103 protein-coding genes (1 of these 103 running past the window's edge) are annotated in these 112,089 nt (G+C 66.6%); 44 read left to right on the top strand and 59 right to left on the bottom strand.

Annotated elements, in window-relative coordinates; genetic code table 11:
* From UB43_RS05405 to UB43_RS05370, 8 genes are all read right to left on the bottom strand, one after another.
* Window positions 1–580 carry the 5' portion of an SDR family oxidoreductase gene (locus UB43_RS05405; protein WP_045209336.1) on the bottom strand. It extends 137 nt beyond the left edge of the window, so 580 of the gene's 717 nt are visible here — the first part of the coding sequence; its start codon is at window positions 578–580; the stop codon falls past the left edge of the window.
* Window positions 581–607: 27 nt separating this feature from the next.
* A complete protein-coding gene (locus tag UB43_RS05400) occupies window positions 608–1,093 on the bottom strand; it encodes a DUF2165 family protein (RefSeq protein WP_045209335.1) in 486 nt (161 codons plus the stop codon).
* Between the two features lie 147 nt (window positions 1,094–1,240).
* Window positions 1,241–3,739: a TonB-dependent receptor gene (locus UB43_RS05395; protein WP_045209334.1), complete on the bottom strand. Its 2,499-nt coding sequence runs from the start codon at window positions 3,737–3,739 to the stop codon at window positions 1,241–1,243.
* Window positions 3,740–3,947: 208 nt separating this feature from the next.
* A complete protein-coding gene (locus UB43_RS05390) occupies window positions 3,948–4,934 on the bottom strand; it encodes a FecR domain-containing protein (protein ID WP_045209333.1) in 987 nt (328 codons plus the stop codon).
* A gap of 5 nt (window positions 4,935–4,939) precedes the next feature.
* Window positions 4,940–5,449, bottom strand: coding sequence for a sigma-70 family RNA polymerase sigma factor (locus UB43_RS05385; protein ID WP_045209331.1), 510 nt, complete (start codon window positions 5,447–5,449; stop codon window positions 4,940–4,942).
* A gap of 126 nt (window positions 5,450–5,575) precedes the next feature.
* Entirely contained in the window at window positions 5,576–6,670 is a 1,095-nt protein-coding gene (locus UB43_RS05380) for an NAD(P)-dependent alcohol dehydrogenase (protein WP_045209329.1), read from the bottom strand.
* A gap of 225 nt (window positions 6,671–6,895) precedes the next feature.
* Entirely contained in the window at window positions 6,896–7,564 is a 669-nt protein-coding gene (locus UB43_RS05375) for a response regulator (protein ID WP_045209328.1), read from the bottom strand.
* Entirely contained in the window at window positions 7,561–8,955 is a 1,395-nt protein-coding gene (locus tag UB43_RS05370; protein ID WP_045209325.1) for an ATP-binding protein, read from the bottom strand. The genes UB43_RS05375 and UB43_RS05370 overlap by 4 nt, the downstream gene beginning before the upstream one ends.
* A gap of 242 nt (window positions 8,956–9,197) precedes the next feature.
* Between UB43_RS05370 and UB43_RS05365 the strand changes: the two genes are divergently transcribed.
* The 4 genes from UB43_RS05365 to UB43_RS05350 all read left to right on the top strand — a co-directional run bounded on the left by UB43_RS05365 (window position 9,198) and on the right by UB43_RS05350 (window position 15,658).
* Window positions 9,198–10,316, top strand: a complete 1,119-nt coding sequence (locus UB43_RS05365; RefSeq protein WP_371318993.1) for an efflux RND transporter periplasmic adaptor subunit — start codon at window positions 9,198–9,200, stop codon at window positions 10,314–10,316.
* A 10-nt stretch (window positions 10,317–10,326) separates the two neighbouring features.
* Window positions 10,327–13,476, top strand: coding sequence for an efflux RND transporter permease subunit (locus tag UB43_RS05360; RefSeq protein ID WP_045209323.1), 3,150 nt, complete (start codon window positions 10,327–10,329; stop codon window positions 13,474–13,476).
* Window positions 13,476–14,858 carry an efflux transporter outer membrane subunit gene (locus tag UB43_RS05355; protein WP_045209322.1) on the top strand — a complete coding sequence of 461 codons (1,383 nt, stop codon included), beginning with the start codon at window positions 13,476–13,478 and terminating at the stop codon, window positions 14,856–14,858. The genes UB43_RS05360 and UB43_RS05355 overlap by 1 nt, the downstream gene beginning before the upstream one ends.
* A gap of 110 nt (window positions 14,859–14,968) precedes the next feature.
* Entirely contained in the window at window positions 14,969–15,658 is a 690-nt protein-coding gene (locus UB43_RS05350; protein ID WP_045209319.1) for a GNAT family N-acetyltransferase, read from the top strand.
* Window positions 15,659–15,972: 314 nt separating this feature from the next.
* Here UB43_RS05350 and UB43_RS05345 read toward each other — a convergent pair whose 3' ends face one another.
* The 10 genes from UB43_RS05345 to UB43_RS05300 all read right to left on the bottom strand — a co-directional run bounded on the left by UB43_RS05345 (window position 15,973) and on the right by UB43_RS05300 (window position 28,779).
* Window positions 15,973–18,483 carry a fused MFS/spermidine synthase gene (locus tag UB43_RS05345; RefSeq protein ID WP_045209317.1) on the bottom strand — a complete coding sequence of 837 codons (2,511 nt, stop codon included), beginning with the start codon at window positions 18,481–18,483 and terminating at the stop codon, window positions 15,973–15,975.
* 124 nt (window positions 18,484–18,607) lie between these two features.
* A complete protein-coding gene (locus UB43_RS05340) occupies window positions 18,608–20,182 on the bottom strand; it encodes an arylsulfatase (protein WP_045209315.1) in 1,575 nt (524 codons plus the stop codon).
* 110 nt (window positions 20,183–20,292) lie between these two features.
* Window positions 20,293–21,288 (bottom strand): HAD family phosphatase, encoded by a 996-nt coding sequence (locus tag UB43_RS05335; protein ID WP_045209314.1) that lies wholly within the window; start codon window positions 21,286–21,288, stop codon window positions 20,293–20,295.
* Window positions 21,289–21,302: 14 nt separating this feature from the next.
* Window positions 21,303–22,625, bottom strand: coding sequence for a BatD family protein (locus UB43_RS05330; protein WP_045209312.1), 1,323 nt, complete (start codon window positions 22,623–22,625; stop codon window positions 21,303–21,305).
* Window positions 22,622–24,196 carry a VWA domain-containing protein gene (locus UB43_RS05325; RefSeq protein ID WP_045209310.1) on the bottom strand — a complete coding sequence of 525 codons (1,575 nt, stop codon included), beginning with the start codon at window positions 24,194–24,196 and terminating at the stop codon, window positions 22,622–22,624. The genes UB43_RS05330 and UB43_RS05325 overlap by 4 nt, the downstream gene beginning before the upstream one ends.
* Entirely contained in the window at window positions 24,196–25,203 is a 1,008-nt protein-coding gene (locus tag UB43_RS05320) for a VWA domain-containing protein (RefSeq protein ID WP_045209307.1), read from the bottom strand. Before UB43_RS05320 ends, UB43_RS05325 begins: the two co-directional genes overlap by 1 nt.
* Entirely contained in the window at window positions 25,190–25,687 is a 498-nt protein-coding gene (locus UB43_RS05315; protein WP_045209306.1) for a DUF4381 domain-containing protein, read from the bottom strand. Before UB43_RS05315 ends, UB43_RS05320 begins: the two co-directional genes overlap by 14 nt.
* On the bottom strand, window positions 25,684–26,625 hold the full coding sequence (locus UB43_RS05310; RefSeq protein ID WP_045209305.1) for a DUF58 domain-containing protein: 942 nt from the start codon (window positions 26,623–26,625) through the stop codon (window positions 25,684–25,686). The genes UB43_RS05315 and UB43_RS05310 overlap by 4 nt, the downstream gene beginning before the upstream one ends.
* Window positions 26,626–26,635: 10 nt before the next feature.
* Window positions 26,636–27,616: a MoxR family ATPase gene (locus UB43_RS05305; protein ID WP_045209304.1), complete on the bottom strand. Its 981-nt coding sequence runs from the start codon at window positions 27,614–27,616 to the stop codon at window positions 26,636–26,638.
* A gap of 215 nt (window positions 27,617–27,831) precedes the next feature.
* Window positions 27,832–28,779, bottom strand: coding sequence for an AraC family transcriptional regulator ligand-binding domain-containing protein (locus tag UB43_RS05300; protein ID WP_045209302.1), 948 nt, complete (start codon window positions 28,777–28,779; stop codon window positions 27,832–27,834).
* Between the two features lie 108 nt (window positions 28,780–28,887).
* Between UB43_RS05300 and UB43_RS05295 the strand changes: the two genes are divergently transcribed.
* Both UB43_RS05295 and UB43_RS05290 read left to right on the top strand, forming a co-directional pair.
* Window positions 28,888–29,742, top strand: coding sequence for a sterol desaturase family protein (locus tag UB43_RS05295; RefSeq protein ID WP_045209300.1), 855 nt, complete (start codon window positions 28,888–28,890; stop codon window positions 29,740–29,742).
* Complete coding sequence (locus UB43_RS05290) at window positions 29,739–30,335, top strand: NADPH-dependent FMN reductase (RefSeq protein WP_045209298.1); 597 nt, start codon at window positions 29,739–29,741, stop codon at window positions 30,333–30,335. The genes UB43_RS05295 and UB43_RS05290 overlap by 4 nt, the downstream gene beginning before the upstream one ends.
* A gap of 95 nt (window positions 30,336–30,430) precedes the next feature.
* On the opposite strand, the gene UB43_RS05285 is transcribed toward UB43_RS05290, so the two are convergent.
* The gene (locus tag UB43_RS05285; protein ID WP_256204897.1) at window positions 30,431–32,482 is read right to left on the bottom strand and encodes a TonB-dependent siderophore receptor; all 2,052 of its coding nucleotides are present in this window, start codon (window positions 32,480–32,482) and stop codon (window positions 30,431–30,433) included.
* Window positions 32,483–32,951: 469 nt separating this feature from the next.
* Here UB43_RS05285 and UB43_RS05280 point away from each other — a divergent pair, with 469 nt between their 5' ends.
* Both UB43_RS05280 and UB43_RS05275 read left to right on the top strand, forming a co-directional pair.
* Window positions 32,952–33,143 carry a hypothetical protein gene (locus UB43_RS05280; protein WP_045209293.1) on the top strand — a complete coding sequence of 64 codons (192 nt, stop codon included), beginning with the start codon at window positions 32,952–32,954 and terminating at the stop codon, window positions 33,141–33,143.
* A 123-nt stretch (window positions 33,144–33,266) separates the two neighbouring features.
* On the top strand, window positions 33,267–33,671 hold the full coding sequence (locus tag UB43_RS05275) for a hypothetical protein (RefSeq protein WP_052969510.1): 405 nt from the start codon (window positions 33,267–33,269) through the stop codon (window positions 33,669–33,671).
* A gap of 212 nt (window positions 33,672–33,883) precedes the next feature.
* On the opposite strand, the gene UB43_RS29505 is transcribed toward UB43_RS05275, so the two are convergent.
* Together UB43_RS29505 and UB43_RS05265 are read right to left on the bottom strand one after the other, a co-directional pair.
* Window positions 33,884–35,674 (bottom strand): metallophosphoesterase, encoded by a 1,791-nt coding sequence (locus UB43_RS29505; RefSeq protein WP_177329773.1) that lies wholly within the window; start codon window positions 35,672–35,674, stop codon window positions 33,884–33,886.
* 213 nt (window positions 35,675–35,887) lie between these two features.
* Window positions 35,888–36,319: a GFA family protein gene (locus UB43_RS05265; RefSeq protein WP_045209288.1), complete on the bottom strand. Its 432-nt coding sequence runs from the start codon at window positions 36,317–36,319 to the stop codon at window positions 35,888–35,890.
* A gap of 107 nt (window positions 36,320–36,426) precedes the next feature.
* Here UB43_RS05265 and UB43_RS05260 point away from each other — a divergent pair, with 107 nt between their 5' ends.
* From UB43_RS05260 to UB43_RS05245, 4 genes are all read left to right on the top strand, one after another.
* Window positions 36,427–37,311, top strand: a complete 885-nt coding sequence (locus UB43_RS05260) for a LysR family transcriptional regulator (RefSeq protein ID WP_156160347.1) — start codon at window positions 36,427–36,429, stop codon at window positions 37,309–37,311.
* Between the two features lie 141 nt (window positions 37,312–37,452).
* Entirely contained in the window at window positions 37,453–37,962 is a 510-nt protein-coding gene (locus tag UB43_RS05255; RefSeq protein WP_045209286.1) for a sigma-70 family RNA polymerase sigma factor, read from the top strand.
* Window positions 37,959–38,915 (top strand): FecR domain-containing protein, encoded by a 957-nt coding sequence (locus UB43_RS05250; protein ID WP_045209283.1) that lies wholly within the window; start codon window positions 37,959–37,961, stop codon window positions 38,913–38,915. Before UB43_RS05255 ends, UB43_RS05250 begins: the two co-directional genes overlap by 4 nt.
* Window positions 38,916–39,027: 112 nt before the next feature.
* A complete protein-coding gene (locus tag UB43_RS05245) occupies window positions 39,028–41,499 on the top strand; it encodes a TonB-dependent siderophore receptor (protein WP_045209281.1) in 2,472 nt (823 codons plus the stop codon).
* 58 nt (window positions 41,500–41,557) lie between these two features.
* On the opposite strand, the gene UB43_RS05240 is transcribed toward UB43_RS05245, so the two are convergent.
* Both UB43_RS05240 and UB43_RS05235 read right to left on the bottom strand, forming a co-directional pair.
* A complete protein-coding gene (locus UB43_RS05240) occupies window positions 41,558–42,202 on the bottom strand; it encodes a DUF998 domain-containing protein (protein WP_045209451.1) in 645 nt (214 codons plus the stop codon).
* A gap of 79 nt (window positions 42,203–42,281) precedes the next feature.
* Window positions 42,282–42,986: an NADPH-dependent F420 reductase gene (locus tag UB43_RS05235; protein ID WP_256204899.1), complete on the bottom strand. Its 705-nt coding sequence runs from the start codon at window positions 42,984–42,986 to the stop codon at window positions 42,282–42,284.
* 88 nt (window positions 42,987–43,074) lie between these two features.
* On the opposite strand from UB43_RS05235, the gene UB43_RS05230 reads away from it, so the two are divergent.
* Window positions 43,075–44,010 (top strand): LysR family transcriptional regulator, encoded by a 936-nt coding sequence (locus UB43_RS05230; RefSeq protein WP_045209276.1) that lies wholly within the window; start codon window positions 43,075–43,077, stop codon window positions 44,008–44,010.
* Here the strand turns inward: UB43_RS05230 and UB43_RS05225 are convergent.
* The 20 genes from UB43_RS05225 to UB43_RS05130 form a co-directional block, all read right to left on the bottom strand.
* Window positions 43,991–44,656: a VIT1/CCC1 transporter family protein gene (locus UB43_RS05225; RefSeq protein ID WP_045209273.1), complete on the bottom strand. Its 666-nt coding sequence runs from the start codon at window positions 44,654–44,656 to the stop codon at window positions 43,991–43,993. The genes UB43_RS05230 and UB43_RS05225 overlap by 20 nt on opposite strands.
* Before the next feature lie 94 nt (window positions 44,657–44,750).
* Complete coding sequence (locus UB43_RS05220) at window positions 44,751–45,095, bottom strand: cupin domain-containing protein (RefSeq protein WP_045209271.1); 345 nt, start codon at window positions 45,093–45,095, stop codon at window positions 44,751–44,753.
* A gap of 85 nt (window positions 45,096–45,180) precedes the next feature.
* Window positions 45,181–45,561 (bottom strand): MerR family transcriptional regulator, encoded by a 381-nt coding sequence (locus UB43_RS05215; RefSeq protein WP_045209270.1) that lies wholly within the window; start codon window positions 45,559–45,561, stop codon window positions 45,181–45,183.
* A 66-nt stretch (window positions 45,562–45,627) separates the two neighbouring features.
* On the bottom strand, window positions 45,628–46,206 hold the full coding sequence (locus tag UB43_RS05210; RefSeq protein ID WP_045209269.1) for an NAD(P)H-dependent oxidoreductase: 579 nt from the start codon (window positions 46,204–46,206) through the stop codon (window positions 45,628–45,630).
* 71 nt (window positions 46,207–46,277) lie between these two features.
* Entirely contained in the window at window positions 46,278–47,060 is a 783-nt protein-coding gene (locus tag UB43_RS05205; RefSeq protein ID WP_045209266.1) for a cyclase family protein, read from the bottom strand.
* On the bottom strand, window positions 47,057–48,040 hold the full coding sequence (locus tag UB43_RS05200) for an NAD-dependent epimerase/dehydratase family protein (RefSeq protein ID WP_045209264.1): 984 nt from the start codon (window positions 48,038–48,040) through the stop codon (window positions 47,057–47,059). The genes UB43_RS05205 and UB43_RS05200 overlap by 4 nt, the downstream gene beginning before the upstream one ends.
* Window positions 48,031–49,023 carry a fumarylacetoacetate hydrolase family protein gene (locus UB43_RS05195; RefSeq protein WP_045209261.1) on the bottom strand — a complete coding sequence of 331 codons (993 nt, stop codon included), beginning with the start codon at window positions 49,021–49,023 and terminating at the stop codon, window positions 48,031–48,033. The genes UB43_RS05200 and UB43_RS05195 overlap by 10 nt, the downstream gene beginning before the upstream one ends.
* Window positions 49,020–49,592 (bottom strand): cupin domain-containing protein, encoded by a 573-nt coding sequence (locus UB43_RS05190; protein WP_045209259.1) that lies wholly within the window; start codon window positions 49,590–49,592, stop codon window positions 49,020–49,022. Before UB43_RS05190 ends, UB43_RS05195 begins: the two co-directional genes overlap by 4 nt.
* Window positions 49,593–49,603: 11 nt before the next feature.
* The gene (locus UB43_RS05185; protein WP_045209257.1) at window positions 49,604–50,377 is read right to left on the bottom strand and encodes an SDR family NAD(P)-dependent oxidoreductase; all 774 of its coding nucleotides are present in this window, start codon (window positions 50,375–50,377) and stop codon (window positions 49,604–49,606) included.
* Window positions 50,374–51,447, bottom strand: a complete 1,074-nt coding sequence (locus tag UB43_RS05180; RefSeq protein WP_045209255.1) for an aromatic ring-hydroxylating dioxygenase subunit alpha — start codon at window positions 51,445–51,447, stop codon at window positions 50,374–50,376. The genes UB43_RS05185 and UB43_RS05180 overlap by 4 nt, the downstream gene beginning before the upstream one ends.
* A 10-nt stretch (window positions 51,448–51,457) precedes the next feature.
* The gene (locus tag UB43_RS05175) at window positions 51,458–52,411 is read right to left on the bottom strand and encodes a PDR/VanB family oxidoreductase (RefSeq protein WP_045209253.1); all 954 of its coding nucleotides are present in this window, start codon (window positions 52,409–52,411) and stop codon (window positions 51,458–51,460) included.
* On the bottom strand, window positions 52,404–53,474 hold the full coding sequence (locus UB43_RS05170) for a Rieske 2Fe-2S domain-containing protein (RefSeq protein ID WP_373420684.1): 1,071 nt from the start codon (window positions 53,472–53,474) through the stop codon (window positions 52,404–52,406). Before UB43_RS05170 ends, UB43_RS05175 begins: the two co-directional genes overlap by 8 nt.
* Window positions 53,475–53,496: 22 nt before the next feature.
* The gene (locus tag UB43_RS05165; RefSeq protein WP_045209252.1) at window positions 53,497–54,681 is read right to left on the bottom strand and encodes an MFS transporter; all 1,185 of its coding nucleotides are present in this window, start codon (window positions 54,679–54,681) and stop codon (window positions 53,497–53,499) included.
* A 119-nt stretch (window positions 54,682–54,800) separates the two neighbouring features.
* The gene (locus UB43_RS05160; RefSeq protein ID WP_045209249.1) at window positions 54,801–57,287 is read right to left on the bottom strand and encodes an RND family transporter; all 2,487 of its coding nucleotides are present in this window, start codon (window positions 57,285–57,287) and stop codon (window positions 54,801–54,803) included.
* 3 nt (window positions 57,288–57,290) lie between these two features.
* The gene (locus UB43_RS05155; protein WP_045209247.1) at window positions 57,291–58,352 is read right to left on the bottom strand and encodes a YCF48-related protein; all 1,062 of its coding nucleotides are present in this window, start codon (window positions 58,350–58,352) and stop codon (window positions 57,291–57,293) included.
* 114 nt (window positions 58,353–58,466) lie between these two features.
* Window positions 58,467–59,834: a DUF1329 domain-containing protein gene (locus tag UB43_RS05150; protein ID WP_045209244.1), complete on the bottom strand. Its 1,368-nt coding sequence runs from the start codon at window positions 59,832–59,834 to the stop codon at window positions 58,467–58,469.
* Between the two features lie 14 nt (window positions 59,835–59,848).
* A complete protein-coding gene (locus tag UB43_RS05145) occupies window positions 59,849–61,519 on the bottom strand; it encodes a DUF1302 domain-containing protein (protein ID WP_045209242.1) in 1,671 nt (556 codons plus the stop codon).
* Between the two features lie 96 nt (window positions 61,520–61,615).
* Window positions 61,616–62,740: an FAD-dependent oxidoreductase gene (locus UB43_RS05140; RefSeq protein ID WP_045209239.1), complete on the bottom strand. Its 1,125-nt coding sequence runs from the start codon at window positions 62,738–62,740 to the stop codon at window positions 61,616–61,618.
* Between the two features lie 140 nt (window positions 62,741–62,880).
* Entirely contained in the window at window positions 62,881–63,228 is a 348-nt protein-coding gene (locus UB43_RS05135) for a Rieske 2Fe-2S domain-containing protein (RefSeq protein WP_045209237.1), read from the bottom strand.
* 3 nt (window positions 63,229–63,231) lie between these two features.
* Window positions 63,232–64,173, bottom strand: coding sequence for a VOC family protein (locus UB43_RS05130; protein WP_045209234.1), 942 nt, complete (start codon window positions 64,171–64,173; stop codon window positions 63,232–63,234).
* Between the two features lie 281 nt (window positions 64,174–64,454).
* On the opposite strand from UB43_RS05130, the gene UB43_RS05125 reads away from it, so the two are divergent.
* Window positions 64,455–65,393: a LysR family transcriptional regulator gene (locus UB43_RS05125; protein ID WP_045209232.1), complete on the top strand. Its 939-nt coding sequence runs from the start codon at window positions 64,455–64,457 to the stop codon at window positions 65,391–65,393.
* Between the two features lie 199 nt (window positions 65,394–65,592).
* Window positions 65,593–66,750 (top strand): S9 family peptidase, encoded by a 1,158-nt coding sequence (locus UB43_RS05120; RefSeq protein WP_045209230.1) that lies wholly within the window; start codon window positions 65,593–65,595, stop codon window positions 66,748–66,750.
* A gap of 283 nt (window positions 66,751–67,033) precedes the next feature.
* On the opposite strand, the gene UB43_RS05115 is transcribed toward UB43_RS05120, so the two are convergent.
* The gene (locus UB43_RS05115; RefSeq protein WP_045209227.1) at window positions 67,034–67,414 is read right to left on the bottom strand and encodes a nuclear transport factor 2 family protein; all 381 of its coding nucleotides are present in this window, start codon (window positions 67,412–67,414) and stop codon (window positions 67,034–67,036) included.
* Between the two features lie 262 nt (window positions 67,415–67,676).
* Between UB43_RS05115 and UB43_RS05110 the strand changes: the two genes are divergently transcribed.
* A complete protein-coding gene (locus UB43_RS05110) occupies window positions 67,677–69,020 on the top strand; it encodes an amidohydrolase family protein (protein WP_045209225.1) in 1,344 nt (447 codons plus the stop codon).
* A 2-nt stretch (window positions 69,021–69,022) separates the two neighbouring features.
* Window positions 69,023–69,466 carry a heme-binding protein gene (locus UB43_RS05105; protein ID WP_045209223.1) on the top strand — a complete coding sequence of 148 codons (444 nt, stop codon included), beginning with the start codon at window positions 69,023–69,025 and terminating at the stop codon, window positions 69,464–69,466.
* On the opposite strand, the gene UB43_RS05100 is transcribed toward UB43_RS05105, so the two are convergent.
* Window positions 69,457–70,386, bottom strand: a complete 930-nt coding sequence (locus UB43_RS05100; RefSeq protein ID WP_045209221.1) for a LysR family transcriptional regulator — start codon at window positions 70,384–70,386, stop codon at window positions 69,457–69,459. The genes UB43_RS05105 and UB43_RS05100 overlap by 10 nt on opposite strands.
* An 88-nt stretch (window positions 70,387–70,474) precedes the next feature.
* Complete coding sequence (locus UB43_RS05095) at window positions 70,475–72,403, bottom strand: LTA synthase family protein (protein ID WP_045209220.1); 1,929 nt, start codon at window positions 72,401–72,403, stop codon at window positions 70,475–70,477.
* A 276-nt stretch (window positions 72,404–72,679) separates the two neighbouring features.
* Between UB43_RS05095 and UB43_RS05090 the strand changes: the two genes are divergently transcribed.
* The 5 genes from UB43_RS05090 (at window position 72,680) to UB43_RS05070 (ending at window position 76,304) form a co-directional block, all read left to right on the top strand.
* On the top strand, window positions 72,680–73,339 hold the full coding sequence (locus UB43_RS05090) for a hypothetical protein (RefSeq protein WP_045209219.1): 660 nt from the start codon (window positions 72,680–72,682) through the stop codon (window positions 73,337–73,339).
* 93 nt (window positions 73,340–73,432) lie between these two features.
* Window positions 73,433–73,843, top strand: coding sequence for a hypothetical protein (locus tag UB43_RS05085; protein WP_045209217.1), 411 nt, complete (start codon window positions 73,433–73,435; stop codon window positions 73,841–73,843).
* 45 nt (window positions 73,844–73,888) lie between these two features.
* The gene (locus UB43_RS05080; RefSeq protein WP_045209215.1) at window positions 73,889–74,233 is read left to right on the top strand and encodes a bleomycin resistance family protein; all 345 of its coding nucleotides are present in this window, start codon (window positions 73,889–73,891) and stop codon (window positions 74,231–74,233) included.
* Window positions 74,234–74,347: 114 nt separating this feature from the next.
* The gene (locus tag UB43_RS05075; RefSeq protein ID WP_045209213.1) at window positions 74,348–75,322 is read left to right on the top strand and encodes a quinone oxidoreductase; all 975 of its coding nucleotides are present in this window, start codon (window positions 74,348–74,350) and stop codon (window positions 75,320–75,322) included.
* Window positions 75,323–75,374: 52 nt separating this feature from the next.
* Window positions 75,375–76,304: a LysR family transcriptional regulator gene (locus tag UB43_RS05070; RefSeq protein ID WP_045209211.1), complete on the top strand. Its 930-nt coding sequence runs from the start codon at window positions 75,375–75,377 to the stop codon at window positions 76,302–76,304.
* Window positions 76,305–76,370: 66 nt separating this feature from the next.
* Here UB43_RS05070 and UB43_RS05065 read toward each other — a convergent pair whose 3' ends face one another.
* Window positions 76,371–77,360, bottom strand: a complete 990-nt coding sequence (locus UB43_RS05065; RefSeq protein WP_045209209.1) for a zinc-dependent alcohol dehydrogenase family protein — start codon at window positions 77,358–77,360, stop codon at window positions 76,371–76,373.
* A gap of 169 nt (window positions 77,361–77,529) precedes the next feature.
* Between UB43_RS05065 and UB43_RS05060 the strand changes: the two genes are divergently transcribed.
* Window positions 77,530–78,420, top strand: coding sequence for a LysR family transcriptional regulator (locus UB43_RS05060; RefSeq protein WP_045209207.1), 891 nt, complete (start codon window positions 77,530–77,532; stop codon window positions 78,418–78,420).
* Entirely contained in the window at window positions 78,417–79,100 is a 684-nt protein-coding gene (locus tag UB43_RS05055; RefSeq protein WP_045209206.1) for a helix-turn-helix domain-containing protein, read from the top strand. Before UB43_RS05060 ends, UB43_RS05055 begins: the two co-directional genes overlap by 4 nt.
* A 185-nt stretch (window positions 79,101–79,285) precedes the next feature.
* On the opposite strand, the gene UB43_RS05050 is transcribed toward UB43_RS05055, so the two are convergent.
* The 3 genes from UB43_RS05050 to UB43_RS05040 all read right to left on the bottom strand — a co-directional run bounded on the left by UB43_RS05050 (window position 79,286) and on the right by UB43_RS05040 (window position 82,341).
* On the bottom strand, window positions 79,286–80,182 hold the full coding sequence (locus tag UB43_RS05050) for a sterol desaturase family protein (RefSeq protein ID WP_045209205.1): 897 nt from the start codon (window positions 80,180–80,182) through the stop codon (window positions 79,286–79,288).
* Window positions 80,183–80,266: 84 nt separating this feature from the next.
* The gene (locus UB43_RS05045) at window positions 80,267–81,397 is read right to left on the bottom strand and encodes an MFS transporter (protein WP_045209204.1); all 1,131 of its coding nucleotides are present in this window, start codon (window positions 81,395–81,397) and stop codon (window positions 80,267–80,269) included.
* A gap of 86 nt (window positions 81,398–81,483) precedes the next feature.
* The gene (locus UB43_RS05040) at window positions 81,484–82,341 is read right to left on the bottom strand and encodes a LysR substrate-binding domain-containing protein (RefSeq protein ID WP_045209203.1); all 858 of its coding nucleotides are present in this window, start codon (window positions 82,339–82,341) and stop codon (window positions 81,484–81,486) included.
* 111 nt (window positions 82,342–82,452) lie between these two features.
* Here UB43_RS05040 and phnD point away from each other — a divergent pair, with 111 nt between their 5' ends.
* The 7 genes from phnD (at window position 82,453) to phnX (ending at window position 89,476) form a co-directional block, all read left to right on the top strand.
* A complete protein-coding gene (phnD, locus tag UB43_RS05035; RefSeq protein WP_045209202.1) occupies window positions 82,453–83,325 on the top strand; it encodes a phosphonate ABC transporter substrate-binding protein in 873 nt (290 codons plus the stop codon).
* Window positions 83,322–84,122: a phosphonate ABC transporter ATP-binding protein gene (gene phnC, locus UB43_RS05030; RefSeq protein WP_045209201.1), complete on the top strand. Its 801-nt coding sequence runs from the start codon at window positions 83,322–83,324 to the stop codon at window positions 84,120–84,122. The genes phnD and phnC overlap by 4 nt, the downstream gene beginning before the upstream one ends.
* Window positions 84,119–84,937, top strand: a complete 819-nt coding sequence (gene phnE, locus UB43_RS05025) for a phosphonate ABC transporter, permease protein PhnE (protein WP_045209200.1) — start codon at window positions 84,119–84,121, stop codon at window positions 84,935–84,937. The genes phnC and phnE overlap by 4 nt, the downstream gene beginning before the upstream one ends.
* Before the next feature lie 195 nt (window positions 84,938–85,132).
* Window positions 85,133–86,221 carry an iron-containing alcohol dehydrogenase PsrA gene (gene psrA, locus UB43_RS05020; RefSeq protein ID WP_045209447.1) on the top strand — a complete coding sequence of 363 codons (1,089 nt, stop codon included), beginning with the start codon at window positions 85,133–85,135 and terminating at the stop codon, window positions 86,219–86,221.
* Between the two features lie 127 nt (window positions 86,222–86,348).
* Window positions 86,349–87,644: an MFS transporter gene (locus tag UB43_RS05015; protein WP_045209199.1), complete on the top strand. Its 1,296-nt coding sequence runs from the start codon at window positions 86,349–86,351 to the stop codon at window positions 87,642–87,644.
* Between the two features lie 41 nt (window positions 87,645–87,685).
* Window positions 87,686–88,546: a LysR substrate-binding domain-containing protein gene (locus tag UB43_RS05010; RefSeq protein ID WP_045209198.1), complete on the top strand. Its 861-nt coding sequence runs from the start codon at window positions 87,686–87,688 to the stop codon at window positions 88,544–88,546.
* A gap of 102 nt (window positions 88,547–88,648) precedes the next feature.
* Complete coding sequence (phnX, locus tag UB43_RS05005) at window positions 88,649–89,476, top strand: phosphonoacetaldehyde hydrolase (protein WP_045209197.1); 828 nt, start codon at window positions 88,649–88,651, stop codon at window positions 89,474–89,476.
* A 65-nt stretch (window positions 89,477–89,541) separates the two neighbouring features.
* Here the strand turns inward: phnX and UB43_RS29040 are convergent, their stop codons facing one another.
* Window positions 89,542–89,781, bottom strand: a complete 240-nt coding sequence (locus UB43_RS29040) for a DUF6021 family protein (RefSeq protein WP_082085779.1) — start codon at window positions 89,779–89,781, stop codon at window positions 89,542–89,544.
* A 201-nt stretch (window positions 89,782–89,982) separates the two neighbouring features.
* Between UB43_RS29040 and UB43_RS05000 the strand changes: the two genes are divergently transcribed.
* Window positions 89,983–91,269 carry an OprD family porin gene (locus UB43_RS05000; RefSeq protein WP_045209195.1) on the top strand — a complete coding sequence of 429 codons (1,287 nt, stop codon included), beginning with the start codon at window positions 89,983–89,985 and terminating at the stop codon, window positions 91,267–91,269.
* 261 nt (window positions 91,270–91,530) lie between these two features.
* Here the strand turns inward: UB43_RS05000 and ycaC are convergent, their stop codons facing one another.
* The 3 genes from ycaC to UB43_RS04985 all read right to left on the bottom strand — a co-directional run bounded on the left by ycaC (window position 91,531) and on the right by UB43_RS04985 (window position 93,859).
* Window positions 91,531–92,157: an isochorismate family cysteine hydrolase YcaC gene (gene ycaC / locus UB43_RS04995; RefSeq protein WP_045209191.1), complete on the bottom strand. Its 627-nt coding sequence runs from the start codon at window positions 92,155–92,157 to the stop codon at window positions 91,531–91,533.
* Between the two features lie 51 nt (window positions 92,158–92,208).
* The gene (locus UB43_RS04990) at window positions 92,209–92,895 is read right to left on the bottom strand and encodes a hydrolase (protein WP_045209189.1); all 687 of its coding nucleotides are present in this window, start codon (window positions 92,893–92,895) and stop codon (window positions 92,209–92,211) included.
* 97 nt (window positions 92,896–92,992) lie between these two features.
* Entirely contained in the window at window positions 92,993–93,859 is an 867-nt protein-coding gene (locus tag UB43_RS04985) for a pirin family protein (RefSeq protein WP_045209187.1), read from the bottom strand.
* Window positions 93,860–93,960: 101 nt separating this feature from the next.
* Between UB43_RS04985 and UB43_RS04980 the strand changes: the two genes are divergently transcribed.
* From UB43_RS04980 to UB43_RS04970, 3 genes are all read left to right on the top strand, one after another.
* Window positions 93,961–94,866 carry a LysR family transcriptional regulator gene (locus UB43_RS04980; protein ID WP_045209185.1) on the top strand — a complete coding sequence of 302 codons (906 nt, stop codon included), beginning with the start codon at window positions 93,961–93,963 and terminating at the stop codon, window positions 94,864–94,866.
* A gap of 239 nt (window positions 94,867–95,105) precedes the next feature.
* Complete coding sequence (locus tag UB43_RS04975; RefSeq protein WP_082085778.1) at window positions 95,106–95,480, top strand: NUDIX hydrolase; 375 nt, start codon at window positions 95,106–95,108, stop codon at window positions 95,478–95,480.
* 73 nt (window positions 95,481–95,553) lie between these two features.
* Window positions 95,554–96,141 (top strand): periplasmic-like protein, encoded by a 588-nt coding sequence (locus UB43_RS04970; protein ID WP_045209183.1) that lies wholly within the window; start codon window positions 95,554–95,556, stop codon window positions 96,139–96,141.
* On the opposite strand, the gene UB43_RS04965 is transcribed toward UB43_RS04970, so the two are convergent.
* Window positions 96,128–96,724: a histidine phosphatase family protein gene (locus UB43_RS04965; protein WP_256204896.1), complete on the bottom strand. Its 597-nt coding sequence runs from the start codon at window positions 96,722–96,724 to the stop codon at window positions 96,128–96,130. The two genes, UB43_RS04970 and UB43_RS04965, sit on opposite strands and share 14 nt — an antisense overlap.
* 341 nt (window positions 96,725–97,065) lie before the next feature.
* On the opposite strand from UB43_RS04965, the gene UB43_RS04960 reads away from it, so the two are divergent.
* The 4 genes from UB43_RS04960 (at window position 97,066) to aceF (ending at window position 103,907) form a co-directional block, all read left to right on the top strand.
* A complete protein-coding gene (locus UB43_RS04960) occupies window positions 97,066–98,037 on the top strand; it encodes a sensor domain-containing diguanylate cyclase (protein WP_045209180.1) in 972 nt (323 codons plus the stop codon).
* Between the two features lie 174 nt (window positions 98,038–98,211).
* Window positions 98,212–99,381 carry an acyltransferase gene (locus tag UB43_RS28785; RefSeq protein WP_177329772.1) on the top strand — a complete coding sequence of 390 codons (1,170 nt, stop codon included), beginning with the start codon at window positions 98,212–98,214 and terminating at the stop codon, window positions 99,379–99,381.
* Window positions 99,382–99,651: 270 nt separating this feature from the next.
* A complete protein-coding gene (gene aceE, locus UB43_RS04950) occupies window positions 99,652–102,300 on the top strand; it encodes a pyruvate dehydrogenase (acetyl-transferring), homodimeric type (protein ID WP_045209178.1) in 2,649 nt (882 codons plus the stop codon).
* A gap of 11 nt (window positions 102,301–102,311) precedes the next feature.
* The gene (aceF, locus tag UB43_RS04945; protein WP_045209176.1) at window positions 102,312–103,907 is read left to right on the top strand and encodes a dihydrolipoyllysine-residue acetyltransferase; all 1,596 of its coding nucleotides are present in this window, start codon (window positions 102,312–102,314) and stop codon (window positions 103,905–103,907) included.
* Window positions 103,908–103,999: 92 nt separating this feature from the next.
* Here the strand turns inward: aceF and UB43_RS04940 are convergent, their stop codons facing one another.
* Together UB43_RS04940 and UB43_RS04935 are read right to left on the bottom strand one after the other, a co-directional pair.
* A complete protein-coding gene (locus tag UB43_RS04940) occupies window positions 104,000–104,863 on the bottom strand; it encodes an MBL fold metallo-hydrolase (RefSeq protein ID WP_045209175.1) in 864 nt (287 codons plus the stop codon).
* Window positions 104,860–105,339 carry an N-acetyltransferase gene (locus UB43_RS04935; protein ID WP_045209174.1) on the bottom strand — a complete coding sequence of 160 codons (480 nt, stop codon included), beginning with the start codon at window positions 105,337–105,339 and terminating at the stop codon, window positions 104,860–104,862. The genes UB43_RS04940 and UB43_RS04935 overlap by 4 nt, the downstream gene beginning before the upstream one ends.
* A 93-nt stretch (window positions 105,340–105,432) precedes the next feature.
* Between UB43_RS04935 and UB43_RS04930 the strand changes: the two genes are divergently transcribed.
* Both UB43_RS04930 and UB43_RS29500 read left to right on the top strand, forming a co-directional pair.
* A complete protein-coding gene (locus tag UB43_RS04930) occupies window positions 105,433–107,013 on the top strand; it encodes a RimK family protein (RefSeq protein WP_045209172.1) in 1,581 nt (526 codons plus the stop codon).
* Between the two features lie 23 nt (window positions 107,014–107,036).
* Window positions 107,037–107,180, top strand: a complete 144-nt coding sequence (locus UB43_RS29500; protein WP_156160346.1) for a hypothetical protein — start codon at window positions 107,037–107,039, stop codon at window positions 107,178–107,180.
* Here UB43_RS29500 and UB43_RS04925 read toward each other — a convergent pair.
* Window positions 107,159–108,262, bottom strand: a complete 1,104-nt coding sequence (locus UB43_RS04925; RefSeq protein WP_045209171.1) for a sialidase — start codon at window positions 108,260–108,262, stop codon at window positions 107,159–107,161. The genes UB43_RS29500 and UB43_RS04925 overlap by 22 nt on opposite strands.
* Window positions 108,263–108,290: 28 nt before the next feature.
* On the bottom strand, window positions 108,291–108,560 hold the full coding sequence (locus tag UB43_RS04920) for a MoaD/ThiS family protein (RefSeq protein ID WP_045209170.1): 270 nt from the start codon (window positions 108,558–108,560) through the stop codon (window positions 108,291–108,293).
* A 232-nt stretch (window positions 108,561–108,792) separates the two neighbouring features.
* On the opposite strand from UB43_RS04920, the gene UB43_RS04915 reads away from it, so the two are divergent.
* The 3 genes from UB43_RS04915 to UB43_RS04905 all read left to right on the top strand — a co-directional run bounded on the left by UB43_RS04915 (window position 108,793) and on the right by UB43_RS04905 (window position 112,052).
* The gene (locus tag UB43_RS04915; protein ID WP_045209169.1) at window positions 108,793–108,981 is read left to right on the top strand and encodes a hypothetical protein; all 189 of its coding nucleotides are present in this window, start codon (window positions 108,793–108,795) and stop codon (window positions 108,979–108,981) included.
* Window positions 108,982–109,153: 172 nt separating this feature from the next.
* The gene (locus tag UB43_RS04910) at window positions 109,154–110,518 is read left to right on the top strand and encodes a glutamine synthetase family protein (protein ID WP_045209167.1); all 1,365 of its coding nucleotides are present in this window, start codon (window positions 109,154–109,156) and stop codon (window positions 110,516–110,518) included.
* A 220-nt stretch (window positions 110,519–110,738) separates the two neighbouring features.
* The gene (locus UB43_RS04905) at window positions 110,739–112,052 is read left to right on the top strand and encodes an FAD-binding oxidoreductase (protein ID WP_045209164.1); all 1,314 of its coding nucleotides are present in this window, start codon (window positions 110,739–110,741) and stop codon (window positions 112,050–112,052) included.
* Window positions 112,053–112,089: the final 37 nt, after the last annotated feature.

Here is a 112,089-nt window from a genome sequence, read left to right as displayed (position 1 = left end):
CGGTCAGCGGCGTGGCGAGCGAGTCATCGGTATTCAGGTTGCCCAGTTGCAGCACGGTCACCGCCAGGCGCTGGTCGCGGAAGCTCTCGCGCAGCGCATCGGCCATGCCGTTAAGGGCGAACTTGGCGGCGCCGAAGGCCACTTCCGGGCGGCCGCTCTGGCGCAGGGCGGAAGTCGAGCCGGTGAGGATCAGTTGCGGCCGGGCGGAGCCGAGCAGCCGCGGCACCAGGCGTTTCAGCAGCAGCAAGGTGGCGGTGATGTTCACGTCGACCAGCCTGCCGATGGAGGCGTCGCTGTCGCCAAGGAACGAGTATTGCTCGCTGAAGGCGTGCTCTTCCCAGATGCCGACGTTGCAGATCAGCACGTCGAGTTCAGCCGGCGCCTGCGCCTCGATCTGCGCGACCGCTTCCGCCGGCCTGGCGAGATCCGCTTCGATCCACTGCAGATCGATGCCCGGCGCCGTCGCCAGGGTATCCGGCCGCCGGCGCGACACGCCGATCAGCGAATCCCCCGGCTGCCCCAGCCCTTCGAGCAAGGCGCGTCCCAGCCCCCTGCCCGCTCCCACGATCAGGATGTTCATCGGCATTCTCCCGGTACCCATGGCGCGTCAACTCCAGCGAAGGTTGAGGACGAGGAAGTTCAGCAGCACCCAGACGACCAGCACCAGGTGCGTCAGCTGCAGGGCTTCCTGGCGAATCCAGTAGCCGAACCAGAGCCCGCCCAGCAGCATGGCGAAGAGGAAGCCCAGTGCCGCGCTCAGGGCGAGGTTCAGCCAGGGCCTGGCGGCTTCGAGTTCGCCGCCCAGCAGCCAGTGGTAGCAACCCGTCCAGGCCGCAAGCACCGCCAGGGCCTGCAGCAGGACGACGACGATCATGGCCAGCCGATGCAGCGCCGGTGACGTCAGTGCACGCCGTAGCAGGGGAAAGTCGATCGCGGGTGGCTGGCGCAGCGGTGCCATCGCCATGGTCGCGCCGACCGCCGCGACCGAGCTGGAAAAGGCGTGCAGGTTGTTGATCAGCGCGATGCTCAGCCAGAGGCTGAAGCCCAGGAAGCAGACGATCTGGAAGATCATCAGTGAAGCGTGGGTATCCATACCGGGTCCTTGTGCGGTCATGTTCCGAAGGTGCCGGCCCACCGCTGGCGAACAGCGGCAGGCAGGCCCGGACGGACTCTAGGACCTCAACCTAGGTTGAGGTCAACACGCATCAGCAGCGAATCCTGGCATCGGCCCATATCCGCGTCAGAACGAACCCTGCAGGGTGACCATGAAGTTGCGCGGCTCGCCGTAGAAGTTGCCCCAGGAAACGGCACCGACGCTCTGGTAGTACTTCTTGTCGAACAGGTTGTTGCCGTTGAGCGCGACGCTCCAGTGGTCGTCGATGCGGTAGCCCAGGCGGCCGCTGTAGATGGCGTAGTCGGACTGCACCGACTTCACGTTGCCGCTGCGTACGGAGGTGTCGCTCTGCGCCGTCACGCCCGCCCCCACGCTCCAGCGGTCCAGTTCGCCGGCCAGCTGGTAATCGGCCCAGGCACGGAACAGGTGGCGCGGGAAGTAGCTGGTGGTGAAGGTGGGTTCCTGCGGATTGTCTTCCGTGCTGTTGAGGTACTTGGTCTGGGTGTAGGTGTAGCCGGCCAGCAATTGCAGGCGGTCGATGACCTCGCCGCTGATTTCCGCCTCGAAGCCCTGGGCACGGACCTTGCCCACGTCGGTGTAGCAGTAGCCGTCGGAGGAGCCGAGGCAAGTGGTGTCGTAGTTGGCTTCGGCGCGGTGCTCCTCGAGGGTGCGGAAGAGGTTGAAGGCCGTGTTGACCCGGCCATCCAGCAGCTCGCCCTTGATGCCCAGCTCGTAGCTGGCGCCGGTCTTGGGTTGCAGCGGGCTGCCGGATTCGTCGGTGTAGGTGCTCTGCGGCTGGAAGATGTCCGCGTAGCTGATGTAGACCGACCACTCATCGTTGAGGTCGTAGATCAGTGCCGCGAAGGGTGTGACCTGGCCGTTCTCCTGGCTGCGGTCGTGCTGCCAGTAATCCCAGGCCTGGGTGTAGGAGTCGCGGCTGTTGCGGTACCAACTGACGCGCGAACCCAGCACCGCAGTCAAAGGCTCGGCCAGCTTCAGCCGCAAGGTCGCGTAGGTGCCGAATTGGCGGGTGTCCGACTCGGTGGGTTGCGGCCCGCCGCGGTAGGAGTTGGGCGGGTAGAAATCATCCGCCGGCTCGGGAATCTGCGAGTTGGGATGGAACGGGTCCTGCGAGGTACCCAGCAGGCTGGTCATGTTGATCAGCGCGTAGTGATCGTGGGTCTTGGCGCGGCTGGCGTTGGCGCCGACGGTCAGCTCGTGCTGCAGGCCGAAGGCCTCGAATTTTCCGTCCAGGTAGGCATCGAAGCCGTAGTCGGTCTGGTCGTAGTCGAACAGACCGGAGTACACCGAGGAAGGCGCCGAGGTCGCACCCGGTGTAACACCACCCGACGTCTCGGACAGCGCGTACTTGATGTCCTGGTCGTTGTGGGTCCAGACACCGGCGAACCGGAAGGCCCAGTCCTCGTTCAACTGGTGGGACAGGTCGGCGAACAGCGTGGTGCGCTCGCTTTCCCAGTTGTTCCAGGAAGCGCCCAGGCAGGTCGAGCGGCTGAGCTTCAGGTCCTTGCCGTTGCTGTAGCGCGGCAGGCCGTGCCAGCAGGGCGTCGCATCCAGCTTCTCGTAGGCAACGCCCAGGCCCAGGGTGGTATCCGGGGTCACGTCGTAGTCCAGCGCGCCGTAGAGAATCTGGTCATTGCGCTTGCCGACATCGTAGAAATACTGGCGGTCCTGCACCGCCACGACAGTCCGCCCGCGCAGGGTGCCGGACTCGTTGAGCGGGCCACCGGTGTCCACCTGGCCGCGGTAGTTGTCCCAGGAGCCGGCCGAGAGCGACAGCCTGGTCTGCGGCACGCTCTGGCCCCGCTTGCGGACGAAGTTGACGCCGCCGGTGGAGCTGCCCGAGCCCTTGAGCATGCCCGCTGCGCCCTTGAGCACCTCGACCCGGTCGTAGAAGGCCATGTCGCCGGAGAAGCTGTTGGCCTGCACATACTCGCCGCCGACATCCAGCGGCACGCCGTCGTACTGGTACTGGCCCTGCATCATGAAGCCGCGGGAGTAGAAATACTTGCCGCCCATGGGTGACTCGTACACGGCGATGCCCGGCGTCTTTTCCATCGCCTGCTCGATGGTGGTGACGTTCTGGTCGTCCATATAGCGACGGGTCAGCACCGTCACCGATTGTGGTGTTTCGCGCAGGCTGTGCACGCCCTTGCCGAGGGTGACCGCACGAGCCGCATACGAGTTGGTGCCCTCGGTGGTCGCGTCCAGCGCCTGTCTGGACACGGTGGTGGAATCCATCTCCAGCACCGCATCCGACGGTGTCGGCACCAGGCCGTAGCCGCCGTTTTCCAGACGGCGCACCGTCAGGCGGGTGCCGGAGAGGATGCGGGCGAAACCGTCCTCGATGCCGTACTCACCGTTCAGCCCGCCACTGCGCTTGCCTTCGGTCAGGCCCGCATTGACGGAGATCGGGATGCCGGCGCGCCGACCGAACTCGCCGAGCACCTGGTCCAGCGGGCCGGCGGGGATGGCGTATTGCTGGGTGCGGCTGGTCGTGGATTCAGCCTGCACCGGCATGGCCGGCAGCAGGGTGAGCGTGGAGCAGGACAGCAGGGCAAGGCCGAGCGACTGGCGCAGGGCGCGGGTGATGGGGTGAAGCGTCATGGGCGGAGGGTCCGTTTCTCGTTGTTGGCCCGCCGTGGCGAGCAGGGATTTATCCCTAGGCCAAGCGAGAAACGAAAACCTGCCGACTTTTCGAGAATTATTTTCATTGGTGCTTTCTTGCGGCGCCCGGCTGCCTTTTTCCGCAGCGCTCGGCTGCGATTTTCCGCGGCACTTGGCTGCGATTTTCCGCGGCGCTCGGCTTCTTTCCTTAGCGCGGGCCTACGGTCACCCAGTAGCGGGTGCGTCGCTGGACCGTCACCGGCAGGCTGTCCTGCAGCATGGCGAGCACCCGGTCGGTATCGGCCAGCGGGTAGGAGCCGCTCAGGCGGACACCCGCAACCGCCGGATCGCAGCGCAGCAGGCCGGGGCGATAACGGTCCAGCTCGGCAAGGAAGTCGCCCAGGCGCATGCGCTCGGCCACCAGGTAGCCATCGACCCAGGCGCCGCCATTTGCTTCCAGCGCCTGCGGTGCGCTGACGCCGGCCGCGTCGATGCGAGCCTGGGAACCGGCCTCGATCACCCTCGCCTCGCCGCCGGCCAGCGAACTGGCGGCCACACGCCCCTGAGTGACGGCCAGCAGGGTGCCGCGCCCGTCTTCGTCGCGGCGGACGCGGAAGCGCGTGCCCAGCGGTTGCAGCACGGCATCGCCGCTGACGACCCGCAGCGGCCGCCCGGCGCCGTCGCGGGCGGTGAGGATCTCGATCTCGCCGTAACGCAGGCGCAGTTCGCGAACGGTCTCGGTGTAATGCAGGTCGACCGCGGTTGCGGTGTTGAGCCACAGGCGCGTGCCGTCGGGTAGCGTGCGCTGCGTTCGCTCACCGTTGCCGGTGCGATAGTCCGCCAGGGCGCCCTGAACCCACTGCGTGTCGCGTCCCTGCCAGGCGAGCCCGCCGAGCAGGCCGAAGCCGACCAGCAGCTTGAGCGCCTTGCGCCGGTCCATCTCGTGGGTGTGGCGGCGACCGGCCAGTTGCCGCGCCAGTGGGTCGGCCAGCGTGCCGGCGTGACGCTGCAGGCCGAGCGGGATGCTGCTCAGGCGCTGCCAGGCGCGCTCGTGCTCGCTGCTGGCCTCGCGCCAGACCAGCAACTGGCGCTGCTCGGCCTCGCTCATGCAGCCCGACTGGGCCAGGGTGAACCAGGCAATCGCCTGGTCGCGGATGACGGCGGAGATCGGCCGGGAATCGCTATCGCGGGCCATGGCGTTCACTCGAAGCGGCTCGCGTAGCAGGCCGCAAACGCCTTGCTCATCGCCTTCTGCACCTGGTTGACGCTCAGCTCCAGGTGCAACGCGATCTGCGGGTAGGTCAGGCCGTCGAGCTGCGACAGCAGGAAGATTTCCCGTACCTGTGGCGCGAGGCCGTGCAGGAGTTCGTCGATCTCCACCAGCGCTTCGATCAGCAGCAGGCGCTCTTCCTCGGACGGCGCCAGCGCTTCGGGGCGCGCGGCCAAGGCTTCCAGGTAGGCCCGCTCGACCGCCTGGCGGCGCCAGCGGTTGATCAACAGGCTGTTGGCGATGGTGGCGAGATAGGCCAGCGGCTGGCGCAGATCGGCGATGGCGCTGCGCGAACGCATCACCCGCACGAAGGTGTCGTGGGCCAGGTCCTCGGCATCGGCGTGCTCGCCCAGGCGGCGGCGCAGCCAGCCCTTCAGCCAGCCGTGGTGGGCAATGTAGAGCCGCTCAACATCCCTTTCGAATGCCCGCTCGCTGTCCATGAACGTCCAGTCTTGTTAAACATGATAATCGTTCTCAACAATACTGGATTTGCCCTGCCCTGCGCAATCGAGCTGAACGCAGCAGGGTTTGACCGCCTGCCGGAGGCGGCCATTCCCCTCCCCGCGTCAGGGTTTGATGGCGATCTTCAGCACGCCGTCGCGCTGATGGGCGAACAGGTCGTAGGCGTTGACGATGTCGTCGAGCGCATAGTGGTGCGTGACCAGCGAGCCGAAGTCAGCACGGTTCGACTCGATGATGCTCATCAGCCGGCGCATGCGCTCCTTGCCGCCGGGGCACAGCGCGGTATTGATGCGGTGGTCGCCCAGGCCGGCGGCGAAGGCGGAAAGCGGTATCTGCACGTCCTTGGAGTACACGCCCAGGCTGGACAGGGTCCCGCCCGGCTTGAGCACTTTCATCGCCTGCTCGAAGGTGCTCGGCAGCCCCAGGCATTCGATCGACGAATCGGCGCCGCGCCCGCCGGTGAGCTTCATCACCTCCTCCACCACGTCGCACTTCGTGAAGTCCAGGGTGACGTCGGCGCCCATGTTGCGGGAGATGTCCAGCCGGTGCGCGTTGCCATCCACCGCGATGATGGTCGAGGCGCCCAGCAAGCGCGCGCCGGCGGTGGCGCACAGGCCGATCGGCCCCTGGGCGAAGACGACCACGGTGTCGCCGATGCGGATATTGGCGTTCTCGGCGCCCTTGAAGCCGGTGGACATGATGTCGGGGCACATCAGTACCTGTTCGTCGGTGAGGCTGTCCGGAATCGGTGCGAGGTTGCCCTCGGCATCCGGCACGAGGACGTATTCGGCCTGGGTCCCATCGATCAGGTTGCCAAAGCGCCAGCCGGCGGTGGCCTTGTAGCCGTGGCAGGCGCAGCGGCCGCTCTCGACCAGGTAGCTGCCATCCTGCGAGGGCACGCCATCCTGCGCGGCATAGGAGTTGAAGTTCGGGCAGATCGCGCCGGCGATGACCCGCTGGCCCTCACGGTAGCCTTTGACGGCGCTGCCGAGCTTCTCGATGACCCCCACTGGCTCATGGCCGACGGTCAGCCCTTTGGCCACCGGGTATTCGCCCTTGAGGATGTGCACGTCGGTGCCGCAGATGGTGGTCGTGGTGATGCGGATCAGCGCGTCGTTGGGGCCGATCTCGGGGATGGGTTTGTCGGCCAGTTCGATTCGCCCGGGTTCCACGAAGATCGCCGCTTTCATCATTGCCATCGTTCTGTCTCCTCGCTTGGAATGCGCCATGGATGCACAGGGCCCGGGATCGCGCAGAGCGGCCCCAGGCTGAAGGACCCAGTGTGCTTGGCCGGAATGAAATCCCGTTGACGCATATCAAGGACGGGGAAAGCTCGCTCATCGGCCTGCCTGCCGGGAACGCTGGCGGGCTGGTAGAGCATTGATCGGAATCGTCAGAAAACAAGGCATGAACCGATCAGGTGCCTATTCGCACTCCAGGCTATAGCCCACCCCATAGACCGAGCGGATCGGGTCGACCTGCGGGGTGATGGCGGTCAGCTTGCGCCGCAGGTTCTTCACGTGGCTGTCCACGGTGCGGTCGGCGACCACCCGGTGGTCCTGGTAGATGTGGTTCATCAGCTGGTCGCGCGAGAGCACCTGCCCCGGCCGCGCCGCCAGCGCGGCGAGCATGCGGAACTCCACCGGCGTGAGATCCAGCGCGATGCCCTGGTAGCGCGCATGGAAGGTGCTGGCATCCAGTTCCAGCCCGAAGCTCGATGCCTGGGTACCGGTACGCCGCAGCACGGCCTTCACCCGCGCCACCAGCTCGCGCGGCGAGAAGGGCTTGCAGATGTAGTCGTCGGCCCCCAGTTCGAGGCCGAGCAGCCGGTCGATCTCGTCGACGCGGGCGGTCATCATGATGATCGGCAGGCGGCTGAAGCCACGCAGCTCGCGGCAGATGTCCAGGCCGTCGCGGCCGGGCAGCATCAAGTCCAGCAGCATGAGGTCATGCTGTTTCTGGCGGACCGCCGGGACCACTTCCAGGCCGTCGGCGAGATGCTCCACCGCGAAACCGGCAGCACGCAGGTAATCGCCCACCAGTGCGGCCAGCTTGGGTTCGTCCTCCACCAGCAGAATCTGTCCCTGGCTCACGCTTCACCTCCAGCAACCGGCAGTTCCAGGGTCAGCAACAGGCCGCCCAGTGACGAAGCCTTCGCGCTCAATTTGCCGCCGTGCACCTCGGCGATGCCCCGGCAGATCGCCAGGCCGAGCCCGGTGCCGCCGCTGGCGCGGTTGCGCGAACGCTCGGCGCGGTAGAAGCGCTCGAACAGGCGCTCCAGCGATGCCGCGTCCACTCCTGGCGCGCTGTCCTCGCACTGCACCAGCACCCGTTCGCCCTCCCGCAGCGCGCGCAGCACGGTGCAACCGCCGCGATCAGTGTAGCGCCGGCTGTTCTCCAGCAGGTTGTACAACAACTGGCCCAGCCGCGACTCATCGCCCAGCACCCATAGCGGTTGCTCCGGCAACTCCACGCGCAGCGTCAGGCCGCGTTCGGCGAAGCTCGCCTGGAATGCCTCGGCCACCACCGGCAGGACAACCCGCAGGTCGATGCGTTCGCGGCGGTAGGTCGGCCCGCCGACTTCGGCCAGGGACAGGTCGAACAGGTCGTCCACCAGCTTGGTCAATGAGCCGACTTCCGCTTGCAGCGAACGGATCGCGGCACCGTCCAGCGGGCGGATGCCGTCTTCCAGCGCTTCGAGCTCGGCGCGCATCACCGCCAGCGGGGTGCGCAGTTCGTGGGAGATATCGGCCATGAAATCACGGCGCATGCGCTCGTTGCTGGCCAGGGTGGAAGCCATGCGATTGAAGTCCCCGGCCAATTGCCCGGCCTCATCGTCGGAGCGCACCGGCACCTGGATTTCATAGTCGCCGGCCCCCAGGCGGTGGGTGGCGCGGGCGACTTCGCGGATCGGCCGCAGCAGCGCGCGGCTGAGCCACCAGGCGATCACTGCCGTGCCCAGCAGGCAGGCCAGGCCGACCAGCAGGCTGGAGCGCAGCTGGTTGAGCTGGAAGCGCTTGTCACCCACGCTGGTGACCGACTGCAACGGCGCCAGGGCCATCCAGCCGACCGTGCGCCCCTGGAAGCGAATGGGCCGCAGCAGCATGTCCTCGGGCGCCGCCTGGTAGCCGATGATCGGGCGGCGCTGCTCGTCCAGCAGGGCGAAACGGACGAACGCGCCGGTGAGGTCCGACACCGTCAGCAGGCTGGCGTCGAAGGCCTTGTCCGGGGCGATGTCGTCCGGGCGCAGCAGTTCGAACCACTGCTCCTTGTCCTCCCGGATGAAGTCCCAGCTGCGGTGCTGGGCGTAGGCCCGTTCGATGCGCGGCACCACCAGGTCCATGCGCTCCTCGGCCTGCTGGTTGAGGTAGCCGAGGAAGCCGTACTTCAGGCTCAGGTACGCGGCGAACACCATGCCGAGCACGGCGAAGGCGCAGACCGTGAGCATGGCCAGGAAGAACTTGCTGGAGAGGCTGATTTTCATGGCACCGCCGGGCAATCGAAACTGCCGACATTGAAGCGCGCCGCCCCGCGCGCAGCAAGGCGCGACCGGCAATCTCCGCGGTTTCTCCCAGATGACTGCACATTCCCTGCACATTTCCCGAGCAGCCTGGAAGCCTGAAATTCATTAGGTCCGGAGCCCCACGGATGTCTTCCTTCGCGCTTAACCTCTCCCTGCTCTCTCCATTGGCCCGCGCCCTGCTGCTGGGCGCCGGCCTGCTCGCCATGGCGGGCTGCCGAGACTCGGGCCCCGCCCAGCCGCCCACCCTGGTCCAGCAGGTCGGCGTGTACCACGTCAGCAGTGGCCCGCAAGCCTTGAGCATGACCCTGCCCGGCCGTGCCAGTGCGCACCTGGTCGCGGAGATCCGCCCGCAGGTGGGCGGCATCCTGCTCAAGCGCCTGTTCGAAGAAGGCGCCACGGTGAAGGCCGGCCAGCCGCTCTACCAGATCGACCCGCAGCCTTACGAAGCCGCACTGGCCCAGGCCGAGGCGACGGTCACCTCCTCACGCGCCACGCTCAAGGCCGCAGAGCTGAAGGCGAAGCGCGACGCACAGCTGGTGAAGATCGACGCCATCAGCGCCGAAGACAACGAAAGCGCCCAGGCCTCCCTGCTCGAAGCCCGCGCCAGCCTGCAGTCGGCCCAGGCCGCACTGCGCACGGCACGGATCAATCTCGGCTACACCAAGATCAACGCGCCCATCGACGGTCAGACCTCTACCTCCTCGGTCACACCGGGCGCGCTGGTCACCGCCGAGCAGACCACCGCGCTGACCACGGTGCAGCAGCTGGACCCGATCTACGTCGACTTCACCCAGCCCAGCAGCACCCTGCTGCGCCTCAAGCGCGAGCTGGCCGAGGGCAAGCTCGCCCCGGCCGAGCAGAAGGACGCCACGCGCATCAGCCTGGAGCTGGAAGACGGCAGCACCTACGGCCACGAAGGCACCCTCACCTTCAATGGCGTCAGCGTTGACGAAAGCACCGGCAGCGTCACCCTGCGCGCCCTCGTGCCCAACCCCGATGGCCTGCTGCTGCCGGGCATGTACATCAAGGCGACGTTGCAGGAAGGCGTGCAGCAGGACGCCATCCTCGTACCGCAGCAGGGCGTGAGCCGCGATGAGCGCGGCGATGCCACCGCGCTGGTGGTGGTGGACGGCAAGGTCGAGCAGCGCGAGCTGACCCTCGCCCGTGCAGTGGGCAACCGCTGGTGGGTGAGCAAGGGCCTGGACGAAGGCGACCAGCTGATCGTCCAGGGCCTGCAGAAGGTGCGCGTCGGCCAGGAGGTCCAGGCCATCGAGGCCGGCGCCGGCAACAGCCTGACCGCGCAAACCGACAGCCACGACTGAGGCAGAACCCATGGCACGCTTCTTCATCGACCGGCCGATCTTCGCCTGGGTCATCGCCATCCTGGTGATGCTCGGCGGCGGCCTGGCCATCACCCAGCTGCCGCTGGCGCAGTATCCCAACATCGCGCCGCCGCAGATCACCCTCAGCGCCACCTACACCGGCGCCTCCGCCAAGACCATGGAAGACTCGGTGACCCAGGTCATCGAGCAGCAGATGACCGGCCTCGACGGCCTGGTCTACATGTCCTCCAGCAGCAGCTCGGCGGGCAGCGCCAGCATCACCCTGACCTTCGAGGCCGGCACCGACGTCAACACCGCGCAGATGCTGGTGCAGACCAAGCTGGAACAGGCCAAGGCACGGCTGCCGCAGACCGTGCAGCAGCAGGGCATCGAGATCCGCAATTCCTCCAGCGACTTCCTGATCATCCTCTCGCTGGTCTCGGACAACCCCAACGTCAGCGCCACCGACATCAGCGATTTCATCTCCAGCACGCTGTACGACCAGATCAGCCGCGTGGACGGCGTCGGCCAGGTGACCACCCTGGGCTCCAGCTACGCCATGCGGGTCTGGCTCGACCCGGACAAGCTCAAGCAGTACGCGCTGATGCCCTCGGACATCACCACCGCGCTGCAAGCGCAGAACGTCGACACTTCCGCCGGCCAGCTCGGCGCCCTCCCCGCGCGGCCCGGCCAGCAGCTCAACGCCACCATCAGCGCACGCAGCAAGCTGACCACCGCCGCGCAGTTCCGCGAGCTGGTACTCAAGCATTCGAGCAATGGCGCCGTGGTCACCCTGGCCGATGTGGCCCGCGTGGAGCTAGGCAGCGAGAGCTACGACGTGGTCGCCGAGCACAACGGCCGCCCCTCCGGCGGCATGGCCGTGAGCCTGGCCACCGGCGCCAACGCGCTGGACGTGTCCCAGGGCGTACAGGACAAGATGGTCGAGCTGGAAAAATTCTTCCCCAGCAAGCTGCAACTGCGCACTGAAGTGGCCTACAACACTGCGCCCTTCGTGAAGATTTCCATCCAGGAAGTGGTCATGACGCTGTTCGAGGCCATCGCCCTGGTCGTCGCGATCATGTACCTGTTCCTGCAGAATTGGCGCGCCACCCTGATCCCGGCCGTGGCCGTGCCGGTGGTGCTGCTGGGCACCTTCGGCGTGCTCTCGCTGATGGGCTATTCGATCAACACGCTGACCATGTTCGGCATGGTCCTGGCCATCGGCCTGCTGGTGGACGACGCCATCGTGGTCGTGGAGAACGTCGAAAGGATCATCGTCGAGAAAGGCCTGTCACCGCGTGAGGCCACGCGCCAATCCATGGGCGAGATCAGCGGTGCGCTGATCGGCATCGCCGTGGTGCTCTCGGCGGTCTTCGTGCCGATGGCCTTCTTCGGCGGCTCCACCGGGGTGATCTACCGGCAGTTCTCGGTGACCATGGTCGCCGCCATGGCGCTCTCCGTGCTGGTGGCCATGACCCTCACGCCGGCACTGTGCGCCACCCTGCTCAAGCCGAGCCAGAGCCACGGCGAAGACCGCCGCGGATTCTTCGGCTGGTTCAACCGCACCTTCGACCGCGGCGCCCGCGACTACCAGCGCGGCGTCAGCGGCGTGCTGGCCCGCCCCGTGCGTGCGCTGGTGGTGTATGCGCTGGTGCTGGGCGGCGTCGCGATGCTGTTCCACAAGCTGCCCACCTCGTTCCTCCCCGACGAGGACCAGGGCATGCTGATGATGCAGATGACCCTCCCGGTGGGCGGCACCGACGAGCGCCTGCAGGAAGTCACCCGGCAGGTGCAGGACTACATGCTCAAGCAGCCGGAAGTGGCCTCGATCATGACCGTACGCGGCCTGGGCAACGGCGGCAACGCGCAGAACTCCGGGCGCGCCTTCGTCAAGCTGAAGGACTGGAGCGAGCGCCAGGGCGAGGAACACAGCGCCGAATCGGTGGCGCGCCGGGCCAACATGGCGCTGATGAAGATCCTCGACGCGCAGGTGTTCGTCATGTCCCCGCCGGCCATCATGGGCCTGGGCGAAAGTTCCGGCTTCGACGTGCAGATGCAGGACCTGGGCGGCCTCGGCCACGCCGAGCTGCTCAAGGCGCGCAACCAGTTCCTCGAACTGGCGAACCAGGACCCGCGCCTGTCCTTCGTCCGCGCCCAGGGCCTGGAAGATACCCCGCAACTCAACGTCGACATCGACGACCGCAAGGCCGGCGCCATGGGCGTTGCCGCCGGTGACATCAACGACACCCTGAGCGTCGCCCTGGGCGGCAGCTACGTGAACGACTTCCTCGATGCCGGCCGGGTGAAGAAGGTGTACATGCAGGGCGACGTCGACAAGCGCATGCAGGCCGAGGACATCGGCGACTGGTACGTGCGCAACTCGGACAGCGCCATGGTGCCGATGTCGACCTTCATCAGCACCCGCTGGAGCACCGCCTCGCCACTGCTGGAACGCTACAACGGCTTCGGTTCCTACGAGCTGGTGGGCGAGCCGGCGGCGGGCGTCAGCTCCGGCGTGGCCATGGCCGCCGTGGAGGAAATCATGGCGCATTTGCCCGAAGGGATCGGCTACGCCTGGACCGGCCAGTCCTACCAGGAACGCATGGCCGGCAACCAGGCGCCGCTGCTCTACGCCATCTCCATCCTCTTCGTGTTCCTGTGTCTTGCAGCACTGTACGAGAGCTGGTCGGTGCCCTTCGCAGTGATGCTGGTGGTGCCGCTGGGTATCCTCGGCGCGCTGCTGCTGACCGGCGTGCGCGGCTTGTCCAACGATGTGTATTTCCAGGTCGGCCTGCTGACCACCGTGGGCCTGGCGGCGAAGAACGCGATCCTCATCGTCGAGTTCGCCAAGGAGAATGTCGAGCGCGGCCAGGAGCTGATCGCGGCGACGCTGGAGGCGGTGCGGGTACGCCTGCGCCCGGTGCTGATGACGTCCCTGGCGTTCATCCTCGGCGTGCTGCCGCTGGCCCTCTCCAGCGGCGCCGGCGCCGGCGGCCGCCAGGCCATCGGTACCGGCGTGCTGGGCGGCATGCTCGCCGCCACGGCGCTGGGCCTGTTCTTCATCCCCCTGTTCTATGTGCTGGTGCAACGCCTGGCCGCGCGGATGGCTGCCGCCAACGTTGCGCCCGACGTCACCGATACTGTCGAAGGAGAAGCCTGATGCGCCTTTCCCCTCTTCCCTTGATTCTTGCGTTGACGCTCGGCGGTTGCGTAAACCTCGCCCCCGACTACCAGCGCCCCGAAGCACCCGTGGCCAGCCAGTGGTCCAGCACCACCCCGGCCGGCCAGGCCAGCGCCGACATCGCCTGGCGCGAGCTGTTCGTCGATGCGCGGCTGCGTGACACCGTGGCCCGCGCCCTGGCCAACAACCGCGACCTGCGCGTCGCCGCACTGAACGTCGAGTACCAGCAGGCGCAGTACCGTATCCAGCGCGCGGCACTGTTCCCGGCAGTCTCTGCGAGCGCTGACGGCACCCGCCAGCGTGGCGTGGCCGAGGGCAGCAGCAACGCCGTCAGCAGCCAGTACAGCGTCGGCCTGGGCGTGAGCAACTACGAGCTGGACCTGTTCGGCCGCCTGGGCAACCTCAAGGACGCTGCGCTGGAGGACTACCTGTCCCTCGAACAGACCCGCCGCAGCACGCAGATCAGCCTGGTGGCGGAAGTCGCCAGTGCCTGGATGACCCTGGCCGCCGACCAGCAATTGCTGACCCTGGCCAAGGACACCTACGCCAGCCAGCAGAAGACTTACGATCTGGTGCAGCAGGCCCACGGCCTGGGCGGCCAGTCGGGCCTGAGCCTGGCGCAGTCGCGCAGCACCGTGGAATCGGCCCGCGCCGACGTGGCCAACTACGCCAGCCAGGTCGAACAGGACCGCAACGCCCTGGAACTGCTGGTGGGCGAACGCCTGGACGACAGCCTGCTGCCCGGCGACGCCAGGCTCGATGCCGCCTTGCTGGTCAACGTCCCCGCCGGCCTGCCCTCGACATTGCTGCAACGCCGCCCCGATGTGCTGGCCGCCGAGCACACGCTCAAGGCCGCCAACGCCGACATCGGCGCCGCGCGCGCGGCCTTCTTCCCCAGCGTGACCCTGACCGCCAGCGGCGGCAGCGCCAGCAGCGAGCTGTCCGGGCTGTTCAAGTCCGGCAGCCGCGCCTGGAGCTTCGCCCCGTCGATCAACCTGCCGATCTTCAACGCCGGCAGCAACCGCGCGAGCCTCGACGCGGCGAAGGTCACCCGCGACATCGACGTGGCCAAGTACGAGAAGACCCTGCAGACTGCCTTCAGCGAAGTCGCCGACGCCCTCTCCGTACGCAGCCACATCAGCGAGCAACTCGACGCCCAGCGCAGCCTGACCCAGGCCACCGAGAAGAGCTACGACCTGTCCCTGGCGTTGTACAAGCAGGGCTCGCAAAGCTTCCTCGAGGTGCTCGACGCACAGCGTTCGCTGTACTCCGCACAGCAGTCGCTGATCAGCCTGGAGCTGTCCGAGCAGGTCAACCGGGTGACCCTGTACAAGACCCTCGGCGGTGGCTGGGACAGCTGAGGGGCGTCTGCCGCCAAGCGCCCACCGGAGGAATCGCGGGAGGCCCGCGGAGGTTACAATGGCCGCCACGCCGATTCCCCCGGATCGGCCACGCCCGGAGCCCGCTGCAGATGTTCACCCTCGTCACCCTCGACACCTCGCCCCCCGAATCCCTGAAAAGCCAGGTGCTGCAACTGGTGGTGGACGACTTCAGCGACATCAGCCCGGTGCCGCTGACGCCCAGCAACCCGCTGTTCCAGCTGTACCAGTACGTGATCGGCTTCGAGGTGCACCTGTACCTGCAGGCCATGGACGGCTCCGCCGCGAGTCCCGCCCGCCTGATCCTCGCCCTGGACGATGAAGACCCGTCGCAGGTACTGGGCTTTGCCCTCTACCTGCCGAGCCAGGATGACGCCCAGGCCTGCACCCTGGCGTACCTCGCCGTCCAGGCCAGCCACCGCCGGCGCGGTATCGCCCGTGCCATGCTGCAGAAGATGATCGAGCAGCGCCCCCACGCCGAACTGGCCTGCGCGGCGGGCAAGGTGCCGGTCTTCGAGGCGATGGGCTTCAAACCGCTGGCGGCGCAAGGCCCGCACGTGCTGATGAACACCCGCGACCACCGCTCCGACGGCATGGTCGCGGTGCAGGACCTGGCACCGATCTACCAGTCCAAGGAGGTGCGGCAGATCCACGCCTACCTGGTGAAGCAGAACGGCAGCAAGGCGATGCGCGAGGCGGAGAAGAAACGCGACCGCCTGCTCGACCAGATGACCTGGCAGGCACAGGAACTGGTGAAGGCGCGCTTCCCCACCCTCCACTGAAAGCAATCCGCCGCCCGCGTGGCCACACCCCGGCGGATCGACTCGCCGCCTGCTGCACCCAAGGCTGTCGGCCATGGCCATTGCAACCCATGCCGAAAGAACCATGGGGCGGCCTTCGCCAGCTACCAGGACCCCATGATTGCGCTATGGCGGGTGCTAACGCCCTTTCATCGAGCCGACGCATTCACAGCATCCGGACGCTGAAATTGCAGGGGGCCGCTATTCGCTGACGGCTCGCGCAGTGCAATACGAATGTCCGCCAGGGGCCGGAAGCAGCCAGTAGCAGAGAACCGCAATCAGCCAGCCGCGCCCTCTCAAGGGGCGCCGAGGAACCAGCGGTAATAGGGATTGTCGCCATCATCCAGGGCCACCTGCCGGGCATCGCGGGCCCAGGCCTGGCGGTCGCCGCGGTAGGCGTTCAGGCTGAGGTCGTAGAAGCGGCGCAGCCTCCGCCAGCCGTCATTGACCGATGCCTGGACCGAAGGCAGGGCGTTCTCCAGCGGGGGCGCCGTGCGCAGGGCGAGCAGGGCTGGCAGCACGCGGGCGATTTCCTTCGGGCGGACCCAGGGCGCGTATTCGATGCGCGGGTGATCGTCGGTCACCGGCAGCGCATCGCCGGCGTAGCGCTCCAGCCCTGCCCGGTCGGTGACCCAGGTGGCCAGCAGCGCTTCGACCGAGTCGATCCCGACCTCCCCCAGCGCGGCGGCGACTTCCGGTTGTTCGAAGCGCTGGCGGATGGTCGTCACGTCCAGGTGCAGCGGCTGCAGCGAGCCCACCAGCAGCATCTCGTGGAACTCCGTGGTCCACAGCGTGGCGTAGGGGAAGACGTCGATGAAGCTGCGCACCAGCGAGCGGCTTTCCTCGTCGTTCTGCGTCGGCAACGGCAGCCACTGGGCAACCACGCCGCCTTCTTCCAGGCGCGAGGCAGCGAGCTGGTAGAAGTCACGGGAATACAGGTTGACCACCCCGGCGGCCGAAGGCGGCGGCGGTTCCAGGGTGATCATGTCGTAGCGCTCGGCGCTGCGCAGCAGCTCGCGGCGGCCATCGCGCAGGCGGATGTCCAGGCGCGGATCGTGGATGGCGTCGAAATTGCCCTTGAAGCTCGGTGCTGCGGCCAGCACTTCCGGCAGCAACTCGGCCACCACCGGGTGTTGCAGGTCGCGGTAGCGCAGCATGGCGCCGGCGGTGATACCGGTGCCGAAACCGATCACCAGCGCCGAGCGCGGCTCGCCGTTGTGGATCAACAGGGGCAGCAGCGCCTGCAGGCGCATGTAGCGCAGCGATGGCATGGCATCGCCGGTATTGGAAACGCCCTGGATGTAGAGGCGGTTGAAGCGGTTGTCGCCCCTGCCCTGCTCGATGACGGCAACGGTGCCGCCGCGGCCCTCGGCATAGAAGCCGATCCGGCCGTTGCGCGCGCCCGGCATCAGCTCGGCCAGGTGCTGCGGCGGCGTCAGGGCGCCGATTGCCACGGCAAACACCGCCACGACGACGACGCCGACGCGCCGCTTTCTGCTCACGCCTTCGCCGAACCAGACGGCCAGCAGGCCGATGACGGCGGCCAGCGCTCCAAGCACGGCCAGCGTGCGCACCAGTCCCAGCCCGGGGACGAGCACGAAGCCGGTCAGCATGACACCGACAATGCCACCCAAGGTGTTGAGCGCCACCACGACGCCGACATCGCGGCCAACGTGGTTTCGATCCACCGACAGCCGCAGGGCGATGGGGAAAGCCGCGCCCAGCAGGGTCGTCGGCAGGAACACCACACACAGCGCCGCCACCGTGAAGCGCGCGCACATGCCTGCCAGCTCGCTGCCACCGGCTTGCAGCACCAGCCATTCGACGCGGGTCTGCAGGCCGATCAGCCAGGTGCCGAGACCGGCGATCTGCGCAACGGCCAGCAGTCCCGCCGCGGCGATGAGCAGGCCGAACAGGCCCCAGGGATCGCGGAGGCGATCGGCGCGCCGGGCATACAGGGCGCTGCCCAGCACCAGGCCGCAGAGGTAGGTGGCCAGGACCACGGCAAAGGCAAAGGTGCGCGTGCTCATGAACTGGACGATGGATTGCGTCCAGACCACCTCGTACCCCAGTGCCACGCCGCCAGCGACGCAGTACAGCGCTATGGCCAGGCGTGCCGCACGGCTGCGCGGGCCGGTGGTCGGCGCGTCAGGCACCGTGGTCCGTGCCGTCTGCTGGCGGATCAGCAGCGCCCCGCCGGCGGCGAACAGGTTGAACACAGCCGCCGCGCAGGCGCTCCCCAGCACGCCCAGCCAGGGCAACAACACGAAGGCAGCCAGCAGCGTGCCGCCGATGGCGCCCGCCGTATTGGCGGCATACAGGCCCCCGCCGGCGCGCCCCATCTGCCCTTCGGCCGGTTCCAGCGCACGCACCAGCACTGGCAGGGTGCCGCCCATGAAGAAAGCCGGTACACCGACCAGCACGAACGGCAGCACCCAGGCCAGGGCGCCGAGCGCTTCTTCCAGGAAGGCGAAGGTGCTGGCGGCATTGGCCAGCGCGACGGTGGCGGCGACGGCCAGCAGCGCCACCAGTAACTCCAGGCCGGCGTACAGCCGCAGTGGCCGCTCCAGCCGATCCGCGAGACGGCCGAAGGCCAGGCCACCCAGGGCCAGCCCGGCGAAGAAGGCACTGATTGCGGTGGTGACGGCGTACACCTCCACACCCACCACCAGCGAAAGCTGCTTGACCCACAACACCTGGAACACCAGCGCCGACCCGCCCGAGGCGAACAGCAGCAGTGCCGGCACCCAGGCTGCCAGCCCAGGGTGCGAACGCAACTGCGTCGGGGTGGCACGACGGGTGTTCATCGGGGACGAGCTGACCGCTGGAGGCATCGAATCAACCTTGTCTGACAGAGAAACCCCCGCGATAGCCGGGCTATCGCGGGGGAGGAATCGGGCGCCGCCGTTCGGGCGCCCCGGTTACCGCTCACTACTTGGCGCCCTGCTTCATCTTCGCTTCGATCTTCGCGTCCACATCCTTGCGGATCTGGTCGATGCTGAAGCTCGCCGGGCGCTGGCTCGGCGGATAATCGACGAAGGTCTGCAGGAACTTCGCGGCCTTCTGCGTCCCCTGGAACAGCAGGTAGTCGTTCTTGGTCAGCCAGTCGTAGTACTGGTCGGAGACCACGTCCGCCCGCTCGTACGGGTCCATGCGCAGGTTGAACAGCTTGGGCACGCGCAGGCAGGTGAACGGCTCGCTCCAGACCTTCAGGCCACCCGGTGCGCGCTGTTCGCACCAGACGATCTTCCAGTCGCCGAAGCGCATGCCCACCAGCTCGGCGTCGTCGTTGAAGTAGTAGAACTCGTTGCGCGCGCCCTTGTCGGTCTTGCCGGTCAGGTAGTCCAGCTGGTTGTAGCCGTCCAGGTGCACCTTGAAGGTCTTGCCGCCGACATCAGCACCCTTGAGCAGGCGATCCTTGATGTCGGTATCGCCGATGGCGGCCAGCAAGGTCGGGAACCAGTCAAGCCCGGAGAACATCTGGGTGGAGACGCTGCCCGGCTTGATGTGGTTCGGCCAGCGGATCATCGCCGGCACCCGGTAGGCGCCCTCCCAGTTGGAGTTCTTCTCATTGCGGAACGGTGTGGTCGCCGCGTCCGGCCAGGACCACTGGTTCGGGCCGTTGTCGGTGGTGTAGACGACGATGGTGTTGTCAGCGATCTTAAGGTCATCCACCGCCTTGAGCAGTTTGCCGACGTCACCGTCGTGCTCGATCATGCCGTCGGCATAGTCGTTGCCCGCCATGCCGCTCTGGCCCTTCATCGAATCGCGGATGTGGGTGAAGGCATGCATGCGCGTGGTGTTCATCCACACGAAGAACGGTTTGTCGGCCTTGACCTGCTTGTCCATGAAGTTGATCGCGGCCTGGGTGGTGTCGTCGTCGATGGTTTCCATGCGCTTGCTGTTCAGCGCGCCGGTGTCCTCGATCTTGCCGTCGGCCGTGGCCTTGATCACGCCACGCGGCGTCGCGGCCTTGGTGAAGGCCTCGTCATCCTTGGGCCAGTAGGGGCGCTCAGGCTCTTCCTCGGCATTGAGGTGGTAGAGGTTGCCGAAGAATTCGTCGAAGCCGTGCTTGGTGGGCAGGTACTCGTCCCGGTCGCCCAGGTGGTTCTTGCCGAACTGGCCGGTGGCATAGCCATGCGCCTTGAGCGCCTGGGCGATGGTGACATCGCGGTCCTGCAGCCCCACCGGCACGCCCGGCATGCCCACCTTGGACAGCCCGGTACGCAGGATCGCCTGCCCGGTGATGAAGGTTGACCGGCCGGCGGTGCAGCTGTTCTCCGCGTAGTAGTCGGTGAACATCATGCCTTCCTTGGCGAGGCGATCGATGTTCGGCGTCTGGTAGCCGACCACGCCGAACGCGTAGGCGCTGATATTGGTCTGGCCGATATCGTCGCCGAAGATCACCAGGATGTTCGGCTTGTCCGCCGCACTGGCGACCGAGCACCCCATTATCGCCGTCGCCGCGAGGGCGAACCGCGATATCCATCTTCCCGTGCGCTTCATTGGTGTTTCTCCATTCCAGTTACTGGTCGTTTGCCACGACTGCGTTCACTGAAGATGCCGACTGCCCGGCTGGAAATCCCCGTGTCCCTGCGGTCTTGCTTGTTGGTGTATTACTGGTCGAACGGATAGATCCGCTTCCACTCCTTGCTCATGTCCACTACGACCCAATCCTTTGCCTTTGCCACATCGAGCGCCTTGTCCAGGCGCCCGACCTTGCTCTGCCGGTCGTAGGCCCACTCGCGTTTTTCATCGGTGTGGTGCACCAGGCCGGCGAAGCGCAGCCCCTTGCCTGCGGTGGTCCACTGCAGCATCTGCAGGTCGCCGTCGGAGTTGCCGAAAGCCAGGATCGGCCGACGGCCAATGATGCTGTCGATGCTCTCCGGCTTGCCGGGGCCATCGTCGTTGTGCACCAGTTTGGGCAGGCGCTGGATCGACAGCACGCCGTCGCGGTCCTCGAAGCGGCTGCCCAGGGTAGTGCCGATCACCTGCTCGGGCGGGATGCCGTAGACCTCTTCGGCGAACGCGCGCATGAACGCCACTTCACCACCGGAGACGATGTAGGTCTTGAAGCCGTTGGCGCGCAGGTAACCCAGCAGTTCCAGCATCGGCTGGAAGACCATCTCGGTGTAGGGCTTGTGGCTGCGCGGATGCCGGGCGCTGGCCAGCCAGCGGCGGGCGTTGGCGATGAACTCCTCGGTGCTGACGCCCGCATGGGTCGCGGCGACTATCTCCAGGATGCCCGGCATGCCGCTGTCGGCCAGGGCCTTGTGGTCGCCTTCGAGCACTGCCTTGAACGGCTGCTTCTCTTTCCATTCCGGGTGCTGCGGCGCCTGCCGCTTCACTTCGTCCAGCGCGAAGAGGACCTGGAAGTACATCGGCTGCTCGCTCCACAGCGTGCCGTCGTTGTCGAACACGGCGATACGCTCGGCCGGCGGCACGAAGTCCTTGCCGCCCTCCTGGGTCACCGCTTCCACGAAGGCAACGATGGCCTGCCGCGAGGGCCCGTCGTTCCACGACGGCAACTCGTCCGCCGCCTGAGCCAGCAGCGGCAGGCAGAGCAGCAGGAACATCCAGCGGACCAGCGGTTGAGCGAGTGTCGAATGCATGTCACCTCCCTGGATCACGGATTCAAAGGTTTGAGGGCATGGGCCGGCAGGCTCGTCGGCTTGCTCGTGCCCAGTTCCCGGCGAATATCCGGCAAGGCCTGGATCAGTGGCCCTGGCCCCGCGCCGGGCTGCGACCCCGGCTGCCCGTAGCGGCCCCCGAGAAACGCTAGCAAAGGATTGGCGACTTTGACGGAGCGTTCAGGAACTGCCGCACTTATTTCACGAAAACCGTTCGTCCGACGAAGCCACAGATACAACGCCCCCACCTGCGGCGGATCGCGCTCGAGCTGCTGACGGACCTGTCGCCAGGCGTATGCCGGCGACTCCCGCCAGGCCTGACGGCGGCGTTCGACAGCACCAAGCGCAGCCATCCGCAACGGCCCCCCCCAGGTGCGCAACGCATAGCCAATCGCTGCCAGCACCAGCACCGCGGCGGCCAGTGCCAGCCAATGGCTGGCGATGCGCACCTGCGCCCGGCGGCCCAGCTCTCGCAGATCGTCACTGATCGAGAATGGCGCTTCATAGACAGCCGCCCCGCTGGCCGACAGCTTCATTGCGGGGGCGGAGGCCGAGTGCTGTTCACCACTGTCCGCAGCCCACCACGGCAGCTCGATGGCAGGAAGCTGGAAGTCTCCGGCACGGTTGACCACGTAGGTCACCGCGTCCATGCGCTCGCCTCCCAGCACACCACCACGGCCGTCGCCCAGGGGCTGCACGGTCGGCGACTGCAGGTAGCGGCGCAGGCCTTCGACGTCGGTGAAGGCCGGCGCGGGAATCAGCATCGCTTGCGCCCCCTCGGCCCGGACATGCACCTTGCGCGTCACGCTGTCCCCGACCCGCAGCGGTTCATGGGAGGCCGTGAGTTCCTGGCTGATGGTCACCCGACTGGCCACCAGCCGCTGCGCCGATTCGCCACCCGCGCCGGCGGGCTGGCGTGCGGTGAAGTGCAGCGCCTGGCTGTGCACCTGCACCGGGCCACTGCCCTGCCCCGGCTGCACCTGGATATCCAGCATCGGGATGTCGAAGCCGCGCGCCGACTGTGGCGTGATCTGGTAGCGGTAGCGCAGGCCGAAGAAAGTCTTGCCGTCGATCGCCTCGGTGAGGTGCGTGGCCTCGCTGGCCGGCTCGGAGACCACTGCGCCGGCCAGCTTGAGCGGCGGCAACTGCGGCGGCTGGCTGAACCAGGTGTCCACGAGCAGGTCGAGTTGCAGGTTGAGCGTGCCGCCCACCATGACCGAATCCCCCGGCAACAGCTGGGCGCGAACCCTCACCTCGGGTTCGGCGGCAACGCCGAGCAGCGGCAGGCACAGCAGCAGGATGGCCAGCGCGCACTTCATGAGCCCGCCCCCGTCGCCGCGTCCTGCAGCATGAACTTGCGGCGCAGGAACTGTGCCGGCGAGGTGCTCAGGTTGTTCAGCCACTGCTCGTCCGACTCGACCTGGGCGCCCTTGCGCGGCACATCCTTGCCTTTGCCGGCGGTGTTGTCGAAGACCTCCTGGTCGGGCTTTTCATCCGGCGGGCCGGCCTCCTGCTGATCCTCGTGATCCTTCTGCAAGGCCAGCGCCAATGCCAGGTTCGCCGTGGCCTGCGGGAACTCGGTCTGGCGCGCCAGTGCCTGGCGATAGGCGCCGATGGCCTGGTCGAACTTCGACAGGCGCACATAGGTGTTGCCCAGGTAGAAATAGCCCTGCGCCGTATCCAGCCGGGCGAAGCTGGCCAGCGCCAGCGGGTAGTCCGCCGCCTGGTAGGCCGCCAGGCCTTTCCAGAAGGGATCGCGGAACTGCGCCGCCGCCTGCGGGTAATGCCCGTGCTCGAACGCCCAGCGCCCCTGCTGGTCGGGCGTGAAGAAGGCATCGGCGAGCACTCCGGCGCGCGCCGGTTGCGGCAGCCCGCCCAGGCTGGCGGCGAGCAGCAGCGCGCTCAGCCAGTGCACCTTCCAGCCCTTGCGCACACTGAGCAACACGAGCAGCAGCAGGGGCCAGCACAACCAGTAGCCGGCGTCCTTCCAGTGCAGTTGTCGCGCATCGCCCTGGGCGGCCTGGAAATGCTGCTGGGCGTGCAGTTCGATCCAGTCCAGGTCGTCGTCGTTGAGGGTCAGGCTGCCGAGCGGCGCATCCGCAGCATCCGCCAGGCCCTTCAGGCCTTCCGCATCGAAGGTGGCGAGCAAGGGGCGGCCCGCCGAGTCCTGCTGGCCACCGGCAAGCAGGCCGCCGTCCTGGCTGCCGACCGCCAGCACCAGCACCTGCAGCTCGCTGCCGCGCAGTGCCTTGTCGATGGCGTCGAACTGCTGTCTGTCGGCGCCATCGGTCAGCAACACCAGGGTGCCGGGCGAGTGCTCGGCAGCCAGCAGCTGCATGGCCTTCTCGATGGCACCCAGCGCATCCTTGCCGGCGCGCTGGATCAGGCCAGGCGACAGCGCCTGCAGGAAGCTGTCGAGCAGCGCCGCGTCCTGGGTCGCCGGCAGCACCAGGTGCGTGCTGCCGGCGTAGGCGATCAGTGCCGTGGGGCTGCCCGGCCGACGCGCAATGAGATCGTGCAGCTTGTGCTTGGCCGCCTCGATGCGCGAGGGCGGGACATCGTGGGCGGCCATCGAGGGCGACAGGTCCAGCGCCAGGATCAGCGGCGCGCGGTTTTCCAGGAAGGCCGGACGATCCTGCTCCCAGGTGGGCCCGGCAGCCGCCACGCCGCCGATCGCCAGTACGGCGCCCAGCAGTTGCACCGGGCGCACGCGATGCGGGTCGACCGGGGTGATCAGCAGATGTTGCAGCAGGTGCGGCGCGATGATCCCGTCGAGGCGCCGCATCAGGTCGTGGCGGCGGCTCCAGAGCAGCGGCAGCAGGATGCCCGGCAGCAGAAGCAGCAGCCACAGCGGACGGAGGAAATGGAAGGCGCCCAGATCGATATCCATCAGCCCTCCGCCTCCTGGCCGACCTGCGCCGCACGCGGAACGGCCAGCCGGCCGGCGATGGCCGCGAGCGCATGGGCTGCCAGCAGCAACAGCAGCGCCGCGCCCAGCGGTAGCCAGAACAGGTCGCGCTTGGGCTGGTGGCTCAAGGTCTTCACCTGGTGCGGGGTGATCTGGTCCAGCGTCGCATAGACCGTCTGCAGAGCCTCGCGGTCGCCCGCGCGGAAGAAACGACCGCCCGTGGTCCGGGCAATATCGCGCAGGGTCTGCAGGTCCACCTTCGACTCGCCGCTGGCCTCGGGGTCGCCAATGCCGATGGTGTGCACCACCACCCCACGCTCGTGGGCCATGGCAGCGGCGTGAGCCGGCGTGATCGCGCTGCCGGTGTCGTTGCCGTCGGTGAGCAGGATCAGCACCTTCTGCTGCTCCGGCGCGTTCTCCAGCAGTTTCAGGGTCAGGCCGATGGCATCGCCCAGCGCGGTATTGGGCCCGGCCATGCCGATGCCCACTTCGTCGAGCAGCATCAGCAGGCTGGCGTGGTCCAGCGTCGGCGGCGATTGCGCGAAAGCGCCGGTGCCAAAGACGATCAGGCCGATGCGGTCGTCCTTGCGCTGGCCGATGAAGTCGCGCACCACGCCCTTGACGATGCTCAGGCGGTCGACCCGGTTACCCGCCGCATCGCGGTAATCGCTGGTTTCCATGGACTGCGAGATGTCGATGGCCAGCATCAGGTCGCGGATCGGCTGCACGCGCTGGATGGGCTTTTCCACCAGCACCGGGCGCGCGCAGGCGAGCAGCACCAGCGCCCAGACCAGCAGGTTGAGCGGCAATTGCCAGCGCCCGCCAGCGGCGCCGCCACGGCTCGGCTCCTGGCCCGCGGCGTGGCTCATGGCCGCGAAGAACGGCACCCGCAGGGCGCTACGCGATTCGCGGTAGGCCGGCAGGTAGCGCCAGGCGAGCCAGGGCAAGGGCAGCAGGAGCAACAGCCAAGGGTACTCAAGCTGCCACATGGTGCACCTCGACCCATTGCCGGCAGGCAGCCAGCAAGGCCTGCGCGTCCTGCTCGCCCAGGGCCTGGATGCGGGTATCCGGGGCGTAGGCCAGCAGTGCCAGTTGCCGTTCGAGATCGGCCGGCAACGCCGTCGTGCTGTGCTGTTGCAGAAAGGCCTGCCAGTCAGCGCCGCCCAGGGGCGCCGAGGCGGCACCACCCGGCATCGACAGGGCGACCCGCTTGACCAGCATTGGCAGCTGGCGCAAGGCGGCCAAGCGCCGGGAAGGCTCCTTCATGGCGGCACCAAGTTCATCGAGCATGGCCAGCGCCTCACGCCGGTAACGGTCGCGCCGCCAGCGCCGATAGCGCCACAGCGCTGCCGCCGCCAGCAGCAACAGCACCGCCAGCGCCAGCACCACCCAGGCCCAGGTCTGCGGCCAATAGCTGACCACCGGCGGCGGCGCGGCCAGCTCCTGGAGTTGATCGATGCTGGGAACGCTCATCGCGCCAGGCGCCCGAGTTCGCCGCGCAACTGCTCCAGGGCGTCGCGGCCGCTGCTGAACATCATCAGCGGCACCTGGCTGCGGCGCAGCAGCGTCGCGACGTCCCTGAGCCGCCCGGAAAGAAACTCCCCCAGCGGCCGGTGGACCTGGCGCCGGCCCACCTCCAGCTCGACCTGCAGCTCGCCCTGGGTCACCGTCACCCGGCCCTTGTCGGGCAGTTGCAGGGCGATGGGATCGAAGACCTGCAGCGCCAGCACGTCGTTGTGCGCATTCAGCTGTCGCAGCAGTTGCAACGTCTGCTCGGTGACGCCGGCAAAGTCGCTGATGATCACCACCAGGCTGTCGTGGCCGGCCACGCCCAGGCACTGGCGCAGTACGCGGTCCAGCTGCCCCGGTGAGTCCTCGTCGCCGCGCGTGGCGTGCAGCGCATGGTTGTGTCGGACGATAGCGGCGCACAGCGCCTCCACCCTCGCCCGGCTGCGCAGGGGGCGGATGTACTCGATGCGGCGGTCACCGAACACCAGGCCGCCGACCCGGTCGCCCGCCTGCAGCGCCATCCAGCCACCCAGTGCGGCAAGCTCGGCGGCGAGCACTGACTTGAAGCTGCGCCGGGAGCCGAAGTACATGCTCATGCGCTGGTCCACCAGCAACAGGGTCGGCCGGTCGCGCTCCTCGGTGTAGCTGCGCACGAAGGGCTTGCCGTAGCGCAGCGAGGCGCGCCAGTCCAGGTGGCGCAGGTCGTCGCCGGGGTTGTACTGGCGCAGCTCGTCGAAGCTCAGTCCACGCCCGCGCAGGCGCGCCGCATGGCTGCCGGACAGGATGCTGGAAAGCGGTTGCCGCGACAGAAAACTCAGGCCACGCACACGGTGCTCCAGCAGCATCAACTGCTGCAGCGCCGCGTAGACATGACCATCGGCAACCGGCTGCGATTCGGCCATGGATGCCTCCTCAGGCCGGGATCGCCACTTTGTCGAGCAGCCGGTCGATCACCTGGTCGGCCTCCACGCCATCGGCAACGGCGTCATAGGACAGCAGCAGGCGATGGCGCAGGACGGGATGCACGACGGCACGCACATCGTCGGGCGTCACGTAGTCGTTACCCGCCATCCAGGCGTGGGCGCGTGATACCCGGTCCAGGCTGATGCCGCCGCGCGGGCTGGCGCCGACCTTCAACCAGCGGGCCAGGTCGTCGTCGTAAGCCGCCGGGCGCCGCGTGGCGTTGATCAGGTCGATGAGGTAGCGGTCGATGGCCTCGGAAACATGCACGTCGCCGACTGCCTTGCGGGCAGCGAACACGGCCTCCTGCGCGAGCGGCGTGATGGCCTCGGGCGCCGCGCCGGACTGCTGGCTGCGCTCCTCGGCCCGCACCAGTTGCAGCACGCGGGATTCGTCCTCGACCCGTGGGTAGTCGATCAGCAGCTTCATCAGGAAGCGGTCCATCTGCGCCTCGGGCAGCGGGTAGGTGCCTTCCTGCTCGATGGGGTTCTGCGTGGCGAGCACCATGAACAGCCCCGGCATGCGGTGCGTCTGCCCGGCCACGGTGATCTGGCGCTCCTCCATGGCTTCGAGCAGCGCCGCCTGGACCTTGGCCGGCGCGCGGTTGATCTCGTCGGCGAGGATGACGTTGCCGAACAGCGGCCCGGGCTGGAATTTCAGCTGGTTGCCCTGCTCCGTCTGCTGGAGGATTTCCGCCCCGGTGATGTCCGAGGGCAGCAGGTCGGGAGTGAACTGGACGCGGCTCATCCGCGCATCCAGATGCCTGGACAAGGCCTTGACGGTTCGGGTCTTGGCCAGGCCCGGAAGGCTTTCCAGAAGAACATGACCATTGGCCAGGAGCCCCAGCAGGATATGCCGGACGGTTTCTTCCTGACCCAGTACCTGCGCCGATACGGCGGCTTCCAGAGCGGCAATCTGCTCACGCGTGGACACGGTTTGTTCCTTGTTCCGTCGATTCGGATTCCTTGCCGATGGCGCGCCGGAGCTGCTCTCCGGACACACTGCCGTGCCACCGCCTGCGGGATAACTGTAGCAACTGTGAAATGCCGCGCCATGGTGGCACCGGTCGTGAAATGAGCAGGCACGGGGAATGGACGTCCGCACAGCCCAGGGCTGCATCCGGGCCGGATTACGTCACCGGGTGCCGGTCAGCCGACCTCGCGCCACCGACGGCGGGCGTGCTGGTAGGCGTCCTGGTCGCCATAGCCCAGGCGCGTGGCGATCTCGCCAGCCGCAAGCCCCTGCAACTCGAAATGCTGTTCCAGTTCACCGCGAACCAGATCCAGCAACTGGCGAAAGCTCAGCCCCTGCTCTTCCAGGCGCCGGCGCAGGGTCCGGGCGCTCTGGTGCAAAGCCGCGGCCTGCTCCTCCAGGCCCGGCACGCGCCCTTCAGCGAGCGCCCGTCGCATGTTCCGCGCCAGTTTCCCGGCCCAGCCACTGAGCTGGCGCTGGCGACCCAGGCGACGATCGAGCTCCTGGCAGATGATCTCGAGCATGCCGGCGTGACGGTCCACCAGCGGCCTGGCCAGGTCCTCTTTCGCGTAGTACAGGCGATTGCCAGCCCCGGAAAATTCCACCGGTACGCCGAATGCCTCGGCGTACTGCGCGTGATAGGCCGGGCGCGGGTGGCTGAACTCCACGCGAGAAGGTGTGATCGGGCAGCCGGTAGCCTCGCGCATCACGGTGAGGCTCATGACGAAGTAGTGCTCGACGGTGAAGCGGGCGAGATCGCCCGGCGCATCGATCATCACCTCCACCCCAGCGCCCTGGTCGTCCTCGACGTAATCGAGGGTGTCCATGTCCGACGCCAGCCGCCCGTATCGCGCCCAGAGCCGCAGGGCCTCGCCGACACTGGCGCAGTAGCCGGCGGAGATCGCCAGGATGTGGCGGTCCTGCGCCGTGAACTGACCGAACAGGTGCAAACCGATCGCGGGGTCATGCTGCTGCGCCTCGGCCAACAGCTCTTCCAGGGCGACCATGCTGTAGTCGCCCTCCCGATGCCGGCGCATGCCCAGCAGGTAACGCTCCAGCACCAGCCCCAGCGAGCCGCGGTGGTATCGCTGAGGATTGGCCACTTCTCGGGGATTTCTGTCCATTTCACGCCTGACGCGGGCCGAGCCCTTGTTTTCTTATTGTTCTTGCCGTGCCCCGAGGGGCCCATCAGTCAACCAGCCGACCAACAAGCCGACCAACAAGAGAGTGCCATGAACTCCGCCCTGCTCGCCAACAATCCGACCCCCGTGGTGGTTGCCATCTTCGTCGCCTTCATACTGCTGGAAATGGCCTGCGCCCGCTTTCGCCAGCCCGCGTCCCGGCGTCGTGACGCCATGGTGGAAATCTTCGGCTCGGGCATCCTGCTGCTGATCACCTTCCCACTGATCCTGTTCACCACCAACCACCTGCTCGGCCACTTCGCCCCGCAACTGCAGGGCCGCCTGGCGGACCTGCCATGGTACGCCGCCCTCGGTCTGTTCCTGGTGCTCGACGACATGACCCAGTACTGGTGGCACCGCCTGACCCACCGCGTGCCCTTCCTCTACGCCCTGCACCGCGCGCACCATTCGGCGCCGTACATGAGCATCCGCATCGTCTATCGCAACAACAGCTTCTACTACCTGCTGATGCCCGGCATCTGGCTGACCAGCGCGCTGGTCTACCTGGGGCTGGCCAACTTCTACTACGGCTACCTGATCGTGAAGATGCTGGTGATCTTCGGCGCGCACAGCAGCGTCGCCTGGGACGACAAGCTCTATCGCATCCGTGCGCTGCGCCCGCTGATGTGGTTGCTGGAACGGACCATCTCGACCCCCTCCACCCATTCGGCGCACCACGGCCTGAATGCCGAGGACGGCGTGACGAACTACAAGGGCAACTTCGGCAACCTGCTGTTCTTCTGGGACGTGCTGTTCGGCACCGCGAAGATCACCCGCCGCCGGCCGCCGGCCTATGGCATCGAGGACATGCAGCCGGTGAGCTGGCAGCAGGAAGTGTTCTGGCCACTGGTGCGTGACGCACAACCACAAACGCAACCACAGGAAGGCCCGGAGATTGCCCGATGAACCTCAACATTACCCTGATCGCCGGCTCCAGCCAGGCATCCAGCCAGTCCGCCAAGGTGGCCCGCTATCTGGCTGAACGCCTGCAGGCGCTGGATATCTGCAACGCCGCCAGCGTCGTCGACCTCGGCCAGACCCCGCTGCCCCTCTGGCCAGCACCGATCGAAGACCACGCCTGGCTGGAACAGACCGGGAAGCTGCAGCGCGCCGATGCCCTGGTGGTGATCTCCCCCGAATGGCACGGCATGGCCTGCCCGGCACTGAAGAACCTGTTCCTCTACGCCGGCTACGCCGAGCTGGCACACAAGCCGGCGCTGCTGGTGGGCGTGTCGGCGGGCCTGGGTGGCTCCTACCCGCTATCGGAGTTGCGCGCCTCCAGCTACAAGAACTCGCGCATCTGCTACCTGCCCGAGCAACTGGTCGTCCGCCAGGTCGATCAGGTCCTGAACACCGCCGAACCCGCTGCGGAAGACGACCTGCGCATCCGCCGCCGGGCCGACTGGGCCCTGCGGGTATTGAGCGAGTACGCCCATGGCATGAAGGGCCTGCGGGACCGTATCCAGCTGGAGCACAGCGACTTCCACAACGGGATGTAGCGGCGTCGGGAAAGGCGGTCCGCTTCGGGGCTGCTCAATCGATCTCCTGGCACAGCGTCGGACCCGCGCGCAGCGAGCCCGGCGATGCGCATCGGTCAGTACTTCCAGGTCACCGACGCGGTGAGGTTGCGCGGTGCGCCGTAGTTGGAAGTGCTGCCGCTCTCCAGCGAGAGCAGGTACTTGCGATCGGTGAGGTTGTTCAGGTTCAGCGAGGTGCTCCAGTTCGCGTCGATGTCGTAACTGGTCATCAGGTCGACCAGCGCGTAGGCGCTCTGGCGCACCGCGCTGTAGCTGTCGCTTTCGACACCGCTCTGCCAGCTGACGCGGGAACCGACCTTGACCTGCGGCAGGCCCGGCAGGCGGTAGGTCGCGGAGCCACGAAGGGTGTGCTTGGGCACGTACTTGCGGGTACGGTCGCCGTTGTCGTCATCGATGCGCACATAGGTGTAGCCGGCCAGCAGGTCCAGGCCGGGCAGCGCCTCGCCGGAGGCCTGCAACTCGACGCCATGGCTCTTGTTGTCCACGCCGTTGTAGACGTAATGACCATCGACGTAGCCGGCGTACTCCTGGACATTGCGCTGCTCGGTCTTGAACAGCGCAGCGCTGAGGCTCATGCGGCTGTCCAGCAGGTTGCCCTTGATGCCGACTTCCTTGCTGGTGCCTTCCAGCGGATCGAGCAGGCCGCCATCGGTGCCGATCACGTACTGCGGGGAGAAGATCCGCGTCCAGCTGCCGTAGACCGCCCATTCCGGGTTCAGGTCGTAGACCAGGCCGGTGTACGGAGTGACCTTGCCGTGCTCGCGGGTATCGTGCGCGGCGCCATAGCTGTCACCACTGCCGTCCGCGCTGAGCATGCGCGCACCGACGATCCAGTGCAGGTCATCCATCAGGCTGAAACGCGCGCCGGCGTAGACGCTCTTCTGCGTGTCCTCGAAGTTCTGCGCGTTGGTGGTGTCGTTGGTGTAGGGCATGGCTGGGCGCGACAGGTTGCCGGCCAGGGCGTCGGACAGGTTGGCGCTGTAATAACCGTTCTCGCCGATGGTGTTGGCACTGGCCTTGAGGTGGGTGCGGCCATAGTTCACGCCAAGGGTCAGCTCATGCTCACGGCCGAGCAATTGGAACGGACCGGAGAGCTGGCCTTCGCCGATCACCTGGTGCTGGGTGCTCGCCGTCTGGTTGGAATAGGCGGTGCCGGCATCGTCGGTGATGCCATAGAGGTAGAACAGCTGGGTGTCCTGGTACTGGGTGATGCCGGTCAGCGTGAGCTTGCCGTTCCAGCCGTTGCCGAAGTCGTGGTTCAGCTCGGCGAAGGCGCGCTGCGTGTGCAGGTTCCAGTAGGTCCAGTCCTGGCCGACGCTGGAACTGCGGCTGCTGTAGTGGATCGGATTGCCGCTGCTGTCCACCAGCGGCAGGTTGCCCCAGGTGGTGCCGTTGGAGTCGGAGTTGTGCTGGGAGAAGCCCACCGTCAGGGTATCGGCGTCGGACAGGTCGAAAGCCAGCAGGCCGGCGGCGACGTTGACCTCGTGGCTGTAGCGGTCTAGCCAGGAGTTGCCCTTGTCGTGGGCGTAGATGAAGCGCCCGCGCACATTGCCGCTATCGGTCAGCGGCCCGGAGACATCGGCCTCCACCCGGCGGTTGTCCCACGAACCGACGCTGCTGCCGATCTTCGCCTGGAAGGTATCGGTGGGTCGCTTGCGCACGAAGTTGACCGTGGCCGACGGGTTACCGGTACCGCTCATGAGGCCGTTGGCGCCGTGCAGTACGTCGATCTGTTCGTACTCGGCCATGTCCTGGCCGCCGCCCAACAGCGTCTGCGCGAACGGCAGCCCCATGCCGTCGTACTCGAAGGTGTCGATCTGGTAGCCGCGCGAGGTGAAGATGGTGCGGTCGGTCTCGAACTGCTCCACGGTCACGGTAGGGGCAGAACGCAGCGCATCGCGCACGTCGTTGAGGCCGAAATCGTCCATCTGCTGGCGGCTGATGGTGGTGACTCCCTGCGGTGTTTCCTGGTCGGTCAGCTTCATCCGCGTGGTGCTGCGCGAGGGCTTGGTCTGATAACCCTCGCTCGGAGCATCGGAGCGATCGGGGGCCTGGATCACGCTGTCGGACATGTTCAGTACATCATCCGCAGCGTAAGCGGCAGGCATCGCGCTGCAAGCTCCGGTGAGCAACAGAGCAGAGAAACGGGGTTTCATGGAGGACGGCCTTGTGTCTGGAAATTGGCAGGTAGTGATTATCTGTAGCAAATGGTAATACATCCCATTTGCTAATTTCTCCTGCATTCCCTCTCTATCGTGTATCGCCGCCGATACACGACCGTCGCGTGGCGCCCCGGAACGTTGGGCGAGGATTGCTGCTTGCTCCCCGGATGCCCAGTCGGATGAACCTGGGCTTTGCGGGAATCGCACCGAGCAGATTGCAACTTCTGGCTGGCCGCCATTGCCCGGCGCTCGACGTTTTCCGCGCCCCCTGAGCGTGTAATCACTTTCCTACAGGTTGTGACTGGGATTCGCGTATCTGCCCTCTGAGCGCAGGCGAATACTGCCTTCCAGGGAGCCCGCCTCCCTTCAGGTTTTCACTGTCCTTTTCGACTGATCGACCCAAGAGGGATGTTCAATGCGCGCCGTATTCGCACTCACCTTCATTACCCTGATCCTGGCTGGCTGCTCCAGCCCGGCGCAGCGGATGTCCACCTGCCTGGCGCAGGGGGTCAGCCGCGACGCCTGCTACCTGGCCGAGCAGAACCGTCAAGCCGCCGTTACCGCTGCGGCAGAGAAGCAGGCCCTGGAAAATGCGAGCAGCCAGTAGCAAGGGTTCGCACTTTTGAAGGTGCCCTACAGTTTGTCCGTTTCCGGCCCGAAGCGGCCGATCGACATCTACGACGAGATTGCACACAATCGGAGATTCGTGCCCTCGAATATCCAGTGAGCTATGCAACGACACACCCTGTATGCATATGTAGATGGTTCAGACTTAGACGACGTCGTTGCGGGCATAGAAAAGGAACTCGTAGAGCTTGCTGCAGCGCCGGGCTGGGTCCTTTCCCCCCCGCTGGTGGTGAACCAGAAAGCAAAGGGCATTGGCAGCCGCTCGGGTGATTTGCCGGACTGGGACCTTGGAATCAACTTGGCGCTTCCCAGCCCCAGAAACGAACAGAATGATTGGTTTGCTGACATTGAGCGCGTTGTTGAACGTCTGGTTCACCTGCGCTCGCAGTTCGGTCGCGATTTCGTCATTGGCATTGCTGACAACGTAACAGGCTCAGCCGACGATCTTTTCTACGTCGAATCGGATGCGCCAGACTTAGTCAGACTGCGCGCGGTTATTTGTGCCTGAAGTGTTCAACCCTGCTCAGGTATTGTCCCCAAATTTCTCCACGGCTGAGAGGCCATGCGAATGGCCGCTCAGGGTCGGTAGCGGCCTCTTACCAGGGGCAGTCATCGGCCAAAAGCAGACTGACTTACTTGAGATTGAGAGGGGCTCACAGGTACCTCGGAGGTCCCGGTCCTAGGTGTTTTTTGGATTCGTACACTGGCCGGGCATATCCGTCATCTTTGCCAGCTCCCAGGGAGAATGTACTCGCCAGAGAACGAATTTCGAATCACCTGCTCAACCACTTTATCCTCATTACCCACCGCCTCAGCGGCTGAGACGGCTGCACATAGTCGGGCATAGTGAGCCTTCATCAGCACCTCTTGCGGGTAAAGCTTAGAGTCAGGAGCAAGCTCATCTTCGAGCTTCTTGAGAAGATTTCCCTTCTCTGTGACTGAACACTTGGACTTATGAGAACACCAGGCCAGGTACTCTAGACGTGCTTCAAGCTCTTCACGCGATTGGTAGTTCCTAGGAGCCTCATCACCCTCCCAGCGCTCATAGTAGAACCCGGCATCTTCTGGAAGAGATGCACGGACTATGTCACGGTAGGTAAGTAGCTGAGGACGCAGTTCTTCATGCTTCGCATTCCAAAAGCCGAAGAAGTGTCGTAAGGCCGAGAAAACCTGACCAACCTTCCTGGTCAGCTTCGGGGCGTCATGCAATCGATCGTTCTCGGAACGCTGATCGTCGACCGTATAACCGGAATCACTCGTCGGTGGTTTATACGAGGCACATTCCGGAATCGACGCGACATTCAGTAGGTGCTTGTTCGAGCGAACACGCCATTCCTTACCTCCACTGCGAACGAACTGCAGATCCCGGTAGTAAAGAGGGGGGTCAGCTAGCGACCCAGTATTGAGCTCAAGAAGCGGGTTACCAAGGACCTTATGGTCGTACCAGCCACCTTCATGGGTATGTGCAGTCAGAACAAAATTGAGGAAACTATACGACGCCAATAGGCCGCCGAGCTCCGAGCGCTCGTCGGTGCTAAGTGCGGAAGCGCGCCACTCGTTGACATGATGATGGGTGGCGATAAAGAAACGGGCGTCTACCGGCAACTGCCGCACCATAATCCTCGCGTCACGAAGCTGGGCGGGCGTGAAACCTGCCTTAACTCCTGTGAGCAGTGCGTACTGATAGTCCACGTTCGGTTGGTTGAGGTAAGTCGAACTGTCGAGCGCTAGGACGTACACCGGCGGTTCTGACGGCACTGCTGCTGGTAGACGGACCAACTGCGTTAAGTAGGACATCCAGGGATGTTCAGTGTCTATATGCCATGCAGCACACGCAATAGGGCCGTCTACAAGGTTCTGGCATGTGCCATTACGAGGCACCTCATTGAGGCTGGAATCCGCGTTGGATTGGAGTGCGAGTACGTGCTGCACATTAGCAGCAACCAGCATGGCCTTGTCGAAGTGCCGAGCAGAAAGCGTGCTCTCCAGACTGTACCGGCCTTGATTGCAGACTTGGTTCCAATAGCCAACGTTGTACTTGGTGGAATTAGTCGGTGAAATGTTGCCTACGTAAAAACCGTCATGATTTCCATCAACGAGAACCCAAGGGGTATTCCCTCCCGCAACACGCATTGTTCTGACGAAGGCGTCCCACTCTGTTTGACAGGAAACGTCCAGTGCATCCCCCAGGTGCAATACAATAGGCAGAGAAGTAACACCCTTGAGCGCTTGCATCAGAATGTCGGTACTGCCGATTACCTGTTGCCCAGTTCGAATCGTTACTTCGACAAATTCATCCCCAGCTTTCGAGGCATACCGAGATGCAGTACCTCGACTCTCGTGGATTTGCGTGTCGGAAATGACGCCGATCGGAGCCGTCGCGGGCGCCGTCGTAGAGTCAGAAGGGCCATCTGGCGCTTTTGAGTTAAGGACCGGCGCCGTCGAAGTACATCCCGCAATAAGCAGAATCCATGTCAGAACTGCGAATTGGCGGAGAGATCCACGTTCCATTGCGCCTCCCATCTCAGCGAGTAGACATCCATCGTCCGAACAGCAATAAATTTAGCTTTTAGCCAGACTTTTGCCATCAATGAATCGACCCCAGCTACGTAGATAACTACAAAGTTCAATGGAGGTCTTTGCGGTCGATTACCGGCTGCTCTTGGCCGGAAGCTGCCTTTGCCCAGGGGCAGCAATCGGCCACAAGCAGACGCAGGTCGTTGACTAGAACAGTGCCGCAGCAAACTCTTCCGGCGTAGGGCTCTCCGGCCATTGGGGTGCATCCGCCGGCAGCATGATCCAGGGCTGTTTGCGTTTGGCCCATATATGCGCTCGCGGAGTCCAATGTGATGCGCCTTCCAGCACGCCGGCACGCACCACGCGCACTCCTGGAGCGGCGGTCGTCTCGTTGAACAGGCGGGTCAGGCAGACCGCGCAGGCGTATTGAGTCGAGGCATGTCCCTGGTGCTCGTCCCGGTACTCGCGCAGCTCTCCAGCGATCTCCACGGCTTGCGCCGGACACAGCAGGTGCAAGCCGAATGCACTGCCGCTCCAGCGCTGGCAGTTCAGGCAATGGCACGCATAAAGCGGCGGCAGGACGTCCGCATGCAGACGGAGGCTGACCTTGCCGCATCGGCACTGACCGGTGAATCCCATGGTGTCACTCCTTACAATGGCGCACGTTGATGTTCGAGCAACGGATGATCCACCGTCCAGGCGCCGGGCAGAAGAGAGCAATTGGAGTAACCGTTGGTAGTAAATGTATGAGCGGTATCGAATGGGAAAGTCAGCGGGTATTTCTTGCCGTGCTGCGCTCCGGAAGCCTGTCGGGAGCCGCCAGGTTGCTGAACATTGCGCAGTCTACTGCGCGCCGGCGTCTGGAGAGCCTGGAGAGCGCCCTTGGGATCAGCCTGTTCACCCGCACATCCACGGGCCTGACGCCGACAGACTCCGCACGCCAGCTCATTCATCACGTGGAGTCGATGGACATTGCCGCCCAGGCATTCAACCGCATGGCCAGCTCGGAGACCGACGTCTCCCACGGCACGGTCAGAGTCACCAGCAGTGACTTGCTGGGGGTAGAAGTCCTTCCACGGCTATTGCATGAGTTCCGCCATGACTATCCGGGGCTCAATCTCCAACTGAGCATCAACGACCAGATGGAAGACCTCGCCAGACAAGAGTCGGACATTGCGGTACGTCTGGTGCGACCCAGCGAAGCGGGGATTGTCGTGCGACGCACTGGTGTCTTGCGCGTCGGCATTTATGCCAGCGCCGAATGCCTGAAGCGCTATGGAGAGCCCAAGAGCCTTGCTGCGTTGCGTAAGGCTCCATTGATAGGTCCAGATCGACGCTCTGCCGATCTGCGTCGCTTGGTCGAGGCAGGGCTGTGCGGAGCGGATCAGCGCTTCGCGATCGCAACGGACAACCATCTGGCGCAGCTCGCAGCCATTCGCGCAGGGCTTGGCTTTGGGCTGTGCCCGGCCACCGTCGCTTCGCCATATTCCCTGATCCAGGTGCTGCCAGATGACTTTGGCTTCGAAGTAGACGTGTGGCTCGCCATGCATTCCGATTTGCGCCGGATCAAACGTATCTCGCGGGCCTTCGAAGCCTTGGGCAATGCCCTGCACAAGGAGCTTGCCGGATAGGTTGTTTCAACCTGCCGCGCGAGGCATGAGCGCCCGCCTCGGGTAGAAGCGGACCCTCGTCAACCTGCAGTTTTCAATCAATCCCACATCCCGTATAGTTGATAACGATTGTCGTTTGCAAATTGTTCTTAGGGGATTGCAATGCAGGGGGATTCGTCGCTGCAGGCGGTAGGGATGCTTTACCGCGACCATCATGGCTGGCTGCGCGGCTGGCTGCGCAAGCGTCTCAACGATTCCGCCGATGCGGCCGACCTGGCGCAGGACACCTTCGTGCGCGTACTGATGGCCAGGAGCGCCGAGGCGATTCGCGAGCCCCGGCACTACCTGCAGACCATCGCCCGGGGCCTGGTCATCGACCTGTATCGCCGCCGTTCGCTGGAGCGCGCCTACCTGGAGGCGCTGGCGCTGCTGCCCGAAGCCGTCCAGCCGTCCCTCGAGGAACAGGCCCTGCTGCTCGAAGCGCTGCTGGAGATCGACCGGATGCTCGATGGACTGGGGCAGAAGGTCCGGCAGGCCTTCATTCTTTCCCAGCTCGAGGGGCTGACCTACCAGCAGATCGCCGAGCGACTGGGGATTTCTCTGCGCACGGTGAACAAGTACATGGCCAAGGCCATGGAGCACTGCTGCCTGGCCATGGCGGGCGTCCTGTGAGCGACACCCTGCAACCCGATGAGCGAGAAGCCATCAGCGAAGCGGCCCGCTGGTATGCACGCCTGGCCAACGCGGCGCCGGGCGACGGCGACCAGCGGGCCTGGCAACGCTGGCTGGCGGCAGACCCGGTCAACCAGCGCGCCTGGCAGCGCATCGAGTCGGTAAACCTGCAGATGGCCCGCGTGCCGGGTCGCCTGGCGGCGGCCACGCTGGCCTCGGCCGGGCAGTCACGGCGACAGGTGCTGCGCAGCTTCGTGGTACTCGCCTCGCTGGGCGGCCTGGCCACCCTGGGCTGGCGCAGTGACGCACGCCAGCGCTACACCGCCGGCTACAAGACCGCCGTTGGCGAACGCCGCCACTTCACCCTGGCGGACGGAAGCCAGATGCAATTGGGCACCGACAGCGCGGTGGATGTGCTTTTCGATGGCAACCAGCGCCTGATCCTCCTGCGTGCCGGCGAGGTGCTGGTGAGCACCGCGAGCGATGGTCTCGACAGACCCTTCCGGGTGCGCAGCGCCGACGCCACCGTGCGTGCGCTGGGCACTCGCTTCAGCGTGAGCAACTGGGGCAACGGAACCGAGGTGGCGGTACTGGAAAAAGCGGTCGAAGTATCCGTACCCGGCCAGGCGGCTCTCCTGCGCCTGGAGGCCGGCCAGCACACTCGCATCACCTCCGGCAACATCGAGCCCGCGCGGGTCAACGATGCGTCGGTTGGCGCCTGGGCACAGGGCAGCCTGATTGCCATCGACCGGCCGCTGGGCGAGTTGCTGGAAGAACTGGGGCGTTACCGCCACGGTTGGCTGAGATGCGACCCGCGCATCAGTGGGCTGCGCATTTCCGGCGCCTTCCCGGTGGACGACACCGACCTCGCGCTCAGGGCCCTGGAGCGCAGCTTCCCTGTCGCGGTGGTGTATCGCACGGGGTATTGGGTAACCGTGGTTCCGCGCAGCTGAGCCTGCGTGAAGGCAGGAAAGGATTTTTCCAGTCACCGTGCACTTTCTTCGTCCCTGGTTCGGCTACTCCGGCATCAGTGACCCACTTGGTCACCACCACCGGGGAGAGACCATGCTGTATCCGTTCGTTCGCCACCGGCTTGCCATTCACGTGCAGGCTGCCCTCTTCAGTGTCGCCGTCGTGGGCGTCCCCTTCGTTCAGGGCGCAGAGCCTGCGGCGTCCAGCGCAGTGCAGAGCATCCGCCAGTACGACATCGCCGCCGGGTCGCTGACCGAGGTGCTCAGCCGCTTCGCCAGCGAAGCAGGGGTCGCGCTCTCGTTCGATGCCAGCAAGACCGCCCATCTCCAGTCGGCCGGCCTGCACGGCAGCTATTCGCGGGAGGCCGGGTTCGCCGCCCTCCTCTCCGGCACCGGGCTGCGAGCGGTGGACCAGGGCGGCAGCTATGTACTGGAAGAAATTCCGGCGGCACTGGCCATGAGCGACACGATCGTCACCGGCCAGGGCCTGGGGCCGACGACGGAAGACTCCGGCTCCTATACCTCCAGCGAAGCCACCATCGGCAAATCCGCCCAGCGCCTCAGGGACATCCCGCAGTCGGTCACCGTCATCACGCGCAAGGCGATGGACGACCAGCGCCTCGACACCCTGGACCAGGTGCTGGAGAAAACCACCGGCATCACCACCTACCAGAGCCCGTCCGGCGGCAAGTACATCTACTCGCGCGGCTTCGAGGTGGAGACCATCCAGTACGACGGCGTCCCCCTCGACCGCCGCTACTACGCCATCGGCAGCAGCTTCACCTCCGACACCCTGCTCTACGACCGCGTGGAGGTGCTGCGCGGCGCCAACGGCCTGCTCCAGGGCAGCGGCAATCCCGGCGCCGCCATCAACCTCGTGCGCAAACGCCCGAAGGCCGAACCGTCGCTGTCGCTTACCGCCAGCGCCGGCTCCTGGGACACCTACCGGCAGACCCTCGATGGCAGCGCTCCGCTCACCGAAGACGGCAGGCTGCGTGGCCGGGTGGTGGCCGCCCACGAGGACCGGGACTACTTCTACGACACCGCGGAAAGCCGCAAGAATGTGCTCTACGGCATTCTCGAGTACGACCTGACCGACGACACCAGGGTGGCCGCCGGCGCCAGCGTGGAAGACCTGCACTCGACACCGTCCTTCGGCGGCCTGCCGCGCAACAAGGATGGCAGCGCGGTGCATGCGGGCCGCTCGACCTTCACCGGCGCGGACTGGAACAAGTGGAACAACAAGCAGACCACCTACTTCGCCGACGTCACCCATGACTTCAACGATGACTGGCGCCTGAACGCTTCGGGCAGCTACATCCGCGAAACCAACGACATCCTCTACAGCTTCGGCCGCGGCGCGGTCGACCCGGCTACCGGCGACGGCATGCAGTCGCGCGCCTACCTCTACGATTTCGAGAACATCAACAAGGGCGCCGACATCAACCTCGCCGGCAAGTGGCGTGCCTTCGACCTGGAGCACCAGGTGGTGGTCGGCGCCAACGCCAGCGACCTGAAGACCGACGACCTGCAAGGCGGTCTGCTCAACCTCGGGCCGATCAACCTCTACGACCCGGTATCCCCGCGCGAGCCGACCGAGCAAGAGATGCTCAGCACCACCTACGCCGGCACCTCCAAGGGCCATATCCGCCAGAACGGCCTCTATGGCGTGGTGCGCTACAAGCTGACCGAGCCGCTGACCCTGGTCCTGGGCGGGCGCACCAGCAACTACCAGTACGACTACGAACTCACCCGCTTCACCACCTCCTCGCCCGCCCCGGCGCATTCGAAGGAAACCGGCGAGTTCACGCCCTACGGCGGGCTCATCTACGAGCTGAACAACCAGTGGTCGGTCTATGCCAGCTACACCGACATCTTCAAGCCGCAGACCGAGCTGACCCAGGACAGCGCCCCGCTCAAGCCCATCGAGGGTTCGAACTACGAGATCGGCCTGAAGGGCGAGCTGATGGATGGCCGCGTCAATACCAGCTTCGCGATCTTCCGCGTGGACCAGGAGAACCGTGCGCAATACGACTACGCCTCGGAGTGCGGGCAGAACGGCGAAGACAACTGCTACGTGGCCGGCGGCAAGGTTCGCGCCGAGGGCTTTGACGCGGAGATCAGCGGCGAAGTGCTCAGGGGCCTGCAGCTGTTCGCCGGCTACACCTACACCTCGACCAAGTTCCTCAACGATCCGGGCGACGGCACCTCGTCTTCCGGCTCCACCTTCAACAGCTACACGCCGCGCCACCTGCTGCGCTTCTGGGGCGACTACAACCTGCCAGGTGAACTGAACCAGTGGACCGCAGGCGCAGGCGCCAGCATCCAGAGCGAAAACTACAACACCAACTTCGGCGGCACCGGCGGCGTCGGCGATATCAAGCAATCCGGCTACGCCATCTGGAACGCCCGCCTGGGCTACCAGATCAACAAGAACCTCAGCGTCGCCCTGAACGGCAACAACCTGTTCGACAAGAAGTACTACTCCTCCATCGGCTGGCTGAACGCGAGCAACCAGTACGGTGACCCGCGCAACTACACCGTCACCCTGAAGGCCGACTTCTGAGCTGATGTCGGAACGGCAATCCCCCTGGCGGTATTCGTGAGGGGGATCGCCCCTCCCCTCACGCCGCGCTCACCGGACTTCGTGATTCGTCGTGAAGCGCAACCCACGCCAGACTGGCGACCCAGATGACGGAAATGGCGTAATTGAGCCGCTGGTACAGCCCGAACCCGTGGCCGTCGGCGAAGGCCCTGGCCATCATCACCACCGTCGCGACAGCCAGTATCACGCAGAGCAGCGAGAACCGGCCGAACGCCGCCCTGGACAGCAGCCTGCTGCCCGGCAGGGCCCACAGTACGCTGGCCAGCGTCAGCGAGAGGAACATCAGCAGACCCGCGAAGTTGTGGATCTGCTGGGACATCGAAGGCAGCGCCGGCGCGCATCCCCGGTCGCAGGAGAAAAAGCCGGTCGCGAAACTGGCCAGGCCATGCAGCGCTATCAACACGGCACTGGACAACGCCAGGCGGGAACCGGCGAAGCGTCGTGCGACACCCACGGCGAAAAGCACGAACAGCACCCCCAGCGGGAAGTTGTTCACCCACGCGGAGTAGCCTTGCGTGGGCGCGCCTGTCGCCCCCAGCTGACTCATCGCCTGGTCGAAGTGACTGAAGCCGGGATAACCCAGCGAGGTCAGCCCGACTCCCACGAAAAGCCAGAGCGGAATCAACAGCCCCAGGCGCAAAAGATTCCGGTCGATGTTTGTCACGCGATGGCACTCCCTTGTCATGTGGGCGATCAATCTCGCCTCTGGCGATGCAGCTGCCTGCCGGCGGCGCATGCCTGCTTCATTCACGCCAGCTGCCTTCAACCTGGTCCGGACCTTCATCGGCCAGGGCGGCGCGCAGGCCGTCGCTGTCCAGGCGCCTGCAGTAAGCCGGGCGGGCGCGTTCGAAACGTCGTCCTTCGGCCAGGGCACCAGCATCGACCACGTCGTAGCCCAGGCGCTCGTGCAGATCGCTGACCGCCTGCTTGGCCTGCAGGTCGTCGCCGGCAATGGGGAGTGCCCGACGATCGGCGGCACCGGCCGGGCGGGCGTCGGCTACCAGGTCACGCTCGAGGATGGCGTTGAACGCCTTGACCACCCTGGCGCCCACCAGGTGCTGTGCGAGCAGCTCGCTGGTGGTGGTTTGCCGACTGTCCAGCGCGGCGAGCTGGCCGTCGCGCTGCGGGTAGTAATTGCCCGCATCCAGCACGACCTTGCCGGCGAAGGCCTCCACCGGCAATTCAGGGTAACGGCCGAAGGGAACGGCCAGCAGCACCAGATCGCCGAAGCTCGCCGCCTGCTCCACGGTGCCGACCTCGCAGCCCAGGGAAGCTGCACTGCTGGCCAGTGCGTGCGGCCCGCGTGAATTGCTGAGCATGACCTCGCAACCGTTCTTCCCGGCGAGTGCCGCCATGGCGCGGCCAATGAACCCCGCTCCGATGATTCCGATACGCATCGCCTGACTCCTTCGCTTCCTGTGCCGTGGGGACCGGCCCGCGCTTGCCAGCCAGACCGGAAGCCAGGATGCTATTTGAAATCAGATAGCTGAAATATCGGCCTTCATTTGGAAGTGTCGAAACCACGGGTAGCGAATCATGGATCGACTGCAAAGCATGGCGGTGTTCGTCAGGGCGGCCGACAGCGGCTCCTTCTCCGCCGCCGGGGCGGCGCTGGGCATGTCCTCGCAGATGGCCGGCAAGCATGTCAGCGCGCTGGAGGATCGCCTGGGCGTCAAGCTGCTCAACCGCACTACTCGCCGGCAGAGCCTGACCGAGATCGGCCAGCACTACTATGACAGCTGCAAGCGCGTGCTGGCCGAAGCTGAAGCGGCGGATGCCCTGGCCCTGGATCATCTCGCGGCCCCCCGAGGGCAACTGCGGATCAGCGCCCCGGTCACCTATGGCACCTACTGCCTGATGCCGCTGCTGGGGCGCTACCTGCGCCAGCACCCGGAGGTGAAGATCGAGCTGTCGCTCAATGATCGCCTGGTGGACCTGATCGACGAGAACTTCGAAGCCGTGATCCGCATCGGCCCGCTGGACGACTCCAGCCTGGTCGCGCGGCCATTGGCGGCCTATCGGCTGATCGCCTGCGCAGCGCCAGCCTACCTGGCCGAGCACGGCACTCCGCAGACGCCCGGCGACCTCGAAGGGCACCACTGCCTGGGGCTTACCGCCTGGCCTGCGTCAGTGTCCGGGGGCTGGCAGATGCTGGGGGGCGAAAGCCTGCAGCTGCTGGCCCAGAGCAGCCGCCTTCAGGTCAACGACGCCCGCGCACAGCGCGCCGCCGCCTGCGATGGCCTGGGCATCATCCTGGGCGCCGAGATGATGCTCGCCGACGACCTTCGCCAGGGTCGCCTGGTGCAGTTGTTCCCCGACCTGCAGGCACCGGCGCGGCAGGTCCATCTGCTCTACGCCAGCGACCGCCGCATGCCGCCGAAGCTGCGCCGTTTCGTCGATCAGGTGGTCGCCGAACTGGGCGCCAGTCGACCTGGGCAGGAACCGGCCGGGGTCAGCCGCCCAGCGCAATGATGGCGAACAGCAGCGCCGTGCCCACCACTGCCAGCGCAATCCCGCCCGCCCAGGGCGAACCGCCGGAGTAGCGGGCAAGCATCCAGCCGGAAATGAACAGCATCGCCAGCGCCACGGCGTTGGACGCCCGAATGGCCGGGCCGGTCTGGCCGATCAGCAGGAAGGGAATGACCAGCGGGAAGGTCGCCAGCACCACCAGCAGGAAGGTGGCGAGCGCACCCTTGATGTCTTCCCAGTCGATCCGGACAGAGGCCGGCGTGCCGGCGGCCTCCCGCAACAGGTGCAGGCGCAGCATTTCCAGTCCGTCCGCGCTGACCGCCGTGGCGATGCGGGGAGGCAGTTCGGCGGCGATCAGCCCCTGGCCATCGCGCGGGTCGGAACTGCCCTGCAGGCGCTCCATCAGCGTGCGGCTGCGGGTACGCTCGGTCCAGGTGCGCATCAGGAAGATCACGGCGTCGGCCAGGCCCCAGGCGAGGTTGCAGCCCAGCGCGGCGATCAGCATGGTGCGCACCTCCTCCCGCCCCGAGGTCGCCACGCTCAGCGAGCCGATGAAGGTCATGGCCATCAGCAGGCCGAAAATCACTTCGGTGATACGGTCGATCGGTTCCAGCACCCGCTGCCAGGTGCCCTTCTCGGCTTTGTCCATCGATTCCCTCCTGATCGGCGAGCACGGCTCGTCGTCCCTCGTTCATGCCCTTGAGTGAGCGCCTGGGTGATCGAAGCAACGCTCCCGACCGGGGCTAGCCCAGCCGGACGATATCGACCGAAATCTCCACGGCGGTGACGCTGCCGCGGTTTTCCAGCCAGTGCGTGGTGTGGCGATCCTCGGGCCAGCCGACGCCCGGCCCGTAGTCCGTGGCGATGCCGTTGCGATGATCGGTGATGGTGCCCTGCAGGATGAACACCGTGCCGGGACGGTCAACGTGGTCATGCACCGGCCCGAAGACGCCGCCGGGCGCGATGGTCACCCGGCGCATCCGCAATTGCCGGCCGGCCATGCCGTCGATCTCGGGGCCTAGGTCGACCGAGGACAGCAACTCCACCGTCACGCCCCGTGTCTCGGGTGCCACCTCTACGCTGCTCATCACACAGGCCTCGCTGAACGACAGGTTCTCTGTGCCAGTAAAGACGCTGCATGGCGCCGCCCGAAGCGAGGCGACAAAGGGTCGTTCAGCCCACGTCTGGCAGGCGCTCCAGGTCGCAGAGCGCGGTGGAGTCCAGCAAGCTTTTCTCGAAGTCCTCAAGGCCCTTGTAATGGCTTTGCAGTTCCTCGATGCGCCGACCCAGTTCCTGCTTCTTCGCCGCAAGCGCTTCGCGCACGAGGTCCCAGCGCGCCAGTTCGTCGCCGCGCAGGAAGATGTCCTGCATCTCCCTGAGGCGGAAGCCCAACTGCTGGGCGCACTTGATGAACACCAGCAACTCGACCGTTTCCTGCGTGTAGACGCGATACTTGCCCTCCCGGCGCGGCGTGGGCAGCAGGCCGATCGCCTCATAGTGACGAATGCACTTGACCGTGGTGCCGGACAGCTCGGCGACCTTCCCGATAAACATGTGAACCACTCCTGCACAGGCGGCGGCCAGCATGCGGCAGCCGCGGCGAAAATCCCAGCCTGCGGATCAACCACCGGCGAGCGACTGCACTTGCCGCAGCCAGGCCTCGCGCCGCTGCGGCGCCGAGTGGATGACCGGCCCGAACAGGAGCGTGCCGGTCGGGCGGATACCACAGAATTCCAGGGTGGTCCTGCGCATCTGCTGCAGCGCAGGCATGCGCTGGAACCAGCGGAAGTACCAGGGCGGCGTGTCCAGGGTCGCCAGCAGGTGCGCGGTGCGGCCCTTGAGCAGCTTCTCCGGGAAGGGCGATCCCTTTCGGTAGCGGAAGGCGAAACCGGGCAGGAGCACCCGGTCGAGAAAACCCTTGAGCAACGCGGGCACCCCGCCCCACCAGACCGGGAATACCAGTGCCAGGTGATCGGCCCAGGCAATCGCCTGCTGCGCCTGCAGCAGGTCCGGTTCCAGCGGCTGCTCGCGGTTGTAGCCGCTGCGCAACAGCGGGTCGAAGGCCAGTTCGCCCAGGCGCAGCAGCCTGACTTCATGCCCGGCGCCACTGGCAGCTTCCCGGTAGCGCTCGGCGATAGCGCTACAGAAGCTGTCGTCGCCAGGATGGCCGAGGATCAGGAGAATCCGTTTCTGTTGCATGGTGCTCGACTCCTTGTGAAAGCGAGCCGAGCCTAAAGCCTCCCCCTGAGGGGAGAGTCAACGCCTGGCAGTCACTCGAGGATCGCCACGGCACGCACGAAACCGGCAGAGGCGTGGCGGATCTTGTAGGGAAAGCAACTGACCAGGAAGCCGTGGTCGGGCAGTTGCTCGAGGTTGGCGAGCTTCTCCATCTGTCCGTAGCCGATGTCGCGCCCCGCCTTGTGGCCTTCCCAGATGATCGAAGCATCGCCCGAGGCAGCGAAGCGCTCGCGGGTGTACTTGAAGGGCGCATCCCAGCTCCAGGCATCGGTGCCCACCACCCGTACGCCGCGCTCCAGCAGGTAGAGCGTCGCCTCGCGGCCCATGCCGACGCCGGCTTCGAGGTAGCCCGGCTGGCCGAACAGGCTGCCGGCGCGGGTGTTCACCAGCACGATGTCCAGCGGCTGCAGCGCATGGCCGATGCGCGCCAGCTCGGCCTCGACCTCGGCGGCGGTCACCACGTGGCCGTCCGGGAAGCGCCGGAAGTCCAGCTTCACGCCTGGTTGCAGGCACCAGTCCAGCGGCAGCTCGTCGATACCGAAGGCCGGCTTACCGCCGTCGGTGGTGGACGCGTAGTGCCACGGCGCGTCCATGTGGGTGCCGCTGTGGGTGGTGATCTGCAGGCGTTCCGCCGCCCAGGATTCGTCGCCGGGCAGATCCTCCTTGCGCAGACCGGGGAACATTGCGGCCATCTCCGGCCAGCCCTGCTGGTGGTCCATGTAGTCGATCTTCGGCAGCAGGGGCGGCGGGTCGGTGTAGGGGTTGTTGTCCAGGGTCACGGACAGATCCAGCAGACGGCGTTGGTTCAGGCTCATGCGGAGATTCCTTTGCGGAGGGCGGCGCGGCTGCGACGCGGCGGAAGGTCGAGGGCGTTGCGCAGCAGGCAGGCCACCGTGCCGTCGTGGCAGAAGCCCAGCTCACGAGCCTGCGGCGTGCGCAACGGCGGGTAGGCGCCGAACAGCGCCTCCAGTTGCGGATCGGGTACGAAGGCGATGCGCTCGCAATTGGCCTCGCCAAAACAGACGGTGAGCCCGGCAAGCACCTGGGCGATGGACAGCTGCAGCACCGGCAGTTGCCACACCCGCTGGCGGCCGGGCTCCCTGAGCTCGGCGGCGTGCAGCAGGTTGTCCACGCAGCAGCGGGCCGACATCCACCAGGCGCTGGCCTGCGGCGAGACCGGGCAGGTGTAGCTGTCCCCCGCCGCACAGGCGTGCAGCAGGTCGCTCATGAAGGCCGAACGCAGCCCGTTGGGCTCTCGCGGCCGGGCGACTATGCCGGGCAGGCGCAGGGCGCGTCCGTCCACTTCGCCGCGACGGGACAGGTCCTGCAGGGCAATCTCCACCATGCGCTTGTGCGCCGCGTAGGACAGCTGCGGCGCCGCCGGCTGTTCCTCGTCCATCCGCGCCGGCAGCTCGCCACCGTAGACCGCCACACTGCTGGCATAAACCAGCACCGGCGGGCGCGCGGCATTGCGCAGTTGATGCAGCAGCTCCAGGCTCGCCTGCAGGTTGACCTGGTAGCCCAGTTCGTACTGCGCCTCGGCGGCGCCGCCGGGCACGCTCACCAGATGGAACACCACGTCGACGCCATCGGCCAGCACGCGGCGCAGCAGGGCCGGATCGGTGACGCTGCCGTAGTGCCGGCGCAGGCGCGCATCGTCAGGCAGGCCTTCGAGTGTCTGGTCCAGCAGCAGCAACGCCTCGATCCGCTCCCCGCGCAGCACGCCCGCCTCCAGCAGGCGCCGCACCAGCAGGCGGCCGACGAAGCCATTGGCCCCGCTGACCATCACGCGCATGGCCGGCCCCCTTGCACCACACGCTGGTCAATGGCGCCGAACAGCACCTCGCCCTCGCTGCCGCGAGCTTCCATGCGCACGTGGTCGCCGAAGTGCATGAAGGCCGTACGCGGGGCGCCGTGGGCGATGGTCTCGATGGCGCGGCGCTCGGCGATGCAAGCCGAGCCCACGGAGCGGTCGGCGTTGGACACGGTGCCCGAGCCGATCAGCGTGCCGGCGCTCAAGCGCCGCGTCAGGGCGGCATGGGCGATCAGATCATGGAAGCCGAAGTGCATGGCGCCGCCGTGGGGATGGCCGAACCATTCGCCATTCCACTCCACCTTCAATGGCAGGTGCACGCGACCATCGCGCCAGGCGTTGCCCAGCTCGTCCGGGGTCACCGCCACCGGGGCGAAACTGGACGCCGGCTTGGCCTGGAGGAAGCCGAAGCCGGTCTTCATCTCCCGTGGGGCCAGTGCACGCAGACTGACGTCATTGAGCTGCAGCACCAGGCGCACATGCTTCAGCGCCTGGTCCGCCGGACAGCCCATGGGCACTTCGTCGAGCAGCACGGCGAACTCGCCCTCGAAGTCGATGCCATGGGCTTCACTGGGCAGCGGAATATCCGCGCGCGGACCGAGGAAGTCGTCGCCGGCACCCTGGTAGATCAGCGGGATGCGCTCGACGCCTTCGATGGGCTCCAGGTTGAAGGCTTTCTGCATCAGCTCGCCATGGCTGAGGAAGCAGGAACCGTCCAGCCATTGCCAGGCACGCGGCAACGGCGCGGCGAGTTGCGCCGGGTCGAGGTCGAAGGCACCGGCGACGGCATTGGCGTTGAGCCGCTGGTACAGACGCTGCAGGTCGGGCTCCAGCAGCGCCCAGTTGTCCAGCGCGGCCTGCAGGGTAGCCGCGATGCCGCTGGCATCCACCGCCCGCGCCAGGTCGCGGGAGACCACCAGCAGGCGGCCATCGCGGCTGCCGTCATCGAGGGTGGCGAGCTTCATGGCAGCAGCTCCTTCAGCTCGGACGCATAACGGCCATCGAGCAGTACGAAGACCATCCGCGCCATCGCTTCAGTGCGGTTGCTCCATGCGTGATTGGTGCCGCGCTGCACCACGATGTCACCACGCTTGAGGTGCACCTCGCCGTCGTCGAGCACCAGCCAGACTTCGCCCTCAGTGACGATGCCGTAGTCCAGGGTCTGGGTGCGGTGCATCAGCTTGTGCTTCGAGTCGGCCTTGCCGGTGCCGGCGTGGGACTCGCCGATTTCGGCGAAGACTGCCGCGGCGTCTTCGGCACTGACCTGGTTCTGCACACTGTCCGGCGGGATGTCCACCACGCGGATGACGCTGCCCAGCGGGCCGGGGCTGAGCTGCAGCGGCTGCGCAGTGGGGTCGTCGCCGTTGTCCAGTGGCGCGGGGCTCCCGAGGCTGTTCCAAACCTCGTGGAACAGGGTGCCGGGCACCGCCTTGAGCGGGAAGTTGTTCGGCGTCGGGCCGCAGCTGGCGACCACCGCCTGGCCCTCGGCGTCATGGCCGGTGACCACGCGTTTGAAGGGGGGAAGCTGTTGCATGGTGTCTCCTTTCAATTGCCGTCGCCGATGGTCGTGCCACCGTCGACGATGAGGTTCTGTCCGCTGATGAACGCGCCACCGGGAGCCGCCAGCAGCAATGCCAGGGCAGCCACTTCCTCGGGCTGCCCGACCCGGCGCAACGGCGTGAGCGCCAGGCGGCGCTGCAGGACCTGTGGGTTTTCGGTGAGCGGGCGGGCAAACTCGGTGTGGATCACGCCGGGGCTGATGGCGTTGACGCGGATGTTCGCCGGCCCCCACTCCACCGCCAGGTTGCGCGCCAGCTGCGCCAGCCCGGCCTTGGACAACCCGTACAGGCCCAGGCCCTTGTTGCCGCGCACGCTGGCGATGCTCGCCATCAGCACCACGCTGCCGCCGCCGTTCTCGGCCATGGCCGGGAGCAAGGCACCGGTCAGCCAGAGTGCGCTGCGCAGGTTGACGGTGAAGGTCAGCTCCCAGTCGGCGTCGCTGGCCGTGCCGAGCGGCCCCATGTGCGGCGCGACCCCGGCATTGCAGACCAGCGCATCGAGCCGGCCGAAATGCTCCAGGGCCCGCTGCGCCAGTGCCTGCACGGCGTTCGCGTCACGCAGGTCGGCGGGCACGGCGATCACATCGATGCCCTCCTCCGCCAGCGACTCCGCCGCTCGCCCACAGTCCTCGGCACTCTCACTGCTGATCAGCAGGCGCGCGCCGGCGCGGCCGTACTCGCGGGCAATGGCCAGGCCGATGCCTCGGGTGGCGCCGGTCACCAGCGCAGTCTTGCCGGCGAGAGAAAACAGCGCGCTCATGCCTGGCCCGCCAGCAGGCTGGCAATGATTCGCCGGGCACGATTGGCGCCGGCATCGACATGGATGTCGACCATCGGCCGCTCGCCGAAGCGCAGCAGGTTGGCGTACTGCGCCTCGATCACCTGCTTGTCCTCGTCGAAGGTCAGGCGGGTCTGCTCCAGCACCCGGTTCAGGTTCTCCTCCGGATCGGCCTGGGGATTGGTCGCCTGGGTCCAGAAGTAGTGGCAGGTCTCTTTCGTCTCTGGGGTCACGCCATGGAAGCCGCGCAGGTGGAAGCCACCCCGCTCGGGCGTATCGATGGGCTCGCTGCCGGCATCCACCGCGCCGGTCCAGATGCACAGGTGCGACGGCTGGAATTCGATCTCCTGCCAGCGGTCGATGCGCCCCGTGAACGGATAGGCGTCGCGGTAGGTGGGTGGCGGCTCGGAGTCGAGCATGTGGCGCACCACCCGTACCGACTGTTCATCGCCGCTGACCTGCATCTGCGCGTTCATGTGAATGCGCGCGTTGCCGCCGATGGTGCGCAGGTGCACGTAGCCCAGGTGGCTGAGGTCGAGCAGGTTGTCGTGAATGAGTTGCCAGGGCGCCGCGTAGTGGTAGACGTCACCGCCGAAGCGGTACTGGCCGCTGTCGTGGTGCGGGTAGGTCGGTGGTTCGCGGTCGGGGGCGGCCTGGGGGTCGCGGCCATGCCAGAGCCAGAGTATCTGGTCACGCTCGCGCAGGACGAAGGCCTTCACCAGCGCCTTGCCGGGCACCTTGGCCTGGCCCGGGATTTCCAGGCAGCGGCCGTCGGCGCCGAACAGCAGCCCGTGGTAGCCGCAACGCAGGCCGTCCTGTTCGAGGGTGCCGAGTGACAGCGGCAACGCGCGGTGGCAGCAACGGTCTTCCAGCGCGGCGACGCTGCCGTCGGCGGTGCGGAACAGCACCAGCGGCTGCCCGAGCAGCGTGCGCGCCAGTGGCTTGTCGCCGAGCTCCCAGGCAAAGCCGGCGACGTACCAGCGGTCCTGCGGGAAATCGGGCTGGCCGGTGGGCGCGGCGGGATCGAAGGTGGCGATGGGGCTGGGAATCATCAGTGGCTCCTCAGAGATCGAGTACCAGGCGCGGGCTCTTCGAGCGCGAGCAGCAGGGCGTGAACTGGTCGTTGCGGGCGTGTTCGGCATCGGTCATGAACAGGTCGCGGTGCTCCGGCTCGCCGGCCAGCACGCGCGTCACGCAGGTGCCGCAGATGCCCTGTTCGCAGGACAGCGGGATGTCCACGCCGGCCTCCAGCAGCACGTCGGCGACGCTGCGCTGCGGCGGAATCAGGAAGCACTGCCCACTGCTGGCCAGCTGCACCTCGAAGCTTCCGCTGGCGGCCTCGGGCTCAAGCGCCGCCGCGAAGTACTCCCGGTGCAGGCGCGACTCGTCCCAGCCGGCCTGGAGCGCGCTATCCAGCACATGGGCCATGAAGCCGCCGGGGCCGCAGACGTAGAGGTGCGCGTCGTCTGCCGGCGCTGCCAGCAGGCACGCGGCATCCAGGCGCTGCTCGACGGGGCCGTCGTCGAAATGCAGGTGCACCTGGTCGGCAAAGCTCGACCGGCTCAGGCGCTCGAGGAAGGCCGCGCGCTCGGCCGAGCGACAGCAATAGTGCAGCTCGAAAGCGGCGCCGCTCTGCGCGAGTCGTTCGGCCATGCAGAGGATCGGGGTGATGCCGATGCCGCCGGCGAACAGCAGGCTGCGCCCGGCTGCGTGGGCCAGCGGGAAGAGATTGCGCGGCTCGCTGATACGCAGCCGCATGCCCTCTTCCACTGCCTCGTGCAGGCAGCGAGAACCACCGCGCGAGGTGGGATCGAGGAGCACGCCGATCTGGTAGCGGTCGTGCTCGCGCGGGTCGTTGCACAGCGAGTACTGGCGCACCAGCCCGTTGGGCAGGTGCACGTCGATGTGCGAACCGGCGCTGAACGGCGGCAGGCTGGCGCCGTCCAGCGAGCGCAGCTCGAAGCCGAGGATGTCCTGCGCCTCGTGCTGGCGGCGGCTGACGCGAACCTCAAGCATGGCCGGCCTCCTTTGCCACTTCGGCGGCCGTGCGCTCTTCGGCTATCAGCCGGTCGAGCACGCGGCGGGCTCGGATCGCTCCGGCATCGCCCACCAGCAGCACCGGTTTGAGCGACCAGAACTCGGCGTCGCCCATCATCTGCTGCTGCGCCTCGAGCATCGGCAGGTCCTCGCTGGCGAACGGCCGGCGGATCGCCTCGACCTGCTCGCGGGCCAGCTGCTCGCCTATCGGGCCCATGGCCTTGGGGAAGCACATGGCGAACCAGTAATGGGTGGTCTTGCCGGTCTCGGGGGTGAACAGGTGCGGGATCGGGTTGTTCACCCCTTCGCTGCGTGGGCGTCCGGTGGGCACCGCACCGGCGTACAACAGCATGTTGGCGGGGGCGTCCCAGCGCACGTCGATCCAGCGGTCCACCGGGGTGCCGTGGGGGATGTTCATTGCCTGGTAAAGGAAGTCCGGCATGATCTCGGCCACGGTCTGGCGGTTCGACCAGACGCTGTCGCCCTCCTGCTCGACGCTGGTGATTGCGCTCTTCACCCCTTCGCCACCGAGGGTGGAGGGATGCAGGAACTCGACGTGGCTCAGGTCCAAGATGTTGTCGGTTTCCAGCACGTAGTTGGCCTTGGCGTGCAGGTAGCCCTTGCCGACGTACCAGTGCCCGGCGTCCATGCAGCTGAAGTCGGGAATGCGCTGCGGATCGGCCAGCGCCGGATCGCCCATCCAGATCCACAGCAGGCTGTGGCGCTCCACCAGGGGATAGGCCTTGACCTTCGCCGCCCGCGGGATGACGCCGTCGCCGTGGGGGTTGTGGGTGCAGGCGCCGCTGCTGTCGAAACGCAGGCCGTGGTAGGCGCACTGCACCTCGTCGCCCTTCAGGCAGCCCATGTGCAGCGGTGCGAAGCGATGCGGGCAGCGGTTGCCGATGGCGCGGGCGGCGCCCTGGCTGTCTCGGTAGAGCAGCACCGGCTCGTCCAGCAGGGTGCGCGGGAACAGCTGCCCGGCCTCGACCTCGGTGTCCCAGGCAGCGGCGTACCAGGTATTGCGCAAGTAGCTCACGGTCATGTCCTCTTTATTGTTGTCGTGATCAGGCCAGTGCCTGAGCCTTGATCCGCCGCCCCAGCCACATTAGGCACAGCGGTGCCAGTGCCAGTTGCGCGACCGCCACCAGCAGCAGGGCATGCGGTAGCTGGGCGGCGTTGCCGCCGGTGAGCGCCAGCACCAGCAACGGGCTGACGAACTCGCCGGCGAAGATCGACGCGGTGAAGCCACCGGTGGCGCGGCCGCGCTGGTCGAAGCCGACCTGCTGCATCACCTGGGTGATCAGCGTCGGCAGCAGCAGGCCTACTCCCAGCCCATTCAACAGCACGGCAAGGACCACGGGCGCATGGCTGGACGACAGCGCCATCAGCCCGCCACCCAGGCCCGCGGTGGCGAAGCCCAGCGCCAGCAGGCGACGCGCCGGCAACCCGGCGAGCAGGCGGAAGGTCAGCGCGCCGGCCAGCACGCCGAGCTGGTTGGCGCCCATGGTCAGGCCGATCTGCTGCGGGCCGTCGACGTGCAGCAGTTGCAGCAGGTAGCCCGCCTGCACCGGCACGATGAACAGGCTGACGCCGGCCAGCCCGGTGAGCAGGTACAACGGCGCCATGGCTGCCCAGGGGAAGCGCGAGGCGCTGGCCGGCTCATGCTCGACACGGCGTGCCTGCGGCTCCCAGAGCAAGGCGGCCATCAGCGGCAGGCACAGCACGCCCACGGCATAGAGCGCGAACGGGGTGCGCCAGCTGCTCTCCCCCAGCGCGCCGCCCAGCCCCATGAACAGTGCGGCGGAGAGCGAGGTGGCAACCATCTGCAGGGCGAACAGGCGCTCGCGGCGCTCGCCATCGAAGTAGTCGCCCATCAGCGTGGTGCAGCAGGTCATGATCCCGGCTTCGGCCAGGCCGATGCCGGCGCGGCTGGCGACGATCAGGCCGAGCGAATCCAGCCACAGCGGCAGCATGCCGCAAAGGCTGTACAGCAGCATGCTGGCGAGCAGCAGGGAGCGCCGGCCCACGCGGTCGGCCAGCACCCCGGCCAGCGGCGCGAGGAAGGCGATCACCAGCGCCGGCAAGGTCAGTGCCACCGGCACCAGCACGGCGGCGCCGGGAGTCTCGGCGAAATGCGCCTGCATGCGCGGCAGTACCGGCGCGATGAGCACCGCACCGAGCACCGGCAGGCAGCTGCCGAACAGCAGCAACAGGGCTTGCGCGCCACCGGCGCGGCGTTCAGCGCTCATGACGTACCTCCACCAGCAGGCAGTGGGTGGCGCCGTACTGGATCAGGCCGGCACGCAGTTCGCGCCACAGGGTCTTCAGGCAGGGCATGGAGTCGTCCTCTTGTTTTCGTTGTGTGGACTCAGCGCGCCTGGCCGCAGGCCAGGGGCGTGGCGGCGTGCTGCTGGCAGCAGTCGCGGTCGTGGTGGACTTCCTGCAGGTGGTGCGCCGGCAAGGCCGGTTGCGCCTCCACGCGGGCCTGGCGTTGCGGCAGGAGGAAGTAGGCCAGCGCCGGCAGCAGGATCAGCGCGCCGACCATGTTCCAGACGAACATGAAGGCCAGCAGCACGCCCATGTCGGCCTGGAACTTGATGGGTGAGAAGATCCAGGTACCCACGCCGATGGCCAGGGTCACGCCGGTGAGCATCACCACCTTGCCGGTGAACAGCAGCGCGCGGTAATACGCCTCGGACAGGCTGGCGCCCTGGCGCAACTGCGCCAGCACGATGCTCATGACGTACAGCGCGTAGTCCACGCCGATGCCGACGCCCAGGGCGATCACCGGCAGGGTCGCGACCTTCACGCCGATGCCCAGCGCCACCATCAGCGCCTCGCAGAGGATCGAGGTGAGCACCAGCGGCAGCACCGCGCAGAGCACCGCGCGCCAGGAGCGGAAGGTCACCAGGCAGAGCAGGATCACCGCACCGTAGACCCACCAGAGCATGTCGCGGTTGGCCTGCTTCACCACCTGGTTGGTGGCCGCCTCGATGCCGGCGCTGCCAGCGGCGAGCAGGAACTTCGCCTGCTCGCTGTCGTTGTCGTGGGCGAAGGCCTGCACGCTATCCACCACCCGCGCCAGGGTGTCGGCCTTGTGGTCGGTGAGGTAGGCGTAGAGCGTCAGCAGGCTGCAGTCGTCGTTGTACAGACCACGCGGGGCGTTGGCGGTGACCATGTTCAGGGTCGCCTGGTTGTTCACCAGCTCGTACCACTTCGGGCTGCCTTCGGAGAGGCCGACCAGCACCCGGCGATTGAGCAGCGCCAGCGAGTTGGTCGAGTCCACGCCCGGCAGGCCGCGTAGCTGCCAGTCCAGATCATCGACACGCTTGAGGGTGTCGTAGGCCGAGCAGGCGCCGGCCGGGGTCTGCACCATCACCGCGAAGACATCGCTGCTGGCACCATAGTGTTGGGTGACGAAGGCGTTGTCGCGGTTGTAGCGCGAGTCCGGGCGCAGCTCGGGGGCGCCGGCGTCGAGGTCACCGACCTTCAGTTGCAGGCTCACGGCATAGCCGCCGGCGGCCATCAGCGCGGCCACGGCGATACACGCGGCCGCCCAGCGGCGACGGGTGAACAGGTCGAGGAAGCGCCACAGCGCGTGCCTGTCCGCCCCACTCGCCTCGGCCTCTTCGGCGCGCAGGCTGCGACGCGCCGCGCGGGCGCTGACGCCCACGTAGGAGAGCAGCACCGGCAGCAGGATCAGGTTGGTGAAGATCAGCACCGCCACGCCCAGGCTGGCGATCACCGCCAGGTCCTGGATCACCTGGATACGGATGATCATCAGCACGGCGAAACCCACGGCGTCGCACAGCAGCGCGGTGAGCCCGGCGAGGAACAACCGGCGGAAGGTGTAGCGCGCCGCCACCAGGCGATGCGTGCCGCGACCGATGTCCTGCATGATGCCGTTCATCTTCTGCGCGCCGTGGCTCATGCCGATGGCGAACACCAGGAACGGCACCAGCACCGAGTACGGGTCCAGCTCATACCCCAGCAGCGGCAGCAGGCCGAGCTGCCAGACCACCGCCACCAGCGAGCAGATCACCACCAGCGCGGTGCTGCGCACGCAGCGGGTGTACCAGTAGAGCACCGCGGCGGTGATGGCGATGGCGGCGGCGAAGAACAGCAGGATCTGCTTCAGCCCGTCGATCAGGTCGCCCACCACCTTGGCGAAGCCGGTGATGTGGATGTCCACGCCCTGCCCCTGGAAGCGCGCGCGCAGGCTTTCCAGTTCATGGGCGAAGGCCGTGTAGTCCAGCGCCTGGCCGTCGGGAGTCTTCTCCAGCAACGGCACGTAGATGATGCTCGAACGCTGGTCGAAGGCCACCAGTTGGCCGATCTCGTTGGAGCGCTCGACGTTGCGCTTGAGTTCCTCAAGTTTCGCGACACTGCCATCGTAGCCGTCGGGGATCACCGGACCGCCTTCCAGGCCGTCCTCGGTCACACCGGTCCAGCGGGTCGAGGGCGTCCACAGTGACTTCATCGCCGCGCGGTCGACGCCGGGCAGCAGGTAAACCGCATCGTTGAGCTGCTGCAGGCTGTGCAGATAGTCCTTGTCGTAGAGGCTGCCGCGCGGGTTGGCGACGGCGATGCGCACGGCGTTGCCCAGCCCGGCCAGTTCCTGGCGGTGCTCCAGGTAGTTGTGAATGAACGGATGCTCGCGCGGGATCATCTTCTCGAAGCTGGCGTTGAGCGTCAGACGGGTGGCCTGCCAGCCCAGCAGCAGGGTCGCCGCCAGGCACAGCAGCAGGACCAGTGCGCGGTGGTTGAACAGCGCGCGCTCCAGCAGCGAGCCGGAAGCACTGTCGAAGTCGTCGAGGCGGCCGCTGGACGGCGCAGGGGAAGTCGTGGCGTGCATGGCTCAGTCCGCGCGAAGGGGTTGGGAAGAAAGCGCCAGGCGGCGCGCACCGGCCATGCCAACGGCGACCACGGCACCGTCGGCGGCGGTGATCGCGGCCGTCAGCGGCAGGCCGTCGGAGACCGCCAGCGGCTGCGCGGCGAAGGCGTCCAGGCCGCTGCGCAGCAGCATCCCGGCCTGGTTGGCGAGCAGCAGCTGGTCGCCGGCGACGCGGATGCCGTTGAGCGATGCGGGAATCGGGTTGGCCAGCGGCTGGAAGCTTTCGCCGGCATCGTCGGAAGCCAACAAGGTGCCGCGCAGGCCCCCCACCAGCAGGCGCCCACCGGGCAGCACGGCGGCGGCAAAGAAGCTGCCGTCGTAGGGGCTCTGCAGGGCATCGAAGTGGGCGCCGCCGTCGCGGGAGCGCAGCAGCAGGCCTTGCTCGCCAGCGACGTACAGGTCACTGCCGGCGCGGGCCAGGGCGTACAGGTGCAGACCACGCGGGTTCGGCAGCCGGCCCAGCTCGGACTGCCAGCTGCGCCCACCATCGGCGGTGCTCAGCGCCAGGCCGTACGCGCCGACCACCAGACCGTGACGGGTATCGGCGAAGCTCAGCGCCAGCAACGGTTTGTCGGCGCCATCGGCCACCAGCCGTTGCGCGGCGGCAACACGGGCGGCATCGCCGGACGCCTCGGCGGCCTGCTGCTCCAGGGCAGCACCACGCTTGCCGTCCAGTTGCAGGGTCCAGTGCTCGCCGCCGTCCTCGCTGTGCAGCACCACGCCGGCGTGGCCGATGGCCCAGCCACGCTGCGCATCGATGAACTGCACGGCAGTCAGGCCGACGCTCACCGGAACCGCCGTGGCCTGGCGCCACCTGGTGCCGTTGTCATCGGAGAGCAGCACCACGCCGCGCTCACCCACTGCCACCAGGCGCTCGCCGGCGCGGGCCACATCCTGCAGCACCGCGCGCAGGGCCTGCGGGCCATGCACGGCGGGCTGCGCCAGGACATCCACGCTGCCACCGGCAAACGCCGCAGGCACAGCGCAACAGGCTGCCAGCAGCCAGGCGGAGAGACTCTTCTTCATCGCACGCAACCTTTCTTTTTTCTTGTAATCGGTACAGCAAGGTTCGCGAGCAGGCTCGCTCCTACGAAGGGCGCAACGGGCCAGCCTCGTGGGTGCGAGCCTGCTCGCAAACGATCAGCGCACGCCCTCTCCCGCCATGGCGTCGGCGGTGAACACCGAGTCCTTGTAGGGCGGCACGATGCGGTACTGCTCGCTCTTGCCGGCAAACAGGTCGCCGGCGAACCAGGCCCCGGAGAGCAGGTCGTAGAAGCCGTTGGTGAGGGTCACCACGCCGGGCAGGTCGGGCATCACCACCGGAGAGGTCCAGACCACCTTGGCCAGCTGGTTGCGAGCGTCGTAGCGCTCGCCGAGCACGGCGGCCCAGGTGTCCTCGTCGAGGTAGTAGGTGCTCCTCGGCATGACGTGGCGCTGGCCGTCCTTCAGCGTCGCCTCCACCACCCAGACGCGGTGCAGCTCCCAGCGGATGGCGTCGGACTTCAGGTGGTGCGCATCGAGCATCGATTCGGCGCTGGCGGCGGTGAAGACCTTGTTGGCGTTGTAGGGGATGTACATCTCCTTCTTGCCCACCAGCTTCCAGTCGAAGCGGTCGACGCGGCCGTTGAACACGTACAGCTCGTCGAAGCTCATGACTCCGGCGGTGGCCGGCGTCGGGGTATCGCAGCAGGCGTTGGGCAGGCGGCGCACACGGCGCTGGCCGGGCAGGTAGGTCCACACGGCGGCCTTGTCGGCGTTGAGGTTCTCAAGGCCGGTGATGGCCTCGCCGGCGCGCAGCGGCGGGCCGTCGTTGATCATGCGGATGGACCAGAACACACCCTTCTCGCCGCTGCCGCCGGGCAGGTACCAGGGCATCTGGAAATCACCGCGCGAGTCGTTGGTCAGCACGTGCTTGCCGTCGGCGGTGGTCAGGTACTGGTTGAAGTTCGAGTGCCAGGCAGCCCCGCGCCAGCGCAGCAGGTGGTTCCAGATGGCCTCCACGCCGTTGCCCGGGATCGGGAACGGAATGCCCCCGGCGGCGCCTTCGGGCATCGGTCCGGCGGGGCCCTCCACCAGCTTGCCGCCGGTGGCGTTGGCGAAGGTGGCGTCGTACACCGACTGCGGCGCGGCGGCGCTGCGGTGGGTCGGGTAGACCTCCAGGCGGTAGCTGTCCGGGTACTTCTTCAGCATCGCCTGGATGCCGGGGGTCAGCTTGTCGGCGTACTGCGCCATGTTCTGCGCGGTGATGGTCAGCTGCGGCTTCTCGCTGGCGAAGGGATCGCCGCGCTTGCCGCCATCCTTGTAGGCCGGGTCGACCTGGGTGTAGCCGCCAGTCCAGGCCGGGATGCTGCCGTCGGCGTTGCCGGCGCGCTCGCCGCCCAGCGGGGTCAGGGTGGTTTTCAGCTTGCCCGCCTCCTCGGCGGACACGGCGCCGAAGGCACCGTGGGCAAACAGCAGGGAGGCACTCAGGGCGGTGAGCAGGGAAACGACTTTCTTGTTGTGTTTCATCGGGCAGTCCTCGGTCAGAAGGTGCGGCTGACGGTGAAGGCGATGAAGTCGCGGTCTTTCAGCGACTGTTCGAAGGTGTAGTGGTTGTCGGCGTCGAGGAAGGTGTTCTCCGGGCCGTAGTAGTGCGTGTAGGTCAGGCCCAGGCTCCAGGTGTTCAGGTAGTTGCCCTTCAGGCCGATGTTCAGGTCACCGCCGTGGTCGGTGCCGAAGCCGGTACCCAGCGCCTCGGAGGCACCGTTGGTGTAGCTCGCGCCGATGGGCACCGAGAGGTCCAGGCCGGGGTAGATCTGCCGGTACATCGGCTCGAACACCAGGCGCAGGCTGGCGGCGTCGCGGTCGGCGTTGGGGTCTACCGCATCGGCGTTCTTGCTCACGCTCATCACCCGGTTCCAGGCGATCTCGCCGAGGAAGCTGGACTCGGCGGCGACGAAGTTCGGCTCCAGGCTCGCCAGCCAGGAGAAGTTGGCGTGCAAGGTACGGCCGGTGGCGTAGAGCGGATCGTCGTCGTTGTCGATCGCCTCGCCCACCGCCAGCGCATGCTGGCTGGTGGAGGCCAGCGGCTGGTTCCAGCGGGTGGACAGCTCGCCCGCCACGTTGAAGTTGCCCAGGGTGGTGGAGAAGCTCGCCCCCAGCGCCTCGATGCCTTCGGGGTAGACCCAGTAGAACTCGCCGGCCTTGCCGGTCACCGGATTGAGGTTGGCGAAGTCCGGGCGCACGTTGAGCTGCGGGTTCTTGTCGTGGAAACGGATGGCGTAGACGCCCCAGTCCACCGTCTCGGTGCGCCAGCGCAACTGCACGCCACCCTGCCCCGAGTCCTTGGCCTCCTTGTCATTGCCTCGGTAGAAGGCCAGTGGCTGGCCGCCGGGCATCACCGGTGAACCGATGAACATGCGCTCGCCGCCGTCACCGAAGAAGTCGTCGCTGGAGAAGTAGCTGCCGGCGGCCGGCAGGCGGTTGGCTTCCCACTCGAACTGGTAGTAGGCGCCCAGGGACACATCCGGGGTCAGCTGCAGCTGGCCGGAGACCTGCTGCACCGGGCGGATCAGTTCCTTGAACTGGGTGTTGGGCACCGACAGGCCCTTGACCACGTCAATCGGCGCCATGCCGCCGGCGATGCCGTTCATGCCGTAGAACAGGCTCTCGCCCCATTGCATGGCGTAGCGGCCCAGGCGCCCGGACACCGGCATCTCGCCGATCTCGGTCTTGCCGAAGACGAAGGCATCCAGCAGCTCGCCCTTGCGCCCGTGGAGGGTGCGGGTGTCATCGGTGAACTCGTCGTAGTCCACCGAATAGCTGTTGGCGCGGCTGGGATCGTTGTTGTCGGTGCCGCGGTTGTAGACATCGTCGTACCACGCCGCACCGCTGACTCGTGCGCCAACGTTGCCGTAGGTGATGTCCAGCTCGGAGAGCAGGTCCAGGCGGTTGGAGATCAGGCCCTTGTCGAAGTTGCGATCGCCGTCGTCGAGGTTCAGCGCGGTCTGGCCTTCGGTGAGCTTGCTGCTCGGGTCCTGGGTGCGCCAGGCGGCGCTGTACTTCAGGGTGTTGTCCCAGCGCGCCCGCAGGTCGGGGTTGCCGGTGTCGAATTCGAAGGCCTGGGCCTGGCTGGCAGCCAGCACGAGGAGCGCCAGGGCGATGGGCTTGAGCGGCGGCAGCGGCCGCGCGGTTGCACGCGTGCGAGTCAACATCGGGGTTTCCTCTTTCTTGTTCTTGTGCGTCGGTGTTGGCGGTGGTTGGCGTGGGTCCCGGCGCGCCATCAAGGCAGGGCGCGCCGGACGCTGGGATCAGATCGGGCGCGCGGTGACCTCGAGCATCTGCTTGACCAGGCCGATGCGGTCGAAGGACGGATCGCGCTGGATCTCCTTCTCTCCGGCCAGCAGAGACATCTCGCTGATGAATTTGCAGCGCTCGAAGCGGCGGCCCATGAAGCGCTGCAGCTGGTCTTCCAGCTCGCCGCCGGCAGTCAGCTCTTCGGCCAGCACCACGGCGTCCTCGATAGCCATGCCCGCGCCCTGGCCCAGGTGCGGCGTGGTGGCGTGGGCGGCGTCGCCGATCAGCAGCACGCGGCCGCGGTACCAGGGTTCGTCGACGAACACGGCTTCCAGCGGCTTGTAGACGACCTCGCTGCTGTCGCCGATCTGCTCGCGCAGCTCGCCGATCAGCCCGCCGAAGCCGGCGAGGCGCTGGCGCAGGCCATCGGCCAGGCTGGCCGGGTCCATCCAGGGATTGCCCGGTTCGTGGGAGGTGGTGAAGAGGTACATCAGGTCATCGGCCAGCGGCACCAGGCCGGCGTTGCCCGAAGGCCCCTGGTAGTTCGCCAGGTGATCGATCCCGGCGGCCCGCGGGAAGTTGTGGCGCCATACCGACTGGCCGGTGAAGCTCGGCTGGTAGCGATCGCCGAAGAGCAGGCCGCGAACCCTGGAGAACAGGCCGTCGGCGCCCACCACCAGCGCGTAGCGGCCCTGGCTGCCGTCGCTGAACAGCACGTCGACGCCGCTGGCGTCCTGTTCGAGGCTTTCCACCGAGGTGCCCAGGCGCACCTGGGTGCCCAGTTCGATGGCGGTCTCGCTCAGCACCTTGTGCAGCGCACGACGGGAGATACCGACGTTGGCCGGGTACTGCGGGCCGGCCAGGCGCTGGCCGGGAATGCGCGCCAGTTGCTCGCCCTGCGTGGTGTAGATGGCCACGTCCTCGAAGGCGTAGGCGGCGTCCAGGTAGGCGTCGAGCAGGCCAAGGCGGTGCATCTCGCGCACCACGTTGCTCTGCTGGATGATGCCGACGCCGTAGACCGTCCACTCGGTCTTCAGCTCGACCAGATCGACCGCGACTCCCTTGCGGCGCAGGGCGATGGCGGCACACAGCCCGCCAATCCCGCCGCCCACGATCAGCACATTGCTCACAGTATTCATGGCATCTCTCACGTCTTGTTCTTGTTGTCCGCCACGTTCTGCGCGGCGGCCGTTCTGCGTGCCCGTGGCACAGCTTCCCGGCGGGGCCGGGATTTGACTAATCGAGTCCGCGGATGCGACCTATCGCGCGGCGCGATACCTCAGGCGTCCAGTTGCGCCAGCGGCAATAGCAGCCAGCCGTCGGCTTCGCGGTGTTGCAGCGCCGGCAGGACTTCCCCGCGGCAGGGGCCGTGCACGCAGGCGCCGTCCCCCGGGCGGAAGCGCGCGCCGTGGGCGTAGCAGACGACCCACTGCCCGTCGGCGCTGAGGAAGCGGTCCTTGCGGTACTCCAGCGGCACCGACAGGTGCGGGCAGAGGTTGCGGTACACGCGCACCTGCCCCTGGTGACGGAGAGCGAACAGGCTGTCCGCTCCCCTGCCCCGCGGGTCGAAGCCGCGCGACTGCCCCTCGCCCAGCTCGTCGAGCCGGCACAGCGCCACGCAATCCACGGTTCAGCCCTGCTTGGGCGGCGGACCGCTCGGCGCCCATTTCTCCCGCGAGCTGAAGAGGAACAGCTGCGAGTTGTCCGCCGACATCGGCGCCTGGCGCGCGGCCCAGGCGTCGTCGTGCTTGTCCATGTCGGCGTCGTACTCGATGTGGCAGCCCAGCGGGCTGTTGAAGTACCAGAACCAGTTGGAGCCCAGCAGGTGGCGGCCGGGGCCCCAGAAGCTGGTCCAGCCCTTCTGCTGGAAGCGCGTGCCGGCCAGCAGCACTTCGGTGCCGCTGCCCATGTGGAAGGTGAAATGTTCGCAGCCCTGCATATGCGGCGGGGTCTGGATCATGAACAGGCAGTGGTGGTCGTCCATGCCGGCTGTGCGCATGAACGGCCCGACGCCGACGAAGCTGTCGGTGGTGACGAAGCCCAGGCGGTCACGGTAGAACGCCTCGCCCTTGGCCGCGTCCGGCACGAAGTAGACGACGTGGGACAGTGTGCGCGGCTGCGCCGGCATGTCCGGGGTGATGCCCAGCTGGTTGAGCGGGCGCTGCGGCGCGCTGCCGGGGGCATTGGTCAGGTCGGCCGGCGCCGCGAAGGCGCGGCGCCAGGAAACCTGGAAGGCAATGGCGAAGCCCAGGTCGTCGACGCTGTGCAGCGCGCCGTTCTCGTCGCGGCGCACCTCGCGATCGCGCCCCAGTTCGTCGGCGATGGCTTCCAGGTCCGCGGTGGACGCCACGCCGTAGACGGTCTCGCGCAGCGACGGGGTTACCCCGGGCGCTGCCGGCAGGCCTGGATCGTCACCCCGGCGGATGATGATCGCGGTGCCGTCCAGCGCCTCGAAGCGGCCGCCGTTGGCGTCCAGTTGGGCGGCCGTGAGGCCGTAGTCACGCAGGCAATCGGCACAGGCCTGGATATCGTCGACGCCGAAGACCAGCGCATCGAGTCCAAGAATGTTCATGGCTACCACTCCATTGAAATTATGTTCGGCGCCGGGCACGGGGTCGCCGGTGGTGGGTCGCCGCGGCTCGTCGGCCGCTCGACCGGAGCGCAGGTTGATGGCTGGCCCGGCGGGCTGACCAATCGCGTGTGGGGATGCGAGGCATCGGCAATCGCGATACCTGCGTGGCGGCCCATGACGCAGGGCGTTAGCCGCACGGAGGAGGCAGGGTGCTATTGACGTATCGGGAATGCGGCCCGAAGGTATCGCGAAAATAACTACAAGAACCGTGAGCCATCGCCATGCGTTTTCACCACCTGGACCTGAACCTGCTGGTGGCGCTGGATGTACTGCTCGAAGAGCAGAACATCACCCGTGCCGCCGAACGCCTGCACATGACCCAGTCGGCTACCAGTGGCGTGCTGGGCCGCCTGCGCACCTTCTTCGAGGACGAACTGCTGGTGCAGGTCGGGCGCAAGATGCAGCCCACGCCCTATGCCCTGGAGCTGGCCGTGCCGGTACGTGAAGTGCTGCTGACCATTCGCTCCTCGATCACCTCCAAGCCGGTGTTCGAACCCGCCAGCAGCAAGCGCCATTTCCGCCTGGTCACCTCGGACTACCTGATCAGCGTGCTGTTCGCCCAGGTGATCCAGAAGATCCACCAGGAGGCGCCGCACATCACCTTCGAGATGCTCAGCCCCGGCGACAACACCGCCGAGATGCTGATGCGCGGCGAGCTCGACCTGATGATCGCGCCCGAGCGCTACATCATCGACGGCCATCCGGCGCAGCTGCTGTTCGAGGAAGATCACGTCTGCGTGGTCTGGCGCAACAATCCCGACGTCGGCGACGCCCTGACGCTTGAGCAGTACATGCAGATGGGCCACATCTCGGTGGGCTTCGGGCGCAACCGGCACCTGAGCATCGAGGACTGGTTCATGAGTCAGTACGGCTTCAACCGCCGCCTCGAAGTCATCACCAACGACTTCAACACCCTGCCGCAATTGCTGGTGGGCACCCAGCGCGTGGCGACCATGCACCGTCGCCTGGCCGAGCTGTACGCGCGCTACCTGCCGCTGCGCATCCTGCCGCCGCCGGTGAAGATTCCGGTGATGCGCGAGTTCATGCTCTGGCACCGCAGCATGGAGGGCGACCCCATGCACCGCTGGTTGCGCGAGCGCATCCGTGACTTCATCCAGAGCGTCGACCAGCGACCGGACGCCCTGCGCGCCAGCGCCTGAACACTTCACCCGGCCGATCAGCGGCTATCGCCCCGGCCGCCGCAACGGCGCCGGGGCATCGCGTTTCACGATACCTCGCATCCCCACTCGCGATTGGCCCCGCCCCTTCCCGCCTGCGTACCTTGCCTTCGAACCGCGCCCTGCGTGCCTGCCGCTGTTTCCGGGCGCCGGACTCAATGACCGCAGAAGGACAAGAAGAATGTTCCGTTACTTCCCCACCAATTACGTCTGGAATCTCTCGGTGGACCTGGCCATCGAGATGGGCGCCCGCCTGGGCGAGATCGAGGAGATGTGCGCTCCGCTGCAGGAGGCCGCCAGGCAACCCGACGCCGCCGGCACCCAGGCCTTCCGCGAAACCTGGGCGAAGATGGCCGACAAGCTCTGCGCCCTGGCCGAGGAAGACGAAGCCGCCGGCCGCCGCCTCTCCGCCGGCGAGAAATACAACCGCGCCGCCACCTACTACCTCACCTGCGAACGCCTGCAAGCCCACGGCGCGCCGGGCCGCGAGGCGCTGTACCAGCGCTTCCTGGAAACCTTCGCGCGCGGAATCGACCTGTCCAAGGAAAACTGCGAGCGGGTGGAAATCCCCTATGAAGGCAAGCACCTCTCCGGCCTGCTGGTGCGCGCCGAGGGCGTCGACGGCCCGGCGCCGCTGCTGGTGCAGGTCAACGGCCTGGATTCGACCAAGGAAATGAAGTACCGCGTCGGCCTGCCGGCCTGGCTGGCCCGGCGCGGCGTGTCCTCGCTCATCATCGACCAGCCCGGCACCGGCGAGGCATTGCGCCTGCACGGCCTGACCGCGCGCTACGACAGCGAACACTGGGCCAGCCGCGTGGTTGACTGGCTGGAGACCCACCCCGAAGTCGACCCCAAGCGCATCGGCCTGGAGGGTGTCTCCCTGGGCGGCTACTACTGCCCGCGCGCGGTGGCCTTCGAGCCGCGCTTCGCCTGCGGTGTGGTCTGGGGCGCCAACCACGACTGGCGCGACGTGCAGAAGCGCCGCCTGGAAAAGGAAGGCAACTTCCCGGTGCCGCACTACTGGGCGCACGTGCAGTGGGTCTGGGGCGCGAAGGACCTGGAAGAGTTCATGGAGATCGCCGAGAACGTGCACCTGGACGGCGTGCTCGACCGTATCCGCGTGCCCTTCCTGGTCACCCACGGCGAGAAGGACTCGCAGATTCCGCTGAAGTGGGCGCAGCGCACCTACGAGCAACTGGTGAACAGCCCCAGGCGCGAGCTGAAGATCTTCACCGAGCGCGAAGGCGGCGTGCAGCATTCGAGCTTCGACAACAGCATCAACGCCGGCCACTACATCGCCGACTGGATCGCCGAAACCCTGGGCGGCCACACCGCCTGACATCCCTTGCGCCGGCCAGCCGGCGCTGCTCCTGCGGGGTGTCGACCCCGCCCTCCACGGCGCCCATCGGCGCCGTTTTCTTGCGGCAAGGCGCCCCCTGCAGGGTGGGCGGGGCCACCTGGGCCAGGCCCGCGAGCGCGCCCAGGGAGCGCTCCTGGAGGCTCGCTGTGACGTCGGCCGGGGGCTCTTCGCAGGCTCGCGGGGGCGTCGGGTGCTTGCTCGCGAACAGCCTCGGCGCAAGGCCCTGTTCGCGGGCAAGCCCGTCCCTGCCGGGGATGCCGGATCAGGCCGGCGCGCGGGTACCGTGGAACGACGCGATGCGCCACCCCTCCTCGCCTTTCACCCAGAGCTGCGTGGCAAAACCCTCGGCGCGCAATGGCTCGCCGCCGCCGCGTTTCTGCAGCAGGTTGCACTGCGGGCCGCTCATCAGCGCCAGGCCATCACCGAACAGGCGGACCACCAGCTCGCCGCGCTCCACCGCCAGGTAGCGCACGGCGTGGCGGGCATAGTCCAGGTACTGCGCCTTGTCCTGCACCAACCCGGTGGTGTGGACATACAGCAACTCTTCGGCGAACAGTTCGTCCAGCCGCGCGTGGTCCTCCTCGACCAGGGCGCGCTGGCGTTCGGCTTCCAGGTTCAGCAACAGATCGCGAATAGCCTTCATGGGATTTTCCCTTGGTGGTTGATGGGCGGGCGCATCCTCGCCTTCGCCACGGCCGCAGGAAAAATCGCCGATCGCCATGCCAGGCATCGCCACTCCCGATACCCGCCCGACAGCGCCGCGCCATCCCCTGAAGCCCAGGCAGAATGCGGCCTGCGCCAGGTATCGACAGCATCGATGGATGGCCATCGACAGCATCTGATGGTGCCGGCCGGCATGCCCGCCCTAGCCTGCCGGCAAACAACAAGACGAGGAGAGTCCGACCATGGGCGCCCTGCACCTGCACTGCTCCACCCTGTTCGATGGCACCGGCCTGGAATCGCGCCAGCGACAGACACTGATCATCGAGAACGGCGTGATCCGCCAGGTCGGGCCGACGGCCGAGGCGCCGCGCCCGGCAGTTGGCGATCGCGAGGTCCACGGCGACTTCGTCATGCCGGGGCTGGTGGACGTGCACACCCACCTGGCCTTCGGCAACGCCCAGAGCGAGGAAGACATCGATATCTGGACCAGCGACGAATTCCGCGCCCTGCGCGGGCTGTTCTTCGCCCAGCACGTGCTGGCAGCCGGGGTCACCTCGATGGTCTGCCCCGGCGACAGCGGCCAGCTCAGCATCGCCGTGCGCAACACGGTCAACGCCGGGCTCTTCGAAGGGCCGCGCATCGCCGCCAGCAGCCGCGTGATCACCAACCGGCAGAGCCTCAACGACTGGTTCCCCAGCCGTGTCGGCGCACCGGAATACTTCACCGCCGCGCTGGTCACCAGCCGCACCGAGGCCATCGCGGAAATCCGCAGGCAGGCCAAGGACGGCGTCGACCTGATCAAGATCGCCATGGACGGCACGCACCGCAGGCCCAATGGCGAGATCATCGCCGCCTTCACCGCCGACGAAACCCGCGAGATGGTCGAGGAAGCCCACCGCCTGGGCTGCCGCGTGGCCACCCACGCCTACGGCCGCGAAGCAGTGATGTACGCGGCCAGGGCCGGCGTCGACCTGGTCTTCCACGCCTTCTACATGGACGACGCCTGCATCGAGGCGCTGCTCGAAGCCGGCAGCGTGCTCGCGCCGACCATGACCTTCCCGCAGAACACCGTGGACTTCTGCCAGCCCCACGATCCGGCCATCGCCACCGGCTACGCCGGCTACTGCGCGCGCACCCTGGAACTGGGTACCCCGGTACTCAAGCGCGCCAAGGCTGCCGGCATCCCCTTCGCCTGCGGCAGCGACAGCGGTTTCGCCGTGACGCCCTATGGCGAATGGCACGCCCGTGAACTGGAACTGCTGGTACGCCGGCTGGACTTCACCCCCGCCGAGGCGCTCTACGCGGCGACCAATGTCGGTTCGCGGCTGATGCCCCGTGGCGAATCCCTCGGCACCCTGGAGCCGGGCAAGCAGGCCGACCTGCTGATCCTCGACGGTTCGCCGCTGGAAGACATCCGCATTCTCCAGGACCGCAACCGCCTGCAGGCCGTGTACAAGGCCGGCGAGCCGGTGCGCCTGCAACGCACCGCGTACAACCCCAAACAGGTATCGGATTTCAACTCGCTGAAGTGGACCGATCTCTATACCCGCGACCGCGTCGCCCAGTTGGGCAAATGGAGCCAGTGAGCATGACCCTCCTCGACTTCGAACTGGCCGCGCGCCTGGCGGCCGCCACCCTGCGTCACGCCCGCGCCCAGGGCGTGCGTCCGCTCGCCGCTGCCGTGCTGGATCCGGCCGGCCACCCGCTGGCCGTGCTGCGCGACGAGCAGGCAAGCTTCCTCCGCCCGCAGATTGCCACCGGCAAGGCGCGCGGCTGCCTGGGCATGGGCTTTGGCGGCCGCGAACTGGCGCGCCGCGCCCAGGCCATGCCGGCGTTCTTCGATGCGATCAACAGCCTTACCGCTGGCGAAGTGATTCCGGTGGCCGGCGGCATTCTCCTGCGTGATGGCGAAGGCCGGCTGCTGGGCGCCATCGGCGTCAGCGGCGATACCTCGGACAACGATGAGCGCTGCGCTTTGCTGGCCATCACGGAACTCGGGCTGCACGGCGAGACAGGCGATACTCAGCCCTGATCGAGCAGCGCGGCCTGCTCCGCCAGCACCTGGCGGAGCCAGGCCAGCGCAGGGTCGAAAGCCTGCTGCGGGTGCCATTGCAGCACCTGCGCCGCCGCCGGGAACTCGATGGGCGCCGGCAGCACGCGCAGCGGATAACGCCGCGCCAGCGACTCGGCCTGGCGTCGGAACAGCGTGGCAATTCGCGGCGTGCCAACGACGAACTCGGCCATCAGGGCAAAGCTCTGCACCGCCACCGCGACCCGCCGCTCGATACCGATTTCCCGCAGGTGCTGGGTATCCAGGGAGAGGTTCTGACCATCGCTGAACTCGCGCAGCACATGCCCGGCCGCGCAGTAGGCAGCGAGGCTCAGCGGTTCTTCGTGCGCAGGATGGGCAGCGCAGACGATGCAGCACAGCTCATCGCTGAGCAGCGCCTCGCAGGGGTAACGCGGGTTGATCCGCCGCTGCGGGACTATCACCAGATCGCTGCGCCGGTACTCCAGCGCCTCGGCCACCACATCGCCGTCGCGCGGCAGTGGCAGGTCGCGCAGCACCAGCGAGGCACCGGGGGCCTGGCGCGCCAGTTCACGGCTGACAGCCGGCAGCAGGGTCGCCGCCACATAGTCCGAGGCCACCAGGGTGAAGCGCCGGTCGCAGCGGGCGGGGTCGAAGGCGGCGGAAGTCTCCACCACCTCCCCGGCCAGGCTCAGCACCTCGCGCACCTTCGGCGCCAGCTGGCGCGCCAGCGCGGTCAGCTCCAGGCCTCGGCCCAGGGGCGCCAGCAGCGGGTCCTGGAAATGTTCGCGCAGACGGCCCAGTGCGGCGCTGGTGGCCGACTGGCCGAGGTTGAGACGCTGCGCCGCCCGGCTGACGCTGCCCTCTTCGAGCAGCACATCCAGGGCGACCAGCAGGTTGAGGTCCAGACGTCGGTAGCGCATGGGCGACTTATACCCAAGCGCCGCGGCGGGAAGAGGCGTATTTCGCGCTGGCAGGTATCGCATCGCGCGATACCTGCCAGCCCGGGGCCTATTGAGCCGCCGCCGGCTTCCAGTCCAGCAGGTGGTGGGTGAAGCCGTAGCTCGCCGACTGGTAGTAGCTGATCGCCCGATCCACCAGCGGGTCGGCGGTGCCCGCCGTCACTTCCGTGCTCGCGCCCAGCGCCTGGTTGTGCCGGCGCAGTTCGCCGCGCGGGCTGAGGATTGCCAGGTCCTGGCCGTCGAACAGGCCCAGGTGCTGGTAGTTGCCGATCACCACGCGCGGCGGCAGGGCGTTGGGCACCATCAGGTTGCGCCCGTAGAAGGTCGAGGTGTAGCTCAGGTTGAGGATCGACAGCAGGCTCGGCGCCAGGTCCAGCTGGCTTGCCAGCTCGCTGCGTTCACCGGCCGGCAGCAGCTTGGGCGCATGGATGAACAGCGGAATCTGGTAGTTCGCCACCGGCAGGTCTTCCTTGCCGGCGCTGCCTGCGGTGTGGTCGGCGACGAACACGAACAGGGTGTTGTCGAACCAGGGCTTGCCCTTCGCCGCCTCGAGGAACTGGCCGATGGCGTAGTCGGTGTACTTCACCGCGCCATCGCGGCCCTCGCCGGAGGGAATGTCGATGCGGCCGTCCGGGTAGGTGTACGGGCGGTGGTTGGAGGTGGTCATCAGTTGCAGCAGGAATGGCTGCTGACGCGCGTAATCCTCGTCCGCCAGCTTGATGGCCTGGGCGTAGAGGTCTTCGTCGCTCATGCCCCAGGCGTTCTTGAAGTGGATATCCGACTCCTGGACGCTGGACTGGTCGACGATGCGGTAGCCGTTGCCGCCGAAGAAGGCGTTCATGTTGTCGAAGTAGCCGCGGCCGCCATACAGGAACACGGCGTCGTAACCGACGTTCTTCAGTTGCTGGCCAAGGCTGGCGAAGCCGCTCTCGCGGCCAACACGCTTGACGATGGAGCGGCCCGGCGTCGGCGGGATCGACAGGGTGATGGCTTCCAGGCCACGGTCGGTGCGGGTGCCGGTGGCGTAGAAGTTGTTGAAGTAGAGGCTGTTGCGCCGCAGCTGGTCGAGGTTGGGGGTGAGGTTGCGGCCGTCGCCGTTGCTGCCCAGGTACTTGGCGCTCAGGCTCTCGATGGTCACCAGGACGATGTTGTAGCGCTTGGGCGTGCCTTCGCTGGCGATGTTCCGGCGAATGTCCATCGGATCATTGCTGGTGAAGCGGGCGTTGGGTTCGGCCAGTTCCGCGCGGATCTGCCGGGTCACCTGTTGCGCCGGGAGGGTGGCGTAGAACTGCGGGTAGTCCAGCTCGTTGTTACGGAAGGCGGCGAAGAACTGATACGGCCCGTTGCTCGCCAGTTCGCGGGCGTAGGTATTGCCGTCCTGGCCGCGAGGGGAATCCTGGTCCACCAGCAGGCCGGCCAGCAACGCCAGCACCACCAGGCCCACGCAGCCCAGCAGACGGCGCGGCAGGGGCGCCACCTCGGCGTTGCGCAGGCGGCCGACGACCTTGAACAGCGCCAGCGTCACGACCAGCGAAATGGCTGCGAGGATGCTCAGCAGCAGCCCGATGGGGTAGGACTCGAGGATGTTGTTCAGCACCTCGTCCGAGTAAACCAGGTAGTCGACCGCGATGAAGTTGAAGCGCACCCCGAACTCGTCCCAGAACAGCCACTCGGCCACCGCGGTGAAAAGCATCACGTAGAGGCTGACGAACAGCGTGGCCGTGAGCAGCCAGCGCCAGGCCGCGCTGTGCCAGACCCGCGCAGGCATCAGCAGCAGGACCAGCCCCATCGGCAACAGGGCATAGACCAGGAAGCTCAGGTCATAAAGCAGGCCGACGACGAAGACCCCGACATGGCCGGCGCCCACCTCGGGCAGGTGGCTCAGCAGGAGGACCAGGCGGGTCAGGAAGAAGACGATCAGCCAGAGCAAGGCAACCAGTGCCAGGAAGCGCACAGGGGCCGAGCGGAAAAGTTGCATGGGGTGTCCCTTGTAAAGGTCCGTCGTACTGGACGAAAGGCAGCGCAGGAGGAGGCCGAAAGCGGCAGTCGGGGCGGGACTCTACAAGTCGAAAGGAAAAGAATTCGTCAAATGGAGCTGCCGGTTTCGTGAACTACCGGCGACCTGAAACCGGTCACGTTCAGCGATGGCGCTACAGGGTTCGAAATTCCCTGGCGACCACGTCTTTTTCACATGTCCTTGACGAGACCTTGATCGCGCGATTCGACAATGGAGGCAACTGACGAGTCCGCCTCCATGAACGAACCCCAACGCGTGTTTTCTTCCATCACTCCTCGAGAGAACGGCGTCGTTGCGGGCGGCGCATTCGGCACAGGTCTTTGCCAACGCGTCCGTCAGTGGCGCCTGAAACGCCTGCTGCGCCTGGCGCTGCGCATAGCCGAGGAGCCGATCCTGATGCTCGAGGTCTCGCAGTCGCCGGGCGCCACCTGGCCGGTGCTGCTGGAGCACGGCAACCGCATCATCGTGGCGACCTGCCCGTCCAGCGACGCGCTGGCCGAAGCCCACCAGCGGCTGCCCGAGGCAATGAAGCGGCGGATCAGGGACCTGCCGGCCCCGCATGAAAACGCCGAACTGCGCAAGGGTTCGGTCGATTGCCTGCTGCTCCCGGAAGTCCCGCAAAGCGCCTGCAACCGGCAGAACATCCGATTGCTCAACCAGTGGATTCCCGTAACCCGCGACAGCGCGATCCTGTTCGCCCGCGTCGACCATTCCAGCCCCGCTGTCCCGGCGGACCAGGCCTGCCCCTGCGGCCCCGATCCCCATCCGGGCGGCCCCGACTTCGCCAGCGCCCGCGCCCTGGAGCGCGAGTTCCAGCGCCTGGGTTTCTCGCAGATCCGCCACTACAACGTCATCCCCGGCGTGGACGGCGTGCGGGTCTACATCCTGCGCAAGTGAGCGCTTTCACCATCCGTCGCTGAACCGGCGAACGCCGGGGCGCTCGCTATACTGGTCTTTTGCCATCACTGAAGATTCCCCGGGGCCTCCCCCATGCAGAACGGCAAGGTTTTGCACCATTTCCCCTGGCTCGCCATGGCGCTGCTCGTCGGCAGCGTCGCTGGCTGGCAGGTCGGCAACGCCATTGGACTGAACGGCAACCGCTGGTTTGCCGAACCGGAATTCACCTTCGAGATTCTGGTAGCGCTCAGCGGCGCGCTCTGTGGCGCCCTGCTGTCCTACGCCAGCGAACGAGGGCCGGCGTGGCGAGCGCTCGGGGTACTGGCAGGCACCGGTTTCATCGTGGCCGTGCTGGGTTATTGCCGGCACAGCCTCGGTATCCCGTCTCCGGACATGGAACTGCTGACGTATGCCCGAAAATTCATCCTGCAGACTTTCGGCATCTGGCTGTCGCCGGTATTCGGCGCGGCGCTGGTTTCGCTGTTGCGCGTGATTCTGCGCTGACCCCTGTGCCATGCTCGCAGCTCCGCGCCCACCTCCGGAGCCCCCATGTCGCTGACCCTGCTGCTGCGCTGCCACGACATCGCCCTCACCCGCGAGTATTACCGAGACACACTCGATTTCAGCGTGACCGATTCCGCCGAGGGAACGCTCACCGTGCAACGGGAGGACTGCCGCCTGCTGTTCACCGCCCAGGACCTGTGGGGCCGCGAGGTGGGTTGCTCGGGCACGGTCTACCTGCAGCTCGCCGATGTCGCGAGCTACTTCACCGCCGTGAAGGACCGGGCGCAGATCGCCTGGCCCCTGCAGGACATGCCCTACGGCTCGCGGGAATTCGGCGTGCGCGACTGCAATGGCTACCACCTGGCCTTCGCCCAGCACACCACGGCCTGATCGCGCCCTGCGGATTGCTGCACAGCGTGCAGCTATGTCCTGCATCAGCCCTGTCTGGTGCATTCCGGGCACCTCCCTAGACTGGCGAGCACCATCACCAGTCAGGGGAAAATCATGCTCACCCGCGTATCACTGCAGGCCTTCGGCGGCCCGGAAGTCCTCCGTTTCGAACAGACCCCCGCGCAACAACCCGGCCCCGGCGAAGTGTGGCTGGAGCAGGCCGCCATCGGCGTCAACCCGTTGGACCTGAGCCAGCGCTCCGGCGCGGTGAAGCTCCCGCTGCCCTCCTCGCTCGGCCTGGAAGGCGCCGGCACCGTGGCAGCCATCGGCGCAGGCGTGACCAGCGTGCAGGTCGGCGACCGCGTCGCCTACGCCACCGGGCCGCTCGGCGCCTATGCCAGCGCCCGGCTCTACCCGGCCGAGCGCCTGGTGAAACTGCCGGACTCGGTGAGTTTCGAAGACGCCACCGCCGTGTTGTTCAAGGGCATCACCGCGCAGTATCTGCTCAAGACCACGTGGGCAGTCGCGCCCGGCTCGCGCGTGCTGATCTACGGCGCGGCCGGAGCGTTGGGGCAACTGATGGTGCCCTGGGCCAGGCACCTGGGCGCCTTCGTCATCGGCGTGGTGTCGAGGCCGCAGAGCGTCGAACGCGCCCGTGCCGCCGGCTGCAACGAAGTGCTGGTGTTCGATGCCGCGACGCTGGCCGATCAGGTCCGCGAGCTCACCGGCGGGCACCAGGTCGACGTGGTCTACGACCCCATCGGCCGCGCCACCTTCGAAGCCTCGCTGGACTGCCTGCGCCCGCGCGGCCTGCTGGTGAGCTTCGGCATGGCCTCCGGCGCGCCGCCGGCCGTGGAAGTGGCCACGCTGAACGCCAAGGGCTCGCTGTTCCTCACCCGGCCCTCGCTCGCCGCGCACACGGCCTGCGCCGAGGAGTACCAGCAGCGCGCCAGGGACGTCCTGCAAGCCGTCGCGGACGGTATCATCCAGCCGCGCGTGTGGCGTCGTTATCCGCTGGCGGAAGTCGCCCGGGCCCACGTCGACCTGCACGAAGGCCGCTCCGAAGGGGCCCTCGTACTCACGCCATGACCGCCACCGCGAGCAACCGCCGCCCCGGTGGATTCGCCGAATTTGGAGCCCTATGGATCTGTTCGATAGTCGCCAGGCCGACGAACTCGCCACCCTCCTGGCGTTGGCCGAGCACGGCTCCTTCGCCGCCGCCGGCCGCGCCCTGCAACGCCACCCTTCGGTGCTGTCGAAGCGACTCGGCACGCTGGAGCAGCGCCTGTGCGTGCGGCTGGTGGAGCGAACCACCCGGCAGTTGCGCTTCACCGACGAAGGCCAGCGCCTGGTGGAGCGCCTGCGCCAGGCTGCCAGCCTGATCGCCGAAGCCCAGGACCAGGCCGCCCGCAGCGCGGCCCAGGTCCAGGGCCGCCTGAAGCTTGCCGTGCCAGCCGCCATGGGCCGGCTGTGGCTGAGCCCGATCCTCTCGCGCTTCGTCCTCGATCACCCGCGGGTGACGCTGGAGGTGGAGTACTCCGAGCGCTTCGTCGACATCGTCGCCGAAGGCTTCGACGCCGCCATCCGCATCGGCGAGCTGGCCGACAGCCGCTTACTGGCGCGTCGGCTCTGCGACCTGCGGCGCATCCTCTGCGCCGCGCCCGATTACCTGGAACGCCACGGCACGCCACGAACCCCGGCGGAGCTGGCCGACCACAACTGCCTGGGCTTCACCGGCCTGCACTCCTGGCCGGACTGGAAGCTGGCCAACGGCAACCGGCAGCAGACGGTCCGCGTCAGCGGCAACCTGCACAGCAACGACAACGAGGCCCTGCTCTCGGCGGCGCGCCTGGGCGTGGGCATCCTCGCCGGCGGCGAATGGCTGATGAAGCATGACCTCGACGCCGGCCGTCTGGTGCGGGTGCTGCCGGGCTGGCAGCTGGACACCTCCGCCGGCATCTACTTCGTGCGCCCTTCCGCGCGCTACAGCTCAGCCACCAGCGAAGCCTTCAAGGCCTGGATCGAGGAGCAGTTCGCCGACGGCGCGCCGTGGGAGCGCTCGCCGCCCTGATCGACCGGCCACAAAAAAGGGCGCCGGGCATCGCAATGCCGGGCGCCCGTTTTCTCTCGTCCGACCTCAGACCGTCACGACGATCTTGCCCACCTGCTGGTTGGCTTCGAGGAAGCGGTGCGCGTCCAGAATCTGCTCCAGCGGGAAGGTCTTCGCGATGACCGGGCTCAACGCTCCAGACTCCAGCCCCTTGACGATGAACGCCTTGGCGCGCTGCAGCGCCGCCGGCTCGGCGACGATCTCGGCGTAGAGGTAGCCCTTCAGCGTCAGGCTCTTGCCCAGCACGGTGAACAGCGGGAAAGGCGTCGGTTCCGGGCTCAGAGCGCCGTATTCGAGGAGGATGCCGCCCCGCGCCATGGCCTGCGTGAGCACCTCGAAACCGGGGCCGCCGATGGGGTCGAACACCACGCGGGCGCCCTGCCCGGAGGTCAGCGCCATCACCTTCTCGACGATATCTTCGTCGTCGCTGACGATCACGTGATCGGCGCCGGCCTCCAGCAATGCCTGTTTCTTCGCCTGGGTGCGGGTCACGGCAATCGAAGTGGCGCCGACCATGTGGGCGATCTGGAAGGCCGCGAGGCCGACGCTGCTCGACGCCGCAGTGACCAGCACGAACTCGCCCCTGGACAGCTTCGCCTGCTCCACCAGCGCACCCCAGGCAGTGACGTACTGCATCCAGGATGCGGCGGCCTGTTCGAAGCTGAGGTTCTGCGGGTGCTTCACCACCAGGTGCGCCGGCACGTTGGCCACTTCGCCGTAGGTGCCCCAGCGGGCGATATCCAGCGGCGGGATCAGGCTCACCGCATCGCCCACCGCAACTTCCTTCACCGAACTGCCCACCGCGCTCACCACGCCGGCGGCCTCGTAGCCCAGGCGACTGGGGAACTCGGCTTCCTGCAGGTAGGCGTGGTTGCGGAACATCACTTCGGCGCGGTTCAGGCCGATGGCCTTGACCGTGATCTGCAGCTCGTCCGCCGCCGGGGCGGGTACGTCCACCGCCTCCAGCTTCAGGACACTGGCGTCGCCGTATTCGTGGATTCTGACAATGCGGGCCATGACAACCTCTCTCTTTACGGGGCCGGGGCGAAAGCGCCGGCCGGAATGGGAGTGTAGAAAGTCCGCGGCGCGATGCGTCGACCGTCCGCGGCATGGGAGAAAATCTAGGCGTTGGCCCGGCGCGGATAAAGGCCTAGGATGGCCGGACACTTGAAACGCAGGGTTTCCAATGGACCGCCTCGAGCAGATGGCCGTCTTCGTCAAGGCAGTGGAGCTGGGATCCTTCAGCGCCGCTGCCGAAGAACTGCAGCTGTCGTCGCAACTGGTCGGCAAGCAGGTAAAGATGCTGGAGCAGCACCTGGGCCTGTCGCTGCTCAACCGCACCACGCGGCGGCAGAGCCTCACCGACTTCGGCCGGGCCTTCTACCAGCGCGCCAAGCTGATCCTGGCGGACATGGAGGCGGCGGAGAACCTGGCCGCCGTAACCCGCGGCACACCCAGCGGTCGACTGCGGATCAATGCCCCGGTGACCTTCGGCATGCGTACCCTGTCGCCGCGCCTGCTCGAATACATGGTGCGCTACCCGCAGGTATCAGTGGACCTGACGCTGTCCAACGAACTGGTGGACCTGGTCAACGACGGCTACGACGTGGTGTTCCGCATCGGCGAGCTGGCCGACAGCCGCCTCAAGGCGGTTGCCCTCGCTCCGTACCAATTGCTGCTGTGCGCCGCCCCTTCCTACCTCGCTCGCCGCCCGGCCATCCGCACACCCCGGGACCTGAGCCAGCACGAATGCCTGGGTTTCGCCTTTTCCGATGGTCGATCCAGCTGGACTTTCGACGGCCCGGACGGGCGTATCGAGGTGCCGATTACAAGCCGTTTGACGATCAATCAGGGCGACCCGCTGCTGGCCGCCGCCGTCGCCGGGCTGGGAGTCGTGCTGCAGCCTCGGGAGCTGGTTGGCGAGGCTCTGCGCAACGGCACGCTGGTTCACCTGCTGCCGCAGTACGAGGTGCCGAGCTCACCGATGCACATGCTCTACGCTCCGGACCGGAGGCTGACGCCGAAACTGCGCAGCTTCCTCGACTTCTCCATCGACGCGTTCGGGCGCAGCCCATGAACACGCGTGAGAAGGCCTGGCAAGGCGAGCTGTGGCTGGGCGCGGACTTCTGCCTGGTCGCCGGCATCACCGGCCACGCCCGCCCCCACGCGCACTACGCGCATCAGTTGCTGATGGCTCGCGCAGACGACGTGCAGGCACTGGTGGACGAGCAACCGCAGCGAGGGCCGCTGCTGGTGATCCCATCGAACCGGCGCCATGCCATTCAGGCCAGCGAGCAGCCCGTCATCACCCTCTTCGCCGAACCGCTGGCTTTCGAGCTGGCCGACCTGGAACGCGTCTGCCGAGCAACCGGGCCGGACCTGCCAGCGCTCGCCGCGCAACTGCAAGCCCTGCCTCGCCGTGCACTCGACCCGCGCCTGGGCAAGGCCCTGCAACGCATCCGCGCCCTGGACGATGGCGCCCTGCCCGCCCAGGAACTGGCCGAAGAAGCTGCGCTATCGTTGAGCCAACTGGAGCGGCTGTTCAGCGGCACGCTGGGGCTGTCGGTGCGCCGCCTGGTGCTCTGGCAGCGGCTGCGCCAGGCGCTGCGTCTGGCCATGGCCGGCGACAGCCTGACCAGCGCCGCCATCGCGGCGGGCTTCGCCGACTCCGCGCACTTCTCCCGCAGTGTGCGCAGCCAGTTCGGCATCCGTGCCGACCTGACGCTGCGCCAGCTGAAGCTGCGCTTGCTGAGCTAGGCAAACCTCCGCTGCGCGCAAGCAGGGGCGCCGTGCGATTGAGTTCCGGGAAAACGCGCCGCCCCTGCGCAGGAGTTCACCCGTAGAAGCGGGCCATGCCCGCGATCGTGCGCATGGCCCGCTCCTACAGAGGGGCGTTGCTTATCGATGCATCCCGTTGAACGCCGATTCCGCGGCGAAACGGGTTATCCGCGCACGCCAACTCCCGCACGCTGTAACTCCGCTGGTAACGGTGCCGGCGGGTGCGCGGAATCAACGCGGCGGAACGGCTCGCCGAGCTGCGCGAAGTACGCCAGCGGGTAGTCCGGCCGGTCGCCGATCCCCAGGTCGTCCTCTGCCAGCTCATAGCCGGGCAGGTACAGCGCGGTACCCAGCAGGCGGTCCCAGAAGCTGAAGAACAGCGCGAAGTTGACGTCGCCCGCGGTGCCGTACTTCAGGTGATGCAGGCGGTGCAGCGGCGCCCAGGCGAACACATGGCGCAGCACACCGATGCACATGTCGACGTTGCTGTGCTGCAGCAGCAACTGGATGGCGATGGCAAAGGCCAGCAACGCCGCAACCTCAACGGGAACACCGAGCAACAGCAGCGGCAGCGTGCCGCCCAGGGCTTCGAGCATCTGGTGCAGCGGGTGCTTCATCAGGCCGTTGAAGCCGTACATGCGCGTCACGCTGTGGTGCACCGCGTGCAGACGCCAGAGCAGCGCAGAACGGTGACTGGCGTAGTGCACCAGGGTGATGCCGAAGTCAGCGATCAGCAGCGCCGCCAGCAGTTGCAGCGCCAGCGGCCAGTCCACCGGCCACAGGGCGAAATGCGGCAACCACACCGCCATCAAGGGAATGGCGGCGATACCCAAGGCATTCAGTGTCTCGTTGACCAGCGCATGGGCCAGGTCGCGGGCGCCATCGCCATGACTGTCGTTCCAGCCCGCTCGATAGGGCCAGAACCGCTCGGCAAGAAAGGCCAGCAGGATCGCCAGCGGCAACAGCACCGGCAGGCAGAGCAGCGATACACCTTCACCGACCAGGTACAGGGCCAGGCCGATGAAGCCGAAGAAGAACGCGGGGGCGTAGAGGTGTCGCATGGGGCAACTCCGGTGCAAGTGGGAGTCGCCAGTGTTCCCGTTGCCGCGTCACCGGCGCTTGAACAATCCGCGCATCTCGCCGGCTCAGCGCCGCCAGGCACACCCCAGCGCACTGAGCGCCAGTATCAGCGCCGCCCCCGCGTAGGCCCAGATCGCCGGCACCTGCGGCAGCAGCACGCCGGCGAGGATCGGCCCGAGGCCGGCGCCGATATCGCGCCAGACCGCATTGCCGGCCAGCGCCTGGATGCGCGCCTGCGGGTTGCGCTGCGCCACCAGCGTCACCACCAGCGGCAGTTGCAGCGCGCGCAACACCAGCACGAAGAAGGCGCCGACGAACAGCCAGTAGCTGCCGAACATCAGCAGCGCCAGCGAGGTGGCCAGCGACAGGATCACCAGCATGCGCAGCGCGCCGAAGCGGTCCGCCAGCCGCCCGCCGAACGGGCTGAAGAGCATCTCGCTGAGATAACGCACGGCCATCAGGATGCCCGCCACCAGCACGCCGGTGCCGCCCAGGTGGGTCTGCGCGTAGAGCGACAGGCCGAAGATGAACAGGCCGTCCAGGGTCACGCCTTCGATGAAGGACCAGGTGGCGATGCTGTCCGGCAGGCGCAGGCGGCGACCGCTGCTGACGGGAATCTCGTGCCCGGTGGCCGGCAGCGCGCGGGCACGCCAGAGGCCGCACAGGGCGGCCACGCAGAGCACGAAGAAGACGCTGCGCGGCCCGAAGGCCTGGGCCATCACCGCCCCCAGCGGCAGGGCCAGCATCGGCCCGATGGACAAGGTCGCCCGCGAGCGTCCGGCGCGCCGCGCGGCGCCTTGCGCTTCAGCGGTGGCGAGGGTCTGGGTGCTGAGGTTGAAGGTGGCGAAACACAGGCCCCAGACCAGGCGAAACACCAGCAGTACGGCAAACCCGGAGAGCGTCGCCGAGGCCAGCGCGCAGAACGCCGTGGCGAACGCAGCCAGACTGCAGGCGGCGCGGTCGCCATGACGAGCGTAGAAGCGCACCACCCAGCCGTAGCCGACGATGCGCACCAGGCGATTGGCCGCCAGCAGGATGCCCGCTTCCACCAGGGTCACGCCGAAATCCGCCGCGTACATCGGCAGCAGCAGGTAGAGCAGCACGTCGGCCGGCAGGCACAGGCCGAGCACCTGGGCGGAGTTGCGCGAATCTCGATCGGCGCGGCGCAGCAGCGCCTGCTCGGCAGCGGACGACATGACAGTCTCGTGACGGCGACGGGGGCCGCAGGATAACCCGGCCCCCGGCCCGCAAGACAAGCCTTACGCCCGCCCCGGCGGCTGTGCTATCGCGCGAGTGTGCGCAGGAAGGAGGCGATCACCTGGCTGCTGCGGCGCTCGGCCAGGTAGTACAGGTAGGTCTCGGTGAACACCGGGTCGCCACTGATGCGGATGGCTTTCAGGCGCGGATCGGCGATGTACTCCGCCTCGGACACCACGCCAATGCCGATGCCACGGATCACCGCCTCGCGCAGCGCCTCGCGGCTGCCGATCTCCATGGCGATGCGCGGGGTGACATCCGCCGCTTCCAGCACCCGTTCCAGGGCCACGCGGGTGGTCGAGCCCTGCTCCCGGCGCAGCAGCGGCTGGCCCTGGAGCGCCTGCAGCGGCACCGCGTCGTGGCGGGCAAAGGGATGCTCGGCGTGGGCGAAGAGGATCACCGGGTGCCGCGCATACAGCTCGGCGACGAAGGCCGGGTCGTCATGCAGCCCGGCCAGCACGCCGACATCGGTCACGTAGTTCTCCAGGTCGGCGAGCACCGACGCCGAGTTGCCGATACGGATCGACACGTCGATCTGCGGATAGTCGCGGCGATAGCGGTCGACCATCTCGATCACATGGAACGGCCCCACCGCGCCGACCTTCAGCTGGCCGCGATTGAGCTGGCCGGAATCGCGCAGCAGGTTGGTCGCCTCGGATTCGAGCATCGACATCTGCTGGGCGATGGGCAGCAAGGCGCGGCCCACGGCGGTCAGCTCGATGCGCCGGCCGCGGCGGTGGAACAGCTCGACGTTGAACTCACGCTCCAGGCCCTGGATCTGCGTGGTCGCCGTCGGCTGGCTGAGGCCGATGGCCCGTGCGCCGGCGCTGAAGCTGGCGTGACGGGCGACGGCGAGGAAGGTACGCAGGCGGGCGGTGGACATCCATAGCTCCTATCAATGGATTTGCATGCAAACCCATATTGATTTGATGGCGTGACTGTCACATGACAGCCCTAGCTTGGGCGCTACCGAACACAACCTCCGGGTAACGCCATGACTTCGCTGACCAGACTGTTCCGCTTCGCCGTGCTGCCGCTCGCCTTCGCCTCCGCCCTGCTCTCGACTGCCCAGGCGCAGGACGCCCTCACCGTCGGCCTGATCCCTTCCGAGGATTCCCAGGCCATGATCAAGAGCAGCCAGCTGGTGCTCGACCAGCTGCAGGAACGCCTGGGCATGCCGGTGAAGCCTTTCGTGGCCACCGACTACAACGGCGTGATCGAAGCCCTGCGCGCCGGCAAGCTGGACGTCGCCTACCTCGGCCCGTTCTCCTACGTGCTGGCGAACCAGGTGGCCGGCGCCGACGCGTTCGCCGTGGCGGTGACCAAGAAGACCGGCAGCAGCGCCTACCACAGCCTGATCATCGCCCGTAAGGACAGCGGCATCCGCAGCCTGGACGACCTCAAGGGCCACACCTTCGCCTTCGTCGACCCCAGCTCGGCCTCCGGCCACCTGTTCCCCAAGGCCGGCCTGGAGCAATCCGGGCATGACCCGAAGGCGCTGTTCTCGCGGGTGATCTTCTCCGGCTCCCACGACGCCAGCATCCTCGCCGTGGAGAACCGCAAGGTGGATGCCGCCGCCGTGGCCGACCGCATCCTCGCCGGGGCAATCAGCGCCGGCCAGGTGCAGCAGGATGACTTCCAGGTCGTCTGGAAATCCGACGACATCCCCGAGTCGCCCATGGTCTGGCGCAAGAACCTCGACCCGGAACTGCAGAAGAAACTGGTCGCCGCGTTCGCCTCGATCAAGGACGTACCGTGGGGCGACCAGGGCATGCTCAATGGCTTCCAGCCCACCAACGACGCCGCCTACAACGTCGTGCGCGACACCGCCAAGGTGCTCGACCTCGACCTGCGGAGCCTGAAATGATCCGCGTTGCCCAACTGACCAAGGGCTACGGCGACAACCCGGTGCTGCGCGGGATCGACCTGCGCATCGAGGCCGGCGAGTTCGTGGTGATCCTCGGTCAGTCCGGCGCCGGCAAGTCCACCCTGCTGCGCTGCATGAACCGCCTGGCGCAGGCCGACAGCGGCACGCTGCAGGTCGCCGGGGTCGATGCGCTGCTGCCCCGCGACCAGCGTGAACTGCGCCGCCGGGTGGCAATGATCTTCCAGCACCACAACGTGGTGCCGCGCCTGTCGGTGCTGAAGAACGTGCTCACCGGCCGCCTGGGCTGCGTCGGCACCCTCGCCTCGGTGCTGCAACTGTTCAGCCGCGAGGACATCGCCCTGGCCCGCGAATGCCTGCGCCGGGTGGAGCTGGAACACAAGGCCGAGGCGCGCACCGATTCGCTGTCCGGCGGGCAGATGCAGCGCGTCGGCATTGCCCGCGCGCTGGCCCAGCGGCCGCAGGTGATCCTCGCCGACGAACCGGTGGCGAGCCTCGACCCGAAGACCGCGCAGCTGGTCATGCACTACCTGCGCGAAGCCACCCGCAAACTGGGCATCACCGTGGTGTGCAACCTGCACCAGGTGGACCTGGCGCGCGAGTTCGGCGACCGCATCGTCGGCCTGGCCAACGGCCGCGTGGTCTTCGACGGCCGTGCCGGGGAACTGGATGATTCGGCGCTACAGCGGATCTACCAGCAACGCCCGAGCAGCGAGGCGACCGCCTACCAGGCGGCGGCTCGCGCGGTGTACACCAGCAGCACAGGAGCCGGCGCATGAACCTGCGAAGCCATCAGTGGATGGTCGAGACGCCTCAGAGCAAGCGTGGTTGGCTGACCACCGGCGCTGCCGTGCTGGCGGTGATCTACCTGCTGCACTGGAGCGCCGAGGGCGCGCAGCTGAGCTGGAGCGAACTGGCCAGCGGCCTGCCGCAGATCGGCGACTTCCTCAGCCGCTCGCTGCCGCCGGACCTGAGCATCCTCCCCAGCCTCTGGCACCCGGCGCTGGAAACCCTGCAGATCGCCCTCTGGGGCACGCTGCTGGGCATCGTCCTGGCGGTGCCGCTGGGGTTCCTCGCCGCGCGCAACCTGCACGGCAACCGCTGGCTGTACCTCGGTACGCGGCAATTGCTCAACGTCATCCGCAGCATCAACGAGCTGATCCTCGCCCTGGTGTTCGTCTCGGCGGTCGGCCTCGGCCCCTTCCCCGGCGTGCTGGCCCTGGCGCTGCACGGCGTGGGCATGCTCGGCAAGTTCTTCGCCGAGAGCATCGAGGAAATCGACCAGGGCCCCATCGAAGCCTTGCAGGCCACCGGCGCGCGGCCGTTGCAGGTGATCGCCTTCGGCGTGCTGCCGCAGGTGATCACCGCGTGGATCGCCGTGGTGCTCTACCGCTTCGAGGTCAACCTGCGCTCGGCCACCGTGCTCGGCATGGTCGGCGCCGGCGGCCTGGGCTTCGAACTGGTCAGCAGCCTGAAGCTGTTCAAGTACCCGGAGACCGCCACCTGCATCCTCGTCATCACCGTCATGGTGGTGCTCGCCGACCTGCTCTCCAACCGCCTGCGCCACGCCATCCAGGGCAACGGCCGACACTGATCCACCCGCCCCTTTCAACCCTGCCGCGTGCGCCTTCCGGGCGCGCGCCGGGCAGGCTCATGCCTGGAGTTTTGCCAGATGCCCGCACCCACCGTTATCGGTCAGGCCGATGCCCACCTGCAATCAATCGATTGGAACGAAACCGACGAGGCCCCGAGCATGGCCGCACGTTCAAACAACAACAAGGAACTGCCCATGCCTGCCCGATTCCACAATCCGGTCGCCACCGTTTTCGGCGGCGGCAGCCTGGACCGCATCGCCGAGCTGAGCGACGGCAAGGTCGCCCTGGTGACCTTCCCCGAAGCCGCGCAACTGGGGCTGATCGAACGCGTCCGCCACCTGCTGGGGGAACGCCTCGCCTACGTCATCGACGACGTGCAACCCAACCCCGACGTGGCCTGGCTGCGCAACGTGCACGAGCGCTTCTGGCGTGAAGCGGGCGACTGCACCACGGTATTCGCCCTCGGCGGCGGCAGCGCCATCGACACCGCCAAGGCGCTGGTCGTCGGCACCGGGTCCGGGCGCTTCGACGAACTGCTCGACCTGCTGGCCGCCGGCAAGCCCTTCGTCCCGGCGCGGCACAAGACACTGGTCGCCGCGCCGACCACCGCCGGCACCGGCAGCGAAGTGACGCCCTGGGCGACCCTCTGGGACGCGCAGCAACAGAAGAAGTACTCCCTGCACCTGGATTGCACCTGGCCGCAGGTGGCGCTGATCGACCCGGACCTGATGCTCAGCGTGCCCGCCGGGGTCACCGTGTCCACCGGGCTGGACGCGTTGTCCCACGCCCTGGAATCGATCTGGAACCACAACGCCAACCCGATCTCGGACACCTTCGCCCTCTCCGCCATCGAGGACATCCTCGACTGCCTGCCGCACCTGCAGCAGGACCTGGGCAACCGCGAACTGCGCTCGCGCATGGCGCTGGCCGCGCTGAAGGCCGGCATGGCCTTCTCCAACACCAAGACCGCGCTGGCCCATTCCATCTCCTACGAGATGACCCTGCGCCACGGCCTGCCCCATGGCATCGCCTGCTCGTTCACCCTGCCGCTGGTGCTGGGCCTGGCCTGGGGCCGCGACGCCGACCGCGACCGCGTGCTGCAACGCGTCTTCGGCAGCGACCTGCAGGGCGCCCAGCAGCGCCTGCGTGAATTCCTCCATCGCCTCGGGGTCAAGACCGAGTTCGGCGATTACGGTGTGACGTCCGCCGAGGCCGAAGCGATGATCGACTTCGCCATGCAGGGCGCCCGCGGCCGCAACTTCATCGGCTCGCAAGCCGCCTGAGGCCGCCCTTCACCGGGCGGCCCTGGCTGCCGCCTTTTCCTGTTGCACCAAAAACCTATTGCACCGAAGAAGAGTGCCGACACGCCGAGCCTTGCGCCGGCGCGAGCGAACAAGAAGGAAAACCGCCATGAACCGTGCACAAACCCTGCCTGGCCTCGAGTCATCCGTGTCGCCCTTCCGCGTGGCGCAGTGGCGCATGCTGCTGGCCGCGATGTTCTGCTACCTGTTCTTCTATACCGGCCGCCAGACGTTCGGCTTTGCCATCCCCGGTATCCAGGCCGAGTTCGGCCTGAGCAAGGAAACCCTCGGCTGGGCCTCCAGCGCCATGCTCTGGATGTACGCCATCGGCCAGGCCATCAACGGCAACCTCGCCGACAAGTTCGGCGGCCGGCGCATCATGAGCCTGGGCGCGGTGCTGTCCTGCGGCGCCAACTGGGTCACCAGTTTCGCCGGCGGCTTCGGCAGCCTGATCCTGCCGTGGGGCATTAACGGCTACTTCCAGGCGCTGGGCTGGGCGCCGGGCAGCCGCCTGCTGTCGAACTGGTGGAGCGCCGCCGAGCGCGGCAAGGTCTATGGCTTCTACGTGTTCGCCGCCGGCTGTGCCTCGGTGCTGTCCTACGTCACCTCGGTGGTGGTGATCGACGTGCTCCACCTGGAGTGGCGCTGGATCTTCCGCCTGCCGGTGCTGCTGATGCTCGCCGGCGGCATCGTGTTCTACCTGGTGGCGCGGGAGCGTCCGCAGGACATGGGCTTCGAGCCGCTGGCCGACACCGGCGTGGCGAATGCCGAGGACCGCTCCAGCGAAGCGGCCCACGGTGAAGAGGAAAGCTCGACCCAGCGCTACCTGGCGGTGCTGAAGAACCCGCGCCTGCTGGTCGCCGCGCTGTCCCTGGGCTTCCAGAACGCCGCGCGCTACGGGCTGATCGTCTGGGTGCCGGTGCACTTCCTCGGCGCCGACTGGCAGAAGGGCCAGAGCTTCATCGACCCGAAGTGGATCACCATCGCCCTGCCGGTCGGCATGGCCGTCGGCGCACTGAGCAATGGCTGGGTCTCCGACCGCCTGTTCGGCAGCAAGCGCTACCGGGCGATCATGCTCTACATGGTGCTCGGCGCCCTCACCAGCCTGTGGATGTGGAGCCTGCCGGCGCACAGCAGCATCGGCCTGCTCGCGCTGTTCCTCTGCGGCTTCTTCGTCTACGGCCCGGCGTCGAGCTTCTGGGCGCTCTGCCCGGACCTGGTCGGCGCGCGCCGCGCCGGTACCGCCACCGGGATCATGAACTTCTCTTCCTACCTCTTCGCGGGTCTGGCCGAACCCCTGATCGGTCGAATGCTGGACACGACGGGCAATACTTCACTGATCTTCATCGTGGTCACCACGGCCTGCGTATGCAGCGCGGTGGTCGCCCTGTTCGTCCGGCGCTGAGGGCACGGCCATGCGCCAAGCCTTCCTCACAGAGAGACCTCATGTACCAGTACCACAAGTGGTTGCGCTCCTTTCACGCCGTGGCCCGCACCGGCAGCTTCACCCAGGCCGCGGCGCTGCTCAGCGTCGGCCAGCCGACCATCAGCGAGCAGGTCAGCGGCCTGGAGAAGCGCTTCAGCGTGGAGCTGTTCCACCGCCGTGGGCGCTTCATCGAGCTGAGCCCGGCCGGCGAGCAGCTCTACGCGATCACCCAGGGCCTGTTCGGCCAGGAGGACGAAGCCTTGCAACTGCTGCAGAGCTTCCAGCAGCGCAAGCAGGGCATGTTGCGCCTCGGCGCGGTGTCGCCGCCGATCGCCATGAGCCTGACCTACGCGCTGATGCAGCGTTACCCGCACATCGAGCTGGAGACCTCCTTCACCAGCGAGGCCGGCACCCTGGAGCGGCTGTACAACTTCGATATCGACGTGGCGATCCTCGCTCTCTCGGAGTTCGACCAGCGCCTGAGCACGCAGCTCTACCGCACCTGCCCGATCCTCGCGGTGGTGCGCGACGACCACCCCTGGGCACAGCAGGAATCGGTCAGCGTGCAGGAGATCGCCAGCCAGCGCGTGGTGTTGCGCGAGCCGGCCTCGCGCACCCGCCAGCTGGTCGAGGAAGGCTGCCGCCGACACGGCGTGGAGCTGGACTGCGCGATGCAGCTGAACAGCCGCGAGGCCATCGTCCATGCGGTGGTACACGGCATCGGCGTGGGCTTCGTCTCGGCGGTGGAGTACGCCGACCGGCCCGGCACGCGCTCCATCGCCTTCGCCGAGGACCCGTTCCACATCGACTACTACCTGTGCTGCCTGGGCATCCGCCGCAAGCGGCCGATCATCGCCGAGCTGTTCGACTCCACGGCCTGACCCTCAACCCGAACACCCCGTGACACCGCGAGCCTGCCATGACGCCGGGCGGGCCGCGCTCAACCTGCCTTTCACCAAGAATCCCCTCACAGGAGCACCGCCATGCACTACCAGCAACCCCAGCAACTGCAAGCCGCCATCCTCGACTGGGCCGGCACCGTGGTCGATTTCGGCTCCTTCGCGCCGACCCAGATCTTCGTCGAGGCCTTCGCCGAGTTCGGCGTGCAGGTCAGCCTGGAAGAAGCCCGCGGCCCGATGGGCATGGGCAAGTGGGACCACATCCGCACCCTGTGCGACATCCCCGCCATCGGCGAGCGCTACCGCGCCGCCTTCGGTCACCTGCCCACCGACGATGACGTCACCGCCATCTACGAGCGTTTCATGCCGCTGCAGATCGAGAAGATCGCCGAGCACTCGGCGCTGATTCCCGGCGCGCTGGAAGCCATCGCCACCCTGCGCAAGGGCGGGCTGAAGATCGGCTCCTGCTCCGGCTACCCGGCGGTGGTGATGGAGAAGGTCGTAGCGCTGGCCAAGACCAACGGCTACGTCGCCGACCACGTGGTCGCCACCGACGAAGTGCCCAACGGCCGCCCGCACCCGGCCCAGGCGCTGGCCAACGTGATTGCCCTGGGCATCAATGACGTGGCGGCCTGCGTGAAGGTCGACGACACCTGGCCGGGCATCCTCGAAGGCCGCAGCGCCGGCATGTGGACCGTGGCGCTGACCTGTTCGGGCAACGCCCTGGGCCTGACCTATGAGCAGTACAAGGCGCTACCGGCCCAGAAGCTGGAACAGGAACGCCGCCGCATCGGCCAGATGTTCGAGGGCTCGCGGCCGCATTACCTGATCGACACCATCGCCGAACTGCCGGCGGTGATCGCCGACATCAATGCGCGGCTGGCGCGGGGAGAAATGCCGCAAGCCTGCTGACCCTTGCCGGAGAGAACGCCATCCGCCGCCACGGGAGCCCGTTTCGAGGGCTCCTGTGCTTTGCCCTACGGCTGGGAATATGGGGGATAGCGATCGTCCGGCACGCGCCGCTGGCTGCGTGGGTCCGGGCCATCCTCGGGAGCGTGTGGAGGATGCGGCGGGTCGACCTGCGGGTCGGCCAGGTCCGGCGAGTCGGGATCGAAACCCAGGTCCGGGTCGACATGCCGCGAATCGCCTGACGGCCGGACCGGGGTATCGCCGGACGCGGCGACAGGCTGCTCACTGAGGGGGACATGGCGGTTCATGATCACCTCCTGCGAATCTGGCTGAGACTTGGCAGTCTACGCGCAGCGGGCCGGAAGTCTCGTTCCTGCGCCCGCCAGCCGACAGCCGGAGCGGCGCAACGATCCCCGCGCAGACCCGCGATCTAGACCATGATCGCAAAGACCCGGCGGCCCATCTGTGACACCTTCGCGCGCTTTTTTCAGCGTCCCCGGAGTCACCGCATGCCCTCGCCCCTCTCCTCCAGTCCGCTCGCCCGCCTGAGCGCCCTCGCCCTGCTCGGTGGCATCGCCGCCCCGGCCAGCGCCGACTTCCTGGAGGACAGCAGCGCGCGCCTGGAATCGCGCACGTTCTACTTCAACCGCGACTTCCGTGATGGCAGCTCGTCGAACCCGCAGGGCGCCTCCAAGCGCGAGGAAACCGCGCAGGGCTTCATCCTCAATCTGCAGTCGGGCTACACCGAGGGCACCGTCGGCTTCGGCGTCGACGCCCTGGCCATGCTCGGCGTCAAGCTCGACTCCAGCCCCGCCGACAGCAACAGCGGCCTGCTGCCCTCCAGCGGCCACGACCCGCGCCACTCGGAAGACCAGTACGCCAAGGCCGGCGTCACCGGCAAGCTGCGCGTCTCCCGCACCCAGTTCAAGTACGGCGCCATGCTGCCGGACATGCCGCTGCTCAAGTACAACGACGGCCGCCTGCTGCCCAACATGTTCCATGGCGCGCAGCTGACCAGCGAGGAAATCGCCCACCTCAAGCTCACCGCCACACGCCTGGAACGCTACACCGCGCGCGACTCCACCGATGCCCAGGACGTACGCCTGAACTGCAAGAACAAGCGCTACGCCTGCGACACCACCGGCAACCGCTTCGACTCCTACCAGGCCGATTACCAGGTCAACGACCAGTTCCTGCTGCAGTACGCCCAGGGCGGGCTGGAGAACGTCTACCGCCAGCGCTACCTCGGCATCGTCGGCAAGCAATCGGTGGGCGCCGGCAAGGTCAGCGCCGACCTGCGCTGGTTCGACAGTGACGACAACGGCTCGGCCCGCGCCGGCGAAATCGACAACCGCGCGCTGAGCCTGCTGCTGTCCTACGCCCAGGGCGGCCACATCCTCAGCGCCGGCTGGCAGCGCATGAGCGGCGACAGTTCCATGCCCTACCTCGACGGCAGCAACCCCTACCTCGCCAACTACGTGCAGGTGAACGACTTCGCCAATGCCCGGGAACGCTCCTGGCAACTGCGCTACGACTTCGACCTGCGCAGCGTCGGCGTGCCGGGCCTGAGCTTCATGACCCGCTACGTCAACGGCGACCACATCGCCCTGGCCAATGGCGACGAGGGCAAGGAATGGGAGCGCGACGTGGAATTCAAGTACGTCATCCAGACCGGCACCTTCAAGGACCTCAGCCTGCGCCTGCGCAACGCCACCTACCGCACCAACTACGAACAGTCGGCGCGGGACGTGGATGAGGTCCGGCTGATCGCCAGCTACAACTTCTCGGTGCTCTGAAACCCGATCATTCGGCAGCCCATGCCGACGATCCTGCACAGGGTATATCCCTGTGAAACCGCGCCAGGGCTTCAACTGCCGTAGCAGCGGGGTTTGTCCGCAAAATTCATCGCGGTGGAATTCGATCCCACCAGGAGATGCCGTGGCACAGCGCATGGTTCGCAGGAGCAGGCTTGCCTGCAAACCGGCCAGCCCCACCTGCACCACCGTCGACCATGACCCGCCGGGCCGCTTCAGATTGCCGGCCCGGCGGGCGCTGTCTCACTTCTTGGCGGTGAGCGTGCTGTAGCTGGTGATCAGGTTGCGGTAGTCGGGGATGTGGTTGGAGAACAGCGCAGCCAGTCCTTCGATGTCGTTGCGCCAGTCGCGGTGCAGCTCACAGGCTACGCCGAACCAGGTCATCATCTGCGCGCCGGCGGCTTCCATGCGGCGCCAGGCGGCATCACGGGTGACTTCGTTGAAGGTGCCGGAGGCGTCGGCAACGACGAACACGTCGAAGCCCTCCTCCAGGGCCGACAAGGCCGGGAAGGCCACGCAGACCTCGGTCACCACGCCGGCGATGATCAGCTGTTTCTTGCCAGTGGCCTTCACCGCCTTGACGAAGTCCTCGTTGTCCCAGGCGTTGATGTTGCCGGGACGGGCGATGTAGGGCGCATCGGGGAACAGGTCCTTCAGCTCGGGAACCAGCGGGCCGTTGGGGCCGTTCTCGAAGCTGGTGGTGAGGATGGTCGGCAGCTTGAAATACTTGGCCAGGTCGGCCAGGGCCAGGACGTTGTTCTTGAACTTGTCCGGTTCGATGTCGCGCACCAGCGAGAGCAGACCGGCCTGGTGATCGACCAGCAATACGGCGGCCTGGGTCTTGTCGAGACGGACGTAGGGCTTGCTCATGGCGTTTCCTCGTTGCAGTGAAAGCCCGGCCGGGGCCGGACAGGGGTTGGATCAGCGCTGGGAGTCCAGCACTTCGTGTTCGGTCACCACCTGCTGGGCCTTGGTGTAGCTTTCGATCAGCAGGCGGTAGTGCGGGAAGATCAGGCTGTAGGCCTCGGCCCACTGCGCGGCGTCGGGGCGGTTCCAGGTACGCTGGATTTCCGAGGCGACGGCGGCGGTATCCATGGGCACCACGCCGGCCTGGACGACACGGGCCAGGGTGATTTCCTGCGCAGCCTTGGAATAGGTGCCGGAGGCGTCGATCACGGCGAACACCTTGTAGCCGGCATTCACTGCGGCAATCGCCGGGAAGGCCATGCACACGCTGGTGATGGTGCCGGCGATGACCAGGGTCTTCTTGCCGGTGGCCTCGACGGCAGCGACGAACTCGGGGTTGTCCCAGGCATTGATCTCGCCCTTGCGCGCCACGTATTGGGCATGGGGCGCGGCTTCGTGGATCTCGGGAATCAGCGGCCCGTTAGGCCCCTGCGGCACCGAGGCGGTGGTGATTACCGGGATCTTCGCCAGCGTGGCGATCCTGGCCAGGGTGATGGCGTTGTTGCGCAGCTCGGTCATGGGCATGTCCTTGACCGTCTGGAACAGACCGCTCTGGTGATCGATGAGCAGCATGGCGGTGTCGTCGGGATCGATCACCGGGCGCTGGCCGTTGAAGTTGGCAATCTGGTCGAAGTGGCTCATTTCGGGTTCTCCACGAAGGGCATCCGGCCCATAAAGCCCGCGCCTCCTGCGCGGGCGTTCATCCAGACTAGGCGACGCCTGAGTCGGGGGTGTGACATCAACGGGTCATCTGTCCGAAACGTCCGCGCTGGACGTCGACAATGGCCTGCTGGATTTCGCTTTCGCTGTTCATCACGAAGGGGCCGTAGCCGACGATGGGCTCGTTCAGCGGCTCACCGCTGAGCAGCAGCACCAGCGCGTCACTCTCGGCTTCGAGCAACAGGCTGTCGCCACGCCGGTCGAACAGCGCCAGTTGGCCTTCGTGCAGCGCTTCGCCGCCGCCCAGCCGGACGTTGCCGCGCAGCACCACCAGGGCGGTGTTGCGTCCGGCCTTGACCGCCAGCTCCAGCGGACGGCCCGGCTGCAGGTGCAAATCCCAGACATCCAGCGGGCTGAAGGTGTGGGCCGGGCCGTGGTGACCGGCGTAGTCACCGGCAATCACCCGCAGGCTGCCGGCTCCGTCGGCCAGGTCGATGCGCGGGATGTCGGCGGCCAGCAGTGTCTGGTAGGCCGGCGCGGTGCGCTTGTGGCGGGCCGGCAGGTTCACCCAGAGCTGGGCCATGTGCAGGTTGCCGCCGCTGCGGGCGAAGTCCGGCGAGTGGTATTCCTCGTGGAGGATGCCGTCGCCGGCCGTCATCCACTGCACGTCGCCAGGGCCGATGCGGCCACCACCGCCGCTGGAGTCGCGGTGCTCCAGTTCACCTTCGTAGACCAGCGTCACGGTCTCGAAGCCCCGGTGCGGATGCTGGCCGACGCCACGGCGCACCGTGCTGGGGCCGAAAGCGTGGGGCCCGGCATGGTCAAGCAGCAGGAAGGGACTGAGGTGCTCGCCCAGGCTGTCGTAGGAAAACAGCGTACGAACCGGGAAACCGTCACCGACCCAGTGCGGCCGGGCGGCGCTGTAGATGCCAAGAATCTGTTTCATGGGGTGCCTCCTGTCGTGCATGGAGGCCACGATACGATCGGAACAATTGCCCCGGTAGTCGGCAAAAATTACTATCAGTGTTCCATGAGAGGAACACTGCAATGGACGACCTCAACGACCTCTACTACTTCGCCCAGGTGGTCGAGCACGGCGGATTCACCCCGGCCGGGCGCGCCCTGGACGAGCCCAAGTCAAAGCTGAGCCGACGTATCGCTGCGCTGGAGGAACGCCTGGGCGTGCGGCTGATCCAGCGTTCGACGCGGCACTTCTCGGTGACCGAGATCGGCCAGGTGTTCTACCGGCACTGCGTGGCGATGCTGGTGGAAGCGGCGGCGGCCACCGAGGCCGTCGAGCAGCACCGCTCCGAACCACGTGGGGTGGTGAACCTGAGCTGCCCCACGGCGCTGCTGAACTTCTGGGTCGGCCCGATGCTGGCGCGCTTCATGGTGCAGTACCCGCTGGTGGAGCTGCATGTGCAGAGCACCAACCGCCAGGTGGACCTGATCCAGGAAGGCATCGACATCGCTCTGCGGGTGCGCTTCCCGCCGCTGGAAAGCAGTGATCTGGTGATGAAGGTGCTGGGCGAAAGCCGCCAGCGTGTGGTGGGCGCGCCGGCATTGCGCGAGCGCCTGCCGGCCAAGCCGAAACCCGCCGATGTGGCCGCCCTGCCGACGCTGCACTGGGGCGTGGTGCAGCGCGAATACACCTGGCAGCTGGACGGCCCCAAGGGCGCCAGCGCGCAGGTGCGCTACCGGCCGCGGATGGTCACCGACGATCTGGTCGCCCTGCGCCAGGCCGCGCTGGCGGGTGCCGGTGCGGTGCACATGCCGGCCGTGGTGGTCTGCGAGGACCTGAATGACGGCAAGCTGGTGAACCTGCTGCCGGACTGGGCACCGCGCACCGGCGTGGTCCATGCGGTGTTCCCTTCGCGGCGCGGGCTGCTGCCGTCGGTACGAACCTTGCTGGACTTTCTGGGCCAGGAGTTCGAGATGAGCGACATGTCCTAAGCAGACGCCCTTCAGGCCGGACAGAAAGTTCGCACTTCGACCCAGAATACGGGTCGACCCTGGAGGATATATGAGTCGGGAATAGGACGAATCTTTCTTCAGAAATGCCTGACATACCTTTTCGGCGACCAATCCTTACCATTTGTCGACATAAACGCCGTAACCAGTTCATCTGGTTGGAAATATCTGAGTAATGTCTACCTTGAATACTGCTGGAAGATTGTCGAGGAGCAGCCGGTATGGCTAAGAACCTGAAAGAGCGTGCCACGGTCATCTGCCGCCTCGACGACAAGATTCTCTTCGTACGCAAATCCAAGTCGAAATGGAACCTTCCCGGCGGCCGCATCGAGGCCGACGAACGCCCCGGCCAGGCCGCCACCCGCGAGCTGATCGAGGAGACCGGGCTGGCCATCGAACAGATGAACTACGTCGCGCCGCTGGAGCTGTACCAGACGCTGCACTACGTGTTCGAGACGCCGGTCGATCCGGCGCAGCAGCCCACTCCGCTGAACGAGATTGCCGACTGCCGCTGGTTCGCTCCCGAAGAGCTGGAGCGCCGCCGAGTCAACAAGTCCGCGCGGCGCCTGCTGCGCACCTGCCTGAAGGCCGGCTGATGGGCTGACGGACGGCGCGTATCAGGGTATCTTCAGCGCCTTCCTACAAGACCCATTCAGGATTCGCTTGCCCATGCTTCGCGCTGCCCTGCTCTGCACCACTGCGCTATTCGCCACTGCAATGAATTCCGGCCTGGCCCTCGCCCAGGTCGAGGTGAAGCCTGTGCAGCATTCCAAGGTCGGCGAAGTGCTGGCGGTACGGATCAGCGAGGAGATCGCTCCGGGCGACTACGAGCGCCTGTTCAGGGGGCTGCTGGCCAACCCGGGCAAGTTCGCCCGCAAGGTGGCCCTGCTGGACAGCATCGGCGGTAGCGCCGCTGAATCGATCAAGATGGGTCGCCTGCTGCGCGAGTCCGGCTTCGAGACCCTGGTGCCGACCAACAGCGTCTGCCAGGGCTCCTGCGTCTACCTGCTGGCCGCCGGCAAGCACCGTACGGTGCGCGGCTATGTAGGCCTGCATCGCCCGTACTACCCCGCTGGCGATTCGTCCCAGGCGGCGGGCAGCTACAACGCCCGCACCTATTTCCGCGACATGGACATCCCGCTGGAACTGGCCGACACCATGCAGAGCATCGACCCGCAGCGCATGCGCGTGCTGACGTCGGAGGAGCTGCAGCGCTATCGCCTGGGCGCAACGCCCAGCCAGATCAGCGCCCGCTGACGTTCAACGGCCACTGGTCCGCGTCGAGGTAACCCAGCAGGCGCGGCGTCTGGTCCTGTTCGCTGAGCACGAAGAGCGTCGAGGCATAGTCCGGGGTCGCCGGGTCGTCGACGCTGACCGAGTGCTCCAGGTCCTCGATACATTCACTGTGGGTCACCAGGATCAGGTTGCGATGCGCGACCTTGTGCTGCAGCGCCTGGTCCAGCATCGATCCTTCGCACTTGTACAACCAGGGCTGCTCCTGCGGCGTTGCGCCGAACATCGAGGAGGCCGTCTGGATGGCGCGCAACTGGTCGCTGCTGAGAATGTCGGCATTGGCCAGGCCGAGCGCGGCGAAATCCTGCCCGATCTCGTGGGCACTCTGCCCGCCTCGCACGGTGATGCCGCTGGCGTCGGCCATGCAGGGCGCGCTGGAGCGGTCACAGCGCTCGGCATGGCGCACCAGCACGATCAGGTCACCGCTCTGCCAGTGCTCGCGCAATTCAGCCTGGCGCTGGGCATCGCCTACCAAGGGGGTCGGCCTCGAGAAATCCAGCGGCAGGAAGCCACTGAGCAGGACGATCACCGGGAGGATTGCCAGCAAGGATAACCAACCGCGGGACAGTGATCTGAAGAACTTCGGGATGGGCATGGTTCAGGCCGTGCAGCTGAAAGAGGGTCCGCGTCCGTTTCCCACTTCGAAGGAGGGAGGCCCGACCCATCCCTGGGATGACCATCGCACTGCGGGGTTGTCAGATGGCGGGCGATCAAACCCTATCGCCGGATTCGTGAAGAACCCGTTATGAATTGCTGAAGAATCCGTCTCTCTCGGAAATGACCGTCTGTCGCCCCGTCGCATTCGACGCGCCAAGTTGCGCAATCAGCCGGTTTCAAGTCATCGCGCTGTGGTAGAACAAGGCACTGTGCCATCACCGAGCCGCCGCCATGCCGTACGACGCCTCCGCGGAAAATCCCGTCTACCAGACCCTCCTCGAATCCACCCGCGCCATCCCGTGGAAGATCGACTGGAGATCCATGACCTTCGCCTACATCGGTCCGCAGATCGAAGAACTTCTGGGCTGGAGCCAGGCCAGCTGGGTCAGCGCCAACGACTGGGCCGAGCGCATGCACCCGGAGGATCGCGAGCGGGTGGTGAACTTCTGCGTGTCGCAGTCCCGCGAGGGCACCGACCACGAGGCGGACTACCGCGCCCTCACCTCCTCCGGTGACTACGTGTGGATCCGCGATGTGGTGCACGTGGTGCGCGACGACAACGGCGAGGTGGATTCGCTGGTCGGCTTCATGTTCGACATCAGCGAGCGCAAGCGCGCCGAAGAGCAGCTGATCATGCTGCAGCGCCAGCTGGAGGAGTATTCGTACAAGGACGGCCTGACCGGCGTGGCCAACCGGCGCATGTTCGACTCGGTGCTGGACACCGAATGGGGCAGCGCACAGCGCAGCGGCCAGCCGCTTTCGCTGGTGCTGCTGGATATCGACTACTTCAAGCAGTTCAACGATCACTACGGACATATCCAGGGCGATGACTGCCTGCGCATCGTCGGCAAGGCGCTGGCCGGCGCGTTGCATCGGCCCAGGGACTTCATTGCGCGCTTCGGTGGCGAGGAGTTCGTGCTGGTGCTGCCGGAGACCGACAGCGAGGCCGCGCGGCAGATCGCCGAGCGGTGCCGCAGCGTGCTGCGCGAGCAGCGCATCGCCCACGTGAAGTCTGCCGTCTCCGACCTGCTGACCATCAGCCTGGGCGTCGGCACCGCCGTGCCCTCCTCCAGCGACCGTCCGCTGGACTTCGTCGCGGCGGTGGATCGCCTGCTCTACCAGGCCAAGCAGGCCGGACGCGACCGGCTGGTGGCAGCGCAGTGGAACCGCGGGGATGATTTGCGGCGCGATGCAGTGTCCTGAGCGCCCCGAGAATTTCCGCTCCGACAGTCCGGCGAGTCTTCATTCCGGACCTCGCCACACCCAATGCTCGCTGCGCATATTACGGAGACGTTCAAAACGTCTGTCCCGGACACGGCAATCAATCGCTATACAACCACGGCTGGGCCATATCGACTACGCCGGAGTCCAAACTGCTTGCAGGGTGCCCTCTTGAACCGGCGAGAGCCAGAGCAATGGCTAACTGACATCAACCTTGATAGAATCGCGGCTTTTTCATTTGGGGAGATTGTGGTGGCAGGGATGACGCGAAACCTATCCTTGGATTTTTTCCGAGGGGCATTCGCAATTGCGGTTGCACTGGGGCACTTTTATCACTGGAATGGGATAAGGAATATAGTGCCATCCTCCTTTATTCTGGCGGTGGACTTCTTCTTTATCCTGAGCGGATTCGTCCTTACTAAATCAGTTCTCGCCGACAAACGATCCGACTCCAACTGGTTCGTCAACTTTACAGAAAAGCGCTTCTACCGCATTTTTCCCACTTTCCTGTTTGTAGCTTTCGTACACTTCGTAATTCTAAAGATCACCAAAAACATCCCTTATCCAAGCGGGCTGGATCTATTCAGAATCACAACTCTTACACAACTCTTCCCATTTGGTGGCGGCGGAAACTATACATTCGAGCCAATGGGGGTGGGCTGGAGCATTTCCGCAGAATTCTGGCTTGGAATGATCTTCTTCGCCTTGATTCATGCATTGAAGGATAGGCACTCTGGCGTGTTGCTGTCATGTTTGATCCTGATATCCCTGTGGTTGGTCGTGCTCATCAGTAGAACTTCGCCAGCGCAAATGAATGCCCACTACCAATTATGGAACAATGGAATTCCTTTCGGATTCATTCGCTGCCTGGTTGGTTTCTGCCTGGGTGCCGCCGTGGCAATTCATGTCCGCTCTACGGAGATTTCCGAACTAAGCGAATCAATCATCCAGATCGTAGTTATTGGCGCCGGGCTTTATCTTTTTGCAAAAACCACGTGGATTGGCCGGGACTCCTTCATTGCACCGTTCATTTTCACCGTCCTGATCTACTCCCTTGCCAGTCAAGCAGGAATCATTTACCACATGACCAACAATAGGGTCGGTGACTTCCTAGGTAGAATTTCCTTTGCAGTTTACCTGGTACATCCCATCTTCGTGAAATTCGTCAAGGAGAATATGGACCTCACCAGCTGGTCCGCCGTCTTGTCATACTTAATGATGGTGATCGGAGCCAGTTATCTCGTTCACATATTCATAGAGCAACCTGCCATCGACTATGTGAACAGAAAGCAAAGGGCCTCACGCAGGAGTATCGCGACCGCTTGAGGCGACTTACAGACAAGAACGGCCAATTCCTGAAAATCAGCGTTTTTTACAGCGGAAGAATCAGCACGTCCAATAGTCGCCAAGCGACGCGCTGACTCTTCGACTGCCCGGCAGTCGCGCCAGAGCTGACTAAGCTCTATAGCCACACGCGCGTGCCGGCGGCAGCGCGGCGGCCTCACGAGGGTTGCCGCCCACTGCGCCAAACCGATGGATCACCTGGCCCGGAGCCGGCATTGCGTAGAGCCGACCCCGTAACCAGGACCCCTGACCATGCACGATATCGACCCCGTCGAAACCCAGGAATGGCTGGACGCGCTGGAATCCGTACTGGAAAAAGAAGGCGAAGAGCGCGCCCACTACCTGATGACTCGCCTCGGCGAGCTGGCCAGCCGAACCGGCACGCAACTGCCCTACGCCATCACCACGCCCTACCGCAACACCATCCCGGTGGGCCATGAGGCCCGCATGCCGGGCGACCTGTTCATGGAGCGGCGCATCCGTTCGCTGGTGCGCTGGAACGCGCTGGCCATGGTGATGCGCGCCAACCACAAGGACCCGTCGCTGGGCGGGCACATCTCCACCTTCGCTTCCTCGGCGACCCTCTACGACATCGGCTTCAACTACTTCTTCAATGGCCCCACCGAGGAACACGCCGGCGACCTGATCTACTTCCAGGGCCATGCCTCGCCGGGGTTCTACGCCCGCGCCTACATCGAGGGGCTGCTCACCGACGAGCAACTGGAGAACTTCCGCCAGGAGGTGGACGGCAAGGGTATTTCCTCCTACCCGCACCCCCGCCTGATGCCGAAGTTCTGGCAGTTCCCGACCGTCTCCATGGGCCTCGGACCGATCCAGGCGATCTACCAGGCGCGGTTCATGAAGTACCTGGAAAGCCGCGGGTTCATTCCCGCCGGCAAGCAGAAGGTCTGGTGCTTCCTGGGGGACGGCGAGACCGACGAGCCGGAATCCCTCGGCGCGATCTCCCTGGCCGGGCGCGAGAAGCTCGACAACCTGATCTTCGTGGTGAACTGCAACCTGCAGCGCCTGGACGGCCCGGTGCGCGGCAACGGCAAGATCATCCAGGAGCTGGAAGGGGTGTTCCGCGGCGCCAACTGGAACGTGATCAAGGTGATCTGGGGCCGCTTCTGGGATCCGCTGTTCGCCAAGGACACCGCCGGCCTGCTGCAGGCGCGGATGGACGAGGCGGTGGACGGCGACTACCAGAACTACAAAGCCAAGGACGGTGCGTTCGTCCGCGAACACTTCTTCGGCACACGGCCGGAATTGCTGGAGATGGTCAAGGACCTCTCCGACGAGGAAATCTGGAAACTCAACCGCGGCGGCCACGATCCCTACAAGGTCTACGCCGCCTACCACGCGGCGGTGAACCACAGCGGCCAGCCCAGCGTGGTGCTGGCCAAGACCATCAAGGGCTACGGCACCGGCACTGGCGAGGCGAAGAACATCGCCCACAACATCCACGAGATCGACGTGGACAGCCTGCGTGCCTTCCGGGACCGCTTCGATATCCCGATCAAGGACGCGGACCTGGCCAAGCTGCCCTTCTACCGCCCCGACCAAGGCAGCGCCGAGGCGCGCTACCTGAAGGAGCGCCGCGCTTCCCTGGGCGGCTTCATGCCCCACCGCCACGGCAACAGCCAGCGCATTCCGGCGCCGCCGCTGGAGACGCTCAAGGCGCTGCTCGACGGCTCTGGCGACCGGGAGATTTCCACCACCATGGCCTTCGTGCGGATCATCTCGCAGCTGGTCAAGGACAAGGAGCTGGGCCAGCGCATCGTGCCGATCATTCCCGACGAGGCGCGCACCTTCGGCATGGAAGGCATGTTCCGCCAGCTCGGCATCTACTCCTCGGTGGGCCAGCTGTACGAGCCGGTCGACAAGGAACAGCTGATGTTCTATCGCGAGGACAAGAAGGGCCAGATCCTCGAGGAAGGCATCACCGAGGCCGGTGCCATGTCGTCCTTCATCGCCGCCGGCACCGCCTACAGCAACTACCGCCAGCCGATGCTGCCGTTCTACATCTTCTATTCGATGTTCGGCTTCCAGCGCATCGGCGACCTGGCCTGGGCGGCCGGCGACAGCCTCACGCGCGGCTTCCTGCTGGGCGGTACCGCCGGGCGCACCACGCTCAACGGCGAAGGCCTGCAGCACGAGGACGGCCATAGCCACGTGCTGGCATCGGTGATCCCCAACTGCCGCACCTACGACCCGACCTACTCCTACGAGCTGGCGGTGATCATCCAGGAAGGCGTGCGGCAGATGATGGAGGAGCAGCAGGAGGTCTTCTACTACATCACCGTGATGAACGAGAACTACCCTCACCCGCCGCTGCCCAAGGGCGCCGAGGAAGGCATCATCAAGGGCATGTACCTGCTCGACGAGGACAAGCGCGCCGCCGCGCACCATGTGCAGTTGCTCGGCTCGGGCACCATCCTGCGCGAGGTCGAAGCCGCTGCGCGGATACTGCGTGAAGACTTCGGCATTGGCGCAGACGTCTGGTCGGTGCCCAGCTTCAATGAGCTGCGCCGCGACGGCCTCTCGGTGGAGCGCTGGAACCGCCTGCATCCGGGGCAGAAGCCGCGGCCCAGCTACATCGAGCAGTGCCTGGGCGGACGGCGCGGGCCAGTGGTGGCGTCCACCGACTACATGAAGGTCTACGCCGACCAGATTCGCCAGTGGGTGCCGACCAAGGAATACAAGGTGCTGGGCACTGACGGCTTCGGCCGTAGCGACACCCGCGCCAGGCTGCGCCACTTCTTCGAGGTGGACCGCCACTGGGTGGTGCTCGCCGCGCTGGAAGCCCTGGCCGATCGCGGCGACATCGAGCCGAAGGTGGTGGCCGAGGCCATTGCCAGATTCGGCCTCGACCCGGAAAAACCCAACCCGCTGAATTGCTGAGGAGAGGCACCGTGAGCGAGACCATTCGCGTACCCGACATCGGCAACGGCGAGGGCGAAGTCATCGAACTGCTGGTCAAGGTCGGCGACCGCATCGAGGCCGAGCAAAGCCTGCTGACGCTGGAATCCGACAAGGCCAGCATGGAGATTCCCGCGCCAAAAGCCGGCGTGGTGACAGCCATCAGGGTGAAGGTCGGCGACACCCTCAAGGAAGGCGATGAAATCCTCGAACTGGAAGCCGAGGGTGGCACCGCCCAAGCCAAGGCCGAGGAGCCAGCCGAACCCGCCGCCAAGGAACCCCAGCCCGCCGCCGCGCCTGCGCCGCAACCTGCGCCTTCCGGCGGCGGTGGCGTGGAAACCATCAAGGTGCCGGATATCGGCAACGGCCAGGGCGAGATCATTGAGCTCATGGTCAAGGTCGGCGACAGCATCGCGGCCGACCAGAGCCTGCTGACGCTGGAATCCGACAAGGCCAGCATGGAGATTCCCGCGCCCAGGGCCGGCGTGGTGAAAGCCATCAAGGTGAAGATCGGCGATACGCTCAAGGAAGGCGACGAGATACTCGACCTGGAAGTCGCGGGCGCAATTCCGGCTGCCGCGGCCGCAGAAAAGCCAGCCGCTGCGCCAGCGGCGCAAGCCGAATCACCCAAGGCGCCGGACGTCGCTCCGGTGGGCGCGCCGAGCCGCGACGGCACCAAGGTGCATGCCGGCCCAGCCGTGCGCATGGTTGCCCGCGAGTTCGGCGTCGACCTGGCGCAGGTTACCGGCACCGGACCCAAGGGCCGCATCCTCAAGGAGGACGTGCAGCAGTTCGTCAAGGAGCAACTGCAACGGAGCAAGTCTGGCGCCTCTGCAGGAGCGACCGGCGGCGCGGGGATTCCGCCGATCCCGGAAATCGACTTCAGCAAGTTCGGTGACGTGGAAGAAGTGGCCATGACCCGCCTGATGCAGGTCGGCGCCAGCAACCTGCACCGCAGCTGGCTGAACGTGCCCCACGTGACGCAGTTCGAGTCCGCCGACATCACCGAGGCGGAGGCCTTCCGCATCGCGCAGAAGGCGGCGGCGGAAAAGGCCGGGACCAAGCTGACCATCCTGCCGATCCTGCTCAAGGCCTGCGCCCACCTGCTGCGCGAGCTGCCGGACTTCAACAGCTCCCTCGCCCCCAGCGGCAAGGCGCTGATCCGCAAGCAGTACGTGCATATCGGCTTCGCCGTGGACACGCCGGACGGCCTGCTGGTGCCGGTGATCCGCGACGTCGACCAGAAGGGATTGCTGCAGTTGGCGCTGGAAGCTGCCGAACTGGCGGAGAAGGCGCGCACCAAGAAGCTCTCCGCCGACGCCATGCAGGGCGCCTGCTTCACTATTTCCAGCCTCGGGCACATCGGCGGCACGGGCTTCACGCCCATCGTCAACGCGCCGGAAGTGGCGATCCTCGGCGTAAGCAAGGCGACCATCCAGCCGGAGTGGGACGGCAAGGCCTTCCAGCCACGGCTGATGCTGCCGTTGTCGCTGTCCTACGACCACCGGGTGATCAACGGTGCCGCGGCGGCGCGGTTCACCCGGCGGCTGGGCGAAGTGCTGGGGGATATTCGCAGTTTGTTGCTATAGCGCCCTTCCCGGCGCTGTTCGCGAGCAAGCTCGCTCCTACGAAGAGCGGGTCGGATGCGCTTCCTGTAGGAGCGAGCTTGCTCGCGAACCTGTCACATCCGATCCAGCGGAATCCGCAGGTAGCGCACGCCGTTGGCCTCGGCCTCCGGCAGCACCCCGCCGCGCATGTTCACCTGGATCGACGGCCAGATCAGCGCCGGGGCGTTCAGCGTCGCATCGCGGGCCACGCGCATGGCGACGAAGGCATCCTCGTTGATACCGTCGTGGACATGCACGTTTTCCCTGCGCTCGCGCTCGACCGTGGTCTGGTGCTGGTGCTCCTCGCGCCCCTCCGTCAGGTAGTCGTGGCAGAGGAACAGCCGGGTCGAATCGGGCAGCGCGAACAGCCGCTGGATCGAACGGTACAACTGCCGCGCATCGCCGCCGGGGAAGTCGCAGCGGGCGGTGCCGTAGTCAGGCATGAACAGCGTGTCGCCGACGAAGGCCGCATCGCCGACAAGGTAGGTCATGCAGGCCGGCGTGTGGCCGGGAGTGTGCAGGGCTTCGGCGTGCAGGCTGCCGATGGTGAAGGCCTCCCCGTCCGCGAACAGGTGGTCGAACTGGCTGCCGTCGCAAGGGAAGTCTTCGCCCAGGTTGAACAGCCCGGCAAAGGTGCGCTGCACCTGGGCAATGCTGGAGCCGATGGCCAGGCGTCCGCCCAATTCACCCTTGAGCCAGGCCGATGCGGACAGGTGGTCCGCATGCAGGTGCGTTTCCAGCAGCCACTCCACCGTCAGCCCCTGCTCGCGCACGTAGGCCGCGATGCGCCGGGCGCTGTCATGGCCGACCCGGCCCGCAGCGGCGTCATAGTCCAGCACCGGGTCGACAATGGCGCAACGGCCCGTGGCGGGGTCGGCGACCACGTAGCTGTAGGTGGACGTGGCGGTATCGAAGAAGTGCTGGATGCGGGCGGTCATGCCGGGTTCCTTGCTGTCGGGGCCGAGGCGCCGAGCGGTTTCTCGTAGCGCCAGGCATCGCTGCCGTCTTCGTAGAAGCCGGCGCTGCGGGCAAAGCGGACGTAGCCGCTGCGCTCGTATAGGCCAATGGCGCTGGCGTTGTCGATGCGCACCTCCAGGCGCAGGCGCCGGCAACCGCGCGCCCTGGCCTGCTCTTCGCACCGCTCCAGCAGCGCACCGCCAAGGCCCTGCCCTCGCGCTTGCCGGGAAATCGCCAGGGAGTATAGGCGGGCGATGTCCGAGCCCCGTCTCAGCAGGAGCAACGCGTAGCCCAGCAACTCGCCATCACGGTCGGCGACCAGCAGGATGGCGCTGGGTGTTCCGATCAGCCGGCGAAAGCTGCGGCCACTGATGCGCTCCTGCTCGAAACACGCTTCTTCCAGCTCCCGCAAGTTTGCCAAATCGGTCGGCGCGGCAAGGCGATATAACAGCGACATGGGCACTCCGTAAAACTTTCGTAATGAACCGGGACATTTCCTGAAGTTACTGCTTAATAGACACACGGCAACTTTCAGACAGGTCCGTGAACAATGTCTTCGCTACACACTAACTTCCATGAAAAGTTCAGCGCAAGTTCCCTGCATGTCGTTACCAACACCTCTGCGCAGCCTCCTTCAGCCAGGGCCAGCCAGGTTCTGATCATCGTCGAGCGCAAGGAAGACTGGGCGTCCTATATTCCCAGCGAAGATATGCTGAGCGCCCGCGAGTATCTGGAAGGCTCGCACCAGTTCGAATCGGGAAAGCGCTTCCAGGTCATCAACCTGTGCCGCCACTATAAATATCTTGGCCACGGTTATTACTGTTCACTATTGGCCGAAGCGCGGGGCCACAAGGTGATTCCGTCGGTACGCACCATCAGCGAACTGGCGAAGAAATCCCTCTACGGCCTGGCCCTGGACGGCCTGGAAAGATCCCTGGAAAAAGCCCTCGCCCAGCATCCCTGCGCCAGCACCGACGGCTTCACCCTGCGCCTGTATTTCGGCCATACCGACCTTGAGCCGCTGCAGCCCCTCGCCCGCCAACTGTTCGAGGCATTCCCCTGCCCCATCCTGCTGGTGGACTTCCGCCGCACCGACGCCTGGCACATCGCGGGAATCCGCCCCGGCGCGCTGCACAAGCTGCGCGATAACCAGGAGGACCAGTTCGCCGACGCCCTCGACCGCTTCAGCCGGCGCGTCTGGCGCCAGCCCAATTCGCGGCGCCTGGCGCGCTACGACCTGGCCATCCTGCACAACCCGGCGGAAAGCCTGCCGCCCTCGAATGCCGGCGCCCTGGAAGGCTTCGTCCGGGTCGGCCGGCAACTGGGCATCGACGTCGAGCTGATCGAAAAGAAGGACTACGCGCGGCTGGCCGAGTTCGACGCGCTGCTGATCCGCGAGACCACCAGCGTTGACGACCACACCTATCGCTTCGCCAAGAAGGCCGAGAGTGAGGGGCTGATCGTGATGGACGACCCGGCGTCGATCCTGCGCTGCACCAACAAGGTCTATCTCACCGACCTGCTGCGCAGCCACGGCCTGGGCATGCCGGCCACGGAAATCCTCTACAAGGACAACCCGCAGGAACTGGAGCGCGTCGGTGCGCGGCTGGGCTTCCCGCTGGTGCTGAAGATCCCCGACGGCTGCTTCTCCCGTGGCGTCTACAAGGTCGAGGACGCCCAGCAACTGCACAGCGTGAGCGCCGAGCTGTTCGGGCACTCGGTGCTGCTGCTCGCCCAGGAGTACCTCTACACCGAGTTCGACTGGCGCATCGGCATCCTCAACCGCCAACCGCTGTTCGCCTGCCAGTACTTCATGTCCCGCGGGCACTGGCAGATCGTCCAGCACAAGGCCGACGGCGAGGTGATCGGCGAGTGCCGCACGCTGCCGGTGGAAAGCGCGCCGCCCGCCGCCGTGGAGCTGGCACTGAAGACCGCCAACCTGATCGGCGACGGCCTTTACGGCGTCGACCTGAAGGAGGTGGACGGCGAAGTGGTGGTCATCGAAGTGAACGACAACCCCAACCTCGACGCCGGCATCGAGGATGCCTGCCTCAAGGACGACCTCTACCGCCGGGTGCTGGAGGAATTCATCCGCCGCCTGGAGCTCAAGCGCCGCGGGCAGGCGCTCTGAGCGCACCGCCCAGGGAGAAGCCCATGGAAGCCACGCATATCGGCCTGACCATCCTGATCGCCATCGTCGTGTTCGGCACCGCGATCAACTATTTCGACCACCGCATGAAGCCACGCGAGGTACGCGAACAGGCCAGGCGCAAGGCTCAGCCAAAGCGCACACAGTAGATCGGCGGCAGGTTGGCGGACAGGCATTGCCAGTGGTCCCCACCGTTCTCCGACAGCCACAGGCCGCCGGTGGTGGAGCCCATCGCCAGGCACACGCCATCGTCATCCACCGCCAGGCCGTGGCGATACACCAGGTCGAAGGCGGCGCCCTGCGGCAAGCCACTGTCGAGCACCTCGAAACTGGCACCGCCGTCGCGGGTGCGGGTGACGACGAAGCGGGCATCCACCGGAATCCGGCAGACGTCCTTCACGGCGGGAACGAACCAGGCGGTGTCCGGCTGGGTCGGGTGGACGGCGACGGCGAAACCGAAGCTCGACGGCTTGACCTGCACGTCGCTCCAGCGCTCGCCACCGTCGGTGGAGGTGAAGATGCCGTTGTGGTGCTGCACCCACAGGCGCTGCGGCTGCGCGGGGCACTGGACCAGGCGGTGCGGGTCCTGGATGGCGCCCTCCTCGCGCAGCTCCGGCGGCATGTAGTCGGCGTACATGCCGCTGGTGGTGAGGCGCCAGCTGGCCCCGCCATCGTCACTCTGCCAAACGCCTCCGCAGGACACGGCAACAGTCAGGTGCTGGCTGTCACGCGGGTCGACGCTGACCGAGTGGATGCCCGGCCAGTCATAGCCGCCGCCCATCCAGCGCGAGCGCTCGGGCACATCCCAGAGCGGGCGATTGAGCTCCCAGCTGTTGCCGCCGTCGTTGCTGCGGAACAGGCCGCCGGGAATGGTGCCGGCCCAGAGCACGCCGGGTTCGGCGGCTCCACCGGTTTCCAGGCACCAGATCTGTTGCAGGGTCCAGGGCGCGGGCGGTGCTTCACCTTGCTTTGGCTCGGGCAGCGGATCGGGTTGCGGCGGATAGGTCGGTACGGCTATCTCCTGCCAGTCCTCGCCGGAGCGCTGACGCCACAGCTTGCAGCCGAAGTGCCCGAGGTTGAGGGCGGCGTAGAGGGTTTCATCACGCGGATCGGCGAGCACCGTGCTCAGCGGTTCGCCGATGAACTCCCGACAGGTCTCCTGCCAGCCGTCCGCGCCGCGCTGGAAGGTGAACAACCCTTTGCGGGTCGCCACCAGCAATCGATCATCCATCCTGCTCTCCTGAAAGGCCGCTTGGTCTTCAACCGCCGCTCAATGCCTGGACCACGTAGACCTCGCTGTCCGCCGCCAGCGCATCGCTGAGGCGGGCGCGGTCACGCAGGCGCAATCCGTCGATGAAGATCGTCAGGTGCCGGCGCAGCCCGCCCTGGTCGTCGAGCAGGTAGCCGCGCAGTTTCGGCGCTTCGACAAATACCGCTTCCAGCGCGCCGGACAACGTGTCCGCCGTCAGCTCACGCTCCTCGAGGGGGACGTGACGCTGGATCGACGGGGCGAAGGCGATACGGCACATGGGCGAACTCGCAACGGGCGCTGACTGCACCAGTCTAGGGCAGGTGCGACGGGTGTTCCGAGCGCTTCGACGGGATGCGCGATGGCCGCGGGAGCGGCTCTGGAACGGCCTTCGCGGCGGTCCTTCCCCGGCATTCAGTTTCGATAAAACGAAACCAAACGTCGTGAAAATCACATTTAACAAACCCATACGCCGTGCGAGTCTGCGGAAATCGTCAGCCAAATCCTTCGACATGCACCTGCTCGTTTCGCCCGCACCGCTGGAACCCGTCGCCGCCCGCAAGGCCGGCAGCGCTGTCCGCCTGCCGCGCAAACATGCCCGCTGGCTCGAACTGCAACCGCTGACCCTGCCTCTGGAACTGGCCTTCTGGGCGCTCTGGCATTGCCGCCACGCGCGCCCGCCGGATAGCGCCTCTCGCTGACCGGGCACCCGCCCGACTTCGCCCGACGGAACTACGCTCACTCAAGGCCTGCGCGCCTTCAGAACAAGACGTAGCCCGTTGCATCGCTTGCCTGCCTTCAATCCCGTGCCCGTCGGCGCGGCCCTGGCCTGCAGGTCGTCAGCGCATCCGCGTGGATGCTAACGAGAGCCCCATGAATTTCGCCTCCGTGCAAGAAGCCCAGTATTTCCTGGCCCAGAACCCCGATATCGAGATGGTCGAGCTGTTCATCCTCGACGCCAACGGCGTGCCGCGCGGCAAGCTGCTGCACCGCGAGGAGCTGCTCGCCGTGTACCAGTCCGGCCGGCCGCTGCCCAGCACCATCCTCGGCCTCACCCTGCACGGCGAGGATGTGGAGGATTCCGGGCTGGTCTGGGATGTCGGCGATATCGACTGCCGCGCCTACCCGCTGGCCGGCAGCCTGGTGCGCCTGCCCTGGCGGCAGATTCCCACGGCGGCGGTGCAGGTCAGCATGCACCCCGAAGAAGGCAAGCCGGCGGACATCGCTGACCCGCGCCATGTGCTGATCCACGTGATCGACGGCCTCAAGGCCGCTGGCTACCACCCGGTGATGGCCTGCGAGCTGGAGTTCTACCTGCTGGACGCCAAGCGCGACGCCAACGGCCGCCCGCAACCGGCACTGGATGCCGACGGCGGCCGCCCGCGCGCCACGCAGGTCTACGGCCTGCGCGAGCTGGAGCAGATCGAACCCTTCCTCGCCGACCTCTATGCCGCGTGCAAGGCCCAGGGCATCCCGGCGCGCACGGCGATCTCCGAATACGCGCCGGGCCAGGTGGAAATCACCCTGGAACACGGCGACGCGCTGCTCGCCATGGACCAGGCCGTGCGCTACAAGCGCCTGGTGAAAGGCGTGGCGCACAAGCACGGCATGCAGGCCTGCTTCATGGCCAAGCCGTTCGACGACCTCGCTGGCACCGGCATGCACATGCACGTGTCCCTGGCCGACGCCGACGGCAACAACCTCTATGCCAGCGAAGACCCGGCCGGCACTCCGCTGCTGCGCCAGTCCGTGGGCGGCATGCTGAAAAGCCTGCTCGACTCGCTGCTGCTGTTCTGCCCCAACGCCAACTCCTACCGCCGCTTCCAGGCCAACAGCTACGCGCCGCTGGCGCCGACCTGGGGCTGCGACAACCGCACCGTCAGCCTGCGCGTGCCCGGCGGCCCGGCCAACACCCGCCATGTGGAGCACCGTATCTGCGGCGCCGACGCCAACCCCTACCTGGCCGCGGCAGCCATCCTCGCCGGCATCCATCGCGGCATCCGCGAGGAGATCGATCCGGGCGCACCGGTGGAAGGCAACGGCTACGCCCAGGCCAAGGAACTGCTGCCCACCGACTGGCTCACCTCGCTGCGCGCGCTGGAGCGCTCCAGCTGGGCGCGCGATGCGCTGGGGCACGAATTCCTCGGCGTCTACCTGAAGGTCAAGCAGGCCGAGTACCGCCAGTTCATGGGCGAGGTCGGCGAGCAGGACTGGCGCTGGTATCTGACGCAGGCGTGAAAGCATCGTGCAACTGCTTGCAAGCCCCTCTCCCCGGCCCTCTGACTGGGCGTCCCCCCCATGAAGGGAGAGGGGGTATCCGTGCCGCGAGAAGAAATGCGTCACTCGACGCAACGAAACTGCCGGCAAACGACGATTTGAAGTCCCGCTCCGATCAGTCCCCTCTCCCTTCAGGGAGAGGGCCAGGGAGAGGGAAAGGAACAACAAGGGAAACACAAAAATGAACGCTGCACTGAACCCCGCCACTCCCGCCCCCGAGCGCGCGAAGTCCTATTACTCCGCGAGCCTCAACGAAGAAACCGGCTACCCCACGCTGCAGGGCGAGGTGAACGTCGACATCGCCATCATCGGCGGCGGCTTCACCGGTGTTGCCACTGCCGTGGAGCTGGCCGAGCGCGGCTACAAAGTCGCCATCGTCGAGACCAACAAGGTCGGCTGGGGCGCCAGCGGGCGCAACGGCGGACAGGTCACCGGCAGCCTCTCCGGCGACTCTGCCATGGAGAAACAGATGCGCCAGTGGCTCGGCGACGACGTCGACGATTTCATCTGGCACCTGCGCTGGCGCGGCCACGAGATCATCAAGAGCCGCGTGGAGAAATACGGCATCCAGTGCGACCTGAAGTTCGGCCACCTGCATGCGGCGATGAAGCAGTCGCACATGGACGAACTGAAGGCCACCTTCGATGACGCCAAGCGCCGTGGCATGGGCGACGAGATCAGCCTGCTGGACGGCGCCGGCGTGCGCGCGCACCTGGAAAGCGACCTCTACTGCGGCGCGATCAAGAACACCCGCAACATGCACCTGCACCCGCTCAACCTGTGCATCGGCGAGGCCAAGGCCGCCGCCAGCCTGGGCGCGCTGATCTTCGAGCACTCCGAAGTGCTGGACATCGTCCACGGCCCGCGCCCGGCGGTGGTTACCTCCGGCGGGCGGATCAACGCCGCGCAGGTGATGCTGGCCGGCGACGTCTACCACAAGCTGGAGCGCAAGCAGCTCAAGGGCATGATCTTCCCGGCCATGGGCGGCATCGTCACCACCAAGCCGCTGGGCGAACTGGCCAAGCGCATCAACCCGCAGGACCTGGCCGTCTACGACTGCCGCTTCGTGCTCGACTACTACCGCATGACCGGCGACGGCCGCCTGCTGTTCGGCGGCGGCGCCAACTACTCGGGCCGCGACTCCCGAGACATCGCCGGCGAACTGCGCCCGTGCATCGAGCGCACCTTCCCGGCGCTAAAGGGCGTGGACATCGAGTTCCAGTGGAGCTGCGCCATGGGCATCGTGATGAACCGCATCCCGCAGCTGGGCAAGCTGTCGGAGAACGTCTGGTACTGCCAGGGCTACTCCGGCCACGGCGTGGCGACCACCCACATCATGGGCGAGATCATGGCCACGGCGATGACCGGCGACCTGGAGAAGTTCGACACCTTCGCCCAGTGCAAGCACATCCGCGTGCCCATGGGCGACGTGTTCGGCAACCCGATGCTGGCGGCGGGCATGTGGTACTACCAGATGATGGAGAAGCTGCGCTGATACGCACCTGAATCCGGCGCTCCCTTGTAGGAGCGGG

This window comes from Pseudomonas sp. 21 (assembly GCF_000955805.1).
Taxonomy (GTDB): Bacteria; Pseudomonadota; Gammaproteobacteria; order Pseudomonadales; family Pseudomonadaceae; genus Pseudomonas.
The sequence above is the reverse complement of the archived record's forward strand: the minus strand, read 5'-3'. Positions and strand labels throughout refer to the sequence as shown.

Excerpts from the sequence above, each read along its gene's own strand:
- UB43_RS05400 (WP_045209335.1), bottom strand. The coding sequence starts at position 1,093 with ATGGATACCCACGCTTCACTGATGATCTTCCAGATCGTCTGCTTCCTG.
- UB43_RS05395 (WP_045209334.1), bottom strand. The coding sequence starts at position 3,739 with ATGACGCTTCACCCCATCACCCGCGCCCTGCGCCAGTCGCTCGGCCTT.
- UB43_RS05390 (WP_045209333.1), bottom strand. The coding sequence starts at position 4,934 with ATGGCCCGCGATAGCGATTCCCGGCCGATCTCCGCCGTCATCCGCGAC.
- UB43_RS05385 (WP_045209331.1), bottom strand. The coding sequence starts at position 5,449 with ATGGACAGCGAGCGGGCATTCGAAAGGGATGTTGAGCGGCTCTACATT.
- UB43_RS05380 (WP_045209329.1), bottom strand. The coding sequence starts at position 6,670 with ATGGCAATGATGAAAGCGGCGATCTTCGTGGAACCCGGGCGAATCGAA.
- UB43_RS05370 (WP_045209325.1), bottom strand. The coding sequence starts at position 8,955 with ATGAAAATCAGCCTCTCCAGCAAGTTCTTCCTGGCCATGCTCACGGTC.
- UB43_RS05365 (WP_371318993.1), top strand. The coding sequence starts at position 9,198 with ATGGCGGGCTGCCGAGACTCGGGCCCCGCCCAGCCGCCCACCCTGGTC.
- UB43_RS05360 (WP_045209323.1), top strand. The coding sequence starts at position 10,327 with ATGGCACGCTTCTTCATCGACCGGCCGATCTTCGCCTGGGTCATCGCC.
- UB43_RS05355 (WP_045209322.1), top strand. The coding sequence starts at position 13,476 with ATGCGCCTTTCCCCTCTTCCCTTGATTCTTGCGTTGACGCTCGGCGGT.
- UB43_RS05350 (WP_045209319.1), top strand. The coding sequence starts at position 14,969 with ATGTTCACCCTCGTCACCCTCGACACCTCGCCCCCCGAATCCCTGAAA.
- UB43_RS05345 (WP_045209317.1), bottom strand. The coding sequence starts at position 18,483 with ATGAACACCCGTCGTGCCACCCCGACGCAGTTGCGTTCGCACCCTGGG.
- UB43_RS05340 (WP_045209315.1), bottom strand. The coding sequence starts at position 20,182 with ATGAAGCGCACGGGAAGATGGATATCGCGGTTCGCCCTCGCGGCGACG.
- UB43_RS05335 (WP_045209314.1), bottom strand. The coding sequence starts at position 21,288 with ATGCATTCGACACTCGCTCAACCGCTGGTCCGCTGGATGTTCCTGCTG.
- UB43_RS05330 (WP_045209312.1), bottom strand. The coding sequence starts at position 22,625 with ATGAAGTGCGCGCTGGCCATCCTGCTGCTGTGCCTGCCGCTGCTCGGC.
- UB43_RS05325 (WP_045209310.1), bottom strand. The coding sequence starts at position 24,196 with ATGGATATCGATCTGGGCGCCTTCCATTTCCTCCGTCCGCTGTGGCTG.
- UB43_RS05320 (WP_045209307.1), bottom strand. The coding sequence starts at position 25,203 with ATGTGGCAGCTTGAGTACCCTTGGCTGTTGCTCCTGCTGCCCTTGCCC.
- UB43_RS05315 (WP_045209306.1), bottom strand. The coding sequence starts at position 25,687 with ATGAGCGTTCCCAGCATCGATCAACTCCAGGAGCTGGCCGCGCCGCCG.
- UB43_RS05310 (WP_045209305.1), bottom strand. The coding sequence starts at position 26,625 with ATGGCCGAATCGCAGCCGGTTGCCGATGGTCATGTCTACGCGGCGCTG.
- UB43_RS05300 (WP_045209302.1), bottom strand. The coding sequence starts at position 28,779 with ATGGACAGAAATCCCCGAGAAGTGGCCAATCCTCAGCGATACCACCGC.
- UB43_RS05295 (WP_045209300.1), top strand. The coding sequence starts at position 28,888 with ATGAACTCCGCCCTGCTCGCCAACAATCCGACCCCCGTGGTGGTTGCC.
- UB43_RS05290 (WP_045209298.1), top strand. The coding sequence starts at position 29,739 with ATGAACCTCAACATTACCCTGATCGCCGGCTCCAGCCAGGCATCCAGC.
- UB43_RS05285 (WP_256204897.1), bottom strand. The coding sequence starts at position 32,482 with ATGCCTGCCGCTTACGCTGCGGATGATGTACTGAACATGTCCGACAGC.
- UB43_RS05280 (WP_045209293.1), top strand. The coding sequence starts at position 32,952 with ATGCGCGCCGTATTCGCACTCACCTTCATTACCCTGATCCTGGCTGGC.
- UB43_RS05275 (WP_052969510.1), top strand. The coding sequence starts at position 33,267 with ATGCAACGACACACCCTGTATGCATATGTAGATGGTTCAGACTTAGAC.
- UB43_RS29505 (WP_177329773.1), bottom strand. The coding sequence starts at position 35,674 with ATGGAACGTGGATCTCTCCGCCAATTCGCAGTTCTGACATGGATTCTG.
- UB43_RS05265 (WP_045209288.1), bottom strand. The coding sequence starts at position 36,319 with ATGGGATTCACCGGTCAGTGCCGATGCGGCAAGGTCAGCCTCCGTCTG.
- UB43_RS05260 (WP_156160347.1), top strand. The coding sequence starts at position 36,427 with ATGAGCGGTATCGAATGGGAAAGTCAGCGGGTATTTCTTGCCGTGCTG.
- UB43_RS05255 (WP_045209286.1), top strand. The coding sequence starts at position 37,453 with ATGCAGGGGGATTCGTCGCTGCAGGCGGTAGGGATGCTTTACCGCGAC.
- UB43_RS05245 (WP_045209281.1), top strand. The coding sequence starts at position 39,028 with ATGCTGTATCCGTTCGTTCGCCACCGGCTTGCCATTCACGTGCAGGCT.
- UB43_RS05230 (WP_045209276.1), top strand. The coding sequence starts at position 43,075 with ATGGATCGACTGCAAAGCATGGCGGTGTTCGTCAGGGCGGCCGACAGC.
- UB43_RS05225 (WP_045209273.1), bottom strand. The coding sequence starts at position 44,656 with ATGGACAAAGCCGAGAAGGGCACCTGGCAGCGGGTGCTGGAACCGATC.
- UB43_RS05220 (WP_045209271.1), bottom strand. The coding sequence starts at position 45,095 with ATGAGCAGCGTAGAGGTGGCACCCGAGACACGGGGCGTGACGGTGGAG.
- UB43_RS05215 (WP_045209270.1), bottom strand. The coding sequence starts at position 45,561 with ATGTTTATCGGGAAGGTCGCCGAGCTGTCCGGCACCACGGTCAAGTGC.
- UB43_RS05210 (WP_045209269.1), bottom strand. The coding sequence starts at position 46,206 with ATGCAACAGAAACGGATTCTCCTGATCCTCGGCCATCCTGGCGACGAC.
- UB43_RS05205 (WP_045209266.1), bottom strand. The coding sequence starts at position 47,060 with ATGAGCCTGAACCAACGCCGTCTGCTGGATCTGTCCGTGACCCTGGAC.
- UB43_RS05200 (WP_045209264.1), bottom strand. The coding sequence starts at position 48,040 with ATGCGCGTGATGGTCAGCGGGGCCAATGGCTTCGTCGGCCGCCTGCTG.
- UB43_RS05195 (WP_045209261.1), bottom strand. The coding sequence starts at position 49,023 with ATGAAGCTCGCCACCCTCGATGACGGCAGCCGCGATGGCCGCCTGCTG.
- UB43_RS05190 (WP_045209259.1), bottom strand. The coding sequence starts at position 49,592 with ATGCAACAGCTTCCCCCCTTCAAACGCGTGGTCACCGGCCATGACGCC.
- UB43_RS05185 (WP_045209257.1), bottom strand. The coding sequence starts at position 50,377 with ATGAGCGCGCTGTTTTCTCTCGCCGGCAAGACTGCGCTGGTGACCGGC.
- UB43_RS05180 (WP_045209255.1), bottom strand. The coding sequence starts at position 51,447 with ATGATTCCCAGCCCCATCGCCACCTTCGATCCCGCCGCGCCCACCGGC.
- UB43_RS05175 (WP_045209253.1), bottom strand. The coding sequence starts at position 52,411 with ATGCTTGAGGTTCGCGTCAGCCGCCGCCAGCACGAGGCGCAGGACATC.
- UB43_RS05170 (WP_373420684.1), bottom strand. The coding sequence starts at position 53,474 with ATGACCGTGAGCTACTTGCGCAATACCTGGTACGCCGCTGCCTGGGAC.
- UB43_RS05165 (WP_045209252.1), bottom strand. The coding sequence starts at position 54,681 with ATGAGCGCTGAACGCCGCGCCGGTGGCGCGCAAGCCCTGTTGCTGCTG.
- UB43_RS05160 (WP_045209249.1), bottom strand. The coding sequence starts at position 57,287 with ATGCACGCCACGACTTCCCCTGCGCCGTCCAGCGGCCGCCTCGACGAC.
- UB43_RS05155 (WP_045209247.1), bottom strand. The coding sequence starts at position 58,352 with ATGAAGAAGAGTCTCTCCGCCTGGCTGCTGGCAGCCTGTTGCGCTGTG.
- UB43_RS05150 (WP_045209244.1), bottom strand. The coding sequence starts at position 59,834 with ATGAAACACAACAAGAAAGTCGTTTCCCTGCTCACCGCCCTGAGTGCC.
- UB43_RS05145 (WP_045209242.1), bottom strand. The coding sequence starts at position 61,519 with ATGTTGACTCGCACGCGTGCAACCGCGCGGCCGCTGCCGCCGCTCAAG.
- UB43_RS05140 (WP_045209239.1), bottom strand. The coding sequence starts at position 62,740 with ATGAATACTGTGAGCAATGTGCTGATCGTGGGCGGCGGGATTGGCGGG.
- UB43_RS05130 (WP_045209234.1), bottom strand. The coding sequence starts at position 64,173 with ATGAACATTCTTGGACTCGATGCGCTGGTCTTCGGCGTCGACGATATC.
- UB43_RS05125 (WP_045209232.1), top strand. The coding sequence starts at position 64,455 with ATGCGTTTTCACCACCTGGACCTGAACCTGCTGGTGGCGCTGGATGTA.
- UB43_RS05120 (WP_045209230.1), top strand. The coding sequence starts at position 65,593 with ATGTTCCGTTACTTCCCCACCAATTACGTCTGGAATCTCTCGGTGGAC.
- UB43_RS05115 (WP_045209227.1), bottom strand. The coding sequence starts at position 67,414 with ATGAAGGCTATTCGCGATCTGTTGCTGAACCTGGAAGCCGAACGCCAG.
- UB43_RS05110 (WP_045209225.1), top strand. The coding sequence starts at position 67,677 with ATGGGCGCCCTGCACCTGCACTGCTCCACCCTGTTCGATGGCACCGGC.
- UB43_RS05105 (WP_045209223.1), top strand. The coding sequence starts at position 69,023 with ATGACCCTCCTCGACTTCGAACTGGCCGCGCGCCTGGCGGCCGCCACC.
- UB43_RS05100 (WP_045209221.1), bottom strand. The coding sequence starts at position 70,386 with ATGCGCTACCGACGTCTGGACCTCAACCTGCTGGTCGCCCTGGATGTG.
- UB43_RS05095 (WP_045209220.1), bottom strand. The coding sequence starts at position 72,403 with ATGCAACTTTTCCGCTCGGCCCCTGTGCGCTTCCTGGCACTGGTTGCC.
- UB43_RS05090 (WP_045209219.1), top strand. The coding sequence starts at position 72,680 with ATGAACGAACCCCAACGCGTGTTTTCTTCCATCACTCCTCGAGAGAAC.
- UB43_RS05085 (WP_045209217.1), top strand. The coding sequence starts at position 73,433 with ATGCAGAACGGCAAGGTTTTGCACCATTTCCCCTGGCTCGCCATGGCG.
- UB43_RS05080 (WP_045209215.1), top strand. The coding sequence starts at position 73,889 with ATGTCGCTGACCCTGCTGCTGCGCTGCCACGACATCGCCCTCACCCGC.
- UB43_RS05075 (WP_045209213.1), top strand. The coding sequence starts at position 74,348 with ATGCTCACCCGCGTATCACTGCAGGCCTTCGGCGGCCCGGAAGTCCTC.
- UB43_RS05070 (WP_045209211.1), top strand. The coding sequence starts at position 75,375 with ATGGATCTGTTCGATAGTCGCCAGGCCGACGAACTCGCCACCCTCCTG.
- UB43_RS05065 (WP_045209209.1), bottom strand. The coding sequence starts at position 77,360 with ATGGCCCGCATTGTCAGAATCCACGAATACGGCGACGCCAGTGTCCTG.
- UB43_RS05060 (WP_045209207.1), top strand. The coding sequence starts at position 77,530 with ATGGACCGCCTCGAGCAGATGGCCGTCTTCGTCAAGGCAGTGGAGCTG.
- UB43_RS05055 (WP_045209206.1), top strand. The coding sequence starts at position 78,417 with ATGAACACGCGTGAGAAGGCCTGGCAAGGCGAGCTGTGGCTGGGCGCG.
- UB43_RS05050 (WP_045209205.1), bottom strand. The coding sequence starts at position 80,182 with ATGCGACACCTCTACGCCCCCGCGTTCTTCTTCGGCTTCATCGGCCTG.
- UB43_RS05045 (WP_045209204.1), bottom strand. The coding sequence starts at position 81,397 with ATGTCGTCCGCTGCCGAGCAGGCGCTGCTGCGCCGCGCCGATCGAGAT.
- UB43_RS05040 (WP_045209203.1), bottom strand. The coding sequence starts at position 82,341 with ATGTCCACCGCCCGCCTGCGTACCTTCCTCGCCGTCGCCCGTCACGCC.
- phnD (WP_045209202.1), top strand. The coding sequence starts at position 82,453 with ATGACTTCGCTGACCAGACTGTTCCGCTTCGCCGTGCTGCCGCTCGCC.
- phnC (WP_045209201.1), top strand. The coding sequence starts at position 83,322 with ATGATCCGCGTTGCCCAACTGACCAAGGGCTACGGCGACAACCCGGTG.
- phnE (WP_045209200.1), top strand. The coding sequence starts at position 84,119 with ATGAACCTGCGAAGCCATCAGTGGATGGTCGAGACGCCTCAGAGCAAG.
- psrA (WP_045209447.1), top strand. The coding sequence starts at position 85,133 with ATGCCTGCCCGATTCCACAATCCGGTCGCCACCGTTTTCGGCGGCGGC.
- UB43_RS05015 (WP_045209199.1), top strand. The coding sequence starts at position 86,349 with ATGAACCGTGCACAAACCCTGCCTGGCCTCGAGTCATCCGTGTCGCCC.
- UB43_RS05010 (WP_045209198.1), top strand. The coding sequence starts at position 87,686 with ATGTACCAGTACCACAAGTGGTTGCGCTCCTTTCACGCCGTGGCCCGC.
- phnX (WP_045209197.1), top strand. The coding sequence starts at position 88,649 with ATGCACTACCAGCAACCCCAGCAACTGCAAGCCGCCATCCTCGACTGG.
- UB43_RS29040 (WP_082085779.1), bottom strand. The coding sequence starts at position 89,781 with ATGAACCGCCATGTCCCCCTCAGTGAGCAGCCTGTCGCCGCGTCCGGC.
- UB43_RS05000 (WP_045209195.1), top strand. The coding sequence starts at position 89,983 with ATGCCCTCGCCCCTCTCCTCCAGTCCGCTCGCCCGCCTGAGCGCCCTC.
- ycaC (WP_045209191.1), bottom strand. The coding sequence starts at position 92,157 with ATGAGCAAGCCCTACGTCCGTCTCGACAAGACCCAGGCCGCCGTATTG.
- UB43_RS04990 (WP_045209189.1), bottom strand. The coding sequence starts at position 92,895 with ATGAGCCACTTCGACCAGATTGCCAACTTCAACGGCCAGCGCCCGGTG.
- UB43_RS04985 (WP_045209187.1), bottom strand. The coding sequence starts at position 93,859 with ATGAAACAGATTCTTGGCATCTACAGCGCCGCCCGGCCGCACTGGGTC.
- UB43_RS04980 (WP_045209185.1), top strand. The coding sequence starts at position 93,961 with ATGGACGACCTCAACGACCTCTACTACTTCGCCCAGGTGGTCGAGCAC.
- UB43_RS04975 (WP_082085778.1), top strand. The coding sequence starts at position 95,106 with ATGGCTAAGAACCTGAAAGAGCGTGCCACGGTCATCTGCCGCCTCGAC.
- UB43_RS04970 (WP_045209183.1), top strand. The coding sequence starts at position 95,554 with ATGCTTCGCGCTGCCCTGCTCTGCACCACTGCGCTATTCGCCACTGCA.
- UB43_RS04960 (WP_045209180.1), top strand. The coding sequence starts at position 97,066 with ATGCCGTACGACGCCTCCGCGGAAAATCCCGTCTACCAGACCCTCCTC.
- aceE (WP_045209178.1), top strand. The coding sequence starts at position 99,652 with ATGCACGATATCGACCCCGTCGAAACCCAGGAATGGCTGGACGCGCTG.
- UB43_RS04940 (WP_045209175.1), bottom strand. The coding sequence starts at position 104,863 with ATGACCGCCCGCATCCAGCACTTCTTCGATACCGCCACGTCCACCTAC.
- UB43_RS04935 (WP_045209174.1), bottom strand. The coding sequence starts at position 105,339 with ATGTCGCTGTTATATCGCCTTGCCGCGCCGACCGATTTGGCAAACTTG.
- UB43_RS04930 (WP_045209172.1), top strand. The coding sequence starts at position 105,433 with ATGTCTTCGCTACACACTAACTTCCATGAAAAGTTCAGCGCAAGTTCC.
- UB43_RS29500 (WP_156160346.1), top strand. The coding sequence starts at position 107,037 with ATGGAAGCCACGCATATCGGCCTGACCATCCTGATCGCCATCGTCGTG.
- UB43_RS04925 (WP_045209171.1), bottom strand. The coding sequence starts at position 108,262 with ATGGATGATCGATTGCTGGTGGCGACCCGCAAAGGGTTGTTCACCTTC.
- UB43_RS04920 (WP_045209170.1), bottom strand. The coding sequence starts at position 108,560 with ATGTGCCGTATCGCCTTCGCCCCGTCGATCCAGCGTCACGTCCCCCTC.
- UB43_RS04915 (WP_045209169.1), top strand. The coding sequence starts at position 108,793 with ATGCACCTGCTCGTTTCGCCCGCACCGCTGGAACCCGTCGCCGCCCGC.
- UB43_RS04910 (WP_045209167.1), top strand. The coding sequence starts at position 109,154 with ATGAATTTCGCCTCCGTGCAAGAAGCCCAGTATTTCCTGGCCCAGAAC.
- UB43_RS04905 (WP_045209164.1), top strand. The coding sequence starts at position 110,739 with ATGAACGCTGCACTGAACCCCGCCACTCCCGCCCCCGAGCGCGCGAAG.